The organism is Pantoea sp. Ep11b, assembly GCF_040783975.1.
GTDB lineage: Bacteria > Pseudomonadota > Gammaproteobacteria > Enterobacterales > Enterobacteriaceae > Pantoea.
In genome coordinates, this window is sequence record NZ_CP160631.1 from 1372982 (window position 1) to 1485497 (window position 112516).

The 112516-nt window shown below is 57.4% G+C and carries 110 protein-coding genes, 8 tRNA genes and 2 pseudogenes (2 of these 120 cut by a window edge); 55 read left to right on the forward strand and 65 right to left on the reverse strand.

Annotated features, from left to right (window positions below):
• On the forward strand, window positions 1–1717 hold the 3' portion of the coding sequence (gene htpG, locus AB1748_RS06390; protein WP_111140313.1) for a molecular chaperone HtpG. It extends 158 nt beyond the left edge of the window; the window shows 1717 of its 1875 coding nt (coding positions 159–1875); its start codon lies beyond the left edge, outside the window; it ends in the stop codon at window positions 1715–1717.
• Between the two features lie 32 nt (window positions 1718–1749).
• Here htpG and AB1748_RS06395 read toward each other — a convergent pair whose 3' ends face one another.
• Complete coding sequence (locus tag AB1748_RS06395; RefSeq protein ID WP_111140314.1) at window positions 1750–2619, reverse strand: LysR substrate-binding domain-containing protein; 870 nt, start codon at window positions 2617–2619, stop codon at window positions 1750–1752.
• A 187-nt stretch (window positions 2620–2806) separates the two neighbouring features.
• Here AB1748_RS06395 and AB1748_RS06400 point away from each other — a divergent pair, with 187 nt between their 5' ends.
• The 4 genes from AB1748_RS06400 (at window position 2807) to AB1748_RS06415 (ending at window position 6873) form a co-directional block, all read left to right on the forward strand.
• The gene (locus AB1748_RS06400; protein WP_293770829.1) at window positions 2807–3682 is read left to right on the forward strand and encodes a DUF6024 family protein; all 876 of its coding nucleotides are present in this window, start codon (window positions 2807–2809) and stop codon (window positions 3680–3682) included.
• 114 nt (window positions 3683–3796) lie between these two features.
• A complete protein-coding gene (gene adk / locus AB1748_RS06405) occupies window positions 3797–4441 on the forward strand; it encodes an adenylate kinase (protein ID WP_111140316.1) in 645 nt (214 codons plus the stop codon).
• Between the two features lie 113 nt (window positions 4442–4554).
• Window positions 4555–5514, forward strand: coding sequence for a ferrochelatase (gene hemH, locus AB1748_RS06410; RefSeq protein ID WP_111140317.1), 960 nt, complete (start codon window positions 4555–4557; stop codon window positions 5512–5514).
• Window positions 5515–5571: 57 nt separating this feature from the next.
• Window positions 5572–6873 carry an inosine/guanosine kinase gene (locus AB1748_RS06415; protein WP_111140318.1) on the forward strand — a complete coding sequence of 434 codons (1302 nt, stop codon included), beginning with the start codon at window positions 5572–5574 and terminating at the stop codon, window positions 6871–6873.
• 92 nt (window positions 6874–6965) lie between these two features.
• Here AB1748_RS06415 and ybaL read toward each other — a convergent pair whose 3' ends face one another.
• A complete protein-coding gene (ybaL, locus tag AB1748_RS06420; protein ID WP_111140319.1) occupies window positions 6966–8660 on the reverse strand; it encodes a YbaL family putative K(+) efflux transporter in 1695 nt (564 codons plus the stop codon).
• Window positions 8661–8777: 117 nt separating this feature from the next.
• Here ybaL and AB1748_RS06425 point away from each other — a divergent pair, with 117 nt between their 5' ends.
• On the forward strand, window positions 8778–8990 hold the full coding sequence (locus AB1748_RS06425) for a hypothetical protein (protein WP_367396143.1): 213 nt from the start codon (window positions 8778–8780) through the stop codon (window positions 8988–8990).
• 198 nt (window positions 8991–9188) lie between these two features.
• Window positions 9189–10955: a bifunctional UDP-sugar hydrolase/5'-nucleotidase UshA gene (gene ushA / locus AB1748_RS06430; protein ID WP_367396144.1), complete on the forward strand. Its 1767-nt coding sequence runs from the start codon at window positions 9189–9191 to the stop codon at window positions 10953–10955.
• 31 nt (window positions 10956–10986) lie between these two features.
• On the opposite strand, the gene AB1748_RS06435 is transcribed toward ushA, so the two are convergent.
• Window positions 10987–11421, reverse strand: coding sequence for a multidrug/biocide efflux PACE transporter (locus AB1748_RS06435; RefSeq protein ID WP_111140321.1), 435 nt, complete (start codon window positions 11419–11421; stop codon window positions 10987–10989).
• Window positions 11422–11510: 89 nt separating this feature from the next.
• Here AB1748_RS06435 and AB1748_RS06440 point away from each other — a divergent pair, with 89 nt between their 5' ends.
• Entirely contained in the window at window positions 11511–12380 is an 870-nt protein-coding gene (locus tag AB1748_RS06440; RefSeq protein ID WP_111140322.1) for a LysR family transcriptional regulator, read from the forward strand.
• On the opposite strand, the gene ybaK is transcribed toward AB1748_RS06440, so the two are convergent.
• The 3 genes from ybaK to copA all read right to left on the reverse strand — a co-directional run bounded on the left by ybaK (window position 12377) and on the right by copA (window position 16414).
• Window positions 12377–12856: a Cys-tRNA(Pro)/Cys-tRNA(Cys) deacylase YbaK gene (ybaK, locus tag AB1748_RS06445; protein WP_111140323.1), complete on the reverse strand. Its 480-nt coding sequence runs from the start codon at window positions 12854–12856 to the stop codon at window positions 12377–12379. The two genes, AB1748_RS06440 and ybaK, sit on opposite strands and share 4 nt — an antisense overlap.
• A 173-nt stretch (window positions 12857–13029) precedes the next feature.
• Window positions 13030–13833 carry a TraB/GumN family protein gene (locus AB1748_RS06450; protein ID WP_111140324.1) on the reverse strand — a complete coding sequence of 268 codons (804 nt, stop codon included), beginning with the start codon at window positions 13831–13833 and terminating at the stop codon, window positions 13030–13032.
• Between the two features lie 70 nt (window positions 13834–13903).
• Window positions 13904–16414, reverse strand: coding sequence for a copper-exporting P-type ATPase CopA (gene copA, locus AB1748_RS06455; RefSeq protein ID WP_367396324.1), 2511 nt, complete (start codon window positions 16412–16414; stop codon window positions 13904–13906).
• Window positions 16415–16510: 96 nt separating this feature from the next.
• Here copA and cueR point away from each other — a divergent pair, with 96 nt between their 5' ends.
• Window positions 16511–16915 (forward strand): Cu(I)-responsive transcriptional regulator, encoded by a 405-nt coding sequence (gene cueR / locus AB1748_RS06460; RefSeq protein WP_293770819.1) that lies wholly within the window; start codon window positions 16511–16513, stop codon window positions 16913–16915.
• Here the strand turns inward: cueR and AB1748_RS06465 are convergent.
• The 5 genes from AB1748_RS06465 to tesA all read right to left on the reverse strand — a co-directional run bounded on the left by AB1748_RS06465 (window position 16903) and on the right by tesA (window position 20689).
• Entirely contained in the window at window positions 16903–17349 is a 447-nt protein-coding gene (locus tag AB1748_RS06465) for an NfeD family protein (protein ID WP_111138978.1), read from the reverse strand. The two genes, cueR and AB1748_RS06465, sit on opposite strands and share 13 nt — an antisense overlap.
• Window positions 17349–18263 carry an SPFH domain-containing protein gene (locus AB1748_RS06470; protein WP_111138979.1) on the reverse strand — a complete coding sequence of 305 codons (915 nt, stop codon included), beginning with the start codon at window positions 18261–18263 and terminating at the stop codon, window positions 17349–17351. Before AB1748_RS06470 ends, AB1748_RS06465 begins: the two co-directional genes overlap by 1 nt.
• A 58-nt stretch (window positions 18264–18321) precedes the next feature.
• Window positions 18322–19179 (reverse strand): co-chaperone YbbN, encoded by an 858-nt coding sequence (locus tag AB1748_RS06475; RefSeq protein ID WP_111138980.1) that lies wholly within the window; start codon window positions 19177–19179, stop codon window positions 18322–18324.
• Window positions 19180–19258: 79 nt separating this feature from the next.
• Window positions 19259–20032, reverse strand: coding sequence for an SDR family oxidoreductase (locus tag AB1748_RS06480; protein ID WP_367396145.1), 774 nt, complete (start codon window positions 20030–20032; stop codon window positions 19259–19261).
• 30 nt (window positions 20033–20062) lie between these two features.
• Window positions 20063–20689 (reverse strand): multifunctional acyl-CoA thioesterase I/protease I/lysophospholipase L1, encoded by a 627-nt coding sequence (gene tesA, locus AB1748_RS06485; protein ID WP_367396146.1) that lies wholly within the window; start codon window positions 20687–20689, stop codon window positions 20063–20065.
• Here tesA and ybbA point away from each other — a divergent pair.
• Both ybbA and ybbP read left to right on the forward strand, forming a co-directional pair.
• A complete protein-coding gene (gene ybbA, locus AB1748_RS06490; RefSeq protein WP_111138982.1) occupies window positions 20657–21343 on the forward strand; it encodes a putative ABC transporter ATP-binding protein YbbA in 687 nt (228 codons plus the stop codon). The genes tesA and ybbA overlap by 33 nt on opposite strands.
• Window positions 21340–23757 carry a putative ABC transporter permease subunit YbbP gene (ybbP, locus tag AB1748_RS06495; RefSeq protein ID WP_111138983.1) on the forward strand — a complete coding sequence of 806 codons (2418 nt, stop codon included), beginning with the start codon at window positions 21340–21342 and terminating at the stop codon, window positions 23755–23757. The genes ybbA and ybbP overlap by 4 nt, the downstream gene beginning before the upstream one ends.
• Window positions 23758–24028: 271 nt before the next feature.
• Here ybbP and purK read toward each other — a convergent pair whose 3' ends face one another.
• The 4 genes from purK to ppiB form a co-directional block, all read right to left on the reverse strand.
• On the reverse strand, window positions 24029–25093 hold the full coding sequence (purK, locus tag AB1748_RS06500) for a 5-(carboxyamino)imidazole ribonucleotide synthase (protein ID WP_293770809.1): 1065 nt from the start codon (window positions 25091–25093) through the stop codon (window positions 24029–24031).
• Window positions 25090–25596, reverse strand: coding sequence for a 5-(carboxyamino)imidazole ribonucleotide mutase (purE, locus tag AB1748_RS06505; protein WP_367396147.1), 507 nt, complete (start codon window positions 25594–25596; stop codon window positions 25090–25092). The genes purK and purE overlap by 4 nt, the downstream gene beginning before the upstream one ends.
• Window positions 25597–25727: 131 nt before the next feature.
• Window positions 25728–26444: a UDP-2,3-diacylglucosamine diphosphatase gene (gene lpxH, locus AB1748_RS06510; RefSeq protein WP_367396148.1), complete on the reverse strand. Its 717-nt coding sequence runs from the start codon at window positions 26442–26444 to the stop codon at window positions 25728–25730.
• A complete protein-coding gene (gene ppiB / locus AB1748_RS06515; RefSeq protein WP_111138987.1) occupies window positions 26444–26938 on the reverse strand; it encodes a peptidylprolyl isomerase B in 495 nt (164 codons plus the stop codon). The genes lpxH and ppiB overlap by 1 nt, the downstream gene beginning before the upstream one ends.
• A 212-nt stretch (window positions 26939–27150) precedes the next feature.
• Between ppiB and cysS the strand changes: the two genes are divergently transcribed.
• Window positions 27151–28536 (forward strand): cysteine--tRNA ligase, encoded by a 1386-nt coding sequence (gene cysS / locus AB1748_RS06520; RefSeq protein ID WP_288475745.1) that lies wholly within the window; start codon window positions 27151–27153, stop codon window positions 28534–28536.
• A gap of 139 nt (window positions 28537–28675) precedes the next feature.
• Here the strand turns inward: cysS and ybcJ are convergent, their stop codons facing one another.
• Both ybcJ and folD read right to left on the reverse strand, forming a co-directional pair.
• A complete protein-coding gene (gene ybcJ / locus AB1748_RS06525) occupies window positions 28676–28888 on the reverse strand; it encodes a ribosome-associated protein YbcJ (RefSeq protein WP_111138989.1) in 213 nt (70 codons plus the stop codon).
• A complete protein-coding gene (gene folD / locus AB1748_RS06530; protein WP_293770799.1) occupies window positions 28889–29755 on the reverse strand; it encodes a bifunctional methylenetetrahydrofolate dehydrogenase/methenyltetrahydrofolate cyclohydrolase FolD in 867 nt (288 codons plus the stop codon).
• Between the two features lie 172 nt (window positions 29756–29927).
• Between folD and AB1748_RS06535 the strand changes: the two genes are divergently transcribed.
• From AB1748_RS06535 to AB1748_RS06555, 5 genes and pseudogenes are all read left to right on the forward strand, one after another.
• Window positions 29928–30431, forward strand: a complete 504-nt coding sequence (locus AB1748_RS06535; RefSeq protein ID WP_111138991.1) for a DUF1198 family protein — start codon at window positions 29928–29930, stop codon at window positions 30429–30431.
• A 94-nt stretch (window positions 30432–30525) separates the two neighbouring features.
• Window positions 30526–30602 (forward strand) — tRNA-Arg (locus AB1748_RS06540).
• Between the two features lie 366 nt (window positions 30603–30968).
• Window positions 30969–31292 (forward strand): hypothetical protein, encoded by a 324-nt coding sequence (locus AB1748_RS06545; RefSeq protein ID WP_367396149.1) that lies wholly within the window; start codon window positions 30969–30971, stop codon window positions 31290–31292.
• 180 nt (window positions 31293–31472) lie between these two features.
• Window positions 31473–31655, forward strand: a complete 183-nt coding sequence (locus tag AB1748_RS06550; protein WP_146240828.1) for a hypothetical protein — start codon at window positions 31473–31475, stop codon at window positions 31653–31655.
• Window positions 31627–31749 (forward strand): annotated as a pseudogene (locus tag AB1748_RS06555) (IS3 family transposase); the annotation flags it as partial. The gene AB1748_RS06550 and the pseudogene AB1748_RS06555, both read left to right, overlap by 29 nt.
• 316 nt (window positions 31750–32065) lie before the next feature.
• On the opposite strand, the gene AB1748_RS06560 reads toward AB1748_RS06555, so the two are convergent.
• Together AB1748_RS06560 and AB1748_RS06565 are read right to left on the reverse strand one after the other, a co-directional pair.
• Window positions 32066–32278 (reverse strand): hypothetical protein, encoded by a 213-nt coding sequence (locus AB1748_RS06560; RefSeq protein WP_111138994.1) that lies wholly within the window; start codon window positions 32276–32278, stop codon window positions 32066–32068.
• A gap of 55 nt (window positions 32279–32333) precedes the next feature.
• A pseudogene (locus tag AB1748_RS06565) lies at window positions 32334–32807 on the reverse strand (DUF2778 domain-containing protein).
• Window positions 32808–33219: 412 nt separating this feature from the next.
• On the opposite strand from AB1748_RS06565, the gene ddpX reads away from it, so the two are divergent.
• Window positions 33220–33801, forward strand: coding sequence for a D-alanyl-D-alanine dipeptidase (ddpX, locus tag AB1748_RS06570; protein WP_128084138.1), 582 nt, complete (start codon window positions 33220–33222; stop codon window positions 33799–33801).
• 140 nt (window positions 33802–33941) lie between these two features.
• Here ddpX and AB1748_RS06575 read toward each other — a convergent pair whose 3' ends face one another.
• Window positions 33942–34178, reverse strand: a complete 237-nt coding sequence (locus tag AB1748_RS06575) for a DUF2171 domain-containing protein (protein WP_003854080.1) — start codon at window positions 34176–34178, stop codon at window positions 33942–33944.
• Window positions 34179–34529: 351 nt separating this feature from the next.
• On the opposite strand from AB1748_RS06575, the gene AB1748_RS06580 reads away from it, so the two are divergent.
• The 11 genes from AB1748_RS06580 to AB1748_RS06630 all read left to right on the forward strand — a co-directional run bounded on the left by AB1748_RS06580 (window position 34530) and on the right by AB1748_RS06630 (window position 42930).
• The gene (locus AB1748_RS06580; RefSeq protein WP_367396325.1) at window positions 34530–35126 is read left to right on the forward strand and encodes a DUF1349 domain-containing protein; all 597 of its coding nucleotides are present in this window, start codon (window positions 34530–34532) and stop codon (window positions 35124–35126) included.
• Window positions 35127–35228: 102 nt separating this feature from the next.
• Entirely contained in the window at window positions 35229–36245 is a 1017-nt protein-coding gene (locus AB1748_RS06585; RefSeq protein WP_111138996.1) for a DUF481 domain-containing protein, read from the forward strand.
• Window positions 36246–36348: 103 nt separating this feature from the next.
• Complete coding sequence (locus AB1748_RS06590) at window positions 36349–37314, forward strand: magnesium and cobalt transport protein CorA (RefSeq protein WP_367396326.1); 966 nt, start codon at window positions 36349–36351, stop codon at window positions 37312–37314.
• A 382-nt stretch (window positions 37315–37696) separates the two neighbouring features.
• The gene (locus AB1748_RS06595; protein ID WP_367396150.1) at window positions 37697–39061 is read left to right on the forward strand and encodes a cytochrome ubiquinol oxidase subunit I; all 1365 of its coding nucleotides are present in this window, start codon (window positions 37697–37699) and stop codon (window positions 39059–39061) included.
• 9 nt (window positions 39062–39070) lie between these two features.
• Window positions 39071–40006: a cytochrome d ubiquinol oxidase subunit II gene (locus AB1748_RS06600; RefSeq protein WP_111138998.1), complete on the forward strand. Its 936-nt coding sequence runs from the start codon at window positions 39071–39073 to the stop codon at window positions 40004–40006.
• Between the two features lie 47 nt (window positions 40007–40053).
• Window positions 40054–40563, forward strand: coding sequence for a hypothetical protein (locus tag AB1748_RS06605; protein WP_111138999.1), 510 nt, complete (start codon window positions 40054–40056; stop codon window positions 40561–40563).
• 12 nt (window positions 40564–40575) lie between these two features.
• Window positions 40576–41025, forward strand: a complete 450-nt coding sequence (locus AB1748_RS06610; RefSeq protein WP_111139000.1) for a DUF421 domain-containing protein — start codon at window positions 40576–40578, stop codon at window positions 41023–41025.
• A 157-nt stretch (window positions 41026–41182) separates the two neighbouring features.
• Complete coding sequence (locus tag AB1748_RS06615; RefSeq protein WP_111139039.1) at window positions 41183–41425, forward strand: hypothetical protein; 243 nt, start codon at window positions 41183–41185, stop codon at window positions 41423–41425.
• Between the two features lie 338 nt (window positions 41426–41763).
• Window positions 41764–42036 carry a cupin domain-containing protein gene (locus AB1748_RS06620; protein WP_293770725.1) on the forward strand — a complete coding sequence of 91 codons (273 nt, stop codon included), beginning with the start codon at window positions 41764–41766 and terminating at the stop codon, window positions 42034–42036.
• Between the two features lie 12 nt (window positions 42037–42048).
• Window positions 42049–42474 carry a DUF4186 domain-containing protein gene (locus tag AB1748_RS06625; RefSeq protein WP_367396151.1) on the forward strand — a complete coding sequence of 142 codons (426 nt, stop codon included), beginning with the start codon at window positions 42049–42051 and terminating at the stop codon, window positions 42472–42474.
• A 138-nt stretch (window positions 42475–42612) separates the two neighbouring features.
• Window positions 42613–42930 (forward strand): hypothetical protein, encoded by a 318-nt coding sequence (locus AB1748_RS06630; protein WP_111139003.1) that lies wholly within the window; start codon window positions 42613–42615, stop codon window positions 42928–42930.
• A gap of 63 nt (window positions 42931–42993) precedes the next feature.
• On the opposite strand, the gene AB1748_RS06635 is transcribed toward AB1748_RS06630, so the two are convergent.
• Window positions 42994–44232, reverse strand: coding sequence for an AI-2E family transporter (locus AB1748_RS06635; protein ID WP_293773599.1), 1239 nt, complete (start codon window positions 44230–44232; stop codon window positions 42994–42996).
• A gap of 352 nt (window positions 44233–44584) precedes the next feature.
• Between AB1748_RS06635 and AB1748_RS06640 the strand changes: the two genes are divergently transcribed.
• Window positions 44585–44911: a hypothetical protein gene (locus AB1748_RS06640; RefSeq protein ID WP_111139005.1), complete on the forward strand. Its 327-nt coding sequence runs from the start codon at window positions 44585–44587 to the stop codon at window positions 44909–44911.
• A gap of 14 nt (window positions 44912–44925) precedes the next feature.
• Here the strand turns inward: AB1748_RS06640 and AB1748_RS06645 are convergent, their stop codons facing one another.
• Window positions 44926–48687, reverse strand: coding sequence for an NAD(P)-binding protein (locus AB1748_RS06645; protein WP_367396152.1), 3762 nt, complete (start codon window positions 48685–48687; stop codon window positions 44926–44928).
• Window positions 48688–49254: 567 nt separating this feature from the next.
• Here AB1748_RS06645 and AB1748_RS06650 point away from each other — a divergent pair.
• Together AB1748_RS06650 and AB1748_RS06655 are read left to right on the forward strand one after the other, a co-directional pair.
• Window positions 49255–49947: a DUF421 domain-containing protein gene (locus AB1748_RS06650; protein ID WP_111139007.1), complete on the forward strand. Its 693-nt coding sequence runs from the start codon at window positions 49255–49257 to the stop codon at window positions 49945–49947.
• Between the two features lie 138 nt (window positions 49948–50085).
• The gene (locus AB1748_RS06655) at window positions 50086–50292 is read left to right on the forward strand and encodes a hypothetical protein (RefSeq protein ID WP_367396153.1); all 207 of its coding nucleotides are present in this window, start codon (window positions 50086–50088) and stop codon (window positions 50290–50292) included.
• Between the two features lie 69 nt (window positions 50293–50361).
• On the opposite strand, the gene AB1748_RS06660 is transcribed toward AB1748_RS06655, so the two are convergent.
• Both AB1748_RS06660 and AB1748_RS06665 read right to left on the reverse strand, forming a co-directional pair.
• Window positions 50362–51555 carry a zinc-dependent alcohol dehydrogenase gene (locus AB1748_RS06660; protein ID WP_111139009.1) on the reverse strand — a complete coding sequence of 398 codons (1194 nt, stop codon included), beginning with the start codon at window positions 51553–51555 and terminating at the stop codon, window positions 50362–50364.
• A 150-nt stretch (window positions 51556–51705) separates the two neighbouring features.
• The gene (locus AB1748_RS06665) at window positions 51706–52296 is read right to left on the reverse strand and encodes a hypothetical protein (protein ID WP_367396154.1); all 591 of its coding nucleotides are present in this window, start codon (window positions 52294–52296) and stop codon (window positions 51706–51708) included.
• Between the two features lie 362 nt (window positions 52297–52658).
• Between AB1748_RS06665 and AB1748_RS06670 the strand changes: the two genes are divergently transcribed.
• The 4 genes from AB1748_RS06670 (at window position 52659) to AB1748_RS06685 (ending at window position 56883) form a co-directional block, all read left to right on the forward strand.
• Window positions 52659–53945, forward strand: a complete 1287-nt coding sequence (locus tag AB1748_RS06670; protein ID WP_111139011.1) for an HAAAP family serine/threonine permease — start codon at window positions 52659–52661, stop codon at window positions 53943–53945.
• A 205-nt stretch (window positions 53946–54150) separates the two neighbouring features.
• On the forward strand, window positions 54151–55248 hold the full coding sequence (locus AB1748_RS06675) for an ABC transporter substrate-binding protein (RefSeq protein ID WP_367396155.1): 1098 nt from the start codon (window positions 54151–54153) through the stop codon (window positions 55246–55248).
• A gap of 222 nt (window positions 55249–55470) precedes the next feature.
• Window positions 55471–55944 (forward strand): RcnB family protein, encoded by a 474-nt coding sequence (locus tag AB1748_RS06680; protein WP_111139013.1) that lies wholly within the window; start codon window positions 55471–55473, stop codon window positions 55942–55944.
• 102 nt (window positions 55945–56046) lie between these two features.
• Window positions 56047–56883, forward strand: a complete 837-nt coding sequence (locus AB1748_RS06685) for a Cof-type HAD-IIB family hydrolase (RefSeq protein ID WP_293774043.1) — start codon at window positions 56047–56049, stop codon at window positions 56881–56883.
• A 76-nt stretch (window positions 56884–56959) separates the two neighbouring features.
• Here the strand turns inward: AB1748_RS06685 and AB1748_RS06690 are convergent, their stop codons facing one another.
• Complete coding sequence (locus tag AB1748_RS06690) at window positions 56960–58108, reverse strand: iron-containing alcohol dehydrogenase (RefSeq protein WP_293773612.1); 1149 nt, start codon at window positions 58106–58108, stop codon at window positions 56960–56962.
• Between the two features lie 290 nt (window positions 58109–58398).
• Between AB1748_RS06690 and gntT the strand changes: the two genes are divergently transcribed.
• Window positions 58399–59715, forward strand: a complete 1317-nt coding sequence (gene gntT / locus AB1748_RS06695) for a gluconate transporter (RefSeq protein WP_111139015.1) — start codon at window positions 58399–58401, stop codon at window positions 59713–59715.
• Between the two features lie 143 nt (window positions 59716–59858).
• Here gntT and AB1748_RS06700 read toward each other — a convergent pair whose 3' ends face one another.
• Window positions 59859–60104, reverse strand: a complete 246-nt coding sequence (locus AB1748_RS06700) for a hypothetical protein (protein ID WP_111139016.1) — start codon at window positions 60102–60104, stop codon at window positions 59859–59861.
• A 1297-nt stretch (window positions 60105–61401) separates the two neighbouring features.
• Here AB1748_RS06700 and cspE point away from each other — a divergent pair.
• The 4 genes from cspE (at window position 61402) to tatE (ending at window position 63790) form a co-directional block, all read left to right on the forward strand.
• Window positions 61402–61611 carry a transcription antiterminator/RNA stability regulator CspE gene (gene cspE, locus AB1748_RS06705; protein ID WP_006118399.1) on the forward strand — a complete coding sequence of 70 codons (210 nt, stop codon included), beginning with the start codon at window positions 61402–61404 and terminating at the stop codon, window positions 61609–61611.
• A gap of 224 nt (window positions 61612–61835) precedes the next feature.
• Window positions 61836–62258 (forward strand): GNAT family N-acetyltransferase, encoded by a 423-nt coding sequence (locus AB1748_RS06710; protein WP_111139019.1) that lies wholly within the window; start codon window positions 61836–61838, stop codon window positions 62256–62258.
• A gap of 322 nt (window positions 62259–62580) precedes the next feature.
• The gene (locus tag AB1748_RS06715; RefSeq protein WP_111139020.1) at window positions 62581–63378 is read left to right on the forward strand and encodes a deaminated glutathione amidase; all 798 of its coding nucleotides are present in this window, start codon (window positions 62581–62583) and stop codon (window positions 63376–63378) included.
• Window positions 63379–63586: 208 nt separating this feature from the next.
• On the forward strand, window positions 63587–63790 hold the full coding sequence (tatE, locus tag AB1748_RS06720) for a twin-arginine translocase subunit TatE (RefSeq protein ID WP_003854033.1): 204 nt from the start codon (window positions 63587–63589) through the stop codon (window positions 63788–63790).
• A 100-nt stretch (window positions 63791–63890) separates the two neighbouring features.
• On the opposite strand, the gene lipA is transcribed toward tatE, so the two are convergent.
• The 13 genes from lipA to leuS form a co-directional block, all read right to left on the reverse strand.
• Entirely contained in the window at window positions 63891–64856 is a 966-nt protein-coding gene (gene lipA, locus AB1748_RS06725; protein ID WP_111139021.1) for a lipoyl synthase, read from the reverse strand.
• A 169-nt stretch (window positions 64857–65025) separates the two neighbouring features.
• Window positions 65026–65685, reverse strand: coding sequence for a lipoyl(octanoyl) transferase LipB (gene lipB, locus AB1748_RS06730; RefSeq protein ID WP_293773620.1), 660 nt, complete (start codon window positions 65683–65685; stop codon window positions 65026–65028).
• Window positions 65686–65764: 79 nt separating this feature from the next.
• Window positions 65765–66028: a DUF493 family protein YbeD gene (gene ybeD, locus AB1748_RS06735; RefSeq protein ID WP_031377758.1), complete on the reverse strand. Its 264-nt coding sequence runs from the start codon at window positions 66026–66028 to the stop codon at window positions 65765–65767.
• Window positions 66029–66128: 100 nt separating this feature from the next.
• Window positions 66129–67340, reverse strand: coding sequence for a D-alanyl-D-alanine carboxypeptidase DacA (dacA, locus tag AB1748_RS06740; protein WP_367396156.1), 1212 nt, complete (start codon window positions 67338–67340; stop codon window positions 66129–66131).
• 131 nt (window positions 67341–67471) lie between these two features.
• Window positions 67472–68560, reverse strand: a complete 1089-nt coding sequence (gene rlpA, locus AB1748_RS06745; RefSeq protein ID WP_367396157.1) for an endolytic peptidoglycan transglycosylase RlpA — start codon at window positions 68558–68560, stop codon at window positions 67472–67474.
• A gap of 10 nt (window positions 68561–68570) precedes the next feature.
• Window positions 68571–69683, reverse strand: coding sequence for a peptidoglycan glycosyltransferase MrdB (mrdB, locus tag AB1748_RS06750; protein ID WP_111139041.1), 1113 nt, complete (start codon window positions 69681–69683; stop codon window positions 68571–68573).
• A gap of 8 nt (window positions 69684–69691) precedes the next feature.
• Window positions 69692–71596 (reverse strand): peptidoglycan DD-transpeptidase MrdA, encoded by a 1905-nt coding sequence (gene mrdA, locus AB1748_RS06755; protein WP_111139025.1) that lies wholly within the window; start codon window positions 71594–71596, stop codon window positions 69692–69694.
• 34 nt (window positions 71597–71630) lie between these two features.
• Window positions 71631–72101 carry a 23S rRNA (pseudouridine(1915)-N(3))-methyltransferase RlmH gene (gene rlmH, locus AB1748_RS06760; RefSeq protein ID WP_111139026.1) on the reverse strand — a complete coding sequence of 157 codons (471 nt, stop codon included), beginning with the start codon at window positions 72099–72101 and terminating at the stop codon, window positions 71631–71633.
• A gap of 3 nt (window positions 72102–72104) precedes the next feature.
• Entirely contained in the window at window positions 72105–72422 is a 318-nt protein-coding gene (gene rsfS / locus AB1748_RS06765) for a ribosome silencing factor (RefSeq protein ID WP_111139027.1), read from the reverse strand.
• 92 nt (window positions 72423–72514) lie between these two features.
• Window positions 72515–73159, reverse strand: a complete 645-nt coding sequence (gene nadD, locus AB1748_RS06770; protein WP_111139028.1) for a nicotinate-nucleotide adenylyltransferase — start codon at window positions 73157–73159, stop codon at window positions 72515–72517.
• Complete coding sequence (holA, locus tag AB1748_RS06775; protein ID WP_128086252.1) at window positions 73152–74183, reverse strand: DNA polymerase III subunit delta; 1032 nt, start codon at window positions 74181–74183, stop codon at window positions 73152–73154. The genes nadD and holA overlap by 8 nt, the downstream gene beginning before the upstream one ends.
• Window positions 74180–74779 (reverse strand): LPS assembly lipoprotein LptE, encoded by a 600-nt coding sequence (lptE, locus tag AB1748_RS06780; RefSeq protein ID WP_111139030.1) that lies wholly within the window; start codon window positions 74777–74779, stop codon window positions 74180–74182. The genes holA and lptE overlap by 4 nt, the downstream gene beginning before the upstream one ends.
• A 14-nt stretch (window positions 74780–74793) precedes the next feature.
• The gene (gene leuS / locus AB1748_RS06785) at window positions 74794–77376 is read right to left on the reverse strand and encodes a leucine--tRNA ligase (RefSeq protein WP_288475783.1); all 2583 of its coding nucleotides are present in this window, start codon (window positions 77374–77376) and stop codon (window positions 74794–74796) included.
• Between the two features lie 222 nt (window positions 77377–77598).
• Between leuS and AB1748_RS06790 the strand changes: the two genes are divergently transcribed.
• Complete coding sequence (locus AB1748_RS06790; RefSeq protein ID WP_111139032.1) at window positions 77599–78081, forward strand: zinc ribbon-containing protein; 483 nt, start codon at window positions 77599–77601, stop codon at window positions 78079–78081.
• A gap of 58 nt (window positions 78082–78139) precedes the next feature.
• Here the strand turns inward: AB1748_RS06790 and AB1748_RS06795 are convergent, their stop codons facing one another.
• From AB1748_RS06795 to miaB, 9 genes are all read right to left on the reverse strand, one after another.
• Window positions 78140–78865: an amino acid ABC transporter ATP-binding protein gene (locus tag AB1748_RS06795; protein ID WP_367396158.1), complete on the reverse strand. Its 726-nt coding sequence runs from the start codon at window positions 78863–78865 to the stop codon at window positions 78140–78142.
• Window positions 78866–79543 (reverse strand): glutamate/aspartate ABC transporter permease GltK, encoded by a 678-nt coding sequence (gltK, locus tag AB1748_RS06800; protein WP_111139034.1) that lies wholly within the window; start codon window positions 79541–79543, stop codon window positions 78866–78868.
• Window positions 79543–80283, reverse strand: coding sequence for an amino acid ABC transporter permease (locus tag AB1748_RS06805; RefSeq protein WP_111139035.1), 741 nt, complete (start codon window positions 80281–80283; stop codon window positions 79543–79545). Before AB1748_RS06805 ends, gltK begins: the two co-directional genes overlap by 1 nt.
• Window positions 80284–80554: 271 nt before the next feature.
• The gene (locus tag AB1748_RS06810; protein WP_128086250.1) at window positions 80555–81451 is read right to left on the reverse strand and encodes an amino acid ABC transporter substrate-binding protein; all 897 of its coding nucleotides are present in this window, start codon (window positions 81449–81451) and stop codon (window positions 80555–80557) included.
• Between the two features lie 562 nt (window positions 81452–82013).
• Complete coding sequence (gene lnt / locus AB1748_RS06815; RefSeq protein ID WP_293773637.1) at window positions 82014–83537, reverse strand: apolipoprotein N-acyltransferase; 1524 nt, start codon at window positions 83535–83537, stop codon at window positions 82014–82016.
• Window positions 83538–83541: 4 nt separating this feature from the next.
• Entirely contained in the window at window positions 83542–84423 is an 882-nt protein-coding gene (gene corC / locus AB1748_RS06820) for a CNNM family magnesium/cobalt transport protein CorC (protein ID WP_111142186.1), read from the reverse strand.
• A gap of 83 nt (window positions 84424–84506) precedes the next feature.
• Window positions 84507–84980 carry an rRNA maturation RNase YbeY gene (gene ybeY, locus AB1748_RS06825; RefSeq protein ID WP_111142185.1) on the reverse strand — a complete coding sequence of 158 codons (474 nt, stop codon included), beginning with the start codon at window positions 84978–84980 and terminating at the stop codon, window positions 84507–84509.
• A complete protein-coding gene (locus AB1748_RS06830) occupies window positions 84977–86038 on the reverse strand; it encodes a PhoH family protein (RefSeq protein ID WP_367396159.1) in 1062 nt (353 codons plus the stop codon). The genes ybeY and AB1748_RS06830 overlap by 4 nt, the downstream gene beginning before the upstream one ends.
• 209 nt (window positions 86039–86247) lie before the next feature.
• Window positions 86248–87672 (reverse strand): tRNA (N6-isopentenyl adenosine(37)-C2)-methylthiotransferase MiaB, encoded by a 1425-nt coding sequence (miaB, locus tag AB1748_RS06835; RefSeq protein WP_128085766.1) that lies wholly within the window; start codon window positions 87670–87672, stop codon window positions 86248–86250.
• 172 nt (window positions 87673–87844) lie between these two features.
• Here miaB and ubiF point away from each other — a divergent pair, with 172 nt between their 5' ends.
• Entirely contained in the window at window positions 87845–89017 is a 1173-nt protein-coding gene (gene ubiF, locus AB1748_RS06840) for a 3-demethoxyubiquinol 3-hydroxylase (protein ID WP_367396160.1), read from the forward strand.
• 102 nt (window positions 89018–89119) lie between these two features.
• Here the strand turns inward: ubiF and AB1748_RS06845 are convergent.
• From AB1748_RS06845 to nagB, 12 genes are all read right to left on the reverse strand, one after another.
• A tRNA-Gln gene (locus AB1748_RS06845) sits at window positions 89120–89194 on the reverse strand.
• 27 nt (window positions 89195–89221) lie between these two features.
• Window positions 89222–89296: transfer RNA gene (locus tag AB1748_RS06850), tRNA-Gln, on the reverse strand.
• 6 nt (window positions 89297–89302) lie between these two features.
• Window positions 89303–89379, reverse strand: a tRNA-Met gene (locus tag AB1748_RS06855).
• Between the two features lie 22 nt (window positions 89380–89401).
• Window positions 89402–89476 (reverse strand) — tRNA-Gln (locus tag AB1748_RS06860).
• 34 nt (window positions 89477–89510) lie between these two features.
• Window positions 89511–89585, reverse strand: a tRNA-Gln gene (locus AB1748_RS06865).
• 22 nt (window positions 89586–89607) lie between these two features.
• Window positions 89608–89692, reverse strand: a tRNA-Leu gene (locus AB1748_RS06870).
• A 10-nt stretch (window positions 89693–89702) separates the two neighbouring features.
• Window positions 89703–89779, reverse strand: a tRNA-Met gene (locus tag AB1748_RS06875).
• A gap of 219 nt (window positions 89780–89998) precedes the next feature.
• Window positions 89999–91666 carry an asparagine synthase B gene (asnB, locus tag AB1748_RS06880; RefSeq protein ID WP_293773651.1) on the reverse strand — a complete coding sequence of 556 codons (1668 nt, stop codon included), beginning with the start codon at window positions 91664–91666 and terminating at the stop codon, window positions 89999–90001.
• A gap of 309 nt (window positions 91667–91975) precedes the next feature.
• Window positions 91976–92728 (reverse strand): HAD-IIA family hydrolase, encoded by a 753-nt coding sequence (locus AB1748_RS06885; protein WP_111141045.1) that lies wholly within the window; start codon window positions 92726–92728, stop codon window positions 91976–91978.
• 39 nt (window positions 92729–92767) lie between these two features.
• Complete coding sequence (locus AB1748_RS06890; protein WP_111141043.1) at window positions 92768–93988, reverse strand: N-acetylglucosamine repressor; 1221 nt, start codon at window positions 93986–93988, stop codon at window positions 92768–92770.
• 7 nt (window positions 93989–93995) lie between these two features.
• Window positions 93996–95144, reverse strand: a complete 1149-nt coding sequence (gene nagA / locus AB1748_RS06895) for an N-acetylglucosamine-6-phosphate deacetylase (RefSeq protein WP_367396161.1) — start codon at window positions 95142–95144, stop codon at window positions 93996–93998.
• A gap of 57 nt (window positions 95145–95201) precedes the next feature.
• The gene (nagB, locus tag AB1748_RS06900) at window positions 95202–96002 is read right to left on the reverse strand and encodes a glucosamine-6-phosphate deaminase (RefSeq protein ID WP_111141039.1); all 801 of its coding nucleotides are present in this window, start codon (window positions 96000–96002) and stop codon (window positions 95202–95204) included.
• Window positions 96003–96328: 326 nt separating this feature from the next.
• Between nagB and nagE the strand changes: the two genes are divergently transcribed.
• From nagE to AB1748_RS06915, 3 genes are all read left to right on the forward strand, one after another.
• Window positions 96329–98356 (forward strand): N-acetylglucosamine-specific PTS transporter subunit IIBC, encoded by a 2028-nt coding sequence (gene nagE / locus AB1748_RS06905; protein ID WP_111141037.1) that lies wholly within the window; start codon window positions 96329–96331, stop codon window positions 98354–98356.
• Window positions 98357–98508: 152 nt separating this feature from the next.
• Window positions 98509–100176, forward strand: a complete 1668-nt coding sequence (glnS, locus tag AB1748_RS06910) for a glutamine--tRNA ligase (protein WP_111141035.1) — start codon at window positions 98509–98511, stop codon at window positions 100174–100176.
• Window positions 100177–100411: 235 nt separating this feature from the next.
• Entirely contained in the window at window positions 100412–100807 is a 396-nt protein-coding gene (locus AB1748_RS06915) for a hypothetical protein (protein ID WP_111141033.1), read from the forward strand.
• Between the two features lie 69 nt (window positions 100808–100876).
• On the opposite strand, the gene fur is transcribed toward AB1748_RS06915, so the two are convergent.
• The 4 genes from fur to ybfF all read right to left on the reverse strand — a co-directional run bounded on the left by fur (window position 100877) and on the right by ybfF (window position 103538).
• Window positions 100877–101320: a ferric iron uptake transcriptional regulator gene (gene fur / locus AB1748_RS06920; protein ID WP_111141031.1), complete on the reverse strand. Its 444-nt coding sequence runs from the start codon at window positions 101318–101320 to the stop codon at window positions 100877–100879.
• Window positions 101321–101666: 346 nt separating this feature from the next.
• Window positions 101667–102197 (reverse strand): flavodoxin FldA, encoded by a 531-nt coding sequence (fldA, locus tag AB1748_RS06925; protein WP_111141029.1) that lies wholly within the window; start codon window positions 102195–102197, stop codon window positions 101667–101669.
• A gap of 132 nt (window positions 102198–102329) precedes the next feature.
• A complete protein-coding gene (gene ybfE, locus AB1748_RS06930) occupies window positions 102330–102605 on the reverse strand; it encodes a LexA regulated protein (protein WP_003852811.1) in 276 nt (91 codons plus the stop codon).
• Between the two features lie 168 nt (window positions 102606–102773).
• Entirely contained in the window at window positions 102774–103538 is a 765-nt protein-coding gene (gene ybfF / locus AB1748_RS06935) for an esterase (RefSeq protein WP_111141027.1), read from the reverse strand.
• Window positions 103539–103788: 250 nt separating this feature from the next.
• On the opposite strand from ybfF, the gene seqA reads away from it, so the two are divergent.
• Together seqA and pgm are read left to right on the forward strand one after the other, a co-directional pair.
• Window positions 103789–104337: a replication initiation negative regulator SeqA gene (gene seqA, locus AB1748_RS06940; RefSeq protein ID WP_367396162.1), complete on the forward strand. Its 549-nt coding sequence runs from the start codon at window positions 103789–103791 to the stop codon at window positions 104335–104337.
• A gap of 26 nt (window positions 104338–104363) precedes the next feature.
• On the forward strand, window positions 104364–106004 hold the full coding sequence (gene pgm / locus AB1748_RS06945; protein ID WP_111141025.1) for a phosphoglucomutase (alpha-D-glucose-1,6-bisphosphate-dependent): 1641 nt from the start codon (window positions 104364–104366) through the stop codon (window positions 106002–106004).
• A gap of 39 nt (window positions 106005–106043) precedes the next feature.
• Here the strand turns inward: pgm and kdpE are convergent, their stop codons facing one another.
• Window positions 106044–106718, reverse strand: a complete 675-nt coding sequence (kdpE, locus tag AB1748_RS06950; RefSeq protein ID WP_111141024.1) for a two-component system response regulator KdpE — start codon at window positions 106716–106718, stop codon at window positions 106044–106046.
• Between the two features lie 257 nt (window positions 106719–106975).
• Between kdpE and AB1748_RS06955 the strand changes: the two genes are divergently transcribed.
• The 7 genes from AB1748_RS06955 to pxpA form a co-directional block, all read left to right on the forward strand.
• Window positions 106976–107176 carry a YbfA family protein gene (locus tag AB1748_RS06955; RefSeq protein ID WP_111141023.1) on the forward strand — a complete coding sequence of 67 codons (201 nt, stop codon included), beginning with the start codon at window positions 106976–106978 and terminating at the stop codon, window positions 107174–107176.
• Window positions 107177–107330: 154 nt separating this feature from the next.
• Window positions 107331–108287: a DUF523 and DUF1722 domain-containing protein gene (locus tag AB1748_RS06960; protein WP_111141021.1), complete on the forward strand. Its 957-nt coding sequence runs from the start codon at window positions 107331–107333 to the stop codon at window positions 108285–108287.
• 12 nt (window positions 108288–108299) lie between these two features.
• Window positions 108300–109724 carry a deoxyribodipyrimidine photo-lyase gene (gene phrB / locus AB1748_RS06965; RefSeq protein ID WP_367396163.1) on the forward strand — a complete coding sequence of 475 codons (1425 nt, stop codon included), beginning with the start codon at window positions 108300–108302 and terminating at the stop codon, window positions 109722–109724.
• 18 nt (window positions 109725–109742) lie between these two features.
• Window positions 109743–110486 (forward strand): type 2 GTP cyclohydrolase I, encoded by a 744-nt coding sequence (locus AB1748_RS06970; RefSeq protein ID WP_367396164.1) that lies wholly within the window; start codon window positions 109743–109745, stop codon window positions 110484–110486.
• A gap of 160 nt (window positions 110487–110646) precedes the next feature.
• On the forward strand, window positions 110647–111303 hold the full coding sequence (gene pxpB / locus AB1748_RS06975; RefSeq protein ID WP_111141015.1) for a 5-oxoprolinase subunit PxpB: 657 nt from the start codon (window positions 110647–110649) through the stop codon (window positions 111301–111303).
• Window positions 111297–112226 (forward strand): 5-oxoprolinase subunit PxpC, encoded by a 930-nt coding sequence (pxpC, locus tag AB1748_RS06980; RefSeq protein WP_111141013.1) that lies wholly within the window; start codon window positions 111297–111299, stop codon window positions 112224–112226. Before pxpB ends, pxpC begins: the two co-directional genes overlap by 7 nt.
• On the forward strand, window positions 112216–112516 hold the start of the coding sequence (pxpA, locus tag AB1748_RS06985; protein ID WP_367396165.1) for a 5-oxoprolinase subunit PxpA. 437 nt of this gene lie beyond the right edge of the window; the window shows 301 of its 738 coding nt (coding positions 1–301); the start codon lies at window positions 112216–112218; its stop codon lies off the right edge, out of view. Before pxpC ends, pxpA begins: the two co-directional genes overlap by 11 nt.

Below are 112516 nucleotides of genomic sequence, written 5' to 3' on the forward strand. Positions count from 1 at the left end.
GTCAGACTCCAGCCTCTATGAAGGTGATGGCGAGCTGCGCGTTCGTCTCTCTGTTGATAAGGACAACCGTACCCTGACGCTCAGCGACAACGGTATCGGTATGCGTCGCGACGAGGTCATTGAGAACCTCGGGACTATCGCCAAATCGGGCACTAAATCTTTCCTTGAATCCCTGGGCTCCGATCAGGCTAAAGACAGCCAGCTGATCGGTCAGTTCGGTGTAGGTTTCTACTCTGCCTTTATCGTGGCGGACAAAGTCACCGTGCGCACCCGTGCCGCGGGCGCAGCAGCGCATGAAGCGGTATTCTGGGAGTCGGCGGGCGAGGGCGAATATACCCTGGCTGAGATCGAGAAGGCCGATCGCGGTACCGAGATCACCCTGCATCTGCGCGAAGGCGAAGATGAGTTCCTGGATATCTGGCGCGTCCGCAACATCATCAGCAAATACTCCGATCACATCGCGCTGCCGGTGGAGATCGAAGCTAAAGATGAAGAGGGCGAGGGCACGCACTGGGAAAAAATCAACAAAGCCCAGGCGCTGTGGACCCGCAATAAATCTGACATCAGCGACGAAGAGTACAACGAGTTCTACAAGCATATCGCCCACGACTTCAGCGATCCGGTCGCCTGGAGCCACAACCGGGTGGAAGGCAAGCAGGAGTACACCAGCCTGCTCTACATTCCGGCGCGTGCCCCGTTCGATATGTGGAACCGCGATCATAAACATGGCCTGAAGCTCTATGTTCAGCGCGTCTTTATCATGGATGACGCCGAGCAGTTTATGCCGAACTACCTGCGCTTCGTGCGTGGCCTGATTGACTCCAACGATCTGCCGCTGAACGTCTCCCGTGAAATCCTGCAGGACAGCCGGGTGACCCAGAGCCTGCGCGGCGCGCTGACTAAGCGCACCCTGCAGATGCTGGAAAAACTGGCGAAAGATGACAGCGAAAAATATCAGACCTTCTGGAAAGAGTTTGGTCTGGTGCTGAAAGAGGGCCCGGCAGAAGATCACGCCAATCAGGAAGCGATTGCGAAGCTGCTGCGTTTTGCGACCACGCAGAGCGACGGCGCGGCGCAGACCATTTCCCTGGAAGATTACGTCAGCCGCATGGTGGAAGGTCAGGAGAAGATCTACTATATCACCGCTGACAGCTATGCCGCCGCGAAGAGCAGCCCGCATCTGGAGCTGTTCCGCAAAAAAGGCATCGAAGTGCTGCTGCTCTCCGATCGCATCGACGAATGGATGATGAGCTACCTCACCGAGTTCGACGGCAAAGCGTTCCAGTCAGTCAGCAAGGCGGACGAATCGCTCAGCAAGCTGGCGGACGAAGAGACCGAAGAGCAGAAAGAAGCAGAAAAGGCGCTGGAGCCGTTTGTTGAGCGGGTGAAAAACCTGCTGGGCGAGCGCGTGAAAGAGGTGCGTCTGACGCATCGTCTGACCGATACGCCTGCCATCGTGACCACCGATGCCAACGAGATGACCACCCAGATGGCGAAGCTGTTTGCGGCGGCCGGACAGGAGGTGCCGGAGGTGAAATATCTGTTTGAACTCAACCCGGATCACCCGCTGGTGAAACGCGTTGCGGATACCCAGGATGAAGCACGCTTCGGCGAGTGGATCGAGCTGCTGCTCGATCAGGCGCTGCTGGCAGAGCGCGGCACCCTGGACGATCCTAACCAGTTTATCCGTCGCATGAACCAGCTGCTGACGGCATAACGCTAAAAGCCGGTGAGATTCACCGGCTTTTTTTATGGCTGCGCGGCATCCTGCAGCCAGGCGCGAAACAGGCTGATCTCTCTGTCGTGACGCCGGCTCTGCTTCGTCATCATCCAGGTGGCGCGTTCCACCCGCACAAAACCTAATGGGGCGAGCAGCGTTCCCTCTTCCAGCTCCCGGCGCACCAGCAGACGCGGCGCCATCAGGATCCCGAGACCACTTCGCGCAGCCTGAATCCCCAGCGTCAGCGTCTCAAAATGCTGCCCCCCGGTAAACTGTCCCGTGCTTCCCGTTCTTTCTGCCCACTCCGACCAGGCGTGCCGCCGGGTATCTGCATGCAGCAGGGGCATCGTTGCCAGATCCCTGCTCGCCCGCAGCTGCGAGGCAAAGTGTGGGGCGCAGAGCGGGCCAATCTCCTCTTCGCTGATCAGGGTCGCATCAATGTCGGCTTCGGGGCGCTCACTCTGGCTCAGGATCAGCACATCCACATGTTCACTGTGCAGCTGTGCAACCTCTGCCAGCGGCTGAAAGTGAACGTCGATCTCCGGATAGCGCTGATAAAAGGTGGCGATACGGGGGATCAGCCATTGCGATAAAAAGCTGGGGGGACAGGAGATGCGGATCTGCTCCAGCAGGCCGGTCCGGATGTGCTCACAGCTGGTCCGCAGTTCGCTGAACGCCTGCTGACAGCTCAGCAGCAGCCGATCGCCGTGTGAGGTAAGCCTGACGCGGCCATTACTGCGTACAAACAGCGGCTTGCCCATCCAGCTTTCGAGCTGACGGATCTGATGACTGATGGCGCTGTGTGTGACATGCAGATGGACAGCCGCCACGCTAAAACTGCAGTGTAAGGCCGCCTGATGAAAATAGTGCAGCGCCCTCAGTGGCGGCAAACCGTTCATCCTTATCCCCTGTGCAAAAAACTAACAGGGATTGTCAGTTTATATCATTTTAAAGTCCAGCCGCATTGACCTACTCTACAGGGCAAATTCTGGCGGGTTGACTCAGCCTTATATCTGTGATTTTTCACGGATATTCCGCCTCGCTTAACCTGCGCTCACGCCGCACACTGACCAAAGCGAGACAGCCATGGCACACGGTTCTTCACCCTCTGAAACGTCAGCAGAGGCGCGCCATCGGTTACGTCTGGCGCTTTCACGCTTTTACAGTCTGGAGCAGTTCGATCTCTTCTTTGCCCCTTCGCTGCATGTGGCGAAAGTCCTGCTTTCTCAGCTGTTTCTGCGTCAGGAGCAGGCGCGCAACCAGCAGCGTTACGCCTCGCGCTATCCGATAACCGAACTGACGACGTTGCCCGCAGTGCCGCTGATTGCGGGCAGCATTATGCTGGTGCCGCATGTTGAACTGCCCAACGGGCGGGTGCGTCCGCTGCGCGACTGCCAGAATCAGGGGGTGACGGAGGCGAGCGAGAGTTTCGCCAGCGTGCTGCATCAGAAGCTGATCGATGAGGCGCATCTGTTTGTCACCCGACTGGATCGCCACGCCGAGATCTGCAGCGATCTGGTGCTGGTGGCGTTACGCACCCACGACTTCAGCACCCTGGTGCGCAGCGAACTACGCCTGTTTGAACAGGGACTGACCCTGACCGCGACCCAGGACGCCCTTCGCCGCCTCCGCGACCCGCAGTGGCGGCCTTACAACGCCGCGACCGTCGATGCGCTCTCCCTCTCCAGCCCGCTGCCGCTGAACTCCTGTCATCAGCCCGGCCTGCCCTTTGCCAGCTTTAACGTGCCGCCTGCCCTGATTTCGACGCTGTCAGACGCTGACGATGTAGTGAAATGGCCACAGCACTCCCGGCTGCAACTCAATGCGAACGTGCGCGGCAGCGGTAAAAAAAGCGTAAATATGACGCACCAGCTGAGCCGGCGGCTGCAGTTCCTGCTCGGTGCAGGCGGTAAATCTGAAAAAATGGCAGGCAGGCCCGGCGGGCCCGCTTCAGGACACTGAATCCCGTGAGATTGCCCGGTGCAATCCGCGCGCTTCCTTGTGATGCGCGGGTCATAATGGTATGTTCTTCGGCTTCGAAGATAGATCAATGCGATTCGCAAGGGGATTTACGCAATGCGTATTATTCTGCTCGGAGCTCCGGGCGCAGGTAAGGGGACTCAGGCCCAATTCATCATGGAGAAGTATGGCATTCCGCAAATCTCCACCGGCGACATGTTGCGTGCAGCGGTAAAAGCAGGCAGCGAGCTGGGCAACCAGGCGAAAGCCATTATGGATGCTGGCAAACTGGTGACCGATGAGCTGGTGATTGCGCTGGTGAAAGAGCGTATCACCCAGGAAGACTGCAAAAATGGTTTCCTGCTGGACGGTTTCCCACGCACCATTCCTCAGGCGGATGCAATGAAAGAAGCCGGGATCACCGTTGATCACGTTCTGGAGTTCGCTGTTCCGGATGAACTGATCGTTGAGCGTATCGTGGGCCGTCGCGTTCACACGCCATCTGGCCGCGTCTATCACGTCACCTTTAATCCACCGAAAGTGGAAGGCAAAGATGACGTGACCGGCGAAGAGCTGACCACCCGTAAAGACGATCAGGAAGAGACCGTGCGCAAACGCCTGGTGGAGTACCATCAGATGACCGCGCCGCTGATTGCTTACTACAGCAAAGAAGCGGAAGCGGGCAACACCGCCTATCACAAAATCGACGGCACCCGTAAAGTGACCGAAGTGAGTGCCGAACTGGCTAAGATCCTCGGCTAAGCGCAGTGGGGCCGGGATTACCGGCCCCTTTTGCAGTAATTGCTTTTACCTCCCACTAATTCCGCTACAATTTCCCTGTTTTCACGCATCCCCGTAGTCATCAAGGAACTCAAATGAGGCAAGATAAGCCCGGCGTGTTACTGGTTAATTTAGGTACACCAGACGCCCCAACCACACCTGCAGTTAAACGTTATCTCAAACAGTTTTTAAGCGATCCGCGCGTAGTCGATGCGCCCCGCTGGCTCTGGTGGCCGGTGCTCAATGCTGTGATTCTGCCGTTTCGCTCGCCGCGCGTGTCGAAGCTCTACGCTTCAGTCTGGATGGAAGGTGGCTCCCCGCTGCTGGTCTACAGCCAGCGTCAGCGCGATGCCCTGGCGGCGCGTGTCGATATGCCCGTCGAACTGGGCATGAGCTACGGTAATCCGAGCCTGAAAAGCGCGGTCGATAAGCTGATGGCGCAGGGGGTTACCCGCCTGATCGTGCTGCCGCTCTATCCGCAATTCTCCTGCTCTACTGTGGCGGCCGTGTGGGATGGTCTGACAACGGTCTTCAGAGGCTACCGTTCGCTGCCCGACGTGCAGTTCATCCGTGACTACGCCGAACATCCGGCCTATATCGCTGCGCTGAAAGCGACGGTAGAGCGATCCTTTGAAAAGCATGGTCAGCCCGACCTGCTGGTTCTGTCGTTCCACGGCATTCCACAGCGGTTTGCCAACGAAGGCGATGACTATCCGCAGCGCTGCGCCGATACGACGGCGGCCCTGGTGAAAGCACTGGGCCTGCGCGACGATCAATATATGATGACTTTCCAGTCGCGCTTTGGCCGTGAGCCCTGGCTGATGCCTTATACCGACAAAACCATGGAGAGTCTGCCGGGTAAAGGGATAAAGCATGTGCAGGTGATGAGTCCGGGCTTCTCCTCCGACTGCCTGGAGACGCTGGAAGAGATCAGCGGTGAAAACTGCGAAATCTTCATGCACGCCGGGGGCGAGAAGTTTGAGTATATCCCTGCGCTGAACGCCGATGAGGCGCATATCGACATGATGGAACAACTGGTTAACGCTCGCCGTTAAAGCCAGGGCGGAGAGTGTGGTATCATTCTCCGCCTGTTTTCCAGACGGCACCTCCCGATGAAATTTCCCGGCAAACGCAAATCCAAACATTACTTTCCTGTCAGCGCACGCGACCCCCTGTTACAGCCTATTCAGCATGACGTTGATGCGGGCAGTTGGGTGGTGGGTATCGATCAGACGCTGGTCGATATTGAAGCTAAAGTCGATGACGCTTTTCTCGCCCGTTATGGCCTGAGCGCCGGGCACTCGCTGGTTATCGATAATGATGTCGCGGAAGCGTTGTACAGTGAGCTGATGCGCGACGCGCTGATTACCCATCAGTTTGCCGGTGGCACCATCGGTAACACGCTGCACAACTTCTCGGTGCTGGCCGATGACCGCTCGGTACTGCTGGGCGTGATGTGCAACAACATCCAGATCGGTGGTTACGCCTATCGCTACCTCTGCAACACCTCCAGCCGGGTCGATCTTAACTATCTGCAGGGTGTCGATGGCGCCATTGGCCGCTGCTTTACGCTGATTGGCGAACATGGCGAGCGAACCTTTGCAATCAGCCCCGGCCAGATGAATCAGCTGCATCCGGATAACGTGCCGGAAGCGGTGATCGCCGGTGCCTCTGCGCTGGTGCTGACCTCTTACCTGGTGCGCTGCGCCGAAGGGGAACCGATGCCGCAGGCGACGCTGAAGGCGATCGAGTACGCCAAACGCCACAACGTGCCGGTCGTTCTGACGCTGGGCACTAAACATGTTATCGCTGACAATCCTCAGTTCTGGCGCGACTTCCTGCGTGAGCACGTCAGCATCGTGGCGATGAATGAAGAGGAGGCGCTGGCGCTGACCGGCGAAGCCGATCCGCTGCTCGCGTCCAACATGGCGCTCGACTGGGTGGATCTGGTGCTCTGCACCGCGGGCCCCATCGGACTCTATATGGCGGGCTACACCGAGGATGAGTTCAAACGCAAAACCAACCATCCGCTGCTGCCTGGCGCGATTGCGGAGTTCAACCAGTATGAGTTCAGCCGGGTGATGCGCCAGCAGGATTGCCAGCAGCCGCTGCGCGTTTTCTCGCACATCGCGCCTTACATGGGCGGGCCGGAAAAGATCATGAACACCAACGGTGCCGGCGATGGTGCGCTGGCAGCGTTACTGCATGACATCACTGCCAATAACTATCACAGCCTCAACGTGCCTAACTCCAGCAAACATGCCCGTCCTTATCTGACCTACTCGTCGCTGGCGCAGGTCTGCAAGTATGCCAATCGCGTCAGCTATCAGGTGCTGAACCAGCACTCGCCGCGTTTAACCCGCGGCCTGCCGGAGCGGGAAGACAGCCTCGAAGAGTCTTACTGGGATCGGTAACGCCGGGCCTTGGGGCGATAAAAAAGGCCCTTCTCAACAGAAGGGCCTCAGAGGAAACCATCAGGAGCCTGCCAGGTTTTACTGAACAGGGATCAGCGCACCACATCGCAGGGCTGTAAATCTTCACCCTGTGTCATCTCATCCTGCAGGATCTGCAGCATACTGCTGGCAATCTCACGCTCACCCATCACCACGCGGGTCGCGCCCCGTTCCATGATGTACTCTACCTCGTCGTCATAGTGCGCCCGGGCGATAATCTCAATATCGGGATGTTTTTCCCGTGCGGCGGTGACCACTTCACCCGCTTCGTAGCCATTCGGGATCGTCAGCAGCAGCCAGCGTGCGCAGTCGAGCCGTGCCAGCTCCATCGTCTCCGCGCGTGCGGCATTACCCAGAACCGCCCGGATACCCCGTTCGCGCAGGGCTTCGACCCGGGTGCGGGAATTTTCCACCACCACCAGCGGGACATTTGCCTCCAGCAGTTTCTGACCAATCAGGCTGCCCACCCGGCCATACCCCACGATCACGGCGTGATTGCAGAAGTCGACCGGGATCTGTTTCTCCTCTTCGATCGCCTCTTCCAGGGTCTGCTCCTCCATGCTCTCCGTTTTCGCCAGGAAACGCTCCAGCAGGGTAAACAGGATCGGGTTAAGCATAATTGACAGGATGGCGGCGGCCAGCACCAGGTTGCGCCCCTCATCGCTCAGCAGCCCCAGCGAGATACCCAGACCGGCCAGGATAAAGGCGAACTCACCAATCTGTGCCAGGCTGACCGAGATGGTCAGGGCGGTACGGCGTGAATGGCCGAGCAGCGACACCAGCAGCCAGGCGGCGACTGACTTACCGACCACAATAATCACCAGCGCGCCCAGCACGGCCAGCGGCTGCGTCACCAGGATCGCCGGGTCGAACAGCATGCCGACCGAAACGAAGAAGAGCACGGCAAAGGCGTCGCGCAGGGGCAGGGTGTCGCGCGCGGCGCGATGGCTCAGCTCTGACTCGTTCAGCACCATACCGGCGAAGAACGCGCCCAGCGCAAAGGAGACATCGAAGAACTCCACCGCTCCGAACGCGATGCCCAGTGCCAGGGCCAGCACCGCCAGCGTAAACAGCTCACGCGAACCGGTGGCGGCGCTGCGGGCGAGGATCCAGGGCACTGCACGGCGTCCCACCACCATCATCAGCACCATAAAGGCCGCCACTTTCCCGATGGTCCACAGCAGATCCCAGGCCAGCAGTCCGGCGCTGGCGTTGCCCTGTTCCATCATGCCGGCAATCGCCGGCAGCAGCACCAGCGTCAGCACCATCACCAGATCTTCAACAATCAGCCAGCCAATCGCAATCTGCCCGCGCTGGCTGTCGATCAGCTGCCGCTCCTCTAACGCGCGCAGCAATACCACGGTACTGGCGGTGGAGAGACAGAGACCAAATACCAGGCCGGTCATCCACGACCAGCCCAGCGTCCATGACAGGCCCATTCCCAGTAACGTCGCGACCGCAATCTGTGCAATGGCACCGGGAATGGCGATCGACTTTACCGACATCAGATCTTTCATCGAGAAGTGCAGACCGACGCCGAACATCAGCAGGATAACGCCCAGTTCTGCCAGTTCAGGGGCCAGATTGGTATCGGCGACAAAGCCGGGGGTAAAGGGCCCCGCCAGTACGCCCGCTATCAGGTAGCCGACCAGCGGCGAAATACGCAGGCGATTCGCCAGCATCCCAAGGAGAAACGCCAGAACCAGTGCCCCGACAATGGTGGTGATCAACGGTGTGGTGTGATGCATGCCTGTCTCCTTGTATGCAAATGTATCCGCTTGTAACAAACGAGTTTAATGCAAAATCAATTCCTTCGCTGTTTAATTTGCGGGAATAGCTGCAAAAAATCGTAAAAAAAGTGATATATGCAATTGAAAGGGCATTTTAGCGCATTATCCATAATGATGGCCGATTTGACGGTTTCAACCGGCCCAGACAAACAAAAATTATCCCCGTTAAACTCCCTGCCGATGGTCGGTTTAAGCAGAAAATGCGTCAGCCGTAAGGATAAAGCGGGTGAGCCGCCGTTTTACTGGCGTAAACAAACGATTAACATCAGAAATGCCAGCCCGCCCTGATAGTCGTTACAGAAACGGGCGCAGAGAAAAATGGCCTGACTTACAGGGCCAGACGCAGAAAAAACGGGCCAGCGATGAAAAGCGGCGCCTCTCCTGCAGCGCAAATGCGAGTTGGCCTTGAGTTCACCGGGGGAATGTGCGACACAGTGGGGCAAAGAGGCAGAAAATCGGGCCAGACGGTCATTAAGGAGAATCACAGTGTTGTTATCGAAATGGACAGGGGCGGGTGCGGCATTACTGATGGCTCTGATGCCGCTGTTGTCACAGGCCGCCGTGGCCGACCGCACCTATCGCTTCAGCCTGCTGCACACTAACGATGAGCACGGACATTTCTGGTTTAACGAGCAGGGCGAGTATGGCCTCGCGGCGCAGAAAACCCTGATGGATACGCTGCGCTACGATGTGCAGGCCAGAGGCGGGGGCGCACTGATCCTCTCTGCCGGTGATGTGAACACGGGCGTGCCGGAATCTGACGAGCTGGATGCCGAACCCGATTTCCGCGCCATGAACCTGATTGGCTACGATGCCATGACGCTGGGCAATCATGAGTTCGACAAACCGATTGCGGTTCTGCGCAAGCAGGAGAAGTGGGCGCGCTTCCCGCTGCTGGCCGCCAACGTTTATCAGAAAAGCAGCGGCCAGCGTCTGTTTAAGCCGTGGGCCGTTTTCAACCGTCTCGGACTGAAAATTGCGGTTGTCGGGCTGATCACGCCGGACACCGCAAAACTTGCCAATCCTGCGGGCCTTAAAGATACCGAGTTCCGCGATCCTGTCGCCGAAGCGGTGAAGGCGGTGAAGCAGCTGCGTGCGACGGAGAAGCCAGACGTGATTGTCGCGCTGACCCATCTTGGCCACTATGACAATGGCCAGCACGGCAGCAACGGTATTGATGATGTTACCCTGGCGCGCAGCCTGCCAGCCGGCACGATCGATCTGATTGTCGGCGGACATTCACATGACGCGGTCTGCATGGAAAAAGAGAACGTCAGCGTAAAAAATTATCAGCCCGGCCAGCCGTGTCAGCCTGATAAGCAGAACGGGATCTGGATCATGCAGGCCGACAAGTGGGGCAAATATGTCGGACGGGGCGATTTCACGTTCCGCAACGGTGAGGTGACGCTGGAGGCGTATCAGCTGGTGCCGGTCAACCTTAAGCATCCGGTGAAGAATGCGGATGGCAGCGAAACCTGGCTCAACTGGCAGGAGGAGATCCCAAAGAATACCGCCATGATGAAGCTGCTGATGCCGTTCCAGAAACGGGCCGAGGCGAAGTTAACCGAGAGCGTCGGCAGCGCCGATGGCAGCTTCAGCGGTGAAAAAGAGCAGGTCCGCTTCCAGCAGACCAGTCTGGGCCAGCTGATCCTGCGGGCGCAGATGGCACACACCAAAGCCGATTTCGGGGTGATGAGTGGCGGAGGTATTCGCACCTCGCTGAGGTCGGGCAAGCTGAACTGGCGCGATCTGCTGCAGGTTCAGCCGTTTGGTAATCAGGTGGTGTCGGTCAGCCTCACCGGTGCGGAAATTAAACGCTATCTGGCGGTGGTCGCGAACATTCAGCCTGACTCAGGCGGTTATGCGCAGTTTGCCGGCGTCGGCCTGACCGCCGATGGAAAAGGGGTCAGCAACGTCACAATTAACGGTAAGCCGATTGACGACGCGCAGCACTATCGCATGGCGACGAACAGCTTCAATGCGGCGGGCGGTGATGGCTATCCGCGACTGGACGATCATGCCGGTTATCTCAACACCGGCGCCGTCGATGCGCAGGTCCTGCGTGACTGGATCAGGACGCATTCGCCGGTGAAAGCCAGTGACTATCAGCCCAGGGGAGAGATCGTTCATCTGACCGATGAACAGATCCGGGCCAGGGATGAAGCGGCGGAAAAAGCGCGTAAGCGTAACTATCCAAAAATGATTCTGGCGTGGATCTGGCCGTGGGGAAATGAAACGGCCGCCTCGCACTGAACGCACCGGGAGGCGCCTGCGCCTCCCGTTTTTATGACGCCCGGCAGGGGTGACGTCTGATCCAGCGCTCGCGCAGTTTGTCCCAGACCCAGTTGTAGAGCATCGTGTAGGGCAGGAAGAAGAGGAAAAAGACGATTTCCACCAGCAGCGCCTGCCACAGGGAGATGTGCAGCATCGCGGCCGCAATCGGCAGGCCAATCAGGATAAATCCGCCTTCAAACCCCAGCGCATGCAGTATGCGCACGCCCGTGCCGCGCTTCTGGCCTGGCGCGTAGAGACGATCAAATCCGCTGTTATAGATCATGTTCCAGAGCATCGCGACGGTCGAGAGTATGATCGCCAGTGATCCCATCTGAAACAGGGGCTTATTCATAATCCAGGCCGCCAGGGGCGATACGGTCAGAATCGCCAGCGTTTCAAAACAGACAGCGTGCAGAATACGTTCTTTCAGTGAGCGGGTACGCATAACTCTATCTCCTTGCATAATGCGGCGCATTCTTACACGCCGGAATGCTAAGATAAAATGATTACCTATCGGAAAAAGCGATGGATTAAATGCGTTACTCCCCGGAATCTCTTGAGGCGTTTATGCAGACCGTGGCGAGCGGATCGTTCTCCGCTGCGGCGCGCGCGCTGGGTAAAAGTCAGTCCACCATCAGCGCGGCGGTCGCCAGTCTGGAGGACGATCTCGGCTTTGCGCTGTTTGACCGCGCGGGCCGCCAGCCGATGCTCACCGAGCAGGGACGCCGTGTCGTCCCGCAGATCCAGCAGATCCTGTCGGCGAGTGAGCGGCTGGATGCGCTGGCAATACGACTGTCGCAGGGCGTCGAGCCACGGCTCAGTTTTGCCATGTCCGATTTCTGGCAAACCGATCACCACGAACAGCTGCTCAGGCAGTTTGATGCCCGTTACCCGGAGATTGAGCTGGAAGTCATGATTGCTGAGGATGGCGATGTGCTGGATCTGCTGCAGGCCGGGCGGGTTCACCTGGGGGTGGTGCGGGCGCAGCCTGTTCTGCCGGTGGATATCGCAGTGGCACGCCTGCAGGTTGAGGCACAGATGGCGGTTTTTTTACATCGCGATCATCCGCTGGCCCGGCATAACACCCTCAGTGAAAGCGAGCTGGAAGGCGTCCGGCATCTGCGACTCAACACCTGGATAGAGGCCGCTGAACCCGCACCAACGGGGCGTATCTGGTCAGCGCCGACCTATCTGCTGCTGCTGGAGATGGCGGAGCAGGGATTTGGCTGGACGATCCTGCCGCGCTGGCTGGTGAAGCAGTTCGGGCATGGCGTCCTGAAGGAGCTGTCGATGCCGGGCTGGCCACAGCATATCGCGGTGGAGGTGGTCTGGTCACGACGCACGCCACCCGGCCCGGCGGGACGCTGGATGATCGATCAGCTCTGCGCTCAGCCACGGGTTTAGTCGTGGCGGGCAATATCGGCAAACGGCGCATCCAGCAGACGAGCCAGATCGTCAGGTGCCAGTTCGATATCCAGCCCGCGCTTGCCGCCGGAGATAAACATGGCGTTGAATGCGCGGGCGGAGTGATCGATCACCGTCGGCAGCCGTTTTTTCTGGCCGAGCGGGCTAATCCCGCCCACCAGATAGCCAGTCACCCGCTGTGCCAGCTGCGGATCGGCCATCTCTGCTTTTTTCGCGCCCAGGGCCTTAGCCACCTTTTTCAGATCCAGCTGGGTCGGCACGGGCGTCACCGCAACGGCTAACTGTTTCGCCTCACCGTTCAGCGCCACCAGCAGCGTTTTAAACACCTGACGTGCATCCAGATTGAGTTTCCGGACCGCTTCATCACCAAAATGGGTTTCGCTGCTGTCATGTTCATAAGGGTGAAGCGTGAAGCTGACTTTCTGTTTTTCCAGTAGTTTTACGGCGGGCGTCATACAGGTTCCTTACTCAGAAAAATCTTATTGCGCATAAACAGGGAAAAAGGTGGCGAAATTTTGTGCTTTGAGTGAAAATTGGCCGCGCGCCAGCAATCCGATTGCTGAGCGATAACCAGAATCATAAACACATTCCTCTTTGACGGGCCGATAATGTTATCGGCTCTCTTTTTTCAGGGCCGCTTCAGCATCTCCGGCAGATTGTCTTCGCCATAGAGGTGCAGGGCGCCGACCGCCACCACATAGTTTCCTGCCGTCAGCGTCTGCAGACGTTGACACCACTGCGCATTGCGCTGTCCGATCAGCGTCTCGTTCAGCGCCTGGCTGAAGGTGGCGGGCAGGGTGATTTCGGGCTGGCGTGGCGGCGTATCCAGCCACCAGCTCACCATCATCTGCAGCAGTCGCGCGTTGGTATGCCAGTGCTGCAGCGTATCCTGCAACAGCGCCATGCCATCATCCGGTAGCGCGGTCAGCAGGGCGATCTGCGCATCGGCCCCTTCCAGCTCAATTACCGGCTTGTTCAGCCCCTTTGCCGCCTGTAAAAGCTGATAATCGATGCCGTAGTCGGGTCGCAACCCCAGCCGCTGGGCCTGCTGAGCCTGCAGCATCAGCGCAACCTGCCAGGCCGGCAGATGGTCAAACAGGCTCAAATCCAGGCTCATCTCCTGGCACAGCGCCGTCAGGGTCTGCATCGCGTGGCTCTCCAGGCGGGCAGAGAGAGCCGGACGATCGCCGCGATGATCAAAGGGTGAGCCCCCCTGGGTTATATCGGCTTCCACAATCAGCGCATCCGCCTGCTGTAACTGACGCAGCAGACGGGCGGGGAGCGGTTGCATATCGCGCGTGCCCATATGGATGCTGCCAACCAGATGCAGATGACGATCGCCAAGCCGGACATCCATCGCAGGCCAGCGGTAACTGGCGGGAAAAAGTTGGCTGATAAAGCCGCGCAGTGAGCGCCAAACGTTGCCTGACATTCCCGTTCCTTAGCGATTCAAAACCCCATGCTAGCGACTTCAGCGTATGAAAAACAGCGCTGAAGCGGGATTACGGACGCGGCGGCCGGTAGCGCAGCAGCCGGTTGGCGTTGCTGACCACGGTGATGGAGGAGAGCGCCATCGCGGCGCCGGCTACAATCGGGCTGAGCAGGGTGCCGGTCAGCGGATAAAGCACTCCGGCCGCCACCGGAATACCGATACTGTTGTAGATAAATGCGCCAAACAGGTTCTGCCGGATATTGCGCAGCGTGGCAGAGGAGAGGGCTAATGCATCCGCCACGCCGTTGAGATCGGCGCGCATCAGCGTAATGCCCGCGGTTTCGACCGCCACATCACTGCCGCCACCCATCGCAATTCCCACATCGGCCTGCGCCAGCGCAGGCGCATCGTTGATGCCGTCGCCCACCATCGCGACGCGGCGACCCTGCTGCTGTAACTGCGCGATAGCCGCGGCTTTTCCTTCCGGCAGCACCCCCGCAATCACCTCATCAATTCCGGCTTCGTCAGCAATGGCACGCGCGGTCTTCTCATGATCGCCGGTCAGCATAATCAGGCGATAGCCCTGCTGATGCAGGCGTTTCAGCGCCGCACTGCTCTCCGGCCGCAGCGCATCACGTAATGCAATCAGACCAGTAAGCTGACCCTGTTCGGCCAGTAAGACCGGCGTGGCACCCTGTTGCGTCAGGCGCGCTATCTCTGCTTCTGCCATCCGGCAGTCCACGCCGTTGTCCTGCAGCAGCGCCGCGTTGCCCAGCAGCAGCGTTCTGCCTTCCAGCGTACCGCTGACGCCTTTGCCGCGTATTGTACGAAATTGCGTTAATTCGGGAGAGCGGGGCAGTTTCGCCGCCTCCACGATGGCTTTCGCCAGCGGATGACCCGAGGTCAGCTCCAGCGCCGCCGCCCGGTTCAGCACGGCTTCGCGGCGGGCTCCGTTCCAGGTCAGCACCTCCATGACCTGCGGTGTGCCTGCCGTCAGCGTGCCGGTTTTATCAAAGACCAGGGTGTCGATCTCGCTGGCACGCTGCAGGGCGTCCGCATCGCGCACCAGCACGCCCAGCTCGGCCGCGCGGCCCACACCGGCAATAATTGACATGGGAGTCGCCAGGCCCAGCGCGCAGGGGCAGGCGATAATCAGTACGGTTGTGGCAATCACCAGCATGTAGGCGATCTGCGGCTGCGGCCCGAACAGATACCAGACCGCGCCGCTCAGCAGGGCGATCAGCACCACAACGGGCACGAATACGGCAGAGATGCGGTCGGCCAGCCGCCCCACATCCGGTTTGCTGCTTTGCGCCTGACGTACCAGCCGGATAATGCGCGAGAGGGTGGTATCGTTGCCGGTCGCCCGGGCGACGAAGGTGACCGATCCATCCTGCACCAGGGTACCGGCAAAGATCGCCGCACCCGAACCTTTGGTCTGCGGCACCGCTTCGCCGGTCAGCATCGCCTCATCAAACCAGGCTTCACCGGTGCTGATTTCACCATCAACCGGTACCCGATCGCCGGTGACCAGGCGCAGCGTCATGCCGGACGTTACGGCACTGACCGGGATCATCCGGTCACCCCCGGGATCAACCAGACGCGCCTGGGCGGGCGTCAGGTCCAGCAGCCGCTCCAGCGCCTCAGACGATCGCTGACGTGCGCGCTGCTCAAGGGCGTGCCCCAGATTGATCAGACCCAGAATCATCACGCTGGCTTCAAAGTAGAGATGGCGCGCCTGAGGCGGGAAAAAGTCGGGCCACAGCACCACGCTGAATGAGTAGATCCAGGCGGCGCCTGTGCCCAACGCCACCAGCGTATCCATGGTGGCGCTGCCATTGCGCAGACTGCGCCAGGCGCTGCGATAGAAGTGGCTGCCGGTGAGCACCATGATCAGCAGGGTCAGTATCCCCAGTCCGCGCCAGAGGCCCTGATTGCTGTCGGTGAGCATCATGTTATCGCCCACCATGCCCCAGATCATCAGCGGCACCCCGAACGCCAGCGCGACCCCAGCCTGCCAGCTGAACCGGCGCATCGCGCTGCGGGCGCTGTGCTGCTGCTTTTCGCGGCGATCCTGTTCGTTGTCCACCACCTCTGCACCATAGCCCGCGGCATCCACGGCGGCCACCAGCTGCTGCGGGTCGGCGTGCCCCAGCACCAGCGCGCTGCGTTCGCCGAGGTTGACCCGCGCCTGGCTGACGCCTGTAACCTGCTGCAGCGCCTTTTCCACGCGACTGACGCAGCTGGCGCAGCTCATGCCCTCAATCAGCAGCATATAGGTGGACTGTGTGTTGTCTGCCGGATGAGAAGCGGACTCCGTTGTCAGCGCCTCCGGCGGCGGCTCCGATGCTGTCAACGGTTCAGGCTTTGGGGAAGCCGCCGGTTTCAGCGTGGCGTGATAACCCGCCTGCTCGATGGTGGCGATCAGCGCAGCGGCGTCCGCCTGACCGGAGACATGCGCCTCCTGCTGGGTGACATCGGCGTGATCAACATCGTCGCGCTGTTCCAGTGCCTCTTTGACGCGTTTGACACAGTGACCACAGGAGAGGCCATCAAGTGCCAGAGAAAGAGTATGTGACATCATCAACTCCCTGGTTAACAGATTTGACCCGCAGGCCAGTTTCGATTCATGCTTAAGCATAAACCTTCCATCAAGGGGAAGGTCAAGGGGACCAGAATGAACATCAGCGATGTGGCGAAGAAGACCGGACTGACCAGCAAGGCGATCCGTTTTTACGAAGAGAAGGGGGTCGTGACCCCGCCGTTACGCAGTGAAAATGGCTACCGCCGCTACAATGCGCATCATCTTGATGAGCTGAACCTGCTGCGCCAGGCGCGGCAGGTCGGCTTTACGCTGGATGAGTGCCGTGAGCTGGTGGCGCTGTTTAACAATCCGTCACGTCACAGCGCGGATGTGAAAGCCCGCACGCTACAGAAAGCGGATGAAATCGCGGCGCATATTGAAGAGCTGCATATGATGCGGGCGCGACTGCTGGCGCTGGCGGAGGCCTGTCCGGGCGATGAGGGAGCGGAGTGCCCCATCATCAACAATCTGGCCGGATGCGCGCATCAGCGGGGCTGAATACGCAGGGTGATCCCCTCTATGCCCACCACCACGACCGGCGTACCTGCGGGCAGATCCTGCTCCGCCTCTACCCGCCAGCTGCTGTCTCCGATGCGCACATGGCCGGTCCGGTTGTGCAGCGCGCTCTCCAGCGTCAGTTGCAGACCGACCATCTGCCTGCCGCGCGCGTTCAGGGCCGTGGGCGGCTGATGCGCTTCACGCTGGCGCATCCAGCGATACCACAGGAAAACGCAGACCAGCGTCAGTACGGCAAACAGCGAGCCCTGGGTGGTCCAGCTGAGCGGGACGATCCACTCAATGATGCCGACGATCAGCGCGGCCAGCCCGCTCCACAGGAGGTAACCGCTGGTGCCCAGCATCTCCGCCGCCAGCAGTAATCCGCCCAGCGTCAGCCAGAACCAGTGTGGATGCGCAATGATCCCGACCAGCATCAGCGTGTCGACTCAGTGCGTGATTCCTTCAGCAGTTCACCAATGCCCGCAATCGAACCGAGCAGACTGCTTGCCTCCAGTGGCATCATCACCACTTTGCTGTTGTTGGCCTCGCCGATTTTCTGCAGCGCATCGGTGTATTTCTGCGCCACGAAGTAGTTAATGGCCTGAATATCACCGGCCGCGATCGCTTCCGAAACCATCTTCGTGGCATTCGCTTCAGCCTCAGCCTGACGTTCACGCGCTTCTGCCTGCAGGAACGCCGAGGTACGTTCACCTTCGGCCTTGAGGATCTGCGACTGCTTATCCCCTTCGGCTCGCAGGATCGCCGCCTGGCGCACACCTTCGGCCGTCAGAATATCGGCGCGCTTGGTGCGCTCCGCTTTCATCTGTGCATTCATCGCCCCCACCAGCTCCTGCGGCGGACGCACGTCGCGGATCTCAATACGGGTGATCTTGACGCCCCACGGGTTGGTTGCCTCATCCACGATATGCAGCAGCCGGGTATTGATGCTGTCGCGCTGAGAGAGCATCTCATCCAGCTCCATGCTGCCCAGCACGGTACGCATATTGGTCATGGTGAGATTCAGGATCGCCTGCTCAAGATTGCTGACCTCATAGGCGGCGCGTGCGGGATCAACCACCTGAATAAAGCAGACGGCATCGATGGTCACATTGGCGTTATCTTTGGAGATAATCTCCTGAGAGGGGATATCCAGCACCTGTTCCATCATGTTGATCTTACGACCGACACGATCCATGAACGGGATCACCAGGCTCAGTCCTGGCGTCAAAGTGCGGGTGTAACGGCCAAAACGCTCAACCGTCCACTGAAAGCCCTGCGGCACAATTTTAACGGTCGCCCAGACCGCCACCAGCGCCAGAATAATCAGGGCGGGAATGACTGTAATCATATAACCTCCACATTGTCAGAGTGACGGGCCGAGTCGCTTCGGCCCGAGGTGATGCCGGTTAGTAGAGCAGGGAGTAGAGCTGACGGCGATAACGGGCGGCAAGTGCATCGCCGGTTCCCAGCGCCGCCAGAATCTCCTGCAGCATTTTACGCGCCTGGCCATCAGCGGCATTGAGATCGGATTTGAGGAAGCTGAACAGCAGTTCCAGGGCTTCTTCGTTCCGGCCAACCTGATGCAGCTGTAACGAGAGTTTAGCAGCCAGTCCAGCGTTAGTCGGATCCGCATCCAGCTCCGATTGCAGTTGCTGAATCTCTGGCGTGTCTGCGGCCTGCTTCAGCAGGTCGATCTGCGCCATCAGGCTCTGATAGCGGGTGTCCTGATCCTGAAGCGGTACGACCTTCAGCACCGCTTCCGCTTCATCACTACGGCTCAGGGTAATCAGCACTTCAGCCAGCAGGAAACCGATCTCGCTGGCCTGATTGCTCAGCTGCCACGCCTCTTTCAGCAGCGGCAGCGCCTCCAGCGGTTTGCCTTCCTGCATCAGCAGCATCGCCTGCTGCGCCTTCAGCTCCTCTTCACGCGGCAGGACTTTTTCCAGCAGGGCGCGGATCGCCTCTTCCGGCTGCGGCCCCTGGAAGCCGTCAACCGGCTGACCATCCTGGAACAGATAGACGGTCGGGATGGATCGCAGACCAAACTGCGCCGCTACCCGCTGCTCTCTGTCACAATCCAGTTTTGCAAGAATAAACTGCCCCGCGTACTCCTGCGCCAGGCGCTCCAGCACCGGCGTCAGCTCCAGACAGTGCTGGCTGCGCTCAGACCAGAAGTAGAACAGCACCGGCAGCTGCATCGACTGCTCAAGGGTCTGCTGCAGGTTAGATTCGTTGATGTCGACGATCGAAGCTTGTGGTGACATGAATAAGTCTCTTTGCAAAAAGTGTTCTAAGGATATGGGGCCAACTGGCCCGGCTTCAAGCGTAATTGCGCCCGGTGAATCAGTGGCTGCGCAAAATGCGATCCAGCATCCAGCCAGGCAGTAACCGTTTCAGCAGGCTCATGACATGTGCGACCACTGTCACCGGATAGCGTAAACGCGGATGAGGGCTCTCGAGTGCGTGACGCAGTTTAGGCAGAATAGCCTCCGGTGGCAGGGTAAAGCGCGCTGCGATGCCGGGATTGCGCACCGGATTATGCTGTTCGCCCTGGGTCACGTTGTCAGTAAAGCGGGTCTCAATCGGACCGGGTTCAATCAGGCTGACCCGAATCCCGCTGCTGCGCACCTCAAGCCGCAGCGCATCGCTCCAGGCCTCCAGCGCATACTTACTGGCGGCATAGGCGCCACGGCCAGGCGTCGAGATCACTCCCAGCACCGAGCTGGTGTTAATAATACGGCCATCGCCGCTGGCCTGCAGGGCTGGCAGGAGGCGCAGGGTCAGCTGATGAACGCCAAAGAAATTGCTGGAGAACTGCTGTTCCAGCTGCTGACGGGACAGCGTCCGCAGCGGGCCATAGAGACCAAATCCGGCGTTGTTAAACAGCGCCGCCAGACGGTTGTCACAGAGCGCGAGCACGGCATCCGCCGCCTGATCCACGCTCTGCGGGTCGTCGAGATCCAGCTGTACGCCCGTAAACCCGAGCGTGTTCATGCGCAGGACATCGTCCGCTTTGCGGCAGGCGGCGATGACCCGGTAACCCCGTGCCAGCAGATCCTGCGCGGCAACCAGGCCAATACCGCTGGAACAACCTGTAATCAGAATGGTTTTTTGCATTTCTTTACCCTTTTTGCGCATCCAGGCGCGCTACGGCTGCTTAACTAAGGGAGCCAGTTCTCTGGCCATCAACCCGGCGATAAACGGCTGGGCATCGGGATTGGGATGAATGCCATCCTGCTGCATCCATTCGGGTTTCAGGTAGACCTGCTCCATGAAGAAGGGCACCAGAGGAATGTTATGCTGCTGCGCTAAGCCGGGATAGATGCCGCTGAACGCCTCGGTATAGCGGCGGCCATAGTTTGCAGGCAGGCGGATCTGCATCAGCAGCGGCTTCGCGCTGGCGGCCTTGATAGCGTCAATGGCCTTGCTCAGCGTCTGCGCAATGGTATCAGGCGGAAAGCCGCGCAGACCATCATTACCGCCCAGTTCGATTAACACCCACTGGGGCTGATGCTGTTTTAATAGCGCAGGCAGACGGGCCAGCCCCTGTGCGGCCGTGTCACCGCTGATGCTGGCGTTGACCACTTTCGGTTTCTGCTGCCACTGTTTATCAAGCAGGCTGGGCCAGGCTGCAGTGGCAGACATGCGATAGCCTGCGCTCAGGCTGTCGCCCAGCACCATCAGCGTATCGGCAGCCGCCAGACGCGACACCAGCAGAAGCATCAATAACAGGAAGGGATAATGCCAGCGGAAAACATTGTTGAAGTTCATCATCTTACTAAGTCCGTCGGTCAGGGAGAGCATCAGTTAACCATCCTTACCGGAGTTGAGTTGGTTGTCAAACCAGCCGAGACCCTTGCGTTGATTGGCGAGTCGGGTTCCGGCAAGTCTACCCTGCTGGGGATTCTGGCCGGGCTGGACGACGGCAGCAGCGGGGAGGTCCATCTGCTGGGGCAGCCGCTGCACCGGATGAATGAGGAGCAGCGCGCGGCCCTGCGCGCTAAACAGGTCGGTTTTGTGTTTCAGTCGTTTATGCTGGTGCCGACCCTGAACGCGCAGGAGAACGTGCAGCTGCCTTCGCTGCTGCGCGGTGACAGCGATCGCCAGAGCCGGGAGCAGGCGCGCGAGCTGCTGACGCTGCTTGGGCTGGGGGAACGTCTGCACCATCTGCCCGCCCAGCTTTCTGGCGGGGAGCAGCAGCGGGTCGCGCTGGCCCGCGCCTTCAGTGGCCGTCCGGGCCTGCTGTTTGCCGATGAACCGACCGGCAATCTCGATCGTAAAACCGGTGACCGCATCGCCGATCTGCTGTTTTCCCTGAATCGCGACTTCGCCACGACCCTGATTCTGGTGACGCACGATGAGCAGCTGGCGGCGCGCTGCGACCGTCGCCTGCGGCTGCGTGATGGCAAGCTGTGGGAGGAGCAATGATCTGGCGCTGGTTCTGGCGGGAGTGGCGATCGCCCTCGCTGCTGATTGTCTGGCTGGCCCTGACGCTGGCGGTCGCCTGCGTCCTGGCGCTGGGATCGATCAGCGATCGCATGGAAAAGGGGCTGAATCAGCAGAGCCGTGACTTTATGGCGGGCGACCGTACGCTGCGCAGTAGCGCGGCGGTGCCGGAAGCCTGGCTGGCGAAAGCGCGTGAAACCGGCCTGACGGTCAGCCGTCAGCTGACCTTTATGACCATGACCTTTGCCGGCCAGTCGCCGCAGCTCGCCTCCGTCAAGGCGGTCGATGACGCTTACCCGATGTTCGGCACGCTGCAGACTAAACCGCCAGGTCTGAGGCCGCAGGCGGGCACCGCCCTGGCCGCGCCGCGCCTGATGGCGCTGCTGAATCTGAACGTGGGCGATGTGCTGGACGTCGGAGACACCCGGCTGCGCATCAGCGGCGTGGTAATTCAGGAGCCGGATGGTGGCTTTAACCCCTTTGAGATGGCGCCGCGTCTGCTGATCAACCAGGCCGATGCCGCGAAAACCGGGGCGATCCAGCCTGGCAGCCGAATCACCTGGCGCTACAAATTCGCCGGCAATCCCGACCAGCTGGCCCGCTACGACCGCTGGATTGAGCCGCAGATCAGGGCGGACCAGCGCTGGATCAGCACTGAGAACTCAGAGGATGCCCTGGGGCGTTCGATGCAGCGTGCGCAGCAGTTTCTGCTGCTGTCGGCCCTGCTGACCCTGATGCTGGCAATTGCGGCCGTGGCGGTCGCCATGAGCCACTACTGCCGCAGCCGCTACGATCTGGTGGCGGTGCTGAAAACTCTGGGGGCCACGCACGGCGCCTTGCAGCGTCTGATCATCGGTCAGTGGCTGGCGGTGCTGCTGCTGGCGGCGATAGCCGGTGGCCTGATCGGGCAGGGCGTGGAAGCGATTCTGATGGCGATGCTGAAACCGGTGCTGCCAGCCAGCTTACCGGCGGCCAGCCTCTGGCCGTGGGTCTGGGCGGTGGGCTCGCTGTTTGTGATTTCGCTACTGGTGGGGCTGCGTCCCTATCGTCTGCTGCTGGCGACGCAGCCGTTGCGGGTGCTGCGGCGCGATGCGGTAGCCAGCCTCTGGCCGCTGAAATTCTACATCCCGGTGATGGCCGCGGTTGTCATCACGCTGTTAGCCCTGCTGGTGGGCGGCAGTAAGATGCTCTGGGCGCTGCTGGCCGGTGTGGTGGTGCTGGCGGGCTTACTGGCCATTACCGGCTGGGGCACGCTGCTGCTACTTCGGCGGCTGGTGGTGCGCAGGCTGGCCCTGCGGCTGGCGATCAACCGGCTGCTGCGTCAGCCCGGCATGACGCTGAGTCAGCTCGCGGCCTTTTCGCTCTCGTTTATGCTGCTGGCACTGCTGCTGGTGATGCGGGGCGATCTGCTGGATCGCTGGCAGCAGCAGTTACCGGCGGACAGCCCGAACTTCTTCCTGCTGAACATCAGTGCGGAGCAGGTGCCGCAGGTGCGGGATTTCCTGCAGGCGCACCAGATTAAGCCCGAAATCTTCTACCCGATTGCACGGGTAAGGCTCAGTGAGCTTAACGGTAAGCCAGCGGATCCTGGTCGGGATAACGCCCTGAACCGCGAACTTAACCTGACGGCGCTGGCCGAGCGTCCGGATCACAATCCGCTGGTGGCCGGTCACTGGCCGCCGGGGGCAGGAGAGGTGTCAATGGAGGTGGAGCTGGCGGAGCGGCTGGGCGTGAAGCTCGGTGACACCCTGACGTTCGAAGGCGATACGCAGACCTTCAGTGCCCGAATCTCCAGCCTGCGTAAAGTGGACTGGGAGAGCCTGAAGCCGAACTTCTTCTTTATTTTCCCGCCGGGGGCGCTGGACAGTCAGCCGCAGACCTGGCTCACCAGCTTCCGTATGGCGGCCGATCCGGTTCTGCTGGCCCAGCTGAACCGCGCCTTTCCGACGCTGAGTCTGCTGGATATCGGCAGCATTATGCGGCAGATCGGTCAGGTGCTGACGCAGGTCAGCCAGGCGCTGGAGATCATGGTGGTGCTGGTCACCGTCTGCGGTCTGCTGTTGCTGCTGGCGCAGATTCAGGTCGGGATGCGTCAGCGTCGGCAGGAGCTGGTCGTCTATCGCACGCTGGGGGCCGGTAAGCGCCTGCTGCGCACCACGCTATGGTATGAGTTTGCTCTGCTTGGCGTGGTCTCCGGTGTTGCGGCAGCAATGGGGGCAGAAGCGGCGCTGTGGGGATTACAGACCCGCATCTTTGACTTCCCGTGGCAGCCCGACTGGACGCTCTGGCTGGCGCTGCCGTTGTGCGGCGCGCTGCTGTTATCTCTCTGCGGCGGCTGGCTGGGTATCCGGTTACTGAAAGGAAAGGCTCTGTTCAGGAAGTTCGATGCGGCGTAGCGGTCAGATTCGGGGCAGGACAGGCCGCATCCCGCCCGTTTTTACCGCTATGCAGATCAACAGGCGGAAAACCGGAGTGAGGCGTTACGCAGGAAGGATGAATTCAATCCGCTAACGGACGCCCCTCAGGGATGAGGAGCGTTATCACGCGTGACGGGCGGGCAGGGGCGTTTTTGCGATCTTTTCCCGATGTCTGCTGCTGACTGAGAGAGAACGGCACCATCATGCTGAGCGGCCCGATCAGGCCGCCCTGCACTGTCGGTGGCGGCGATCAGAGCTTCTCAACTGCCCACGCAATACCGCTGGCGTACTCTGCAGGCAACTGGGGCACCAGCGCGTTCAGCGCCATCTTAAGCCGCTTCGTGTCGCTGTCGGTCAGATTGAGATGGCCCACTTTACGGCCCGGACGCACCTCTTTGTCATACCAGTGCAGATGCACCAGCGGCTGCTGCAGCCAGCTGAGGTTTACGTCGGTGCCAATCAGGTTGACCATCGCCGACGGGGCAAAGACCACCGGCTGCGGCAGCGGCAGGCTGAGAATGGCGCGCAGATGCAGCTCAAACTGGCTGATCGAGGCGCCGTTCTGCGTCCAGTGGCCGCTGTTATGGACACGCGGCGCCAGCTCGTTAATCAGCAGTCCGTCAGGCGTGACAAAGCACTCCATCGCCATCACGCCAACATAGTTCAGCGCATGCATAATCGCACTCAGCATCGCTTCGGCCTGCTGCTGCTGCGCCCGATCCGCCTGGGGCAGGGCGACGCTGGTGCGCAGAATGCCCTCCTGATGCAGGTTATGCGTCAGCGGATAGAACACGACGTTACCATCGTGGCCGCGCGCGCCCACCAGCGAGACTTCACCGGAAAAGTTAATGCCCTGTTCAACGATGCATTCGCCGTAGCAGGCATCCGGCAGCTGGTGCGTATCACCGGCGCGCAGACGCCACTGACCGCGTCCGTCGTAACCGCCGGTGCGGCTTTTCACTATCGCCAGCTCGCCCAGCGAGTCAAACACCGTCGGCCATTCGCTGTTGTCCGACAGCAACTGCCAGGGGGCAGTCGCCAGGCCAAGCTCGTCCAGCAGCTGCTTCTGCGTCAGGCGATCGGCCAGACGCGGAAAAATATCGCGGTTAACAAAGGCCGGATGGCTGGCCAGTTCACGCGTCAGCGCCGTCTCCGGCCAGCGTTCGATCTCGGCGGTGATCACGCTGTCGGCGATCGGCAGAGCGGCAGGATCGGCGTCCAGACCCACCGGGTAAACGGCAATGCCCAGGGGTTCACCTGCCTGACGCAGCATACGGCCTAACTGGCCGTTGCCCAGTACGCAAACCGGCTTCATGCCTCCTCCCGCGGATCGGGGTGGTTAAGCACCTCATCGGTCTGGCTCTGACGCCAGGTGCCGAGACGTGAGGCCAGCGCGCTGTCATGCAGCGCCAGAATCTGCGCCGCCAGCAGGGCGGCATTGGCGGCACCGGCTTTACCGATCGCCAGCGTGCCAACCGGGATACCGCGCGGCATCTGCACGATCGAGTAGAGGCTATCGACGCCGCTCAGCGCCGCGCTCTGCACCGGTACACCCAGCACCGGCACCAGGGTTTTGGCTGCCAGCATCCCCGGCAGATGGGCTGCGCCACCTGCACCCGCGATAATCACCTGAAAACCGTTGTCCGCCGCGGTTTCGGCGAAGCTGAACAGTTTATCCGGGGTGCGGTGCGCAGAGACCACTTCAACATGAAAAGGGACGTCCAGGCTGGTAAGAATGTCAGCGGCGAACTGCATGGTGGCCCAGTCACTTCTGGAACCCATAACAATGGCGATGCGAGCCGGGGCGTTGGATGACATGCGGTCAACTCCTGTGGATGAACAAACAGACCTGGCCGGGCGGACAGGTTTTGAAGGGCACCGAGAATAGCATGACAGAGGCGGAAGGAAAACGGTTGCGTCGCGCTTAATGCCGTCGGTTTAACGGCAGATCAGAAGTCAAATTCAGTGAGCTGAATGCCACTGGCGTCGAGCTGAATCATGGAACCCCGTTCGTGCCAGGCACCCAGTACCGCGCGCTGTGCCGTTTCGCCCTGCACCGCCAGCGTATGAATTGCCGGGCGGTGAGTGTGACCATGGATCAGCAGCGGCACCTGCTGGCGCAGCAGGGTGGCGACGACCGCATCCGGGTTCACATCCATGATGCTCTGAGATTTGTGCTGGTTAGCCTGCTTGCTGTCGGCCCGCATCCGCGCGGCAATCCGCTTGCGGATCCGCAGAGGCAGCGCCAGAAAGAGCCGCTGGATCCAGGGATTATGCACTCTGGCGCGAAAGCGCAGATAACCCGCGTCGTCCGTGCAGAGCGTGTCACCATGCATGATCAGCACTCGCTGACCATAGAGCGTCAAGACCTGCTCTTCCGGCAGCAGGGTCATGTGACTGGCGCGTGCAAAGCGGCGACCCAGCAGGAAATCGCGGTTGCCATGAATAAAGTAAACCGGCACCGGCAGGGCGCGCAGGGCATCGGCAACCTGCTGATGCAGCGGATTGGGATCGTCATCGCCTATCCAGGCTTCAAACAGATCGCCGAGAATATAGAGCGCGTCGCAGTGAGGAGCTTCGCGCGCTAAAAAATGCAGAAAACCGGCGGTAATCGCCGGTTCTTCCTGACACAGATGGAGATCTGCGATAAACAGCGTGCGCGACATTACTCGCTGACGGTCACTTTCTGGATAACGACGTCATCTTTTGGCACATCCTGGTGCATACCGCTGCGGCCGGTAGAGACGGCTTTGATCTTCTCTACCACATCCATGCCTTCAACCACTTCTGCAAACACGCAGTAGCCCCAGCCCTGAACGCTTTCATCACGGAAGTTCAGGAAGTCGTTGTCAGCGACGTTGATGAAGAACTGTGCGGTCGCAGAGTGCGGCGCAGAGGTACGCGCCATAGCCAGCGTCCCTTTGGTGTTTTTCAGGCCGTTGTTCGCTTCGTTTTTGATTTCAGCTTTGGTCTCTTTCTGCTTCATGCCGGGTTCGAAACCGCCGCCCTGGATCATAAAGCCGTTGATGACACGGTGGAAAATGGTGTTGTCGTAAAAACCTTCACGGCAGTAATCCAGGAAGTTCTGTACGGTGGCCGGCGCTTTGTCATCGAACGTTTTGATTACGATATCGCCATGGTTCGTCTGGAAAGTTACCATTTTTGTTGTCCTGTAAAGGTTGTGATCAGTAGCTGAGGTCGCTCTGTTAACTGGCGTACCCCTTTTAGTCGACGGTTCTTATATCATAAATTCCGATGACGCGTCAGCAGCGCGGCGCAGTTGGCTTGCTTTGCGTCGCGCGAGCGATAAAAATACGGCACAATGTCTGGATACTTAAAAGTGTCAACCACACGCGAAAACGGAACCGTTCAATGCTTAAGATTTATAACACCCTGAGTCGACAGAAAGAGGAATTCAAACCCATTCATGCCGGTAAAATCGGCATGTATGTTTGCGGCATCACGGTGTATGACCTCTGTCACATTGGTCATGGGCGGACGTTCGTGGCGTTTGATGTGGTGTCGCGCTATCTGCGCTACCTCGGGTATGAGCTTAACTATGTGCGTAATATTACGGACATTGATGACAAGATCATCAAACGTGCCAATGAAAATGGCGAAAGCATCGAAACCCTGACCAATCGTATGATTGGCGAAATGCATAACGATTTTGCCGCACTGGGTATTCTGCCACCCGATCAGGAACCACGCGCGACCCGCCATATCGCAGAGATCATTGCGCTGGTTGAAACGCTGATCGCACGCGGGCACGCCTATGTCGCGGAAAATGGCGACGTCATGTTTGATGTGCTCAGCGACACCGACTACGGCGCGCTGTCGCGTCAGGATCTGGAACAGCTGCAGGCGGGCGCGCGGGTCGAAGTGGCCGACGTGAAGCGGAATCCGATGGATTTCGTGCTGTGGAAAATGTCCAAAGCGGATGAGCCCGCCTGGCCATCACCGTGGGGCAATGGTCGCCCGGGCTGGCATATTGAGTGCTCGGCGATGAACTGCAAACAGCTGGGAAGCCACTTCGATATTCACGGCGGCGGCTCCGATCTGATGTTCCCGCATCATGAAAACGAAATCGCCCAGTCGAGCTGCGCGCATGACGGTCCTTACGTCAATTACTGGATGCACTCCGGGATGGTGATGGTCGACCGCGAGAAGATGTCCAAATCGCTTGGCAACTTCTTCACCGTGCGTGACGTGCTGCAGCATTATGATGCGGAGACGGTGCGTTACTTCCTGATGTCCGGTCACTATCGCAGCCAGCTCAACTATGGCGAAGATAACCTGAATCAGGCGCGTGCGGCGCTGGAGCGCCTCTACACGGCGTTACGTCACACGGACAGCAGCGTCCCGGCCAGCGGGGGTGAAGCGTTTGAAGCGCGATTCCGCGCGGCGATGGATGACGATTTCAATACCCCGGAAGCCTACTCGGTGCTGTTCGACATGGCGCGTGAAGTTAACCGCCTGAAAAGCGAAGAGGGTGCCTCGGCTGATGCCCTGGCGTCGAAGCTGCGCGAGATGGCCAACGTGCTGGGCATCCTGCAGCAGGACCCTGAGCTGTTCCTGCAGAGTGGCGCGCAGGTGAATGACGAAGAGGTTGCCGAGATTGAGCACTGGGTGAAAGCCCGTGCCGATGCGCGTGCCGCCAAAAACTGGGCGGATGCAGATATCGCCCGCGACAAACTCAACGCGCTGGGCGTGATTGTCGAAGATGGGCCACAGGGCTCAAGCTGGCGTCGGAAATAGGGCGGAAGGGGCGAGCAATCGCCCTTTTTTTGCGACTAACGGGCAGGTCGCTCTTTTTCGTACTGGCGGGCTGATACCGCGCAGACGCGCAGGGCTGACGTGGATGCTGCAACGGCGTCCACGCAGGGACGCCAGCGCATCACTCAACGACCGTGGTGCGGAAACCGGAGAACTCGACGGTCTGACCGGCCACGATTTTGCAGCGCTTACGGGTTTCGACCGCGCCATCGACCTTCACTTCGCCCTCGGCAATCACGATCTTAGCCTGTGCACCGCTCTGAACCCAGCCTTCCAGCTTCAGCAGGTCACACAGATCGACATGCGGGAATTTTCCCAGTGAAAAATTTGCCATTTAAACAACCTCTTTATCGTGAAACTCTTCACACGCCTGCAGCGTGTTCTGGATCAGGGTAGCCACCGTCATCGGGCCAACGCCGCCTGGCACCGGGGTAATATAGGATGCACGCTCTGATGCAGTGTCGAAATCGACATCGCCCACGACTTTGCCGCTCTCCAGTCGGTTAATGCCAACGTCGATGACGATAGCACCGGGTTTGATCCACTCACCCGGAATAAAGCCCGGCTTACCGACCGCCACCACCAGCAGATCGGCGTGCTCAACGTGATGGCGCAGATCTTTGGTAAAGCGGTGCGTTACGGTGGTGGTGCAGCCTGCCAGCAGCAGCTCCATGCTCATCGGACGACCAACGATATTCGATGCCCCGACCACCACAGCGTTCAGGCCGTAGGTGTCGATGTTGTAACGCTCCAGCAGCGTGACAATCCCGCGCGGCGTGCAGGGACGCAGAGTCGGCGCACGCTGACACAGACGGCCAACGTTGTAGGGGTGGAATCCATCGACATCTTTGTCTGGCGTGATGCGCTCCAGCACTTTGACGTTATCGATACCGGCGGGCAGCGGAAGCTGAACCAGGATGCCATCGATCTCATCGTCCTGATTGAGCGCATCAATCAGATCCAGCAGCTCAGCTTCGCGGGTCGAGGCGGGCAGATCGTAAGAGCGGGAATGGAAACCCACCTCTTCACAGGCGCGGCGTTTGCTGGCCACGTAGATTTGCGAGGCCGGGTTTTCACCTACCAGAACGACAGCCAGGCCTGGCGCACGTTTTCCGGCCGCCAGACGCTGCTTCACTTTTTCCGCAACCTCAACGCGCACCTGCTGCGCAATCGTTTTACCGTCAATAATTTTTGCTGCCATCAGAGAGGAAATCCACTGTGTTGTGTTGAATCGGGGAAGGGGGCTATTTTGTCAGAAGCGGGGGCTGCTGTCAGTCACAGTTTCAGCCACGAATGTGCTTTCCGACTTTTCATCGCGACGAGTGGCTGCCTGCATGCGTATGATATCGGCAGGACTATCAGGGGACGATGTCATGATCTGGATAATGTTTGCCACGCTGGCGGTGGTGTTTGTCGCCGGATTTCAGCTGCTCACCGCAGGCTCACGTCATGCCGTTCAGCGGCTCAGCAAGCGGCTGCAGTTGCCACCGGTTCAGGTGGAGTCGATGACCGCGATGATGGGCAAAGAGGCGGCGAAAGAGTTTACCGACTATCTGAGTCACGATAATGAAACGCATCTGCATAACGGTGCGGCGGTGTTGCTGATCTGGCAGGTGCTGATAGTGGACGGCAGCGAGGAGAACAGCCAGCGCTGGCATGGCATTCTCAGTCGCGCCGGTTTTTCGCCGCTGATCAGCCGCCAGCAACTGCTGCTCGCACTGGGCTTTCTGCGCCAGCTGGAGCCGGACAGCCAGGAGCTGCACGCGCTTCGCGAACAGTATAATGCGCGTTTCACACCGCAAGGGATTGAGCTGGAAGGAGAATCTGCCGCGACTCGCCAGGTGGTGTCGCTCAGCGAATGGCGCAGGCGTCATTGATGCGAATTGGTTAATCCCGCAGCACTTCGCTGCGCAGAAACGGCAAAAACGTTGACGTACCCGCTTCCGGACGTATAATCCGTGCCATCTCCATGCGCCCTTAGCTCAGCTGGATAGAGCACCGGCCTTCTAAGCCGTAGGTCACAGGTTCGAATCCTGTAGGGCGTGCCAGATTCTCTTCTCTCTGTTCTTCATCCCTGAATTTTTCACTTTCTGTCGTATTACGATCTGACTGACCTCTCTGCTGAACGTGTCAACGAATTTTCGCGTCCAGATAATGTGACAACTCAACCATCCGGCTGTTCAGGCACTTTTCTGAGGCCCGGTCAGATTAACGTCTGATTAACCGACATCCGGGTGTTCATATCAGGCGAGGGATGACGCCCGCTGTAAAATTCTGGTTTGCTGTTGAGATGAATTATCTGCTGTAAAATGGCCGTTTATATCCGTTTTCGCCTGTCCGGCGACGGGTTAGCACGGGACTCTTACACTGTGCTATATTCCGCTCGTGTCGCAACGTCATTCAGGATGAATCAGATGAACGATTATGAGCAAAGGCTTCTCAGGAATGGTTTCTCAGCTAAAGACGTTGGGAAATTAAAAGCGATTCTTACCAGAGATGAAAATCAATCCGATACTCTGCAATCTCTTGTTCAGGAACTCAGTAAACGTTTCTGGGCGGGCATCATTTGCCTGATAATTTTAAGCGCTGTTTTCATTTATGGTCTGGCGAAGGGACATACTGAAAGCCTGATATCCTATGCTATTGTCCTGATAATGGGCGCTGTTATCGTCTATTTCGTGATACCCATGAATCTTGCCTGGAAAGCCTTCAGGTTTACACGAGAAAGTGGACGCTGATAATATTAAAAAATTCATTAATTATTATCTCTCCCTGTTACGGGTTTATCTGGTTTTATATTAGCCAGGTTGTCCGTCCGGGGAATTATGCGTGATTATCGGTTTTACGTTTTTCCTGTTAACTGAAGATATTATGTCGTTATCAGGTAAGCGCTTTGATGTTAATGGATGGATGCTCTGATGACAGATTTTGAGGAAAAGCTTCTGGCCAGCGGTTTTTCTCAGAAAGATATACGCAAGCTAAAAAGCATTGTGCAGAAGGATAAATATCAGGAAGAGACACTTCAGCAACTTGTGAATGCGTTAAGTAAGCGATTCCTGGGTAGCCGCAGTCGGGGTTTCTGCCCGGTAATTCTGCCGTAAGCATGGTATTTCAGCCGTTACTTTCTACACCGGGCGCAAGAAGTCTGGCGGCGTGGAACTCTCTGAGATAAAGCGGCAGAAGGAGAACGCCCGTCTCCTGCAGCGCTCACAGTGGAATGGCCCATCTGAACTAACCAGAGCGTCCAGATGTGCCGACGGTGATAGAACGTAAATCCGCTATGCCTGGCCGTTTTAGTGCTGCGCACCACGCGGTATTAAGATCGACGACGCTTGCCGTTGTCGCTTGCTTATCACTCATTTGAAAAGCACAAGCCAGACGAGTCTTCTGCTCAATGACCAACACCAATACCTTATAGTTAGCGACAACCGGCACCATAGGCACCGCGGGTTCAGACCCGGAAGGTACCTCTGAATGCCTGTCGGTGATGAGCTGCTTTAATGTCTCTTAGTTATCTCTGATTAGCTTTGCGATAAAGCCAGACACCAATAAAGGCCAGCAGTAGAGAAAAAACTGCCTTGAGGAGAATCACGGTCAATTCGAAACTATCCATAGCGCTTTCTCCATCACCACTGATATGGCCTTCGACCAGCGATTTGATGAATCCTTCAGGAATAAAAATCCAGGAAGCGGATAGAATTATAATAAATATCAGTATTTTCATCGTGCAACACACTTTGTGAAATCAGGAATGCCACGAACATCAATGCGGCCATATGCTAATAAACCATGACTGCCCGGTACGACGACTTTTTCCGCCGCAATAATGAATTGCGTAAAGTCTGGAATTCAGATGAGCGATAAAAAGTGATGCAACCCCATGATACGCCAGAACCGTCGGTATTAAGTGGGTGAAGCCTGAAGCTGCCGCGCTTTACACCATTAACAAAAACGTAATCACTCATGGTTTTAGCACTGTATAAACCAAACTACTCTGAGTGATGATTTCGGTACATATGGGCCATATCTATCAACTCTGCCCGGGCGCGGTTCAGCAGGCTCCCTTCTGGTCTGTCTACAATCCAGTATGTTCCTGGCGGAATTGCGGCCTTCTCAATGTCCGAACAATCTGGATTATTGATATATCTTTCAATGCCAGACAAAACATCGAACGAGCCCACACCATAGCAGTTTAGCTTTACACGTTTTCCGTCACTGGAAAGTCGGCCATAATCCATCATGCATATTTGCATTGTAAATGCTCCCGTTGTCAATTCTCAGCCAATTTATGCTGTTTCTGGCGGGCGGCTTAAATGTCCCTTGCGACCCCTGATTCGAAAAGCGGTCTGGCTGCGTTTATATTGCCACACCCCGTATCCTGCAGTCACCGTTCACCGGTACCCGCAATATTAAATCATCTAATTTGCCGCTCCCCAATCAGAAGCGACATCCTTTCTCCTCTGCGCCACTTAACCGCAGACACACACTCCCTGAAGGCATAAATACTGTGATCAATCATTCCGGATAAACAAAATTCCACACCCTCCCGGCTCAGAAAATCGTCACACCTTTTTTTCCTCTCGCCGCAATGCCATGATAGCGGTTCTGTCATCATCGCGCTCCGGCCAACCCGCCCCGGAGCTTATAAACAGGACGTCATGACGCATGGAAAGTAAACATCTGGTTGATATTGCGGAAGCCTTTCCGCAGCTGGTCATCGATCTGAAATATGCCACCGCCGACAACATTGCGGGCCGGCCGATCTACCGCGACGCGCGTTGTCTGTTGCACACTGAAGCGGCTGATGCGCTGGCGAAAAGTATCAGCATTGCCAGGGTAGCTGGCTATACCTTACTGGTCCTGGACGCATACCGGCCACCGTCCGCCCAGGCCGTTCTCTGGGAGGCCTGCCCGAACCCGGACTATGTTGTCCCGCTGTCGCGCGGATCAAATCACAGTCGTGGCACGGCGATTGACGTTACGCTGATCGACGAGCATGGCGCGATTGTGGATATGGGCACCGGCTTCGATGAGATGAGTGAGCACTCTCATCCTTATCATCCTGCTGTGGCCCTCAAAGCTCAGCGCAACCGTCTGATGCTGAATGCCATTATGCTGGGGGGCGGCTTTACCAGCATCTCAACCGAATGGTGGCATTTTGAACTGCCCGGCGCAGAACACTATCCAGTGATTGACGGTGTCTTTGACTGCTATTCTTCTGCACAGGCGGAAAATATCGGCGCCTGAAAAGGACCAATTGCAATAAATGGTCGCCGGGATACGTTGAGCGAGCGCTATTTAAAATAACGTCAGTGAACTCAGGCAGATTAATGCGGGGTAGGGATTTCAGATAAAAATAAGCCGTGGCAGGCGCCACGGCTTTCACATCAGGCAGACTGCCACTCGCTTTCAACATCCGCTTTCGCTTTAGAAAGGATAACTTTATTGTCGTCCACTTCTTTCACCCAGCTGAATGGAATAATGTGGTGTTTGCCGCCCGCTTCAGGATCGCTTTTCGCCAGCTTAATTTTGTCGTCGCCTTCAAAATGGTCAACAATCCCGACATGTTCGCCATTCACATCAACAACCTGTGCGTGATCTAAAATCTCTGATTTATCTACCATGGTGGCTTAATCCTTATATTTAATGAGTGCTGTATTTCTCAGACAGAACAAGCCTGGTTGCTAAATGGGGTTTCCGCCAGACGATTAACAAAATGAAATATCTGAGTGTGCCGGATCTGATCGGCAAAGATTTATTTCTGACAGAAAGATCAACGCAAAGTCAGCAACGCCTGAAATAGCGATTTCCCCCTCTGATGTCCCGGCGGGGCAGGGCGCTGATCTGCCCGGCTCACCCGCGTCAGCGCGGTTGTCTGACGCTTTCTGCACAATCAACGCTATGATCATCAGATCGGTCGCTTCGCGGCAGAGCTGTCTGAACGCGCAGGACCTGGTTCACTTAAAGGAGTGTGGATAACAATGGTCAGTTCAATCATGTCTGAAGGCGGTGTCTGGATTAATCAGCCATCCGTTTACCGTCTGGAGGGCGATGTCCTGCAGTTTGAAACGGCCCAGAACAGCGATTTCTGGCAGCGCACCTGGTACGGCTTCGAACGTCACAGCGGCCACGCCTTTGGTTTCCAGGTCGAGGGTGATTTTACCGTGCAGGTGCAGGTGAGGGCGGACTTCAGCCAGCTTTACGATCAGGCGGGCCTGTTTATTCAGGATAACGAGACACACTGGGTAAAAGCGGGTATTGAGTTTAACGATGAGCAGCCAGCCATCGGCTGTGTTGTTACGCGTGAATTTTCCGACTGGTCAACCGGGGTGTTTCCCGGCGATGCGCGCCAGTTCTGGCTGCGCGCAACGCTGATTGATTCTGCATTAAGAATTCAGTACTCCAGCGATGGCGTGACCTGGCCGCTGTTACGGCTCTGCTCATGGCCTGGTCAGGGGCGACGTTTTGTCGGCGTGATGGGCTGCTCACCTGAGCGCGAGGGACTGGCGATCCACTTCAGCGACTTCAGGCTGAGCCCGCCGCTGGGCAAAGCGCTGCACGACCTCTCCTAGCATCGGCCAGATTGCATATCCTCCCGTAATCCGCTTAATTGTCAGCTTCGAATCTGCCGTGCTGCGTTGCCCGCATCGGGCGGCGCTTTTACAGGGAAAGCTATGCGTTCTGTTACCTCGTTTACCTCGCTGCTGGTGGTCGGTTGCTTTGCCGGAGTGCAGCAGGCCGCAGCCGATACCGTCTGGCTGAATAATGGCGACCGCCTGTCGGGCACTATCCGTTACCTCAGCGATGGCCGGCTGGCGATAGAGACAGCCTATGCGGGCACGGTCACGCTCGACTGGAAAGCGGTCAGTACACTTGCCAGCGATAATCCGGTGAATGTCGAAAACAAACAGACCGGCGAGCACTATCAGGTCCGGCTCTCCTCATCTGACCCCGGCTATGTCTGGGTGGAGCGTAATGAGCAGGAGCAGCAGGTTTCGATCAAGCGTATTGATGAGTTTATGAAGGCCAGAGTGCGCAGCGATCGGCTCGCCTGGAGCGGCAACGTGGATGCCGGTGTGAAAGTCAAAAAAGCCTCGACCAAAACCGACGACTACAGTTTTGCGCTTAACACCAAACTGAATCAGGGAAAATGGCGGCAGGATATCGGCGCGACCTACAATCGGGAGCAGGAAAATGAGAGCGTCAACACGGACAACTACAGTCTGCGCTACGCCGTTGACTATCTCTTCAGGGAGCAGTTTTTCTGGCAGGCGCGCGCCACCTACAAGCGCGACTGGGTAGAAAATCTCTCGCGCCAGGCGTTAATCGGCACCGGGCCCGGTTATCAGCTGTGGGATACCGAACTTAGTGCGTTCTCACTCTCCGTGCTGGCCGGTGCGTTTGAATATGGCTACAGCGAAGACAGGGATGAGCGGCACTTCGGTGGTTCACTGCGCTGGAACTATCAGCGCTATCTGCTGGGCAAGTCGGTCACGCTCTACAGCAACGGCGATGTGGGGCATTCGCTGGATGACGATGGCGTCTTTATGCTGGATGCGGAAGTCGGCCTGCGCTACAGCCTCACCTCCTGGTCCACTCTGCATCTGGGCTATCACCGCAACCTGGTCAGTGGCATACCGGACACCCTGAACGAGGGCATCTTCTCCACCGGCCTGGGGCTGAAATGGTAACCCGCTGATCGCACAGCGCGGCAGCAAATCCTTACGGTTTTTCTGCGGTTACCGGCCCGCTATTGGCTAAGCTCCATGTAGTCATAAAACGGGAAGGCAGATGATGATCGTAAGCAGCAGGGTGTACCGTCCGGGATGCGCGGGCGAAGAGGTCGGGGTTGACGATATCAGCGAAGTGATTAAAGAGCCGGAGGCGTTCATCTGGCTTGGACTATGGCAGCCCGACGCGGAGTTTATGGCGAAGATTAAAGAGGAGTTCGGCCTGCACGAACTGGCGGTTGAAGACGCGCTGAATGCCCATCAGCGACCGAAAATCGAACATTATGGCGAGTCGCTGTTTATCGTGGTCAAGACCGTATGTGTTAAGGATAACAACTGTGAAATGGGCGAAACCCATTTCTTTGTCGGCAAAAACTTTCTGATCAGCATCCGCCACGGCGCCTCTGAAAGCTATACGCCGGTGCGAAAGCTGGCATCTGAAAATCCGTCGCTGCTGAAATATGGCCCCGCCTGGCCGCTCTACTGTCTGCTCGATTTTATTGTCGATCGTTATGCCGAGCTGTCCACCTCGCTGAATGAGCGGGTCGGACAGATGGAGAACGAACTCTTCACCAGCGAATTTGATCGCCAGTCGGTGCAGCAGGTCTACGCCATGCGGCGCCATCTGCTGACGCTGCGCAATGCCGCGCAGCCTGTGGAGGAGATCTGTAATCAGCTGATCCACCTGCATGAAGATCTGATCCCGCGTCCGCTGCGCGCCTATATCCGTGACGTGCAGGATCACGCCCGGCATGTGGTGACGGACGCCGAGGATATGCGCGAAATGCTGACCAGCGCCATGCAGGTCAATCTGGCGCTGGTGACGGTGCAGCAGAATGAGGTGGTGAAAAAGCTGGCGGGCTGGGGCGCTATCCTGGTGATCCCGACGGTGGTGTTCAGCATGTACGGCATGAACTTCGAGCATATGCCGGAGCTGAAGTCCCTGTATGGCTATCCGCTGGCGGTGGGACTGACGCTGGTGGCCTGTGGCGGACTCTGGGCCAGGCTGCGTCGCGCCGGCTGGCTGTAAGCGAACCCGTATATTTTCAATGCGAGGAGGAAATTAATTTCGCGCCTCGCTTAATTTTATTTATCCTTATTTAAGCGCAGCGGATAAAGCTGGCGTTAATCATTCTTCCTCCCTCACTTTCCTTTTTTTGATTAACTGCATTTCCGGCTGCGGCCTTATTATTCTTTTCGGATTGCTGGCTGACTGATTATTCTTTCACTACGATAATCCTATTACCTTGTTGAAAGGCTATTGCCTGACGAAATAATCGGAATGCTGAAAAAAGACCTGACTCTCCGGCATAGCCTCTCTTTAACCGGCGATCTCCAGATGGCTGAGGGTTGCGTAGCGGTTCAGGGCAGGCATGGCCCCGGTCCACGCTGTGTTGCCGGGAAAATTACCTATGAATGACAGTGACTGGGTTTTAATGCTCGCCCGTGCCCAGTTTGCCGTGACTATGGGTATGCATATTACGCTGGCGGCGCTGACGCTGGGACTGGCACCGTTTCTGGTCTGGTTTGAAGCGCGCTGGCTATGGGGAAAGCAGCAGGCTGCACGCGATGCCCTTCACTTCTGGCTGATACTTTTTTCTCTGACCGTGGCGATTGGTGCAGCCTCGGGTGTGGTGATGGAGTTTCAGTTTGGCACGCACTGGGCTCCCTTTTCACATCAGGTTGGCGGGGTGATTGGCCCTTTGATGTTTTATGAAGTGCTGATCGCCTTCTTTCTTGAGTCGGCCCTGACAGGGGTGATGCTGTTTGGCTTTAATAAGATCCGGCCCGGCGTCCATTTTGCGGTGACCTGTCTGGTCGCGATCGGTGCGTTATTCAGCGCGTTCTGGATACTGGCTGCCAATTCATGGATGCAGACGCCGGTGGGTTTCAGTCGCAATCCGCAGGGGGTTTTCCTGGCCGAAAGCTGGCGATCGATTCTTCTGGCACCCTCTTTTCCCTGGCGCTTCAGCCACATGGTTGTGGGGTCGCTGATTGCGGTAGCGGTGCTGATCATGGGCGTAGCCGCCTGGCGACTCCGCCGTTTCAGCGGAGAGCCCGCTTCGCGGTTGATGCTTAACAGCGCACTGACCTTTCTGCTGGTTGCCATGCCACTGCAGATCATACTTGGCGATCTGCAGGGTGAAAATACCCGCGATTATCAGCCCGCTAAGCTGGCTGCGATGGAAGGGAGCTGGCATCGACCAGCGCAGGGCGAGGGGGAACCGCTTCGCCTGTTTGCCATACCGGATCAGCAGGCGCAGCGTAACCATCTGGAGCTTAGCCTGCCCGATCTGGGCTCGCTCTATCTGCGGCACAATCTCTCCGGGCATATCAACAGTCTCAGCGACTTTCCGGCAGATGCCATCCCTCCGGTGCTACCGGTCTTTTTCGCTTTTCGGCTGATGGTGGGGCTGGGAGTACTCATATTACTCACCACGATTGCCGCGAATGTTCAGCGCTGGCGTGGGCGACTGATGAGGTCAGGACGCTTACTGAACGGGCTGGTCTGGCTATCCCCTGCGGGCTTTATCGCGCTCCTGTCCGGCTGGGTCGTTACTGAAGTCGGACGACAACCCTGGACGGTCTATGGTCTGCTTCGCACCGCACAGAGCGTCTCTCCGCTGTCGCTCGGGGCTACGCTGAGTCTCTTTGTGGCGGTGCTGCTGATCTATGGGCTGGTTTTTGCTCTCGGCTTACGCTATCTGCTGCGCCGGGTTAAGGGCGCACTGCCATCGGGAGAACCGGTGGTGATAGTGCTGAAAACCCCGAATTAGGAGCCTGCAATGACCGATCTCTCTGCATTCGTTATCTGTCTCTCTCTGCTGCTCTATCTGCTTCTGGATGGCACGGATCTGGGGGTGGGGATGCTGTTCTGCTGGTTTCACGATGATGAACAGCGTGAGTTGATGACGCACAGCATCCTGCCGGTCTGGGATGCGAATGAGACCTGGCTGGTCCTGATGGCCGGCGGATTACTGGCGCTGTTTCCCCCGGTCTATGCACTTCTGCTGAGCGAGCTGAGTGTGCCGCTGTTCGTTATGCTGCTGGCGCTGCTGATGCGGGCGATGGCACTGGAATATCGCGCCCAGAGCTCCACGCGACTGCGTCCCTGGCTGGATCGCGTCATGGCTGGCTGTTCGGCAATGGCGACCTTTATACAGGGCTGGTGCGCCGGGATGGTAATCGGCGCACAGCCGCATACGGGTCTGCCGGATGGGCTGAGCCTGATACCGCTGATCAGCGGTATGGGCCTGATGGTGATCAATTCACTGCTGGCCTGTTGCTGGATCGGCTGGCGCATCGGTGACAGGGTACAGCCGCTGGCGGCGGCTCAGAGCGGGCTATGGTGGCTGCTGGCGCTGACAATTTTTCTTGCTGAGTGTTATTTCAACGCAGATATCTGGCGGCAAAGCTGGCTGCGGCCCCTGGGTAAGGTCGCAATCGGGGCAATTCTGCTGCTCTGGATTGCCCTGCCACTGGCTTTATGGCGGGCCCGGCCGTTGTGCCAGCTTATCCTGACTTTACTGCTGATCGGCGCAGTATTTACCGGATTGCTCTGTGGTCTTTATCCCTGGCTTGTGCCCTATCAGTTCACGCTCAGTAACAGCGCCTCATCACCCGTGACGCAGGGCTTTGTCCTGACGGGAGCCGTGATTGCCATGCCGCTGACGTTGCTCTACCACAGCTGGTCATTCTGGGTTGAGCGCCGGGCAAAATAATCCACCAGCTTGTCGCGTCAGGCGACCCGATCAGAGATCATCAATACATGAAAAAAGATCGCACAGAGAATCGGGATTACCCGGTAAAAGAGAATATCCTGTGGGTACGTCGCGAATGGCGGATACAGCGTGCCGGAGAGTACCTGTTAATTGTGCTGGTGCTGCTGGGGGCGTGCGGACTCTTCTCCAAAGGTTGGCTGAGTGACAGTCGGGTCCGCTCACCGGATGGCAACCTTGAGGTGGCGTATGAGCGGTTTGGCCGGATCGAAAGCAATATGGCTATGCGGATAGGCTATCGTGCTCCTGCAGGCGATCGTTTTACTCTCACTATCGGCAGCGGGGCACTGGATAGTCTGGAGATCCAGACGCTGCAGCCTCAGCCACGCGAGGCAGAGGCAATCGGTAGCGATCTGCGGCTGACCTTTGCTGTTGCGGATACCGGACCCGATCATGCGGTCTGGATCGGATTGCAGCCACGCCGTGCGGGCCGCATACACGTTGCAATCTACGGCGATGATGCATCGCCGGTTCGTTTTACACAATGGATCTATCCCTGACAGAGGCGCGTTATGGAAACGGTATTACGGGCTGCGGCCATCTATCTGGTGCTGATGGTTGTGTTCAAAATTGCTGGCAGACGCACACTGCTGCAGATGACATCATTTGATCTGATTCTGCTGCTCATTATCAGCGAAGCGACCCAGCAGGCACTGCTGGGGGATGATTTTTCAGTAACCGGCGCAGCACTGACCATCATAACGCTGGTAACCATTGATATCGTGCTGGGTAAAGTGAAAAACCGTTTTCCGGTGGTAGAGCAGATTATTGATGGCGGCCCGGTGATTCTGGTGGATCATGGCAATCTGCTGACCGATCGCATGAAGATGAGCGGCATCAGTCCTGACGATGTACTGGAAGCGGCGCGCTCCGGTCCGGGACTGGAGCGGTTCGACCAGATTAAATATGCCGTGCTGGAGGTCAACGGTCATATCTCGATTATTCCCCGCACGGAGGCGTAGTCACGTTCCGGATGGCTCTCTGCGGCCATCACCTCGCGGCTGTCATCCTGTTCCTTGTAATTCTGCAGAATTGCGCCATGCTTAACACTTCACCCACGCATTATTATCTGAGCTGGCCTGACACTCAATCAGCGTTATGCTTCATAGTCAGGTTTATGTGAATGAATTCAACCGTTTTACCTTCTATCCCGTCACCGGCTGGCACATCGGGCCATTAAGCGATCATCAGGCGCTGGTACTGAAGCTCGGCTATGTCGATCCGGATGCACCGGATGACCAGGCGATGCAGGAAACGCGCTTTTTTGGCCTGACGATCGAAATGGCCAAATCGCTGGTCAGCCATCTCTCTGAACAGATCGCCAGTGCGGAAAAGGCAGCCAGTAACGTCACGAAGCAGTGACGGCGTGGCGAGGCGTCCGTTATCTGATCGGCGTGTGATCGTCTGTCCTGCATCTCTTCCGGTGCGGCAGCGTTAAGCGTGCCGTTGTGACCGATCCTGATCATGGCACGCTTGACCCTACCAGGTTGCCGCAGGCGGGGTGCCGGGTAAAGCCTGCCGATCCAGAGCCACATCCTTCCGGGCCGGTAAAGCAAATTTTTGCGCCATCATGATGTCAAAATCGGTTAACAGAGGGCAGGGAGCAGTGATGCAGGCGGTCAGCCCTCCTGTTGTCTTCCCCGAACAGCTAACCCGATCGTCTACACTGCTAAAAGAGCGATCCATGTTAAGGAGAAGCGATGACAGAACACGACTTCAGAAAATGGTTAGCTGAACAGGGTTTTGACCAGCCACTGCTGGTGGAGCGCGCAGCCGCAACCGAGCTGGACAATCACGTTCACCCCTTTGAGGCGCTGGCACTGATTCTGGATGGCGATATCACCATCAGCACTGAACAGGGCGAAACCACCTATCACGCAGGCGACACCTTTCACCTGCAGCCGAACGAGCTGCATCGTGAGGTGTTCGGCCCCCGGGGGGTTCGCTATCTGGCAGGGCGCAAATATGAGTAACTGGCTTTCAGCATGACAGAGTATGACGACCTTTTTACCCGGCTGGCGCGCTCGCCGTTTCGCCAGCGTTTTCGTCTGGGACGCGCCGAATATGAGTATGCGTCCGGCAGAGGCGAGGCGGTTTTACGCCAGCACGCCAGCGAATTTGTGGCACAGCGCCTGGCTCCCGCCGAGCCGGAAAAGGATGGCAGGCAGACGCCGATGCGTGGCCATCCGGTGTTTATTGCGCAGCACGCCACGGCGACCTGCTGTCGCGGCTGTCTGAGCAAATGGCACCATATCGATCAGCATCAGCCGCTCAGCGCGGAGCAGCAGGCCTATGTGGTCGCGGTGTTGCTGCAGTGGATCCATCAGCAGATGCAGCTACCGGCACCCCCCGCTCGCGTCAGCCGCAGGAAACCGAAACCGGACGACGATCCGCAGCTCGCCCTGTGGTAATCGACAAAAACGCTACGGCCAGCGGCTTTTTCTGGTGAAAACTGGCCCTTTTTCATTCCTGGTTTATTCTTAAATCTTTCCTGGAAATGCTATGCCAGGATTAAAACCTACACGGCAACGATGAATACAGAGGGAATTATGAAGAAATCAATTATTGCACTGTCTGCTATTTTACTGGCTTCGCCAGTTTTTGCTGCTACCACCACAGACAACACCGTTGCGGAAGCGCACAAAGGCGCCGATACCGCAAAAGAAAAACTGCACAAGGCGCAGCATGAAGGCGAAGAGATGAAGCTGAAATCTGAGCACGCTGCCGAAGGCAAAAGCCACACCACCGGAAGCAAGATCACCGAAGGTGCGCAGAAAGGCTGGAACAAAACCAAAGAAGGCACCGAGAAAGGCTGGGATAAAACCAAGCAGGGTGCAGAAGATCTGAAAAACAAAGCGACCAACTGATTCGCGATTGTTTTCAGGAGAAAAAACCCACCCTACGGTGGGTTTTTTTATGGCTGAAGCGGATCAGGCTTTGTTTTCCGCTGCCTTTCTTTCTGTGGCTTCTCTTTCTGCCGCCGCGAGCGCGGAGACTTTGATTTCTGCTTCAGCAGCGGCTTCTGCCGCAGCGGAAGCCGCTTCAGCCGCCGCTTCCGCTGCGGTTTCAGACTGCTTCTTGCCCTCTTCGATCACTTCTTCGTCGATGACTTCGATATTTTCGCGGTTATCGCGGCCGGAGAGCAGATTCCAGCAGGCGATAAACAGCGCCGCTATGACCGGACCAATCACAAAGCCGTTGATGCCGTAGATCTCCATGCCGCCCAGCGTGGCGATCAGGATCATATAGTCAGGCATCTTGGTGTCTTTGCCCACCAGCAGCGGACGCAGAATGTTATCCACCAGCCCCACAATCACCACGAAGAAACCGACCAGGAAGAGCCCTTTCCAGAGTGCGCCGGTGGCGAAGAAGAAGATCGCCGCCGGCACCCAGATGATGGCAGAGCCGACTGCCGGAATCAGTGAGAGGAACGCCATCAGGGCTCCCCACAGCAGGCTGCCATCAATGCCGGTGAACCAGAAGGCCAGCCCGCCGAGAATACCCTGAACGATACCGACCACCACCGTACCTTTCACCGTTGCCCGCGCTACAGCCGCAAACTTCACCAGCAGATGATGCTTCACGTAGGTCGAAAGCGGCAGGGCTTCCAGGATCAGATGCACCAGATAGGAGCCATCTTTCAGCAGGAAAAACAGCAGATAGAGCATCACACCAAAGCCGATGGTGAAGCTGAAGGTCCCTTTACCGATGACAAAGGCGCTGCCCGCCACATACTGACCGCCCTTCAGCGCAAACGAGGAGAGCTTCTGCTGAATCTCTGCGGCGCTATCCAGATTGTTATCGGCCAGATAATGTTTCGCCCAGCGCGGCAGATGCTGCAACAGTTCGGCGAAGACCGCCGGGAACTGCGCCGAGTTGGTCTGCAGCTTGTGATAGACCGCATTGGTTTCGACGACCAGTGATGAGGCGATAATCGCCAGCGGCGTGAACACAATCAGGCAGATACAGAGCAGGGTGAGCAGCGCGGCCAGGCCATTGCGGTCGCCCATGCGGTTCCGCAGGTACGTTTTCAGCGGGTGGAAAATGACCGCCAGAATCGCCGCCCACAGGATCGGCGAGAAATAGGGCGAAAGCACATCAAAAAAAGCGATGGTGGCGATCGCCAGAATCAAAAGGAAAAACCCGATGTTCAATCCTTTAAAACGCATTGAAAAACCTCATCTGTAACATGCTCTGATAAACCTGACGCGCGAATGATCGATGTCTGAGCGGGCTTACGCCGCTGCCATCTTATTGCTTATCGCTCAGGCTTAGCGCTAAAAACGCTGCCGGTTGCAGCGTCGTGCTGACTAACAGGTTGAAAGTTCAGGCAGAAAGCGTGAACGGGGCGTGCGCGTTCGCTGCGTGACTTTTGGCTGATAACAGGCTGCGGCAGGCTGCCGAGCGCAGAATCCTACATTAGCGTAGCGGTTTCGACCATTATTGGTAGTTCAGCGCCTCATGATCTCTGCAGGTGCTGCCGATAACCCGGTTAATTGGGCAAAAAACAGGCAACAAAAAATGAACACACCACGGATCATCCTGCTGCTGGCGCTGGTCGTCACCGGCTGCGCCACCAAGCACTATCCGCAGGCGGCGGCGGTCACGCCGGAAGAGTCAGCGATGCTGAATTGCAGCGCACTGGATCAGGAGCTGGCTAAAGCGCACAGCGTGCAGAGTGATATTGAGCAGACCGGCCAGTTTGATGCGCTGACCGTGCTCGGTTTTGTCGGTGATTTCGGGCTGGGCAATGGTATCGCGAAATACAGTGCCAGCCAGAAGGCGGAGCGGCGGCTGAACCAGCTGCAGTCGCTGAAAGCCGCGAAATGCAGCCAGCGGCTTTCATAGCAGACTGCATCAGATCAGCCAGGCATCTGTTCGCTGAGATGCTGCTGCCGGACGCTCTCCGCCGCGCGTTTGCCGGCCAGGAAGGCGTGATCTGAATTGTAGTACTCCCACTCACTGTAGCGGCCCGACAGATGAATATCCTGCGTCAGGAGCCACTGACGTATCAGTGCGACGTTATCGCTGCGCGCATGGTCGTAGACCACGTATGCGTAAGGCATATCGACCTCTGAGGCGCAGAGCAGGGGATCCTCTGCGGTAATCATGCCGACGCGGATGCAATCCTGGCGGCAGCGCTCGATCAGGGCATCGCCTGTCAGCGGCAGCGGATGGGCAGCGTTATAGGTGATTTCGCAGGTTAAGCCAAAACCGCCCGGCGGATTGCAGTGCGGGCTGGCGTTGCCCTGCACAAAAATGCGATGAAACAGCGTATCGCCGGGATAGTAGATCCAGTGCTTTTCCGTCAGGTCAGCACGACCAATCCCCAGATTCACGCAGCGCACGGAGACAAACTGAAGCTGTTTTGCCGCCCGTTGCACACTCTCCGGCACCTCGTCGCCCATCAGTTTAATCAGCTCCGGCAGCGGCATGGTGCTGATCAACTGCTCATAGCGGTAGTGGCGGCCATCCGCCAGCAGCGCGACGTGCGCCTGGGGATAGAGGCGGGTCAGGGTGGTGTCTGTTTCCAGAGTACATTTCAGATGGGGTAAAAAGCCGGACATCAGCGCCTGGAAGCCACCGCGAAGCGGATAGCCAAAACGCGCGTTCGGACCCACAGGTTTCGCCAGCGGTTGCAGCGCCCCATCAATGATCTGTGCCAGGTCAGGCAGGGGAACCCGTCCACCCAGCCATGAGGTTTCCATGTCGGTCAGCGGCACTTTCCACAGTTTCTGGTTGTAGGGCAGGGCAAAATGACGCGCGATGCCTTTACCCCAGGTCCGCATAATGAAGTGCTGGAAATCCTCATCGCCAGCCACGTCACCCATGCTGCTGCCCTCATCGGGAATCGCACCATCCGCACAGCAGTCCCGCCGCGTCCGCGCCCGATCCAGCGGTGTGGCGACAGGGGTGGTTTCGCCGTAACGCGCCTCAATCGCCCCCAGCACACACTCTTTAACTATTCCGACCGGCAAGCCATGCAGCGCGGACTGGAAAGGATAGCGGGTATAGACGCCGTTGCTGTAGACCCAGGCTTCACGGGCCTGCCAGTGCAGATTGTCGCCCAGCAGCATCTCATAAAGCGCCAGGACATACGGGTCCTGCGAGAACATGATGTGCCCGGCATAATCGAAGGTAAAACCCCGATCGTCGATGGAGCGGCACCAGCCGCCGGGTGTGCTATTTTTCTCCAGCACCACTGCACCTTCGCCATAGTGATAACCGGCACTCAGCCCGGTCGGGCCTGCGCCGATGATCAGACAGGGCACCGCTTCACTTTCCAGCATCGCGGGCGTTAAGGTCATGACGTTCGCCTGAGCACTGACCCGATCTGCCGGCTCTGCTGCGGGCTGACGCTGCGTCAGCGCCTGCTGGATTAGCGTATGTATCTGCTCCGCCGTGCGATCCCATGAGGTGGCATCCACTTTATCCTGCATCCGTCCCGTCAGGGCCAGCCGGTCTGCGGCACTCATCGTCATTGCCTGTTCACAGGCGGTGATAAAGTCAGCGTGGTTCTCCGCTACCGCCACCTCCTCTGCGTAGTGGCGTGCCACATCGACAATGGCGGTACTCACAATCGGCAGTTGCGCCGCCATATACTCCAGCACCTTGGTGGGTGAGATGTAGCGGGTTGAGGCATTAATCGCAAACGGCATCAGGCAGACATCCCAGCCCGCCAGAAACTGTGGCAGCGCCTGATAGGGCTGCTGACCCATCCAGTGGATATTGGCACGCTGTGGCAGGCTGGCGGGATCGATTTTCACGACCGGCCCGACCATCACAATCTGCCAGTCAGGATGAGTGTCCGCCAGCGCCGCAATCAGGGGCAGGTCGATGCGCTCATCCAGCACGCCGTAATAGCCCAGGCGCCGCGGCGGGATCGCATCCTGCAGCGGATGACGATTGCTGCGATCGCGCGCCTGCTCAAAATGGACCGCATCGACGCTGCTGGGGAAGCAGCAGACATGCGGATGTTTGTCGCGTCTGGCTTCATAGAGGCTGGTGCCGCCGGTGAAGACCAGATCGGCGCGGGTCATCAGTGCCGATTCACGCTGCTGGAGCTGGCGCGGCGCATTCCGGAAGGCGGAAAGCTCATCCATGCAATCATATATCACCAGCGCCGGATCAAACGGCGTCAGCAGCGGCAGCGCCATCGGCGTGTAGAACCAGATCAGCGGCTGCTCATCCTCTTCCAGCAGCGGGGTCAGCAACGGCAGCAGCGGGGCGATCTGGCTGTCGTGAAAACCGGGTGCGTCGCTGTCCGTATGCGGCTGGATCACCGTGATATTGGCGGCAGGCGAACTCTGGTGCAGGCCCGGCTGTCCCGCCTGCCAGACCGGCTCTTCGACAAACACCACGCGATAGTGCTGCGCCAGACGTGTCAGTAGCTGCTGCGGACGCTGGAAAACAAATCCCCAGCGCAGATGGCTGAATACAAGCAGAACAGGTGGCTTCATGGTGTGCTCCTGGCGTTGATGTTGTTGGGCGTGAAGGTGCTGCAAAAAGTGCTGTGACTGGCGGAGTGCCTGGGCATAGGGCTGCTGCAACTGGCGGGCGTAAGGATCGGGCCCCAGCCGATCGAGATCCCATAATCCGCTGCGGGTCCAGAAGGTGGTCTCCTCCCATAAGGGGCGATCAAGGATCGGATAGAGGCAGATGCCGAGTAGCTCAACGCCTGCCAGCTGGGCCTGCGCAACCTGCGCGGTGATCTCCTGGATCCAGGCCCCGCGTCCGCTGCCGACGTGGCTGGTTTCTGCCAGCAGCAGCGGGCGCTGGTAACGCTGCCAGACCTGCTGCAGCATCCGATGCAGCGGCTGGCGGCGACGGTCGCCCAGATGCCAGTGGAGTCGCTGGCCTGAGCCCTGCTCCCACTGGTTGTCGTGGTAATAGTTGACGCCCACCAGATCGAGATAGCGCGGGGCACCGCCCAGTTCCGGATTGCGTCGGCCGCTCAGCATATCCCACGCCTGAAACTGGGTGTCGCACATCGCGCGTGCCACGTCTGAGCCCGCAGGATCGGCGGGATCGGCCACGATGTGGATCAGGGGATCGCAGTGCAGCAGACGCGCGCGCGGATCGGCCTGCCAGATCGCTTCGCAGGCGGCCAGGGTCGCGCGTACCAGCTGCTGTTTGGCCGCATCCGCCGGATCCGGCCCCGGCCTGGCGTCACAGGCGAACAGCCCGACCGAGATCCCCCAGCTGACAAACGAGATCTCATTCATCGGTGAATAGACCGGAGGCTGCTGATATAAGGGAGCCAGAAAGCGGGCCAGTGCACCGCAGAACGTGGCGAAACGACTGACAAAATCGTGATCAAACAGCGTGACGCCCGCGGGCCAGCCATAGTGACAGATCGTCCAGCTCAGCTGGATGCCCTGTTGTTCGGCTGCCTGCATCCGGGCGGCGACGGAGGAGAAATCGTAGTGGCCGTCGCGCTCACACAACCGCCAGCCCACGCTTTCGCGCACGGTGCGAAAAGAGAAGGGGGCCAGGGCGGCATAATCCTCTGCTGCACGCGCCTGGTGCTGGTTCAGATCGTTCATCGACAGCGCAACGCCTGACGGATTGATATGATCGGCACCTTCGTAACCGGCCTGCCAGAAACTGGAAAAGGGCGTCATGACATCTCCCGAAAAAAGCCAACACGATCCCCGCTGACGAGCCGTTGCTGAACGGGTCAGGGAGTTGAGTATGCAAAGCAGAGCAGCCGCTCTGAACGGACGGGCGATCCTTGCCATAAGCCACAGTCTGTTCTGTGGAAAATGCATGAGTGAGATAGCAGGTGTTAACGGGTCGCGCTATCGGCAGGAAAAAGCGGATTTCCGGGCTGTTAATCGGTTTTCTGGAACGCTTACCGGAAAGTATAGGTTGGCAGGAATATATGGCAAGGTGTTGAATAGAAAAGAAAAAAAAGCGAAGCGGCAAAAGCGTTCCAGCAGGATGTAGTTATATCCAGCTTCTTTTTTCCCAAAAAGCGAAATAAACGCAGCGTGAACCGGCCGGCGGCTATTTTCAGCTTTGTTAACCTTTTCCTCTACATGCGGTCAGGTCAGACTTACCGGCTTTCGCTCTGCTGCTTCGCTTGCCTTTTGCACGGCTGACGCCAGAATTGATTTATTACTGGCCTGAATCGCCGGATTATCAGCAAGCCTGTGAAGAGGCGCTTACTACAGGATGTTTAGCAGACTATGTTCTCATTCGACTGGCACCGATTTTTACTGAATGATCAACCGGCCACCTTTTTATTTGAGGTGATGGCACGGGTCCTGATCGCTTATCTGGTCGTTTTTACCTTTCTGAAAGTGTCAGGCCGTCGCGGTGTGCGTCAGCTGTCGCTGTTTGAACTGGTCGTGATTCTGACGCTGGGTTCGGCATCCGGTGACGTGACGTTTTACGACGATGTGCCGGTGTTGCCGGTCATCATGGTGTTTGTGGTGCTGCTGGCGCTCTATCGGCTGACTACCTGGCTGACGGCACACAGCCCGCGCTTTTCCCGGCTTATTCAGGGCGACGTCATCACTCTGATTCAGGAAGGGGTCTATGTGCTGGAGAGTCTGGATCGGCTCAATATTTCTGAAGATGAGTTTTATATGGAATTGCGTCAGAGCGGCGTTGAGCATCTGGGTCAGATCCGGCTGGCGCTGGTGGAGGTCGATGGTCAGCTCAGCCTCTATTTCTATGACGACGATGAGATGCGCGCCGGGTTAAGTGTGCTGCCTCCTGCGCACCGGCAGGATTACAGCCGCGTGCCAGTCAGTGCGCTCTACGCCTGCACCCATTGCGGTCAGACCCGGATGATTGAGGCGCAGCAGCAGGCCGTCTGTCCACGCTGTCAGCGGCAGCGCTGGTCTGCGGCACTCACCGTGCGCCGTCTGCATTAAGGACCCGTCACTGACCGGTTCATCGCCGCTAAACCGGTCGCAGTCTGTTGCTGCTCCCCACATAACTTTGCCTGTTACTGACAGAAAACGAAAACCTTTCGGGCAGCATAACCGCACCGTTTCTGCTGAGGTGTGCTTATGAAAGCCAGGCTGGCCAGTGCATTACTGTTTTTATTTCTCTCCTGTGGCGCGTTTGCACAACAGGTGATTGGTGAAAGTCATCCGCACTCGCGCAGCGCGCGATGGCTGGAGCATGGGAGTCAGGTGGATACGGCGGATTCGCCGGATGAACATCTGCTGGAAAGGCGGGAGTGGCGGAGCAGCCTGCAACGCAGGCCGTCCTGACCCCGGTTCCCGGCAGAGAGCTCTGCCGGGAACGCAGGGGCGGCGTTAATCCCTCCGGGCCGGTGACATTTATATCGTCGCCTGCGTGGCCGTCATGCCGGGAACCAGAATGATCTTACGGCACTCCTCTTCGCGTCTGGCGAAGATGTCATAGCCGCGTGCGGCATCTTCCAGCGGCAGATGGTGGGTGACAATCTCTTCCGGCGTCAGATGCCCCTCTTCGATCAGCTTCAGCAGATCAGGCAGATAGGCGTGAACATGCGTCTGTCCCATTTTAAAGGTCAGCCCTTTGTCGAAGGCATCACCAAACAGGAAGCCGTGAATAAATCCGGCGTAGACGCCCGGCACGCTGACGATACCGCCACGACGGACCGCGGCAATACACTGACGCAACGCTTTACCGCTGCTGCCCTCCAGTTTGAGATTGGTGAGCACCGTCTCCGTCATGCTGCCTTTTGCCTCGAAGCCGACGGCGTCGATCACCGCATCCACACCCCGGTTGCCGGTGCTGTGTTCGATAATCCAGCCAGCCGGATCGTCGATATCGTCGAAGTTAATCGGGATGACGCCGTAGCGTTCGCGGGCAAAGTTCAGACGATAGTTATTGTGGTCAATCATGAAGATCTGCTCGGCGCCCTGCTGACGGGCGCAGGCGGCACTCAGCAGCCCCACCGGCCCGGCCCCGAAAATCGCCAGGCTGGAGCCCGGTTTTACTTCGGCATTCTTCACTGCCTGCCAGGCCGTGGGCAGAATGTCGGACAGGAACAGTACCTTCTCATCTGACAGCACCGAGGGCACCTTAAACGGGCCGGTGTTGGCCTTCGGCACCCGTACATACTCCGCCTGGCCGCCGGGCACGCCGCCATAAAGCTTACTGAAGCCAAACAGCGCCGCGGGAGGCGTGATGTTTTTGCGGTTCAGGATCGCGCCCCGGCCGCTGTTGGTATTTTCACAGGCAGCGTACTGGCTCAGCAGACAGAAAAAGCAGTCGCCACAGGCGATAACGAACGGGATCACCACCCGATCGCCTTTGGCGACGGCGGTCACGGCGCTGCCGGTCTCGACCACTTCCCCCATAAACTCATGACCAAAGATATCGCCATGCCCGGTTCCGGGGATCTTGCCACGGTAGAGGTGCAGATCGGAGCCGCAAATCGCGGTGGCCGTCACACGCAGAATGATGTCATCTGCGGCTTCCAGCCCCGGGTCCGGCACGTTGTCCACGCTGACTTTATGCGGACCGTGATAGGTTAATGCTTTCATCTGTTCATCTCCTGCTGATAGGGGAATGGCGGCCAGACCGGAGAGGCTGACAACCGGCGGGGAAGACTCAGGGAACCTGAAATCGAAACCTGCCTGAAGTGTAGTAACCCTTTGAGGAGTAAGCAGAGCGGCAGAGCAGACCGGGCGGTTTCAGCCGGGCTGGCAGGGCGGATGCAGCCGGGTGGAGGTCGCCGTCACGGCAGGGGCGTCGGGCTGCCAGCGCGTCAGATCGGACAGCGCCCGACGGTAGTCCGTGTCGATCTGAGCCGGAACCTGTTCGATATAGTGATACGCGTGCGCCCGTGTCTCTCCCGTGAGCTGCTGCAGATAGTGACAGGCATCCTCCAGCGTCGGGATCTGGCCTTCAACGCCCGCCATACGCGCGGGCAGGCCGGTCCAGATCAGGCCTTCAATCCCCTTCGCCTGCGCCCACGTCGCCAGTGGCCCGGCGGCGGTATCGGTCACGGTCATCATGCCAATGCCGTCGACGCGGCGGTCCGGAATCGCCTCGCGAATGCGCAGGGCGCGGCAGGCGCTCTCCAGCGAGGCGGTATTCAGCCACGCCCAGAGCACCGGCACCGGACGGGCATTGAGGCAGATGGCTGTTGAGAGTTCGCCGCCGTCTGCGATGCGCACAAATTCAATCGGTACAGCAGGACCATCATGGTGCCACTGGCTGGCTACCGGCAGTGCGCCAGCTTTCCAGATTAGCGATCCCCATCCAAGGCAGGCAATTTTCATTCTCTTCTCCTGAGTACCGGTAAGCGTTATCGCGATACCGCCACTTAAAGCGTAGACCGTTGCGCTAATCCGTTACAGGGATCACCTTTTCAGGGCGGTAATTCGTCAGCAAAGATGGCATGATCGCCGCGCAATGGCGTTGCACAACCTGACGGTTTTTTCAGCAATCCATGCGTGTTTGTCGGCATGGCTTGAACTTTTATCGTCAGGTAGTGTAAAAGGTGGCGCACGCAAACGATTACCTGTCCACGGGGCGGGTCAGCAGAATCGCTGATCCCTCCTGCGGCAGCTGAGGCGCAGGGCGGGGAAGATGACCTGCCTGGCGGCTCAGGCTACTGGCGGCTTTTAACACGGAATATCTGATGAAAACCACGCAAACTGGCACGCTTGGCGCGCTTGAGAGGGACGTCGATACAGGATGGCGTAAAACCGACACCATGTGGATGCTGGGCCTCTATGGCACCGCGATAGGCGCGGGTGTGCTGTTCCTGCCCATCAATGCTGGCGTCGGCGGGCTGATCCCGTTGATTATCATGGCGATACTGGCCTTTCCGCTGACCTTTTACGCGCATCGCGCCCTGACACGGTTTGTTCTGTCCGGTAAAAATCCCGCAGGCGATATCACGGAGGTGGTCGAGGAGCATTTTGGCGTCGGCGCGGGCAAAGTCATTACGCTGCTCTACTTCTTTGCTATCTATCCGATCCTGCTGATGTACAGCGTGGCGATTACCAACACGGTGGAGAGCCTGATGGTCAATCAGCTCGGCCTGGTGCCACCGCCCCGCGCGCTGCTGTCGCTGCTGCTGATTGTCGGACTGATGACCATTGTGCGCTTCGGCGAAAAGATGATCGTCAAAGCGATGAGCGTGCTGGTTTATCCCTTCGTGGCGGTGCTGATGCTGATGGCCTGCTATCTGATCCCGCACTGGCACGGCGCTGCGTTTTCCACGCTGAGCGTTCAGCCTGCTGGCAGCAGCCTGTGGATGACGCTGTGGCTGGCGATCCCGGTGATGGTCTTTTCATTCAACCATTCGCCAATCATCTCCTCTTTTGCGCTGGCAAAGCGCGAAGAGTATGGCGACGCCGCTGAGAAAAAATGTTCGCGCATCCTGGCCTGCTCACACCTGATGATGGTGGTTACGGTGATGTTCTTTGTCTTCAGCTGCGTGCTGAGCCTGTCGCCGGAAGATCTGCATGCCGCCAAGGCGCAGAACATCACCATCCTCTCCTATCTGGCTAACCATTTTCAGGTGCCGATGATCGCCTGGCTTGGGCCGCTGATTGCTATCGTGGCGATCACCAAATCGTTCCTGGGTCACTATCTGGGCGCGCGCGAAGGGTTTAACGGCATAGTAAGTAAGGCGCTGCGCAGCCGGGGCAAAAGCCTTGCGCCCGCCCGGCTGAATCGCCTGACCTCTCTGTTTATGCTGCTGAGCACCTGGCTGGTAGCGACGCTGGACCCGAATATTCTCGGCATGATTGAGACGCTTGGCGGCCCGGTTATCGCCATGATCCTGTTCCTGATGCCGATGTACGCCATCCAGAAAGTCCCGGCGATGCGGCAGTACAGCGGCAGAATCAGCAACCTGTTTGTCGTGCTGGTTGGGCTGATAGCCATCTCCGCCATCTTCTATTCACTGGTGAAGTAACCCGAAAACAGGCACATCCCACCGCGCGGAGGTGTGCCTGCTGCCTTTCTCCCTTTTCCTGCCTGCAATCTGTCCCTTCACGACCATTATCACTGGCCGTGCACGCCTTTCAGACGCATCTGGTTAGCAATAGTTACATCTGTTACCGGTTCACATGGTAGAGTAAACGCGAATAGTTATTATTTCTTTAAAGGACAGGAGAAACATGAAACTCAGGATTGTTGCTGCCACCACACTTTTACTCTCTGCCGCCTGTGCCGCGACCACCTATCCGGTCACGGTGACCGACATGGATGGTCAGAAAATTACGCTGCAGAAAGAGCCGCAGCATGTGATTTTGCAGGATGGCCGCGACGTAATGGCGCTGGCGTTGCTGGATCGGCAGAACCCGTTTCAGCGGGTCGTGGCCTGGAACAACCTGCCGAAAAAGCAGGACACCCAGACCTGGGATCTGCTGAAGCAGCGCTGGCCACAGGCGACGTCGATTGTGGATATGGGCTTTAACGATCAGGGGCAGGTTAACCTGGAGAGCGTGCTGGCGAAGCAGCCCGATCTGATGATTGCCCAGCTGCGTGCAAAACCGGCGCTGGCCCAGTCGGGCGTCCTTGCCACCCTGAAAAATCTGCACATCCCGGTGCTGTTCCTGGATGATGAGCTGCACCCGAAAGAGAACACGCTGAAAAGTGTGAAAGTGCTGGGCACCGTGCTGAACCGCGAAACGGAGGCGAAAGAGTACGCCGATTTCTATCAGCAGCGCTGGGAGATGCTTCAGCGGAAGATTGCTCAGGTGCCGGAGAAGCCGACGGTCTTTATCGAACCGATCGCCGGTAACAGCGATAACTGCTGCTTTACCCACGGTCACAACGGCTGGGGTGCGCTGGTGGAAGCGGTTGGCGGAAAAAATATCGGCTCTTCGCTGCTGCCCGGCAGCTCAGGCTTTGTGTCGCTGGAGAAGATTATCGCCATGAAGCCGGATGTCTACATCATGACCGGATCGAAGCGCCCGAACAGCAACGTGCTGCCGTTTGGCTATGGCGCGAGTCAGACCGATGTGACCGCTACCTTCAACCGTCTGCAGAGCCGTACGGGTCTGGCGCAGATCGAACCGGTGAAACAGAAACGGGTTTATGGCGTTTACCACCATTTCTATAATCACCCTTACAACATCATCGGCATGGAGATCCTGGCAAAAGATCTCTATCCCGGGAGTTTCCGCGATCTCGATCCTGCAGCCGATTACCATCACATTGTGACGCGCTTTACCGGATTACCGGATGCCCCGGTGATCCTCAGCACGCCCTGAACGGAGCGCGCAGGGGCTGAGGCGTTTCAGCGTGACCAGCCGGATGGAAGTTTCTCTGTCCGGCTGGCCCTGAGAGGCCTGGCTCTGTTAAGAAAGCGATAAGCAAGCGTAATTCTTTGTAAGTTAATGGTTTTTAAGACTATTGCCGATGTTTGCTGCCTCAGTGATTGCCATGATGCCGCTTAACGGTGCCTGAATCGCCGTGATTTCGGAGACAAGATCATGAAAAAAACAACGTTAACGCTTATCGCTTCACTTTTGACATGCAGCACACTCTTCTCGCAGGCCGCACAGGCGGATGACCACGATAACGGACACCGTATGCCGGTACCGCATCAGAACAGCGATCGCGGACCGGACAGTCGCGATCACACGCCGAATCGTGGCCGCGACAATCCGGGTCATGGCGACAGAAACCCGCATGATCAGGGCCGGGATCGCCATGAAGATCACAGCCGTCGCGACAGAGACGATGCGCGCGATCATTTCGCCTGGCAGGGGCACGACTTCCGTCGCGGCCATCCCATCCCGCCGGAATATCGCGGCGACCATTACCGGGTAGACAACTGGCATGAACGCGGTCTGCGTGAGCCGCCGCGCGGTTATCACTGGGCAGACATCGACGGCAACTATGTCTTAATTGCGGCCGCAACCGGTGTCATTACCGCCCTGGTGCTGAACAGTGCCATGAACTGATTCTTCCGGGATGGCATCGGTCATCCCGCTTTCTTTCCGTTTTACGGCCCCAGCGTCTATTCTGAGACTCCATGCTGAACATTCCCTGTGTAAGGAGTCATGATGACGACGGTTAAGATGGTGGCGGTAGATATGGACGGCACCTTTCTGGACGATAGCAAGCAGTATGACCGATCCCGTTTTCTCGCCTGCTATCAGCAACTCATCGCCCGTGACATCAGATTTGTGGTGGCCAGCGGCAATCAGTATTACCAGCTCAAATCGTTCTTCCCGGCGATCGCCAGCGAGATCGCCTTTGTCGCAGAGAACGGCGCCTGGATTATCGACCGTGATGAGGAGCTGTTTTGCGGTGCCTTTGAACGCCGCGATGTGGAAGCTGTGATCGCCACCCTGAAAAACGGGGACTATCCGGGCCTGCGCTACCTGCTGTGCGGCCGGGAAAGCGCTTACTACTTCGAGGGCATGGATGAGACGTGGCTGAAGAAAATGCGGCATTACTGCCACCGGCTGAAGCCGATTAACAGGCTGGATGACGTGCAGGATGACCGGCTGTTCAAGTTCGCGCTGAACCTCTCGGATGACTACATCGAACCCTTAATGGCGGATATTGAGCGGCTGCATCAGGGCCGCATAGCCGCGACCTCAAGCGGTCACGGTTCGGTGGATCTGATCGTGCCAGGAAACCATAAAGCGCACGGTCTGGACCTGCTGGCCCGGCGCTGGGGTATTTCGCACGATCAGGTGCTGGCGTTTGGTGACGGTGGCAACGATCTGGAGATGCTCAGACAGTCGGGCTTCAGTTTTGCGATGGCTAACGCGCCCGAGCGGGTGAAGCAGGCGGCGCGCTATGCGGCCCCCGCCAATAACGAGCAGGGCGTGCTGCAGGTGATTGAGCAGATGCTGGCTGGCAGCGGACCCTTTAGCGCCACATCGGCTTAGCTGAGCGGCGCGGCAAACCGCGCCACTCTGCAGCCGGAGATCGGCCTGACCAGCCGATCCCCGGCTATGGGGCGGGTTACTCTGTCACGGGCCAGGCCTGGGCGAGCATCTTCTGCATCTGCTCACGGCTGTAATCAATCAGTGAATTTTTACTGCTGGCGCGCGCCAGAATCCACTCCATCTCCGCATGGCTCAGCGACGGCCCATCCTGCCAGAAAGGCACGATCGCCTGCTGCTGCAGCCACTGCTTAAGGAACCGGGCCGGAGAATCTGTGGTTTCGTTAAAGAGCTCTGCATGCAGCTCGGCCATCAGCTGGCGCTGAAGCGGATGGCCGCTGTCGGCCAGCAGCTCCAGGAACGGAAAGAGCAGACGGCCGCACACTTCACCATGATGGAAGGGTTTAATCGCCCCCAGCTCACCGGCAATGCCGTGGATCACCCCCAGGCCGGCGCTGCTGAGGCTGACGCCGCCCAGCCAGGAGGCCATCATCATCGCGTCCCGTGCCCGATCGCCTGCGTCATCCTCCCGGTTCAGATCGGGCCAGGCCTGAATAAACTGACGCAGGCCGGTCAGGGCCAGCTGGCGAGTGAAGAGATTCCCCTTGCTGGAGAGATAAGCTTCAAACAGATGGGTAAAGGCGTCGATACCGCAGGTCGCCAGCACCCGATCCGGTGCGCCTTTCAGCAGGTCAGGGTCGAGAATCGCGACTTCCGGCACAAAGACCGGATGGCGCAGTGACGCTTTGATCTGAATATCACGCTGATCGGTCACCACCGCATTCTGGGTGACTTCACTCCCGGTTCCGGCGGTGGTCGGAATGGCGATCAGCGGCAGGGTGATGGGCTGGACCGCCGTGTCACCCACTTTTTCCAGATAGCGGGCGACAGGCAACGGATGCTGCACCATCGCGCTGAAAGCTTTCGCCGCATCCAGCACGCTCCCTCCGCCAATCGCGACCACCCGATCGACATGGCCGCGCCAGCGCGCCACCCAGCCATCAATGTCGGCGGGAGAGGCTTCATGGCTGACGATCTCGTAACCGATGATGTGATCGTTGAGTCCGGCTTTCAGCCTGGCGTAGGCCGGGCCCTGCAGAAAAGAGTGCCCGCAAAACAGCAGCGTAGGCTGCGGACGGGCGGCCAGCAGCGGCACCAGTTTATTCAGGCTCCCGCGGCCAAAGAGGGTTCGTTGATTACTGTACAGCTCACTCAGGTTCTCACTCACCAGCGCATCCTTTGTCTGTTTCGCTAAAATCTGAGTGTAACGAAAAGCGCCGGGCGGGCATTGGCAAACTTTCTGATAACGTACCGGCAAAAAGTTGATCACCTTCGCAAAACAGAAATTCACCCCGGCGGAGTGGTGCTTTCATGCGGATGTTACCCTTAACATGTTATCGGTAACAGCGTTTGTCGGAATGTGTAAACCTTTTACAGACGCTCTGTTTTGTCGCCTTCAGGGGCTCACGATAATAAACGACACCGGATGCTGTCCGGTGCGCAAGGTGGAGAAAAGCTATGCCATTACTCTATGTGGCGATCGGCGTCGCGCTACTGCTGCTGCTGATGATTCGCTTTAAGCTCAATGGATTTATCGCGCTGATTCTGGTGGCGCTGGCGGTCGGTGTGATGCAGGGCATGCCGGTTAATAAAGTCATCACTTCAATCAAAGCGGGCGTCGGCGGCACGCTGGGCAGCCTGGCGCTGATCATGGGTTTTGGTGCCATGCTCGGGAAACTGCTGGCCGACTGCGGCGGTGCGCAGCGTATTGCGACCACTCTGATTGAAAAATTCGGTACGAAGCATATCCAGTGGGCGCTGGTGCTGACCGGCTTTATCGTCGGGTTCGCGCTGTTCTATGAAGTCGGTTTTGTGCTGATGCTGCCGCTGGTGTTCAGCGTGGCGGCCTCGGCGCGCGTGCCGCTGCTCTACGTTGGGGTGCCGATGGCGGCGGCTCTCTCCGTGACGCACGGCTTCCTGCCGCCACATCCGGGTCCGACCGCGATTGCGACGCTGTTCAACGCCGACATGGGTAAAACGCTGCTGTTCGGCACGCTGCTCGGGATCCCGACGGTGATTCTGGCCGGGCCGGTCTACGCCCGTTTCCTGAAAAACATCGACAAGCCGATTCCTCAGGGCCTCTATAACCCGAAAACCTTTACCGAAGCGGAAATGCCCGGCTTTGGTGTCAGCGTCTGGACGGCGCTGGTTCCGGTGGTGCTGATGGCGCTGCGTGCGGTGGCGGAGATGCTGTTACCTAAGGGCCACGCGCTGCTACCTTACGCCGAGTTCTTTGGTGACCCGGTGATGGCTACGCTGATTGCCGTGCTGATTGCGATTTTCACTTTTGGCCTCAACCGTGGCCGCACGATGGAACAGGTTATGGATACCCTGACCGACTCCATCAAAATCATCGCCATGATGCTGTTGATCATCGGCGGTGGCGGGGCCTTTAAACAGGTTCTGGTCGACAGCGGCGTGGATAAATATATCGCCAGCATGATGCACTCGACCCAGCTTTCGCCGATCTTTATGGCCTGGTCGATTGCTGCGGTGCTGCGTATCGCACTCGGCTCGGCGACGGTCGCGGCGATCACCGCGGGCGGGATTGTGGCGCCGCTGATTGTCACCAGCGGTGCCAGCCCGGAACTGATGGTGATCGCGGTGGGTTCCGGCAGCGTAATCTTCTCTCACGTTAATGACCCGGGCTTCTGGCTGTTCAAGGAGTATTTTAATCTGACAATTGGCGAAACCATTCGCTCCTGGTCGGCGCTGGAAACCATCATCTCGGTGTGTGGACTGGTGGGCTGCCTGCTGCTCTCCTGGATGATCTAATCGCGGCCTGTCTGCACACGGGCGGGAGAGTGGCCTTTCCGGCCGGGATAAGAATGAGCCGATAACGATCGCAGAGCAGGGCACTGACCTGAAACGGGCCGCAACGTGCGGCCCGACATCTTTATCAGCCTGAATCAGGCGTCTCAGTAAGACGGTCCGAAACCGGCTTTCACCATCTCTTCCCGCAGTGCGCGTGCAATCTCGCGGTTGCCACCGGTGACCGGGTAGATAACGTTGTTCACCACATCATCAAGGTAATGCTCGTCAAATTCCTGCATCGTGAGCTGAGTGCCGCCTTCATCGTTGATGGCGAATGAACCTTTGATGTGATTACCGCTGTTTTTTGCCTTGAGGCTGTAGCGGCCCATGCTGGTATTAATCGTGCTCATAAGATCTCCTCGCAACTCATTTCTATCTGATCACTATTGAGGGCTGCCTTGCCGCCTAAATTTTAGCCAGGAGTCACCTGATTAACGAAAAAAGCGTGCCACTAAAAAGCGGTGTTGCGATCCTAATCTCAGAACTGGAATAAAAGCGAAAGTTGCTGAACTTATGAACAGTCGGCCTCTAAGTGAAGCGGCATAACAATTTTTTCTGTCTATACTGCTTACAGGAAAAGTGTTTAACCGATGAGGGGCAAAGGAAATGAAAATTATTCTGTGGATTATCGCAATCATCTTTATCGTAGGCTTGCTGACCCTGACAGGGGTATTCAAACTGATTTTCTGATGGCAGATGGCCGGAACAGCAGCAGCGGGCACCTAATCAGGTGCCCGCAATGTTTTCTGGCTGGCCAGGAGACACTGGCTGATCGGGTCCATCGGCGTATTGGGTAGCAGATCCTTCAAGCCGAGCGGCTTGTGGCAGCTTGCGCAACAGGCGCCATGAAAATTGCGCTGAGCTTCGCTGAAATCCGTGAAAACAAACCGGGCACTTCCACACTGCGTGCAGCGTATCTTCATTACCATTCTGTTTTACCCTCCTTTTTAATGCGCGTTTCTGCTGCGCGTCCCTGACCGGTTAAGCAGGCGTTATCTATTACCGGACAATATTATTTCGTGCTGCGACCAGAAACGTAATTTTTTCCAGACTGCAATGTTTGCTGTCAAATGCGAATTTGATGCTTAAAATAGTTTTCTTTGATATTGATCAACGCTTACCCATTGATGGATAAAATATCCGCGAATAGCGCGCCAGCACTGGCGTAAATGACGCAACTGGTTCATTTCTGGCCGGGCAGAAGCCGATTTGCGCTGAGATAAATCGGAGGGAGATGGCTGCTTTTTGATCTTTCGTGCTATGCCATACGTTTAACGTGGAAAAAATGGGCTTGCGTCAGGAAAAAGAGGCGCGCATTAACGGTAAAAAACAGCCTGCTGAGGTTCATCAGTGCCGCTAACCACAAAAATTCCTCCGAATAAGAATTTTCTTTTTAACATGCACTCCCCTTCACGCTGAAAACGGAAAAGCGCCGCCTTTCCAGCAGGTTAGCCAACAGAACGGTTAACATCTCATCTTCCTCTTCTGGAGGGTTATGCAAGTCGAAAAGCAGGAAAGTGTGATGTGTGCACAGAAAGTCGATATTTATCACTTTTTCATCAAATCGTACTGGACAAATCCCTCCGCAATTGCTGTACTAGACCCCGACACAGTTTAGTGTCCATTTTTCATGTAAAGGTAATATAGATGTCTAAGATCAAAGGTAACGTTAAGTGGTTTAATGAATCTAAAGGATTCGGTTTCATTACTCCTGAAGATGGCAGCAAAGATGTATTCGTACACTTCTCTGCAATCCAGAGCAACGGCTTCAAAACTCTGGCTGAAGGTCAGCGCGTTGAGTTTGAAATCACCGACGGCGCGAAAGGCCCATCTGCTGCTAACGTTATCAGTCTGTAAGTTAACAGTCAGAATTCTAAAAACCCGCCTGATGGCGGGTTTTTTTATGGCTGCCATCCGCGCTTCTCCTCCCCACCTCTCACGCCCGCATCGCTACCACGCCGCACAAACTGCGTGACGCCTCACAATAAATCCTCATAACATATTTATAACAACCTGAAGTGCAGCTTTTTGGCGGGCAACGCTATATAACTGTGCGACAGAACCCGGTGTGAGGAGGCAGGATGAAGATACGACAGGCAGAGTTGAAAGACAGTTTTGCGCTGAGCGCCTTGCTGAGCGAGTTAGGTTATGGGAAAACAGAGGGCTTCATTGAACAGCGCCTGGCGCAATTGTGCAGCGATCCCAGCGAAGCCCTGCTGGTGGCAGAGCATGGCAGCCAGGTGCTTGGCTTTCTCTCCCTGCATTTCATCCCTCAGCTGGCACTGGCCGGTGATTTCGCCCGCATCAGCTATTTCTGCATCGCCGAGGGGGAACGCAGCAAAGGCGTTGGTCAGCAGCTGATTCAGCACGCCGAAACGCTGGCGGCGCAGCGTGGCTGCGATCGTATGGAAGTCCACTGTCATCAGTCGCGTCTCAAAGCCAACCAGTTTTACGCCCGCGAAGGCTACAGTGAGTCTCCCTGTTATCTGATCAAAGCGCTGTAAGCGGGGAGGGGGCACAGACGCGTAGCCCCGGTTTCTCTGTCTGCGCTGAAGGCCGAAGCTGCCGCCGGGTCGCCTCTCAGCCGTTTATGCTTTCCGCAGGGCGCTCAGCCAGCAGAAACCCTCAGCGGCGTTCTGCGGCACGCTTCATTTCCGGCGCTGTCTGTAACTGCCGCCGGGGGATTGGCCCTTCACAGGCCGTCACGGCAGCAGAGCGGTCACAGGCGAGCGGCTGCCGTAGCCGGAGACAGCATGGAACAGACGGAATGCTGGCTGCGGTAAGCCATTCCCTTTCATCAGAACGGAGTAACAGGAGAAGAGAACAATGAAAGTCGCACTGGGGCAGTTTGCGGTGAGCCGTGAATGGCAGGAGAACGCCACAACCTGTCTGGATTTCATGCAGCGCGCGGCAGAGGCTGATGTTGATCTGCTGGTGCTGCCCGAAGCGGTACTGGCGCGCGATAACAGCGATCCCGATTTTGTGATTCAGGCGGCGCAGCCGCTGGAGGGTCCTTTTCTGAGCCGGTTGCTCGCCGCCAGCCAGCACAGCGCGCTGACTACCATTATGAGCGTGCATGTCCCCACCGGTCAGCAAAAAGTGCTTAACGTACTGGTGGCTATCCGCAACGGAGAAGTCATCGCCGCCTATGAAAAGCTCCATCTTTACGACGCCTTTGCGATGCAGGAGTCCCGGCGCGTCAATCCGGGCCATGCCGTGCCGCCGCTGATTGAGGTGGCAGGGATGAAGGTCGGTTTAATGACCTGCTATGACGTGCGCTTCCCGGAGCTGGCACGGCGGCTGGCGCTGGATGGCGCAGAGGTGCTGGTGCTGCCGGCCGCCTGGGTTAAAGGTCCGCTGAAAGAGATGCACTGGGAGCTGCTGACCCGCGCCCGTGCGCTGGAGAACACCTGCTATATGGTGGCGGTGGGTGAATGTGGCCCACGCAATATCGGCAACAGTCTGGTTGTCGATCCGCTGGGCGTGGCAATAGCGAATGCGGCTGAGTCGCCTGCGCTGCTGTTTGCCGACATCGATCCGGAACGCATTGCCTATGCGCGTCAGGTGTTACCGGTGCTGGAGAACCGGCGCTTTGCGCGTCCTGAACTCAACGGATCGCTATAAAGCCTGCCAGGCGCAGAAACAGGTGGTACACTCTCCACGCCGGACGCCGTTAGTGCGTTCGTCTGAAAGGGGGGCCGTGTCCCGGTCAGTCTGAGACTCCCCGGTCCGGCGCTGGCGATCTTACTCTGTTACAGATTGCAGTTGTCGACACTGGCAAACTGCGCGTAAATAACAGTCACCGTGATTCGATAAAGTTAAAAGGTTAAATATGGAAGGTATCAGTATTGCCAAGCTGCTGATTATCGGTGCGCTTATCGTACTGCTTTTCGGTACTAACAAGCTGCGCTCGCTGGGCGGCGATCTGGGCTCTGCCATCAAGGGCTTCAAAAAAGCCATGAAAGATGAAGACACCAGCGCAACCCGGACAACAGCCGAAGATGTGCCGGCAGAACGCGTCGTTCATAAAGATTAATCGGTTATTGGCTGCAAATAACTGTTACTTTTTATTTCGCGTACACAAAAAACCAGACCGCAAAGTCTGGTTTTTTGTTTTCTGGCGTCTGAAAGAGCGCTTATTTCACTTCTTCGCCTTTCGCCTGCATGTCGGCATGATAAGAGGAGCGGACAAACGGCCCGCATGCCGCATGGGTAAAGCCCATCGCCATCGCCTCTTCTTTCATTTCATCGAATTCAGCCGGGCTGACATAACGCTGAACCGGCAGATGATGACGGCTGGGCTGCAGATACTGTCCCAGCGTCAGCATGGTGACGCCATGACGACGCAGATCGCGCATCACTTCAATGATTTCGGCGTTGGTTTCGCCCAGACCCACCATCAGACCCGATTTGGTCGGGACATCCGGATGTGCTTCTTTGAAACGCTCAAGCAGCTTCAGTGACCACTCGTAGTTGGCACCCGGACGCACCTGACGATAAACACGCGGAACGTTTTCCAGATTGTGGTTAAACACATCCGGTGGCGTTGCGGTGAGAATCTCCAGCGCACGATCCATACGGCCACGGAAGTCCGGCACCAGCGTTTCAATTTTAATGGTGGGGTTTTTTTCCCGGATGGCGCTGATACAGTCGGCAAAGTGCTGCGCACCGCCGTCTCGCAGATCATCGCGGTCAACCGAAGTGATCACCACGTAACGCAGGCCCATATCGGCAATGGTCTGCGCCAGTTTCGCGGGTTCATTGGCATCCGGTGCATTAGGGCGACCGTGGGCCACATCGCAGAACGGGCAGCGGCGGGTACAGATCGCGCCGAGGATCATAAACGTGGCGGTGCCGTGGTTGAAACATTCTGCGAGGTTCGGGCAGGAGGCCTCTTCACAGACTGAGTGCAGCCCGTTTTTACGCATCGCGGCCTTGATGCCCTGAATACGACTGGAGTCAGCCGGCAGCTTGATTTTCATCCATTCCGGCTTACGCAACATCTCCTGCCGTTCAACAGCCACGGTTTTCACCGGGATCAGCGCCATTTTGTCTGCGTCACGATATTTGACGCCGCGTTCCATCTGAATTGGTTTACTCATAAATCAGCGGGTTCCGGTCGGATTGCGATTTGAAAGCTTTCCCACTCAAACCGGGAAGGGGGCTTTCAACTTTATTTGAAAAAAGTGCAAAAATTATATCATCTCATCGTCTGCGAAGCAGCCACAGTCAGCGCAGATAAGTTACATATTTGTAAATCCGCACGCTGCGTTAAGGCTCAACAGGCAGATCGCCAGCTACCCATTCAACATCTTCATAACCTGCCAGCCGCGCAAAGGCGCTGACCAGCGGTGCCTGAACCTGAGCTGTGGTCACCTCAGGCTGAAAATGTTTAAGCTGGGTCATGCTCATTCCGGCATAGCCGCAGGGATTAATGCGCAGGAAGGGCGTGAGATCCATTGCCACATTGAGCGCCAGACCGTGAAACGAACAGCCTTTACGGATACGCAAGCCCAGAGAACAGATCTTCTCGTCGCCGACATAGACACCTGGCGCATCGGCACGCGCCCGGGCGCTGACGCCAAAATCGGCCAGGGTGGCGATGACCGTCTCTTCCAGAATGGTCACCAGCTGACGCACGCCGAGCTTACGGCGTTTCACGTCGATCAGCACGTACATCACCTGCTGGCCTGGGCCGTGATAGGTGACCTGGCCGCCACGGTCACTCTGCACCACCGGAATGTCGCCCGGCATCAGCAAGTGCTCTGCTTTTCCCGCCTGGCCCTGGGTAAAGACCGGAGGGTGTTCGACCAGCCAGATTTCATCGCGACTGTGTTCGTCGCGCTGGTCCGTGTAGGCATGCATGGCGTCGGAAGCTGATTGCCAGTCGCACAGACCTGACTGGCGGACGAGAAGAGTTTCAGATGACAAAACAGGAGTCCGTTAAAGGGGATACGTTGAAGAAAATGTCGGCAAAGCGTCAGGCAGAGGCGTCTTGCCGACCCGCTAATTACAGAACCATCCGCACAATTTCGATTTTGCCCAGCTCTTCATACAGGCGTTCAACCTGTTCGATATGGGTGGCGGTGATAGTGATGTTAACGGAGTGATAGTTGCCTTTGCTGCTCGGCTTAACTTCAGGGCTGTAGTCGCCGGGCGCATGACGTTGCACCACTTCAACCACTTGATCAACCAGCTCCGGTTGCGCCAGACCCATCACTTTATAGGTAAAGGGGGTAGGAAATTCGAGCAGTTCATTCAGTTTGGTTTTCATATTTACTCCGGTGCATAAAAAACAGGCTCCCGCCTGAGCGGGAGCATCATAATATCTGGTAATGGGGGCGAAGGGGTGATTTTTCAATCACCCGCCACGCTTAACCGAACCAGTGATGGAACATCAGCTTGATGTAATCCACGATACGGCCAAAGAAGCCCCCTTCCGAAACTTCGTTCAGCACCACCAGCGGACGCTGTTCGATAGTCTTGCCATCCAGCTGGAAGTTGATGCTGCCGACGACCTGATTTTTCTTCAGCGGTGCATGCAGCTCCGTGTTGGTCAGCACATAGCTGGCTTTCAGATCTTTCATCCGGCCACGCGGAATGGTCAGGTAAGCATCTTTCTCCACACCCAGCTGCACACGGTCGTTATCGCCGAACCAGACCGGCTCAGAGGCAAACTCTTTGCCCGCTTTCAGTGGCGCAACGGTTTCGAAGAAGCGGAAGCCCCAGGTAAGCAGTTTCTTACTCTCGGTTTCACGACCTTTAAAGGTATGGCCGCCCATCACGGCAGAAATCAGGCGCATCTGGCCTTCGGTCGCCGACGCCACCAGGTTATAGCCTGCGGAGTTGGTGTGACCGGTTTTAATGCCATCTACGTTCAGACTGGTGTCCCACAGCAGACCATTACGGTTCATCTGACGGATGTTGTTGAAGGTAAATTCCTTCTCTTTGTAGATGGCGTACTCATCCGGCACGTCGCGGATCAGCGCCTGACCAATCAGCGCCATGTCGCGCGCGGAGCTGTACTGACCTTCAGCGTCCAGACCGTGTACGGTGCCGAAGTGGGTATTCTGCAGGCCAATTGCTTTAACGTAGTTGTTCATCAGGTTAACGAACGCATCCTGACTGCCGGCGACATAGTCCGCCATGGCAACACAGGCGTCGTTACCAGACTGCAGCACGATCCCACGGGTCAGCTGAGAGACCGGTACGCGGTCGCCAGGCTTCAGGAACATCAGCGAGGAGCCCTTGAATACCGGGTTACCGGTCGCCCAGGCATCCGGGCCCACGGTGACCATATCGTCCTGATGAATTTTGCCCGCTTTCACGGCCTGGCCAATGACATAGCTGGTCATCATCTTGGTCAGACTGGCAGGATCGCGGCGCGCATCGGCATTTTTCTCAGCCAGCACTTTGCCCGAGTTGTAGTCGATAAGGACATACGCTTCGGCATCAATGTCCGGCACGCCCGGAATCATGGTCTTGAGATTGACGTCATCAGCAATAGCAGCATGGCTGAGAGAGAAGGCGATCAGTGATCCCACTGTCAGGCGTTTCAGAAAACGAGATGATTTCAGCGTGTTCATGTGTAGGACTACAACATCCGTGAGTTTAAGGTTAAAAATGTCACTCATCATACCCAATGCCAGTTCATCTGGCACCGGGCGTGATGATTGGGTTGTTAGCAGACGTAACGTGCAGCGGTCTGATTAACGATTCAGCGACGCGTATTGGTAATAAATGAGGCGGTCTGCCCCTCACTGCTCAGGCGCTGTTGCAGGGCTGCCGCTTCAGCGCGGGAAGCATAGCCGCCAAGCTGGACGCGATAGACATTGTTGCCTGCCTCTTCGACCTTGCCGGGCACGCCGTAACGCTGGCTCAGGCTTTTCATCATCTGACGCGCGCGGGCCGGATCGTTCAGCGCACCCACCTGAACCACATAACCTGCGGCTTCACCGCTGCTGGCGGCGGGCGCACTGCTGGCAGCGGGGGCCGCCGCCGGTGCGGCAACGGCGGCAGGGGCCGCAGCAGGCGGTTCACTGCCTTCCAGCACGCCATTCGCTAAGGGCTGAGGCGCGCCAAGGAAGCCGCTGCTCTGAACCGGGGCACCCATGTTGTCGCTGCTCTGCAGGGTACTGTTGCTGATGGCATCGACATTCTGCGCCGGCGGTTCGGCGTTAGCGGCGCTGCCGCCGTTCATCACGTTACCACCGCTCAGATCGGGACGCGCCGGCAGCGAGTAGCTCTGTCTGGCGACCACGGTGCCGATGGTGCCGGGGCCAGAAAGCGTGCCGTCCGGCGCGACGCTGATATAGTCGACCCGCACGCGCGAATTGTTGGAAATGTTCAGACGATCACCCGCCGCCCGCGACAGGTCGATAATGCGGCCCGGCGTGTAGGGGCCACGATCGTTGACGCGCACCACAATCTGACGACCGTTTGCCATGTTCGTGACCCGCACATAACTCGGCAGCGGCAGAGTAGGATGGGCGGCGGTCAGCGCATCGGGATCGTAGGCTTCGCCGATGGCGGTGCGGCTGCCCTGCGCCTCTTCACCGTACCAGGCGGCGATGCCGATTTCGCTGTAGTTCGACGGATCCTTGATGATGCGGTAATTTTTGCCGTTTACGCTGTAATCCTGGCTGGTACCCGGATTGATCGGCTCATAACGTGGCTCAACGCCTGGGATCTCCACGACCGGCCCATTGTAAGCCGGTTGCGGCGGCGCCGTATTTTGGGGTTCCGGCGTGGTACAGGCCGCCAGAACCAGTGATGCCAGTGCAACGCCAAGCCATTCCTTACGCATCTGCAGCCTCTTAGACACTTTTAGATAACATTTTTCGGTGAGTGTGGATCGACATCACAATGCCGAATCCCGCCATAAGCACGATCAGCGCGGAGCCGCCATAACTGACCAGCGGCAGCGGTACGCCAACCACCGGTAAGATACCACTAACCATGCCGATGTTAACGAAAACATAAACGAATAAAATCAGCATTAAACCCCCGGCCATGACCCGGCCAAAGGTGGTCTGCGCCCGGGCCGCCACCACCAGTCCGCGCATAATCAGCAGCAGATAAAGCAGCAGCAGCAGCAGGACGCCCACCAGACCTAATTCTTCGGCCAGAACCGCAAAGATAAAGTCGGTGTGACGTTCCGGTAAAAACTCCAGCTGAGACTGGGTGCCCTGCAGCCAGCCTTTGCCGCGCAGCCCGCCCGAGCCGATGGCAATTTTCGACTGGATAATGTGATACCCGGCGCCCAGCGGGTCGGTTTCCGGATCGAGCAGCATCATCACGCGGTCGCGCTGATAATCGTGCATCAGGAAGAACCACAGGATCGGGATAAAGGCCGCAACCAGCAGCACCGCGACGCCGATCAGTTTCCAGCTCATGCCGGAGAGGAAGAGCACAAACAGACCGGAGGCGGCCACCAGAATCGAGGTGCCGAGATCGGGCTGAGCGGCGACCAGCAGGGTAGGGACAAAGATCAGCAGCAGCGCAATGCCGGTGTTTTTCAGCGTCGGCGGACAGACGTCACGGTTGATAAAGCGCGCCACCATCAGCGGCACTGCTATCTTGGCGATTTCCGAGGGCTGGAAGCGGACAAAGCCGAGATCCAGCCAGCGTTGTGCGCCTTTACTGATCTGCCCGAAGGCATCGACCGCCACCAGCAGGATGACGCAGACGATATAGAGATAGGGCGCCCAGCCTTCGTAGACGCGCGGTGGCACCTGCGCCAGCACAATCATGATCACCAGACCCATCGCGATCTGGCCCAGCTTACGCTCCATCATGCCAGGGTCCTGACCACTGGCACTCCAGATCACCACGGCGCTGTAGGTCAGCAGGCCGAGAATGATCAGCATAAACAGCGGATCGATATGGATGCGCATCCAGATCGATCGTTTCTGCGGACTATCTTGCATCGACATGTTTATTCACCTTCATAACCGGGCGGCACAGGTGCTGCGTCCGGCAGGACTGTATTGTTATCACCCAGCATGATGTGATCCAGAATCTGGCGCATCACGGTGCCGACAGCCGGACCGGCGCCACCGTTTTCCAGAATAATGGTCACGGCGACCCGAGGCTTATCAAAGGGGGCAAACGCGGTCATCAGTTTATGGTCGCGTAATCGTTCAGCAATTCTGTGCGCGTTATAGGTTTCGTTCTCTTTCAGGCCAAAGACCTGCGCCGTACCGGACTTGGCGGCGATTTTATAGGGCGCATCAGCAAAACTCTTGTGCGCGGTTCCGTTGGGCCGGTTCGCCACGCCATACATGCCATCTTTGGCGATCTCCCAGAAGCCGGAGTGGATATCGCCGATTGGCGCTTCCGGCGGCTGGCGATAGGGCACCAGGGTGCGCCCTTCGCGGGTCGCCCGCAGCATGTGCGGCACTTTGACCACGCCGTCGTTGATCAGAATCATCATCGCTTTGTTCATCTGCAGCGGGGTAGCTGTCCAGTAACCCTGACCGATCCCCACCGGAATGGTATCACCCTGATACCACGGCTTTTTAAAGCGTCTCATCTTCCAGTCGCGTGTCGGCATGTTACCGGCGCTCTCCTGCGGCAGGTCGATGCCGGTGCGGCTGCCGTAGCCGAATTTATTCATCCACTCCGACAGGCGGTCGATACCCATGTCATAGGCGACCTGATAGAAGAAGGTATCGGCGGACTCTTCGAGCGCCTTGGTGACGTTCAGACGGCCGTGGCCCCATTTCTTCCAGTCGCGGAACCGTTTTTCGGAGCCGGGTAACTGCCACCAGCCGGGATCGAACAGGCTGGTATTGCGGTTAATGACGCCTGCACTCATGGCGGAGACGGCCACATAAGGTTTCACCGTCGAGGCGGGCGGGTAGGCGGCCTGAATCGCACGGTTATAGAGCGGACGGTTTTCATCTTCCAGCAGGCCGCGGTAATCCTTACTGGAGATGCCATCAACAAACAAGTTGGCATCGTAGCTGGGCGTGGAAACCATCGCGAGGATTTCACCGGTGCGCGGATCGCTGACGACCACAGCCGCGCGACTGCCCGCCAGCAGCGTCTCGATATACTGCTGCAGTTTCAGGTCGATAGTCAGATAGATGTCGCGGCCAGCCTGCGGCGACTCCTCGTGCAGCTGACGGATCACCCGACCCCGGTTGTTGACCTCTACCTCTTCAAAGCCGGTTTTGCCGTGCAGCAAATCCTCATAATAGGCTTCGATCCCGAGCTTGCCGATATCGTGGGTATCGGCATAGTTGGCCATCTTGCCCTCTTTGTCGAGGCGGGCCACGTCGCGGTCGTTAATCTTGGAGACGTAGCCGACAACGTGGGTCAGCGTAGCGCCATAAGGGTAGTAGCGGCGCTGATAGCCTCTGACTTCCACGCCGGGAAAGCGGTACTGATTAACCGCAAAGCGCGCCACCTGAACCTCATTCAGACCCGTCTTGATCGGGATCGAGGTAAAGCGCGGCGCACGCTTGCGCTCTTTCTGGAAATTCTCGAGGTCATCATCCGTCAGCTCGAGAATCGGCCGCAGATTTTCCAGCGTCTCCTGCAGGTTATCGACTTTTTGCGGAACCAGCTCGGCCCGATAGATGGTGCGGTTCAGCGCCAGCGGCGTGCCGGTGCGATCGTAGATAATGCCGCGACTGGGCGCGACAGGCACCAGTTTGATGCGGTTCTGGTTGGAGCGGGTGCTGTAATCATCAAAGCGAAGGATCTGCAGATGGTAAAGGTTAACCACCAGGATTGAAGAGAGCAGTAAGATGCCGACGAAGGCGATAAACGCCCGACGGACAAAGAGTTTCTGTTCGGCGCTGTAATCGCGAAAGGCGTTGCTTTGTAATTTCATCCGCTACTTGTCATGTCTGAAGTGGGCTGATCGGTCATTCACGATGATAAGGATGATTTGTCGTCACACTCCAGGCGCGATAGAGACTTTCCGCTACCAGCACGCGCACCAGCGGATGGGGCAACGTCAATGCTGACAGCGACCAGCTCTGCTCTGCCGCGGCTTTGCAGGCAGGGGCCAGGCCTTCAGGCCCGCCAATCAGCAGGCTGACATCGCGACCATCCAGCTTCCAGCGCTCAAGCTGCTGCGCCAGCTGCGGGGTTTCCCACGGATGTCCGGGAATATCCAGCGTCACGATGCGATTGCCTTTGCCGACCGCCGCCAGCATCGCTTCGCCCTCTTTTTCAAGAATGCGTCTGATGTCGGCATTTTTACCGCGTTTTCCCGCGGTCACTTCGGTCAGCTCAAGCGGCATATCTTTCGGGAAGCGGCGCAGATACTCCATGAAACCGGTCTGCACCCAGTCGGGCATTTTTGTGCCGACGGCAACAAGTTGCAGTTTCACCGATTAGCTCCAGAGTTTTTCCAGCTCATACAGCTGGCGGCTCTCTTCCTGCATCACATGCACGATCACATCACCGAGATCGACCACCACCCAGTCTGCCGCGCTTTTGCCTTCGATACCCAGTGGCATCAGGCCCGCTAAACGGGATTCCTGCTCAACGTGTTCTGCGATAGAGGTCACATGACGCGTCGAGGTCCCGGTGCAGATGATCATGAAGTCGGTGATGCTGGATTTGCCCTGAACGTCGATGGTGACAATGTCCTGGCCTTTGAGATCATCAATCTTATCAATAACGAACTCTTGGAGTGCTTTACCTTGCAAAAGGTTCCCCTTGAAATCTGGTAGTAACGAGCCGGCTGTAAGCCCGGAGAGTGCAGCCAAAAAATTAAGCGGCGCAGTATAGCATGCCTGGATCAGTCGCGATATAAGCCTTCGCGGTCGATATAATCGATAACCGACGCCGGCAGCAGATCGCCACAGGGCTGGTTCTGATGGCGACGGCGGCGAATTTCGGTCGCCGAAATATCATAGAGTGGGGTGTCCGCCAGCCAGATATGGCCCGCGGGTTGTTCGTGCAGCTGCCGGATATCGCGGGTGACATGGCGATCGAGCCAGTGCTGCATCGCTGGCGTGTCGAACCGGGTCGCGTAGCCGGGACGCTGGCAGACCAGCAGATGGCAGAGTGACAGCAGATCCTGCCAGCGATGCCATTTTGCCAGGCTCAGCAGCGAATCCTGACCGATGATAAATCCCAGGGGCTGTGTGGCACCGCGCTCCGCGCGCCAGCTCTCTAGCGTCGTTACCGTCCAGGAGGGGGTGTCGCGCTGCAGCTCGCGGGTGTCGACGTCAAACAGCGGCAGGTCGCGGATTGCGCAGCGCAGCATCGCCACCCGCTGCGCCGCCGTCGCTTCCGGCTGTGGCCGGTGCGGTGGCACGTTGTTGGGCAGCAGCGTCACGCGCTGCAGGCCGGTCTGCTGAGCCAGCGCCTCGACCGGACGCAGATGACCAAAATGGATGGGATCGAAGGTGCCGCCAAACAGCGCGTGTAGCTCAGACATGGGCGAAGCTCGTCGGGAAAGCACGGCTGCTGAGCAGCAGCGTCAGGGTCTGTAACTGCGGCCAGACCGACTGGCCATAATCCTGCTTCAGGGTGATCTCAATCTGACTCAGCAGATGGATAGCCCGTTGCAGGCGCGTCCCCTCCAGTCGCTGCAGGGCATCGGTAAACAGCGTACGGCGGTTCTGCCAGATACGCTGCTGATCCATCAGCGTGCGCAGCGGCTGTTCATGCTGATGGCGCTGCAGATGCAGCAGCGTCAGCAGATCGCGCTGCAGCGTGCGCAGCAGAATCACGACTTCGCTCTCCTCTTTTTCCAGCTGATGCAGGATATGCAGGGCGCGACGGCTCTTGCCCGCCAGAAGGGCATCGACCCAGTGGAACGGCGTGAAGTGCGCCGCATCGCTGACCGCCTCTTCCACCCGGGGCAGGGTCAGTTTGCCGTCGGGCCACTGCAGCGAAAGCCGCTCCAGCGCCTGCGCCAGTGCCAGCAGATTGCCTTCATAGCAGTAACACAGCAGCTGAATAGCCGCATCATCCACCGACAGTTTCTGAGCCTTAGCGCGATTAGCGACCCAGCGCGGCAGTTGCGCCTGGTCCGGCGTCTGGCAGGGCACCAGCACCGCGGAGGCGGACAACGCTTTGAACCAGGCGCTGTTCTCCTGCGCTTTGGTGAGTTTTGGCATCCGGCAGATCAGCAGAATATCGGCGTGCAGCAGCTGAGCGAGCTTTACCAGCTGCTCGGCCATCGCGGCGTTGGGGCCATTATCGGGGAACTGTAGCGTCATGGTCTGACGCTGGGCAAACAGGCTCAGGGACTGGCAGCTGACGAACAGGCTCTCCCAGTCGGTCTGGGCGTCCAGCGTAAAACTGAAATGCTCTTCGAAGCCCTGCGCGGTGGCAGCGCTGCGGATCGCATCTGAACTTTCCTGCAACAGCAGCGGTTCATTGCCCGCTAACAAATAACAGGCGCGCAGCCCCTCACGGAGCTGCGCGCTGAGTTGCTCAGGATAAATCCTGATCATTGCAGGCTGGTAGCCGAGGACGACGGCGCTTCCTGCGAACGCTGACCCGGCACCGGAATCACGGAAGCCGGTAAGGTCTCTTTGCTGTTCATCTGCGCGGCATGCACCGTCAGCAGCTTACGGACCAGCTGTTCGGCAGCACGCTGACGCATCTCCTGCGCGATCAGATCCTGCTCGGCATCTTTCGCCAGCGCCGCGTTCGGGTTATCGAAGAACGAGCGATAAACCGTGGTGCTGATAGGGTAGAGGCCTTTGCCCGGCAGCAGAACCTGCGCCGTCAGGGTCATGACCATCTGGTACTCCGCAGAGGTGCCGCTGATAAAGACCGAGGCGGTGTTTCGTCCCTGCGCCTCAGGGCCCAGACGCAGTGTCGGAATATCGGTGCGATTCTGCTTGCTGTCCTCAACAATGGTGACATTGTTGATACGCAGCTGCTGACGTACCGTGCGCGCCAGCGGACCATAAGGATCGCCGGATGAAACAATCAGCGTCTTCAGTTCGCTGGGCACCTGCGTGGTGCCGCGCGGATGAAAACCACAGCCGGCGGTGATCACCACCGCCAGCATGACAAACAGCCTGATAATCGGATGTCGCACAGTTCCTCCTGAACTTAACCTACGACCAGGTTAAGCAGTTTGCCCGGTACATAAATGACTTTACGGATAGTCACGCCGTCCAGATACTTCGCCACCAGATGCTCCTGGGCAGCGCGTGCCTGAACCTGTTCCTGCGTGGCATCGGCTGGTACGGTAATCTTGCCGCGCACTTTGCCGTTCACCTGCACCACGACCAGCAGTGAATCTTCAACCATAGCGGCTTCATCCGCAACCGGCCAGCTCGCGTCGTCGATGGTGCCTTCACCGCCCAGCGTCTGCCACAGAACATAGCAGGCGTGTGGGGTAAACGGATAGAGCAGACGCACGACCGCCAGCAGCGCTTCCTGCATCAGAGCGCGATCCTGTTCGCTCTCCTGCGGCGCGCGGGTCAGTTTGTTCATCAGCTCCATGATCGCCGCAATCGCGGTGTTGAAGGTCTGACGACGACCAATGTCATCCGCCACCTTGGCGATGGTTTTGTGCAGATCGCGACGCAGCGATTTCTGCTCGTCGTTCAGGCTGTTCACATCCAGCGCCACGGTCGCACCCTGCTGGGTGTGTTCGTAGATCAGTTTCCAGACACGTTTCAGGAAGCGGTTCGCCCCTTCAACGCCTGATTCCTGCCACTCCAGCGTCATATCCGCCGGTGATGCGAACATCATGAACAGACGCACGGTGTCCGCGCCGTAACGCTCAACCATCAGCTGCGGGTCGATGCCGTTGTTTTTCGACTTCGACATTTTGCTCATGCCCGCATACACCACTTCGCGGCCCTGTTTGTCGGTCGCTTTGACAATGCGGCCTTTCTCGTCGCGCTCAACCTCTACGTCAACCGGTGATACCCAGTTGCGTTCGCCGTTGGCGCCAGAGTAGTAGAAGGCATCAGCCAGCACCATGCCCTGACACAGCAGACGTTTAGCCGGCTCATCAGAGTTCACCAGGCCCGCGTCACGCAGCAGCTTGTGGAAGAAGCGGAAGTACATCAGGTGCATGATGGCGTGTTCGATGCCGCCGACATACTGATCGACCGGCAGCCAGTAGTTGGCCGCAGCCGGATCCAGCATGCCCTCTTTATAACTGGCGCAGGTATAACGCGCGTAGTACCAGGAGGACTCCATAAAGGTGTCGAAGGTGTCAGTTTCGCGCAGCGCAGGCTGACCGTTGACCGTGGTCTTCGCCCACTCCGGATCGGCTTTGATCGGGCTGGTAATGCCGTCCATCACCACATCTTCCGGCAGGATCACCGGCAGCTGATCGTCCGGTGCTGGCATCACGGTGCCATCTTCCAGCGTCACCATCGGGATAGGGGCACCCCAGTAGCGCTGACGGGAGACACCCCAGTCGCGCAGGCGATAGTTAACTTTGCGTACGCCCACGCCTTTGGCGGCCAGCGAGTCCGCAATGGCGTTGAAACCTGCCGCGTGATCCAGTCCGTTGAATTCACCGGAGTTGAACAGCGCACCTTTGTCGGTCATCGCCGCGGCGCTGACGTCAGGGATAGAGCCATCCAGATTGAGGACGACCGGCTTAATCGGCAGATCATATTTGGTGGCGAATTCCCAGTCGCGCTGGTCGTGCGCCGGAACGGCCATCACGGCGCCGGTGCCATATTCCATCAGCACAAAGTTAGCCACCCAGACCGGGAGCTGTTCGCCGGTCAGCGGATGCGTCACCGCCAGACCGGTCGCCATGCCTTTCTTCTCCATGGTGGCCATATCGGCTTCGGCCACTTTGGTATTGCGGCATTCAGCGATAAAGTCAGCCAGCGCAGGGTTGTTCACCGACGCCTGGGTGGCCAGCGGATGACCGGCAGCCACGGCCACATAGGTCGCACCGATAAAGGTGTCCGGACGGGTGGTGTAGACGGTGACCTGCTCTTCGCTGTTGGCGACGTCGAAGGTGATCTCAACGCCTTCGGAGCGGCCGATCCAGTTACGCTGCATGGTTTTGACCTGTTCAGGCCACTCTTCCAGCGTATCCAGATCGTTCAGCAGCTCTTCCGCGTAATCGGTGATTTTGATAAACCACTGCGGGATCTCTTTGCGCTCAACTTTGCTGTCGCAGCGCCAGCAGCAGCCATCGATGACCTGCTCGTTCGCCAGCACCGTCTGATCGTTCGGGCACCAGTTCACGGCGGAGGTCTTTTTATAGACCAGGCCTTTTTCATACAGTCTGGCAAAGAACCACTGCTCCCAGCGATAGTATTCTGGCTGGCAGGTCGCGAGTTCACGACTCCAGTCATAGCCAAAGCCCAGCAGCTTGAGCTGGTTCTTCATATAGGCAATGTTGTCGTAGGTCCACGGAGCCGGAGCAGTGTTATTTTTAACCGCCGCGCCCTCTGCAGGCAGGCCGAAAGCATCCCAGCCGATAGGCTGAAGAACGTTTTTGCCGAGCATGCGCTGATAACGCGCGATTACGTCGCCGATGGTGTAGTTACGAACGTGGCCCATGTGCAGGCGGCCAGAAGGATAGGGCAGCATGGAGAGGCAGTAGTACTTCTCTTTCCCTTCCTGCTCAGTCACTTTAAACGTTTCGTTTTCATCCCAGTGCTGCTGCACACGGGATTCAATCTCTTCCGGGCGGTATTGCTCTTGCATGGCTGCCTGTGGTCCTTTGTGAATAACATTTTTCTGGCTCTAAGATCCGCATAGCATACCCATAAGGCCGCATCTCAACAACACTTCCCACTTTGGCGGCGACGATTTCTGCGGAAAGCGTCAGCGCTCTCACTCTTTTGTAATTCACTGTACAGACGACACGGCAACAGCCACATTGCGACTAAACTTACTTCAGCGAGGGTCTGCATAAAGGAGAATAAAATGAATAAAGTGGCTCAGGAATATCGCGAGTCGTTAGCCGTGTTGACCGAGCGTCTTCGTCAGGGCGATCGTAACCTTGATGAACTGATTGCCGGACGGCGACAGCAGCTGATGGCGCGCGAAACGTTAACGGAAGCGGAAATTGATCAGGCGCTGAGTTCCGTGCGCCGCGATCTGGGGGAGTTTGCACGCAGTTATACCGATGTCGAAGAGCCGCTGGCGGATTCGCTGTTTATGCGCATTATCCGCGAGAGCGTCTGGAAAGAGCTGGCGGACATCACCGATAAAAGTCAGCTGGAGTGGCGCGAGGTCTTTCAGGATCTGCATCACCACGGGGTGTATCAGAGCGGAGAAGTGGTAGGGCTGGGCAATCTGGTGTGTGAAAAGTGTCAGTTTACCCGCGCTATTTACACGCCTGAAACCCTGTCGCGCTGCCCGGAGTGCGGCCACGATCAGTTCCAGCGTCAGCCATTTGAGCCCTGACAGGATTGCGTGAATGAAAGGAAGCGGGTCACGCTGTGTGACCCGCCGGTTACGCAGATTAGTGCAGGATTTTAGCGAGGAACTCTTTCGCGCGGTCAGACTGTGGGTTATTAAAGAAGTCATCCTTGTTGGTGTCTTCGATAATTTTCCCCTCATCCATGAAAATGACGCGGTTAGCCACTTTGCGGGCAAAGCCCATCTCATGCGTTACCACCATCATCGTCATGCCCTCCTGGGCCAGCTCAACCATGACATCCAGCACTTCGTTGATCATCTCCGGGTCCAGCGCCGAGGTCGGCTCATCAAACAGCATCGCGATGGGATCCATGCAGAGCGCCCGCGCAATCGCCACGCGCTGCTGCTGACCACCGGAAAGCTGGCCGGGGAACTTCTCCGCATGGGCCGCCAGACCTACGCGCTTCAGCAGTTTCAGCCCCTTTTCACGGGCCTCCGCTTTATCGCGCTTCAGCACTTTTACCTGCGCCAGCACCAGATTGTTGATAATGCTCAGATGCGGGAACAGCTCGAAGTGCTGGAAAACCATGCCTACCTGGCTGCGAAGCTGCGCCAGATTGGTTTTTTTGTTGTTCACCTCGGTGCCGTTGACGGCGATCACACCCTGCTGAATCGGCTCAAGGCCGTTCACCGTTTTAATCAGCGTCGATTTACCGGAACCGGACGGTCCGCACACCACTACCACCTCACCGGTTTTGACATCGGTTGAGCAGTCGGTCAGCACCTGAAAGTGACCATACCACTTAGAAACATTTTTCAGGCTAATCATTTAAACCGTCCTTTTTCTTTTGAGATAGCTGACCAGCAACGAGGCGCTCAGGCTGATAACGAAGTAGACCAGACCTGCAAACAGAACCATTTCAACCTGGGTTCCGTCGCGCTCACCGATAGTGGACGCGGTGCGGAAGAAGTCCGCCAGGCTTAAGACATAGACCAGTGAAGTATCCTGGAACAGCACGATACCCTGGGTCAGTAACAGCGGAACCATGGCGCGGAACGCCTGCGGCAGAATGATCAGCCGCATCGACTGCCAGGGTGTCATACCCAGCGCCAGCGCCGCGTTGCCCTGACCGCGCGAGATACTGATGATGCCCGCACGGATAATTTCCGAGTAGTAGGCCGCTTCAAACAGCGAGAAGGCGACCATGGCGGAAATCAGGCGGATATCGGTCTTTGGCGACAGCCCCAGCACCTGCTGCAGGAAGCTCGGCACCACCAGATAGAACCACAGCAGCACCATGACCAGCGGCACCGAGCGGAACAGGTTGACATAAATTTTAGCGAACCAGCTGACAGGCTTAATGCTCGACAGACGCATCACCGCCAGCAGGGTGCCCCACAGAATGCCGAACACCACGGCGGTCAGGGTGATCTTAAAGGTGATCACCAGGCCGTTAAGCAGATAGGGCATGCTGGGTACAATGGAACTCCAGTCAAACTCGTACATTACTTGCCTCCCGCATTGCCTGGCAGCCGGACTTTGCGTTCGACCAGACTCATCAAGAACATAATCACCAGGTTGATGGCGATATAGGCCAGCGTAATGGCAGTAAAGGATTCATAGGCGTGCGCAGAGTAGTCGAGCAGTTTGCCCGCCTGCGCCGCCATATCGACCAGACCGATGGTGGAGGCGATCGCGGAGTTTTTCACCAGGTTGAGCATCTCCGATGTCATCGGCGGCACAATCACGCGATAGGCATTCGGCAGTAGGACATAGCGATAGGTCTGCGGCAGGGTCAAGCCCATCGCCAGCCCCGCATTCTTCTGTCCCGTCGGCAGTGACTGAATGGCTGCGCGTACCTGCTCGCAGACGCGGGCGGCGGTAAACAGACCCAGACAGATCATCGAGGAGAGGAAGAACTGAATATTCGGGTCCAGCTCAGACTTAAACCACATGCCCAGCTTTTCGCCCACCAGTTCGGGCGCGACCAGATACCAGAAGAAGAACTGGACGATCAGCGGGATGTTACGAAACAGTTCCACATAGCAGGTGCCAAGGGTGGAAAGCAGGCGATTCGGCACCGTGCGCAGAATGCCGAAAAATGAACCTACGCAGAAGGCGATAATCCAGGCACAGCAGGAGACCGCAATAGTCACCTGAAAACCGGACCACAGCCAGCCAAGGTAGGTCGTATTACCGAACGGGGCCTGTTCGAGGAAAATGCCCCAGTTCCAATCGATACCCATAACGAGCTCCGGAAAAAAAGGGTAGCTAAGCTACCCTGAAGATTGATGAACGGCGTTTTATTGCCTGATTCAGGGGAACGACCCGAATCAGTCTGTCTGTCCATGCCGCGGTTTCAGCAATCGAGAGGGCAGCCAGGCCGCCCTTGTTATACCCGTTCTCTTTCAGGCTGCGTCTGACCCGGTGCACGTATCCGCCGCGCTGACCTGGGTCACGCGCCGGGATACATGCGCCTGCCATAAGGCAACCTGAAATCCATTGGGTATTTTTTTGTTAATTCAGTGCCTTGTCATTCGGCGTCTTGAACAGGGCTTTCATGTCGTCAGACAGCTCAAAGTTCATGTTCAGGTTCTTCGGTGGAATCGGCTGCTTGAACCAGGTATCGAACCATTTTTCGGCCTGACCCGAGGTCTGGGCTTTCGCGATGGTTTCATCGACCAGTGCTTTGAACTGCGGGTCGTCTTTACGCAGCATACAGCCGTAAGCTTCTTTCGACTGTGGCGTACCTAAGATCTCCCAGTTGTCCGGCTTTTTAGCCTTGGCGCGTTCGCCGGCCAGCAGGGCATCATCCATCATAAAGGCCACGGCACGACCGGTTTCCAGGGTACGGAAAGAGTCACCGTGATCTTTTGCGCTGATAATGCGCATATCCATTTTCTGTTCGTCATTCAGTTTGTGCAGCAGCACTTCAGAGGTGGTGCCGGACGTCACGACCACGGTCTTGCCTTTCAGGTCGGCGAAATCCTTGATCGGGCCACCTTTCTTAACCAGCAGACGGGTGCCGATGACGAAGATGGTGTCTGAGAACGCGGCCTGTTTCTGGCGCTCAAGGTTATTCGTGGTCGATCCACACTCATAATCGTAGGTGCCGTTTTGCAGCAGCGGGATACGGTTTTGTGAGGTGATTGGGATCATTTTGACCTGCAGGTCAGGCTTGTTCAGCTTCGCTTTGATCGCGTCCACGATAGCATTGGAGTAAGCCTGCGAATAACCCACGACTTTTTGCTGGTTGTCATAATAAGAGAAGGGAACTGATGATTCGCGATGCCCGACCACAATGACGCCATTGTCATTGATCTTCTTCAGAGTGCCGCTGAGATCTTCCGCCTGGGCCGCTCCCGCCGCTGCGCCGATCAGCAGAAGAGATAATGCCACTTTGCGTAATTGCATGTTCCAACTCCTTAGTATGGAAAAGGCACAGGTTATAACCTGCGCTGATTATGATGTTGTGTCTGTTTTGCTGCGCTTTTGCTCATACTGCGGTTTTCGTCGCCGCAGATGAGTGATTAACATAACGGATTGTTAACGCAATGAAACAAAAAAGTTTCTTTTTTGCGAGGTGATACGCACCAAAAAAAGGCAGTTTTTTCATTCTGCGCGTTTTGGGTGCAGCAGAAATGACTGTTTTGGTGCAACCGGCCAGGCGACAGCGCCTGCAATCCGCCCGTTAGCGAAAAACAGTGAAATATTTAGCAATCATCGTGCCAGAAAGCGGTGCAGCCGGTGAAAGGCAGCAGCGTCTGCGGCCGGAGGAGAAGGAAATATCGGGAAATCAGTAAAAGTGGCGGGTCGGCGGGTCGGTAAGCGCGGCACGCATCGGGCAGTAACAGGGCTGTCAGGCGTGCGGGCAGAAGAGAAGCCATTCCGCGCCACAGCAGGCGCGGAATGCAAAAAGCAGTGTCTGAGTGTAAAGCGCCGGCTGCATCGCACAGCCGGCCCCGCGGATGAGCGGTTAGCGCCGCCGGCGCAGCAGGGCAACCAGCGCCGCCAGCAGCGTCAGTGACCACACCGGCCAGAGGCCCGCGCGCGCATAAGGGGTAATCCCCTCGGTTGGCGTAACTTTGCTGGTCAGCACGTCCCGCGTGAACTGGGGCAGCATCGCCTCGGTATCGCCCTGGGCGTTTACCACCGCCGTCACGCCATTGTTGGTGCTGCGCAGCAGCGGACGACCCAGTTCCAGCGCCCGCATTCTCGCCATCTGGTAGTGCTGCCAGGGGCCGATCGAGTGACCAAACCAGGCATCGTTTGAGACGGTCAGCAGGAAACTGGTGTCGGGCCGGAAGTTGGCCCGGACCTGCTCACCCAGCACGATCTCATAACAGATGGCGCTGGTCAGGTTATAACCCGCGACGCGCAACTGCGGCTGGAGATAGTTACCCCGGCTGAAGGCCGACATCGGCAGATCAAAGAACGGGGCCAGCGGACGCAGCAGGTCGGCCAGCGGCACAAATTCGCCAAACGGCACCAGATGGTTCTTCTGGTAACGGTTATCGCTGAAGTAGTTGTAAGGCATCTTGCCGCCCAGCACGATAACGGTGTTGTAATCGTGATAGCGGTTCTGCTCCAGCCGGGAATCAACGATACCCGTGACCAGCGAACTGCCGCCCGCGCGCAGTTCATCATCCAGCGAACGCAGGAACGGCTGCTGATTGCTCTCCAGATCGGTAATCGCCGATTCAGGCCAGATGATCATCGGCGCTTTGCCGATCAGCGGCTGGCTCAGACCGGTGTAGATCCGCAGGGTATTGAGCAGCTGCTGCGGGTCCCACTTCATCGACTGCGGGATATTGCCCTGGACCAGCGCCACCTCGACGGCACGGCCGGGGATCGGCTGAACCCACTGGATGTAGCGTAATGGCCACGGCAGCGCCAGCAGCAGCAGTGCGGCGACCAGACTTCTGACGTTGCGCTGCTGCAGGGCATACGCCAGCAGGCCCGCAACCACCATCAGCAGAAACGTCAGGGTCTCTACGCCCGCCAGCGGCGCGAGGCCTTTCAGCGGGCCATCGATCTGGCTATAACCAAACTGCAGCCACGGAAAGCCGGTCAGCACCCAGCCGCGCAGAAACTCAGTGATCTGCCACAGCGCCGGTGCCGCCAGCGCCAGACGCCACAGCGTCGTGCGCGGCCACAGGCGGTTCAGGATGCCGGCAAACAGCGCCGGATAGACCGCCAGATAAGCCGCCAGCAGCGCCACGATAAAGACGTTAACCGGTCCGGGCATGCCGCCGAAAGTGGCGACACTGACGTAGACCCAGTTGATGCCGCTGCCGAACAGTCCCACGCCCCAGAAAAAGCCGATGGCGCTGGCCTGCGGGCTGGAGCGGTTCAGAGTCAGTAACTGTAAACCGCACAGCGAAAGCAGGGCGGCGGGCCAGAAATCGTAGGGGGAGAAGGCAAGGGTGCCTGCGGCACCCGTTAATACAGCCAGCAGCAGGCGAACCCGCTGACGCGGGTAGAGTGAGGCTAAAGCCATAGACTTATTCGTCTTCCAGTTGAGGTTGTGGCGAATTTTCCGGAATAGTGACGTGAACCTGGATGATGCGGCGGCTGTCCGCCATCGCCACCTTGAACTGATAACCCTCGATCTCGATGCTTTCACCGCGGGCGGGCAGATGGCCGAAGCCCTGCATGACCAGACCACCAATGGTGTCGACCTCATCATCACTGAACTGCGTGCCGAACACCTCATTGAAATCTTCAATAGCGGTCAGGGCGCGCACCGTGAAAGTGTGGCGGTTGAGCTGACGGATATCACGATCTTCTTCATCGTCATACTCATCTTCGATCTCGCCGACGATCAGCTCCAGGATATCCTCAATCGTCACCAGACCGGAGACGCCGCCAAACTCATCAATCACGATCGCCATATGGTAGCGCTGTGAACGAAACTCTTTCAGCATCCGATCAACACGCTTACTTTCCGGCACCACGACGGCGGGACGCAGCACTTTTTCGATGCTGAAAGGCTCAGACTCGCTGCTCATAAATGGCAGCAGATCTTTCGCCATCAGAATGCCTTCCACATGATCTTTGTCTTCGCTGATCACCGGGAAGCGGGAGTGGGCGGAGTCGATGATGACATCCAGGCACTCTTCGAGGTTCTGATTGCGTTTCAGGGTGATCATCTGCGAGCGCGGGATCATGATGTCGCGCACACGCTGCTCCGCAATATCCAGCACCCCTTCAAGCATGTCGCGGGTGTCCTGGTCAATCAGCTCTTTGTGATTCGAGTCGCGGATCAGCTCCAGTAGCTCATCACGGTTTTTGGGTTCACCGTGAAAAAGCTGGTTGATTAACAGGGAAAAAAATCCCTTTTTACTACTGGGTGCATCGCTGTTTTGAGAATGGTCGTCGCTCATGGCGGTTTTTAAAGATCTCTCTGGTGAGGAAAGGGGGGCTGTCAGTCATCGTGACTCACAGCCGGATGGCCTGCGTTCAGCACTCAGGCGTCGTCTTTCTCCGAAATGTACGGATCAGGATAACCGAGAGCAAGCATTATCTCGGTCTCCAGTCCTTCCATCTCGTCGGCTTCATCGTCGTCGATATGGTCGTAACCCAGCAAATGCAGGGTGCCGTGCACCACCATATGCGCCCAGTGGGCTTCGACATGCTTGCCCTGTTCTGCGGCTTCCTGCTCAACCACCTGACGGCAGATGATCAGATCGCCCAGCAGGGGCAGTTCAATGCCGGGCGGTGCCTCAAACGGGAAAGAGAGCACGTTGGTCGGTTTATCTTTGCCACGGTAAGTCAGGTTCAGTTCATGACTCTCCGCTTCATCGACCAGACGCACGGTAACTTCGCTGTCGGGCTGAAATGGGGTGACCGCCGCGGTCAGCCAGCGGTGAAACTGGCTTTCGTCTGGCAGGTCAGCGCTGTTTTCACAGGCGACCTGCAGATCGAGAATGACCTCGCTCATTTGCTCTCCTGCGGGGCGCTCTGGGCAGCCAGCGCGTCGCGTTTACGTTCTTCTGCCTGCTGGTCACGGCGGGTCTGATCGGCCGCTTCCCAGGCTTCATAGGCGTTGACAATACGGGCAACCACCGGATGACGCACCACGTCTTCGCTGTGGAAGAAGTTGAAGCTGATCTCTTCCACGTCCGCCAGCACCTCGATGGCGTGACGCAGTCCCGATTTAACGTGACGCGGCAGGTCAATCTGGGTGACGTCGCCGGTAATGACCGCTTTGGAGTTAAAGCCGATGCGCGTCAGGAACATCTTCATCTGCTCGATGGTGGTGTTCTGGCTCTCATCCAGGATGATAAACGCATCGTTCAGCGTGCGGCCACGCATGTAGGCCAGCGGCGCCACTTCGATGACGTTACGCTCCATCAGCTTTTCGACCCGCTCAAAGCCCAGCATCTCGAACAGGGCATCATAGAGCGGACGCAGATAGGGATCGACCTTCTGACTCAGATCGCCTGGCAGGAAGCCGAGCTTTTCGCCCGCTTCTACCGCAGGACGGGTCAGCAGAATACGGCGGATCTCCTGGCGTTCCAGCGCATCCACGGCCGCCGCAACGGCCAGATAGGTTTTACCGGTGCCCGCCGGGCCGACGCCGAAGGTGATGTCGTGGTCGAGCACATTCGCGATGTACTGCGCCTGATTCGGCGTACGGGGCTTGATGACGCCGCGCTTGGTCTTGATGTTGACCGCTTTGCCGTAATCCGGCACGCTCTCGGCGGTCTGCTCCAGCACCCGGCTCTCTTTGATCGCCAGATGGATCTGGTCAGGCTCAATATCCGGAATTTCACCGCGCACAGGGGCGGTGTCGACATACAGGGTTTTCAGAATATCGGCTGCGGCATTGACGCTGAGCGCACGTCCCACCAGCTTAAAGACGTTGTCGCGACGATTGATCTCAATACCCAGACGACGTTCGAGCTGTTTCACATTATCGTCAAACGGTCCGCACAGGCTCATCAGACGACGGTTATCAGCCGGTTCAAGGGCGATTTCACGAGTTTCGATATTCAAACGAATCCTTTGGGTCCCTCAGGGCCAGTTATGGGATGTGTCTGACGCATCACAGGCGTTAACCGGATGCACCATAACGAAATTATTTATGCCGTAACGCCGGGGCGCAAGCTTAAGGAGAGATATTTGGGCAGCACGTCCGGAATCCAAGTGGCGCAGAGTGAAATTGGCGGCAACGCGATGCGCGCTGCCGCACAATAAAGCAGGTTTCACGGCTGGAAGAGGGCGACGCCGATGTCATTCTCTTTGCGGGTACGGGCAATCACCGAGGCCGGGCTCTGTGCCATGCGCAGTCCCATCTCCTCTTCGGTTCTGACCAGCCTGCCGCGCAGCGAGTTGGTGTAGACATCGACGATTTCCACATCCACGAAGCGGCCAATCATCTCAGGCGAGCCTTCGAAGTTGACCACGCGGTTATTTTCGGTGCGGCCGGAGACTTCCATGACGTTCTTGCGGGAGATGCCTTCCACCAGAATGCGCTGCACGGTGCCGAGCATACGGCGACTGATGGCCTGCGCCTGCTGGTTGATCCGCTCCTGCAGGATCCAGAGACGCTGCTTCTTCTCTTCTTCGCTGACATCATCCGGCAGATCAGCGGCGGGCGTGCCGGGACGGGCCGAGTAAACAAAGCTGAAGCTGACGTCGAAATTAATCTCGCCGATGAGCTTCATGGTCTGCTCGAAATCCTGCTGAGTCTCACCCGGGAAACCGATGATGAAGTCGGAGCTGATCTCGATGTCGGGACGCGCCGCGCGCAGCTTGCGGATAATCGCCTTGTACTCCAGCGCGGTGTGCGCACGCTTCATCAGGGTCAGAATGCGGTCTGAACCACTCTGCACCGGCAGATGCAGGAAGCTCACCAGCTCCGGGGTATCGCGATAAACATCGATAATGTCATCCGTGAACTCAATCGGATGGCTGGTGGTGAAACGGATACGGTCGATACCGTCGATGGCGGCGACCAGGCGCAGCAGCTCAGCGAAGGTGCAGATCTCACCGTCGAAGGTGGCGCCGCGATAGGCGTTAACGTTCTGACCCAGCAGGTTGACTTCACGGACGCCCTGCGCCGCCAGCTGCGCGATTTCCAGCAGAATGTCGTCGCTGGGACGGCTAACCTCTTCGCCACGGGTGTAGGGCACCACGCAGAACGTACAGTATTTGTTGCAGCCTTCCATGATCGAGACAAAGGCGGTCGGACCCTCTGCCCGTGGCTCCGGCAGACGGTCAAATTTTTCGATTTCCGGGAAGCTGATATCCACTACCGGACTCTTGCTGCCGCGGACGGTATTGATCATCTCCGGCAGGCGATGAAGTGTCTGCGGACCAAACACAATATCCACGCAGGGCGCGCGCTGGCGAATATGGTCGCCTTCCTGTGACGCGACGCAGCCACCCACGCCGATAATGACATCCGGGTTACGCTCTTTAAGCTTTCTCCAGCGTCCCAGCAGATGGAACACTTTCTCCTGCGCCTTCTCACGAATAGAGCAGGTATTGAGCAGCAGAATATCCGCCTCTTCAGGGACCTCGGTCAGCGTGTAGCCGTGCGTACTGTTCAGCAGATCAGACATCTTGGATGAATCATATTCATTCATCTGACATCCCCAGGTTTTGATATGCAGTTTTTTTGTCATCGCGCTAGCCATTGATTCAGTGCAGTGAAGTGCGGGGCGCACATTGTAATGCTTTGATGCTGTGGTGACCAGCCTGAGGGCTTTTCTGCCAGCCATCGGGTTTTCCGGTACACTTTGCTCTATTCAGACCCGGTTTGCGCTGGCAGTCGGGCTTACGAGAGGGACATTAGCAATGCAGGATAATCAGTTTGATGTGGTGATTGTCGGCGGTGGCATGGTCGGTGCCGCGCTGGCCTGTGGACTGACACAGCACCATTTTCGCGTAGCGGTGATTGAACGCGCCGAACCTGCGCCTTTCGATGCCGACAGCGATCCCGATCTGCGGATTTCGGCGATTGGGTCCGCGTCGGTGGGGCTACTGAAGCAGCTCAACGTCTGGTCACGGGTTGAGGCGATGCGCAGTGCGCCCTATCGTAAACTGGAAACCTGGGAGTGGCAGACGGCGCAGGTGAGCTTTGATGCGGCCTCGCTGGGGCTGCCGGAGCTGGGCTTTATGGTCGAGAACAGCGTGCTGCAGTGGGCGCTGTGGGAGGAGATGCAGTCGCTGGGCGTGACCTGCTACTGCCCGACCACGCTGGAGAACCTGCAGCCCGAAAATGGCGGCTGGCGGGTGGATCTCAGCGACAACGTGGTTCTGCATACCCGGCTGGTGGTGGGTGCGGACGGAGCAAACTCGCAGGTGCGCCAGATGGCTGGTATCGGTATTCATGGCTGGAGCTATGCGCAGTCCTGTTTACTGATTAGCGTCACCTGCGAACACCCGGCGGGCGACGCCACCTGGCAGCACTTTACGCCTCAGGGACCGCGCGCCTTTTTGCCGCTGTATGGCAACCGGGCCTCGCTGGTCTGGTATGACGCGCCCGCCCGGGTCCGCCAGTTGCAGGCGATGCCGCTGGCCCAGCTGGAAAAAGAGATTGCCAGTCACTTCCCGGCGCGGCTGGGACGCTTCAAAGCACATGCGGCGGGCGGTTTCCCGCTGGTGCGGCGTCATGCTTCGCATTATGTTCTGCCGGGACTGGCGCTGGTCGGTGATGCCGCCCATACGATTAATCCGCTGGCCGGGCAGGGCGTGAATCTGGGCTATCGCGATGTGGATGCTCTGATTGATGTGCTGGTCAGCGCGCGTGGAGCGGCGGAGGATTGGGCCTCCGAACGGGTACTGCAGCGTTATCATCGCCAGCGGCGTAAAGACAACATGCTGATGCAGGGGGGAATGGATCTCTTCTACTTCGCCTTCAGCAACCAGCTCGCACCGCTGCGGTTTGCGCGTAACCTCGGGCTGATCGCGGCAGAACACTCCGGCGTGCTGAAGCGGCAGGTATTGCGTTACGCGCTGGGATTGTAGTCGTGCTCTCAGGCTCGCCGCAGGGCGGGCCTGAATCAGGTATCAGGATAAGCAAAGCACAAAAACAACAAAGCCCGCAAAAGCGGGCTTTGTTGTGCAATTTGGCTGGGGTGCAGGGATTCGAACCCCGGAATGCTGGTATCAGAAACCAGTGCCTTACCGCTTGGCGACACCCCAATAGGTGTTAATCAAATTGTCTTTGTATGGCTGGGGTGCAGGGATTCGAACCCCGGAATGCTGGTATCAGAAACCAGTGCCTTACCGCTTGGCGACACCCCAATTATATGGTGGCTACGACGGGAATCGAACCTGTGACCCCAGCATTATGAGTGCTGTGCTCTAACCAGCTGAGCTACGTAGCCAAATTGTACTGCATTTCAATGATGGCTGGGATACCTGGATTCGAACCAGGGAATGCCGGTATCAAAAACCGGTGCCTTACCGCTTGGCGATATCCCATTCGTCCGTTCTCAGCATCGAGAATCATCAAAATTGGCTGGGATACCTGGATTCGAACCAGGGAATGCCGGTATCAAAAACCGGTGCCTTACCGCTTGGCGATATCCCATCCACGCTGCCGAATAATGAAATGGTGCGGGAGGCGAGACTTGAACTCGCACACCTTGCGGCGCCAGAACCTAAATCTGGTGCGTCTACCAATTTCGCCACTCCCGCAAAAAAAAGATGGTGGCTACGACGGGAATCGAACCTGTGACCCCAGCATTATGAGTGCTGTGCTCTAACCAGCTGAGCTACGTAGCCATCTTTTTTTTCGCGTTACCTTCATCGGCGTTGCGGGGCGCATTATGCGGAGTTGACCTGACAGCGTCAACAATTTTTTTACCGATTTTTGCCAGATAATCGCTGTTTGACTGGCTTATAACCAGCCTGGGTGTTTATTCGGCAATTTTTCAGTGAATACAACGCCGATCGTCAAAAAAATGGGCCGCAGCGGGCCCATTCTGACGTCTTTCTGTTGCCTTATTTATAGGCGGATTGATGCACACCGACCGCACGGCCTGATGGGTCATCCATGTTTTTAAATGCTTCATCCCATTCAATCGCTTTGGCAGACGAGCAGGCCACGGATGGACCGCCTGGCACACACTCTGCTGCGCTGGCTAACGGGAACAGCTCTTCGAAGATCTCACGATAGAGATACGCTTCTTTTGAACCCGGCGTGTTGAACGGGAAGCGGAAATGGGCGGTTGCCAGCTGCTGGTCGCTGATTTGCTTCGCGGCCACCTCTTTCAGTGAGTCGATCCAGCTGTAGCCCACACCGTCCGAGAACTGCTCTTTCTGACGCCACGCCACGCTCTCTGGCAGGTAAGATGAGAAACATTCACGCAGGATGTGCTTCTCCATTTTGCCGTTGCTGCCACACATCTTGTCGGCCGGGTTGATACGCATCGCCACATCCAGGAATTTTTTGTCCAGGAACGGCACTCGCGCTTCGACGCCCCAGGCGGACATCGCCTTGTTGGCACGGGCGCAGTCAAACATATGCAGCGCCTGCAGTTTGCGCACGTTTTCTTCGTGGAACTCTCTGGCGTTGGGGGCTTTATGGAAGTAGAGATAGCCACCAAACACTTCGTCTGCGCCTTCGCCCGACAGCACCATCTTGATGCCCATCGCCTTGATTTTACGCGACATCAGGTACATCGGCGTCGATGCCCGGATGGTGGTAACGTCATAGGTCTCGATGTGGTAGATCACATCGCGGATCGCATCCAGACCTTCCTGAACGGTGAAATGGATCTCATGGTGAACGGTGCCCAGATGCTCCGCTACGGATTTTGCCGCCTTCAGATCGGGTGAACCTTCCAGTCCGACCGCGAAGGAGTGCAGCTGAGGCCACCACGCATCACTTTTATCCTGATCTTCCACGCGCTTAGCGGCGAAACGCTTAGTCACGGCGGAGATGATAGAGGAGTCCAGACCGCCCGACAGCAGGACGCCGTAAGGCACATCGGACATCAGGTGGCTTTTCACTGACTCTTCCAGCGCATGTTTCAGACCGGCGGCGTCGGTGGTGTTGTGCTCAACGTTTTTGTATTCCATCCAGTCACGCTGCCAGTAACGACGGATTTCGCCATCGGTGCTGGAGAGATAGCTTCCCGGCGGGAACTCTTTGATTGAACGGCAGACCGGCACCAGCGCTTTCATTTCTGACGCGACATAGAGGTTGCCGTGCTCATCGTTGCCCATATAGAGCGGGATGATACCGATATGATCGCGACCGATCAGATAGGTCTGTTTCACGCTGTCATAGAGGATAAAGGCGAACATGCCCTCCAGTTCGTCGAGGAAATCGACACCCTTTTCCTGATAAAGCGCCAGGATCACTTCACAGTCAGAACCGGTCTGGAACGCGTAGCGATCGCTGAGTTCAGCGCGCAGCGCCTGATGGTTGTAGATCTCACCGTTGACCGCCAGTACGTGGGTGTGGTCGGCGTTATAGAGCGGCTGTGCGCCGTTGTTAACGTCAACAATTGAGAGGCGTTCATGCGCCAGAATTGCATGGTCATCGGCGTAGACACCTGACCAGTCCGGGCCGCGATGACGCATTAAGCGTGAACATTCCAGCGCTTTCTTGCGCAGCTCAACAGGATCGCTTTTCAGATCCAGCACACCAAAGATTGAACACATAACTGACTCCTGATCTCACCTTACGGCGATGTTATCTTTTACTGTTTGTCCGGCAGCCTGACGCTGCGTGATACATAAGAAAATGCGCTATTTGGTGTGATCAATGCAAGAGGAATCGTGATTTACTGATAAAAATATTGTTCACATGGCAATAAAATTGAATAAACGATAATTAAAACGTTTTTTTATTGTTGGATCGGCAATGAATTGACTTTTTTGCGCAAAAAACAGGCGGCTGAATGGGGCGGGAGAGGGCGGAAAAGGGGAGACGCATCACAGTGCAGCCGGATGCGTCATAAGCAAACGCAATCAGAACAGGTCAATATCGGCCACGGAAGGGTAGATCCAGTCCGGTCGGAATGGCATGGCATCAATATCGCTCAGCGTTGAGACACCCGACAGCACCAGCACCGTCTCCAGACCCGCCTGGAATCCGGCCAGAATATCGGTGCGCAGATTGTCCCCGACGATCACCGTCTCTTCAGAGTGGGCCTGCATTTTGTTCAGGGCGGCGCGCATGATGTAGGGGCTGGGCTTGCCGACCACAAACGGGCTGCGACCCGATATCTTCTCGATACCGGCACAGAGTGCGCCACAGGCGGGGATAAACCCGCGCGCGTGGGTGTCTGGATTGGTGGCGATAAAGCGCGCGCCGCTGGCCACAAAGAAAGCGGCTTTATGCATCATGTCCCAGTTGAACGAGCGCGTTTCGCCGACAATCACAAAATCGGGATTGACATCGGTAATGGTAAAACCGGCTTTATAGAGTTCATGAATCAGCGCGCCCTCACCAATCACATACGCCTTTTTGCCCTCCTGACGGCGCAGGAAGTCGGCAGTGGCCATGGCGGAGGTGTAGAAAACGGATTCCGGCACCTCGACGCCCGCCGAGGCAAAGCGGTTAGCTAAATCCTGCTCGGTTTGCGAGGGATAGTTCGTCAGCACCACCAGCGGCATCTCTTTGGCCAGAATACGCTGTAAAAACTCCTGTGCGCCGGGAACGGCCGTGTTGTCGTGCATCAGCACGCCATCAATATCACAAATTACGCTTTTAATGGTCATAGTCAGATCCGATGTGGCCCGCCATAGCAGCGGGATAGCTTAGTCTTCCAGAAGATGTTGCAGCAGAATGCCGTTAAGCATGGCACGTTTTGCCAGCGCAAACGCGCCAATCGCCGAGCGATGATCCAGGGTGGAGCGCACAACCGGCAGATTCTTACGGAACGCCGCCAGGGCCTGCGTATTGATGCAGCCCTCAATGGCGGGCAGCAGTACTTTCTCCGCCTCGGTGATCTCGCCCGCCAGCACCACTTTTTGCGGATTAAACAGGTTGATGGCGATCGCAATCGCTTTACCCAGATAGCGGCCAACGTGCTCAACCACTTCGCAGGCCAGCGCGTCACCCTGATTAGCCGCTTTGCAGATGTGGGCCATCTGACACGCCTCCAGCGTCAGCACGCTGGGGTAGCCCTGATTGAGCAGATGCCGTACCCGGTTCTCAATGGCACCATTGGCCGCAATCGTTTCAAGACAGCCAAAGTTGCCACAGTGACAGCGCTCGCCAAGCGGATCGACCTGAATATGACCGATTTCGCCCACGTTACCGTTGCTGCCGAGAAAAATATGACCATTGGCGATAATGCCTGCGCCGGTGCCGCGGTGTAAGCGCACCAGAATCGAATCCGCACAGTCGCGGCTTGCACCGAAGTAGTGCTCGGCCAGCGCCAGGCTGCGGATATCGTGACCGACAAAACTGGTGACGTTAAACCGCTTCTGCAGGCTGGCAACCAGCGGCCAGTGGCTGACAGAAATATGGGGCATATAGCGGATCACGCCATTCACCGGATCGACCAGCCCCGGCAGGATCACCGAAATTGCGATGAGTTCGCGGATTTTCCGCTGATGCTGTTCAGTAAAGCTGGCGATGGCGTTGAACAGCGCATGTTCCAGCGTCTCCTGCGTGCGCTCCGGCAGCGCATAATCTTCCTGCGCCAGCGATTTGCCGCTGAGATCGAACAGGGTCAGGGTGGCGTCGTGGCGTCCGAGCCGGACGCCGATGGTGTGGAAGTTGCGGGTTTCAGTGATGATGGAGATGGCGCGGCGACCGCCGGTAGACGCCTGCTGGTCTACCTCTTTTATCAGGCCGCGCTCGATCAACTGGCGGGTAATTTTGGTGACGCTGGCGGGCGCGAGCTGGCTGAGTTCGGCAATCTGAATGCGCGATATCGGCCCCTGCTGGTCAATCAGCCGATAAACCGCTGCGCTATTAAGTTGCTTAACAAGATCGACATTTCCTATTTGTGACTGGCCGCCAGTGGTCATTCAGTGCTTACTCGCTCAGGACGTCGTCTCCGTTGACAAACGTCTTAATGATTTTAAAGTCGCGGGTAAACACAGTCAGGTTCGCGATTTTTCCTGCTTCGATCGAGCCTAACTGCCTTTCCACGCCCATCGCCCGTGCCGGGTAGAGTGTTGCCATGCGTAACGCTTCATCCAGTGCGATACCCACATGCTCAACGCTGTTCTGTACCGCTTCAATCATCGTCAGGGCAGAACCGCTCAATGTGCCATTTTCATCAACACAGAGCCCGTCACGATAGTAGATTGTTTTGCCTGCAAAAATAAACTCGCTGATGGCGGCGCCTGCCGGTGCGGTGGCATCGGTTACCAGCACCAGTTTGTCACCTTTAATCCGTTTTGCATTGCGCACGTTAGCGTAATGTACATGTAAACCATCTGCAATGATGCCGCAGTATACATCAGGCGCATCAAACAGCGCACCGATAAGGCCCGGTTCACGTCCGGCAAAGGCGGGCATCGCATTGTAGAGATGCGTGGCGAACCGGATCCCCGCAGAAAAACCCGCTTTCGCCTCTTCATAGGTCGCATTAGAGTGACCGGCTGAGACGATGATCCCGGCGTTGGTCAGCTGACGAATCACGTCGCTGCCGGCATTCTCGGGAGCCAGGGTTACTTTAGTAATGACGTCCGCATTGGCGCAGAGATACTCCACCATCTCTGTATCGGGCAGGCGAATCAGCGCCGGATCGTGGGTGCCTTTTTTCGCCTTGCTCAGCCAGGGACCTTCCAGATGCAGGCCCAGCGCCTGATGCTGATGTTTCTGCAGATAGGCCCGCATGGTCTCAATCGCCCGCTTCATCAGGGCGTCACTGCTGGTGATGAGCGTGGGTAAAAAACTGGTGCAGCCCGACTTCTCATTCGCGCGCTGCATCGTTTCCAGCGTTTCCACGCTGAGCGCCTCAAGGCTGTCATTGAACTGCACGCCGCCGCAGCCGTTGAGCTGGAGGTCAATAAAGCCAGGCGCAATCAGCGCGCCCGCCATATCCCGCTGCTCAATGGTGGCCGGGATCGCCTCACGCGGGCAGACGCGCGCAATACGTCCGTCAGCAATCACGACCGCGTGATTATCCAGAACCTCGTAGCCGCTGTAGATTCGGCCGTTTACTAATGCGTACATCTCTCTTCTCCCGTCCAGGCCTGCTGTCACTCAGCGTAACAGCAGGTCACTGTTCTGTTACACGCCTTTCATATTTTCCGCTTCCATTTCGCGGAAATATTTCACGGTTTTCACTTTCAGTTCCATAGTGGCGGGTTCATCACACACCACCACCGATTTTGCGTGCAGTTGCAGACAGCTGATGGTCCACATGTGGTTGACGTTGCCCTCGACCGCCGCCTGCAGGGCCTGTGCTTTCACATGGCCGGTCACCAGAATCATGACCTCTTCGGCATCCAGCAGGGTGCCGACGCCGACCGTCAGCGCATATTTAGGCACCTGATCAACGTCGCCGTTGAAGAAGCGAGAGTTCGCCACGCGGGTGTCATGGGTCAGCGTTTTAATGCGGGTACGGGAAGCCAGCGATGAAGCCGGTTCGTTAAAGGCGATATGGCCGTCATTACCGACACCGCCCATAAACAGGTGTATTTTACCCAGCGCGCGAATTTTCTCTTCGTACTGGCGACATTCTGCGTCAATATCGGGTGCATTACCATTCAGCAGATTGATATTTTCCGGTTGAATATCAACATGATCGAAGAAATTGCGATACATGAAGCTGTGATAGCTTTCAGGATGCTCTTTTGGCAGACCGACATACTCATCCATATTGAACGTGACAACATGTTTAAAACTGACCTGGCCCGCTTTGTGCATAGCAATCAGGTGCTTGTACGCCTCCAGGGGCGTGCCGCCGGTCGGCAGCCCCAGGACAAACGGCCTGTCTGCCGTCGGGTTAAACGCGTTAATGCGGTTAACAATGTGTCGGGCCGCCCACTTGCCTACCTGAGTCGGGGTCGCTAAAGGAATCAGTCTCATGTTTCACCTCATTGAAAACAGAAAGGGGAGTGCTAAGCCGCTGCGTTATTCATCAGCCTGAACCTGGGGCTTATTCTCGCGGCGGCTCGCGCAGAATTCAATATTTCGAATCATAAAATAAGTTTGCGGGCATAGCCAGATGTTGCCGTTCAATACGATGTTTTTTAGTGATAAAAATCACATTTACCAGGGTTTTAATTTGCGAGGCGAATTAATTTATCATTACACTTCGCTGCGTGATATGAAGTGTATTAACGATCTTTGCAGCTGACATAACAACATTAAGCGGCGCAAAGCGACAAGTCAGGTTCATAGGGGGAAGGGGTATGTTAGGTTACTTACAGAAGGTAGGGCGCGCACTGATGGTGCCGGTGGCAACCCTGCCAGCAGCAGCAATCCTGATGGGGGTCGGTTACTGGATTGACCCGGACAGCTGGGGGGCGGGCAATGCGCTGGCCGCACTGCTGATCAAGTCAGGTGCCGCTATTATCGAAAACATGTCAGTGCTGTTTGCGATTGGTGTCGCCTACGGTATGTCAAAGGATAAAGATGGTGCAGCCGCGCTGACCGGTTTTGTCGGCTTCCTGGTCGTTACCACGCTCTGCTCACCCGCCGCCGTGGCGATGATACAGAAGATGCCGGTCGATCAGGTGCCTGTGGCCTTTGGCAAGATTAACAACCAGTTTGTCGGTATCCTGGTCGGGATTCTGTCGGCTGAGGTGTATAACCGCTTCAGCCATGTCGAACTGCCCAAAGCACTCTCCTTCTTCAGCGGACGCCGGCTGGTGCCGATTCTGGTCTCGTTCCTGATGATTCTGGTCGCCTTTATCCTGATGTATATCTGGCCGGTGATCTTTAACGGTCTGGTCGGCTTCGGTGAACATATCCAGAAGCTTGGCTCTGTCGGCGCCGGTATCTACGCCTTCTTCAACCGTCTGCTGATCCCGGTGGGTCTGCATCACGCCCTGAACTCCGTGTTCTGGTTCGACGTCGCCGGTATCAACGACATTCCGAAATTCCTCGGCGGCGCGCAGTCACTGGCGGACGGCACGGCTACCGTAGGGATTACCGGTCGTTATCAGGCGGGCTTCTTCCCGATTATGATGTTCGGTCTGCCGGGTGCCGCGCTGGCGATCTACCACTGCGCACGTCCTGAGAACCGCGTCAAAGTGGGCAGTATCATGCTGGCTGCGGCATTTGCTGCCTTCTTTACCGGTATTACCGAACCGCTGGAGTTCTCCTTCATGTTCGTGGCACCGGTGCTCTATCTGATCCATGCGGTGCTGACCGGGCTCTCCGTCTTCATCGCCGCCAGCATGCACTGGATTGCCGGATTTGGTTTCAGCGCCGGGCTGGTGGATATGGTGCTGTCGACCCGTAACCCGCTGGCTACACACTGGTACATGCTGATCCCGCAGGGGCTGGTCTTCTTCGCCATTTACTATGTGGTCTTCCGCTTCACCATCAAAAAATTCAACCTGATGACGCCGGGCCGTGAGCTGGCTGTAGCGGGTGATGAAAGTGATGGTTATGACGTCAACGTGGACAAAACCGGAAACGATGAGACGGCGACTGAATCTCTGGCGCGTCGCTACATCGGTGCAGTAGGGGGCTCGACCAACCTGACCGGCATCGACGCCTGTATCACCCGTCTGCGCCTTAACGTGAATGACTCCGCCCAGGTAAATGAGGGTGTGGCGAAACGTCTCGGTGCCTCCGGCGTGATCCGCCTTAATAAACAGAGCGTGCAGATCATCGTCGGCACCCAGGCTGAAAGCATCGCATCCGCCATGAAAAAAGTGCTGACCAGGGGGCCGGTTGCGGCGGCTGCGGCCGGCAGCGCGCCAGCAGAGCCGGACGTTAAGCCTCAGGCGGTACTGAACAGTGAGAAGCGGGTCATTGCGACCCTGCTGGCACCGGTCTCCGGTGAGGTCGTGGCGCTGGAGGCGGTGCCGGATGAAGCCTTTGCCAGCAAAGCCGTAGGCGACGGTCTGGCGATCAAACCCAGCGGCAAGCGGGTCGTGGCGCCGATTGCGGGCACCGTAGTGAAAATCTTCAACACCAATCACGCCTTCTGTCTGGAGACGGACAACGGCGTGGAGATTGTAGTGCACATGGGGCTGGATACCGTTGCGCTCGACGGCAAAGGCTTTACGCGTCTGGTGGAAGAGGGGGCCAGCGTAGTCGCAGGTCAGCCTGTGCTGGAGATGGACCTTGATTTCCTTAATGCCAACGCGCGTTCAATGGTGAGTCCGGTCGTGGTCAGCAACAGCGATGATTTCGCCGGTCTGACGCTGCTGGCCCAGGGACAGGTCATCGCGGGCGAAACCCCGCTATACGAAGTGAAAGGCTAATCCCCGCAACAGAACCCCACAGGCAGGAAGCGATTCCTGCCTTTTTTGTTTTAAAGGCTTAACAAACGGTTGTTTCCCTCAGACGCTTTGTGGATCATACTCCGTTACTTCGTGGTACAAATCACCCGTTATTCGTATTGAGGATTTTTGAGATGAGTGAGGCTGAAGCCCGCCCAACTAACTTTATTCGTCAGATCATCGACGAAGATTTGGCGAGCGGTAAGCACAGCAGCGTGCATACCCGTTTTCCGCCAGAGCCCAATGGCTATCTGCATATTGGTCATGCGAAATCGATCTGTCTGAATTTTGGCATCGCCCAGGATTATCAGGGTCAATGCAACCTGCGTTTCGACGATACCAATCCGGTTAAAGAGGATATCGAGTTCGTTGAATCTATCAAGCGTGACGTCCAGTGGCTGGGTTTTGAGTGGAGCGGTGAAGTCCGTTACTCATCAGACTATTTTGATCAGCTCTATCACTACGCCGTTGAGCTGATTTCCAAAGGGCTGGCCTACGTCGATGAACTGAGTCCGGATCAGATCCGTGAATATCGCGGTACCCTTAAAGAGCCGGGTAAAAACAGCCCCTATCGCGATCGCAGCGTGGAAGAGAACCTGGCGCTGTTTGAGAAGATGCGCAACGGTGAGTTCGCCGAAGGCACCGCCTGCCTGCGCGCTAAAATCGATATGGCCTCGAACTTCATCGTAATGCGCGATCCGGTGATCTACCGTATCAAGTTCGCGGAACATCATCAGACGGGCAACAAGTGGTGCATCTACCCGATGTATGACTTTACCCACTGCATCTCCGATGCGCTGGAAGGCATTACGCACTCGCTCTGTACGCTGGAGTTCCAGGACAACCGCCGTCTCTACGACTGGGTACTGGATAACATCACCATTCCGGTGCATCCGCGTCAGTATGAGTTCTCGCGCCTGAACCTGGAGTATGCGGTGATGTCGAAACGCAAACTCACCCAGCTGGTGACAGAAAAGCATGTCGAAGGCTGGGATGACCCGCGTATGCTGACCGTGTCGGGCCTGCGTCGTCGTGGTTATACCGCCGCCTCTATCCGTGAGTTCTGCCGTCGCATTGGCGTTACTAAACAGGACAACATCGTGGAGATGGCGTCGCTGGAATCGTGCATCCGTGACGATCTCAACGAAAATGCGCCACGCGCCATGGCTGTGCTGGATCCGCTTAAAATCGTCATTGAGAATCTGCCGGCGGGTCATAACGAAATTATCACCATGCCGAATCATCCGGGTAAGCCGGAGATGGGTACGCGTGACGTGCCGTTCAGCCGCGAAATCTGGATCGATCGGGCTGATTTCCGCGAAGAGGCGAACAAGCAGTATAAACGCCTGGTGCTGGGCAAAGAGGTGCGCCTGCGCAACGCCTATGTGATTCGTGCCGAGCGCGTCGCCAAAGATGAAGCGGGTAACATCACCTGCATCTACTGCACCAGCGACGTCGATACGCTGAGCAAAGATCCGGCCGATGGCCGTAAGGTCAAAGGGGTGATTCACTGGGTTTCTGCCGATCATGCGCAGCCTGCTGAGTTCCGCCTGTATGACCGTCTGTTCAGTGTGCCAAACCCGGGCGCGGCCGAGGACTTCCTGGCGGTCATCAATCCTGAATCGCTGAGCATCAAAAATGGCTTTGTCGAGCCGGGCCTGCGCGATGCGCAACCGGGCGAGCCGTTCCAGTTCGAACGCGAAGGCTATTTCTGCGCCGACAGTGTTTACTCGAAGCCGTCGCAGCTGGTGTTTAACCGCACCGTGGGCCTGCGCGATACCTGGGCAAAAACCGGCGAGTAAAACATTTTCGGGCTGACCCCATAAAATGGCAAAAGGGCGATTTATCGCCCTTTTTTATGGCCCCGATTTTCATCATCACCGACGTTTATTCTGCACTAACTGCAACTCCCCCTGCGCCCCCTGTGAGAGTAATCTGAGTTTAAAAAAATTAATCAATTTCAGAGTGTGAATTAGCCGCTTTCAGGTAGGCTATGCGCTCTCAACGGTCGCAAAGCGGGTTACAGAAGGAAAAAAAATGAACGCTCTCGCCCAGGAAGCCAAACACAGTGTCGTCGTTTTACATCAGCTCATTGAACGTATTTTTAATCAGGCAGCAGGCTCTGATGACAGTTTTGAGTTGCTGATGTCCTATTTCCATCCCGAATTTCGCATGGTGACGCCGAAGGGTAAAGAGTACAACCTCAATGACGTTGAGGATCTTTTCCGGCAGTTGCAGGGGCAGCGGGAGGGGATGCGCATCGCCACCTGTGAACATGTGATCCTGTCGCACCATGAAAAAGAGATCACGGTGCAGTATCGCGAAATGCAGATGATGAATGGCAATAATCAGAGCCGCATCTCCCTGGCGATTCTGGATTGCAGCAGTACTATCCCGCGCTGGCGTTATCTGCAGGAGACGCTGGTCGCCTGACCCGGCGGCAGTACGGACGAAAAAAAACCGGTGCATTCACCGGTTTTTTTGTATCCAGCCGCGCCAGAATTACTGGTCGTGCAGCGTTTCGTTTTCCCGGCAGTCGCCCACCGTGCAGTGGCCATAAAGATAGAGACTGTGGTTGGTCAGCTTGATGCCATGACGGGTCGCGATTTCGCGCTGACGCGTTTCGATCGACTCATCGCTGAACTCAATAACCTTGCCGCAATCCAGGCAGATCAAATGATCGTGGTGATGCTGCTGAGTCAGTTCGAAGACAGATTTGCCGCCTTCAAAGTTATGGCGTGTGACAATGCCCGCGTCATCGAACTGATTCAGAACACGGTAAACGGTAGCCAGGCCAATCTCTTCGCCAATGTCGATCAGGCGTTTGTACAAATCTTCCGCACTGACGTGATGGCACTCAGGTTCCTGAAGCACTTCCAGAATTTTCAGTCTGGGCAGCGTCACTTTCAGGCCAGCCTTCTTTAATGCGGTGTTGTTGTCAGTCATGCGGATTTTGTCCTGTTACTAATATCACTTTTGTGGCTTGTCGCCTTGAATGTCGATCTGCGCTTATTCTCATTTGCGTCTCATTATAGAGCTGAAGCGATGAAATGAAAACCAGAGGGCGTGCCTGAATCATCATGGGCGAGAGGGGATACGTCACCGGGCCGGGGAGGATTCTGGCAGAGTCTGTTTGACCATCACTTCGTCTTACCGCCTGAGAAAATACGCGGAAGATCGATGCGGGTATTCTACAGATTAAACGGAGAAAGTTAAAAAAATGTGGCTATTATTTCTATAGGAATTTCCATTGCCTCAATGTGAGCTGGCGCTCACATTGAGGCATGCAGGATCAGGCTTCCAGAATCTCTTTCAGCTGCAGCTCATCGAAAATCTGCTTAACCCACTGCTCAACACGCTGGCTGGTCAGTTCAGGCTGGCGGTCTTCGTCGATCGCCAGGCCCAAAAAGTGCTTGTCATCTGCCAGACCTTTTGAGGCTTCAAAATGGTAGCCTTCGGTCGGCCAGTGGCCGACGATGACCGCACCGTGGGGTTCGATGATGTCGCGGATGGTGCCCATCGCGTCACAGAAGTACTCTGCGTAATCTTCCTGGTCGCCGCAGCCGAACAGCGCCACCAGTTTGCCGTTGAAGTCGATCTCTTCCAGCGTCGGGAAGAAGTCATCCCAGTCGCACTGCGCTTCACCGTAATACCAGGTCGGAATACCCAGCAGCAGGATATCAAACGCTTCCAGATCTTCTTTTGTGCTTTTTGCGATGTCATGCACTTCTGCAACGTCTTTACCCAGCTGCTTCTGGATCATTTTTGCAATGTTTTCGGTATTGCCGGTATCGCTGCCAAAGAAGATGCCTACGAGTGCCATGAGTAAAATAACCTCTTAAATCCTGATAATGAGATGTGTGCCGCAGCACAATTCAGCGAATAATAGCAGACGAGACAAACCCGCGGAACGGTTAAAGCCTCGACATTTGCTCCTGCGTGCGATTTGCCCGCGTTAATCCAGTTTGAGCTGTGCCAGCAGCATCTGTTCAATCAGTTCGCTGCGGCTGAGATTGCGCTGTTCGGCCAGCGTATTGAGTGCATCGACGGCTTCACTGTTCATTTTCAGCTCGACACGCCGAAGTCCGCGCCCTTTGTCGCGTTTCAGTTGATTGCGCTTGTTGATGCGCAGCTGTTCATCACGCGAAAGCGGACTGGTTTTGGGTCGACCCGGGCGGCGCTCATCAGCAAAGAGATCGAGCGTCGTGCGGTCAGTCTGTTCTTTTGCCATGGCTTAGTAAAACTGAATGGGTGCGGGTGTCAGACACTCACCGCGCAGATTATAAATTATTGGCCGCTGCCGCAGCAAAACTGACCTGCTGCAAAATTTTAGCGCGACATCATACTTCACGCTTACGCCCGACGCCAATCCTAAACCTTTACCGCCATCTGATTGCTTTTAAAGCGCAAAAAATCGACGAACTGCGCGCAAAACGGCATCGGGTTTTTCCGCATGGACCCAGTGTCCTGCGCCACCGATGACGTGCGCCTGCGCCGCCGGAAACTGCTGAAGCAGGGCATCGCGGTAACAATTATCCAGATAGCTGGACTCCCCGCCGCGAATAAACAGCGCCGGATGCGGCCAGGCGGGCACCGGCTGCCAGCCAGAAATCGTCGTGTAGTTGTCCCACAGCACCGGCACGTTAAAGCGCCATTCGCCCTCCTGAAACGACTTCAGCAGAAACTGGATGACCCCCTCTTCGTCGATCAGCGTACGCATAATGCGCGCCGCCTCGCTGCGCAGTGTCACGCCCGCGTCCGTCACGGCACGGATAGCGGCAAAGATGTCGTCGTGGCGGCGGGTCTGATAGTCCACCGGTGCGATGTCAATCATCACCAGCCGATCAATGCGGTCCGGTATCAGTGCACTCATCGTCATGGCAATTTTGCCACCCATCGAGTGACCGATCACCGCAACGCGGTTGATGCCGTGGGCATCCAGGGTATCGACCATATCCTGCGCCATTACAGCGTAGTTCATCTCGTCAGAACGGGGGGAAAGTCCGTGGTTACGGACATCGACCTGTAGCAGCGGACCAGCATCTTTCAGCCCGCGCGCCAGCACGCCAAGGTTATCCAGACTGCCAAACAGACCATGAATAAGCAGGATGGGCAGGGAATCAGCAGGAGATTGTTCAGTTTGCAGACGGGCGTTCAAAATCATAGCAAAGTTCTTAAGTTTGAGACCTGAGCTTAGGTTATCATGGTTTCACCTTTTCAGGCGCGCCGGTTCCGGCGGCATTAGGACATATTCTGACTTTTGCCCGTAAACCGTTTGATTACTAACAACCCGCCTGAATTTAACTTTATAATCCTGATGTTAGAACCCACACATCCTTTGAATCGCCCGACTATACTCAGGGCTTTTCAGGCAACAGGTGGTTCTGTCATGAGAAAGAACCGTACGGAATAAGATGAAAACGATCGAAGTTGACGAAGAGCTCTACCGTTATATCGCCAGCCACACGCAACATATTGGTGAAAGCGCATCCGACATTCTGCGCCGCATGCTGAAGTTCACCGCCGGTCAGACGGCGCCCGCGTTGCCTGCGCAGCCCGTTTCAAAAGATGCAGCGAAAGAGTCTCAGCCTGTGTCTGTAGGATCGCGCCCGCAGGATCGTGTTCGCGCGGTGCGTGAGCTGCTGCTGTCCGATGAATATGCGGAGCAGAAGCGGGCGGTAAATCGTTTTATGCTTATCCTGTCAACGCTCTATCGTCTCGACACCACAGCCTTTGCTGAAGCCACTGCCTCTCTGCAGGGCCGCACCCGCGTCTATTTTGCCGGTGACGAGCATACGCTGTTACAGAATGGCACCCATACTAAGCCGAAGCATGTGCCCGGCACGCCGTACTGGGTCATCACCAATACCAACACGGGTCGTAAATGCAGCATGGTCGAACACATCATGCTCTCGATGCAGTTCCCTGCGGAACTGACCGAGAAAGTTTGCGGCACCATCTAAAACTTAAGCGTCAGGGAGCAGCGCCAATGGCCAATCACCCACGTGCCGGGCAACCCGCCCAGCAGAGCGATTTGATTAATGTTGCACAGTTAACGTCACAATATTATGTCCTGAAGCCCGATGTGGCGAACCCGGAACATGCGGTGAAGTTTGGCACCTCTGGCCATCGCGGCAGCGCAGGGCGTCAGAGCTTCAATGAAATGCATATTCTGGCGATTGCACAGGCCATTGCCGAAGAGCGCAAAAAGAATGGCATCACCGGACCCTGCTACGTTGGTAAAGACACCCATGCGCTGTCAGAACCGGCCATGCTCTCGGTGCTGGAAGTGCTGGCGGCTAACGGCGTTGATGTGATTGTGCAGCAGGACAACGGCTACACGCCGACCCCTGCGATCTCGAATGCGATTCTTGAGCATAACAAAGCGGGTGGCGCGCTGGCTGACGGTATTGTGATTACGCCGTCGCACAACCCACCGGAAGATGGCGGCATCAAGTACAATCCACCGAATGGCGGCCCGGCTGACACCAACGTCACGAAAGTCGTGGAAGATCGCGCGAATCAGCTGATGCAGGCGGGACTGAAAGAGGTGAAACGTCTGCCTCTGGAGCAGGCGCTGGCCAGCGGTCACGTTGTAGAGAAAGATCTGATCCAGCCTTATGTTGAAGGTCTGGCGGAGATCATCGACTTCCCGGCAATTCAAAAAGCCGGTCTGAAGCTGGGTGTTGATCCACTGGGCGGTTCCGGTATTGCTTACTGGCAGCGTATCGCCGAGCACTACAAGCTGGATCTGACGCTGGTGAATGACGCGGTTGATCAGACCTTCCGCTTTATGCACCTGGATAAAGATGGCGTTGTGCGTATGGACTGCTCCTCCGAGAGCGCCATGGCTGGCCTGCTGGCCTACCGTGACAAGTTCGATCTGGCCTTTGGTAACGATCCTGATTATGACCGTCACGGCATTGTGACCCCGGCGGGTCTGATGAATCCAAACCACTACCTGGCCGTAGCGATCAACTACCTGTTCCAGCACCGTCCGCAGTGGGGCCAGGACGTTGCCGTTGGTAAAACGCTGGTGTCCAGCGCCATGATTGACCGCGTGGTCAACGACATCGGCCGTAAGCTGGTCGAAGTTCCGGTGGGCTTCAAGTGGTTCGTTGATGGCCTCTATGACGGCAGCTTTGGTTTCGGCGGCGAAGAGAGCGCAGGTGCTTCATTCCTGCGTTTCGACGGCACACCGTGGTCAACCGACAAAGATGGCATCATCATGTGTCTGCTGGCGGCGGAAATCACTGCCGTGACCGGTAAGAATCCGCAGGAGCACTATGACGAGCTGGCCGCGCGCTTTGGTGCACCGAGCTACAACCGTCTGCAGGCGTCAGCCACCTCCGCGCAGAAAGCCGCGCTGTCGAAGCTGTCACCGGAGATGGTGAGCGCGGATACCCTGGCGGGCGATCCTATCACTGCGCGTCTGACCGCGGCACCGGGTAACGGGGCTTCGATCGGTGGCCTGAAGGTGATGACGGAGAATGGCTGGTTTGCAGCGCGTCCGTCAGGCACCGAAGACGCCTACAAGATCTACTGCGAAAGCTTCCTGGGCGCCGAGCATCGCGCGCAGATCGAGAAAGAAGCGGTAGAGATCGTCAGTGAAGTGCTGAAAAACGCCTGATAAGTCGGGCAGAAAACGAGGCGCCTCTGGCGCCTTTTTTTATGGCATAAAGCGATAGCCTATGCCGGTTTCGGTCAGCAGATGGGCGGGCTGGGTCGGATTCGCTTCCAGCTTCTGCCGCAGATGCCCCATGTAGATCCGCAGATAGTGGCTGTGCTCCACTGCATTCGGTCCCCAGACCTGGCTCAGCAGCTGCCGCTGTGTCAGCACCTTTCCGGCGTTATTGAGCAGAATACTCAGCAGACGGAACTCGATCGGAGTGAGGTGGATCTCGCTGTCACCGCGCTGCACCCGCCGCGCCGCGAGGTCGACGCTGACGTCGGCAAAATGGATGCGGGCATCCGGCTGCGGGCGGCTGTGACGCCGCAGCGCGACCCGGACGCGCGCCAGCAGTTCACCAATACCAAAGGGCTTGGTCAGGTAGTCATCCGCGCCAGCATCCAGCGCGGCGATTTTATCCTGCTCATCGCTGCGCGCCGACAGCACGATGACCGGTATGGCGCTCCACTGGCGCAGGTCGCGAATAAAATCGGTGCCATCCCCATCCGGCAGGCCAAGATCGAGGATCACCAGGTCGGGCTTGCGGGTCGCCGCTTCGATCAGCCCGCGCTGCAGCGTGTCGGCATCCACTACTTTCAGCGCTTCATTTTCCAGCGCCAGCCGGACAAAGCGACGGATCTCTTTCTCATCTTCAACGATTAACACCGTGGTCACGCATTACCTGCCTTAAGTGAGGGCCGAAGCGTTACTTTATCAAGATTTCAGGTCGTCGTCCGCGTGCCTGGCGGGTGAGAATTTTAAACTCAACCGTAACCAGACAATAACCATTTTGTAACTTAGTTACAGGCTGATTCTTGAACAATAAAAAAGGCGGTAAATAAGTGGTCAGATGAGTAGTAAAATTACACAACCTGGCGTAAATTAAGACACAGATCACATTCACAGACTTATCATTGCCGGGAGGAGAAACCATGTATCAGGCTTATCCACGTTACAAAATTATTGCACGACGCACGCTGGTGATTCTTCTCGGCGTGCTGGCTCTGCCTGTTATGCTGTTCCGCCAGGACAGAGCGCGCTTCTACAGCTATCTGCATCGCATCTGGTGTAAAACCAGTGCCAAACCGGTCTGGCTGGCGCAGTCTGAAGCCGGTGGCGGGGCGTTCTGGTAATCTGCCCGCGCGCACGAGAGGCCTGGTCTGCTGACCAGGCTTTTTTTTGCGTTTTTTCTGAGAATAAGCAGTTCTGAACTGCGTAATCGGGCTTTATTCCTGTCACTTTTGCGCTACACTTAAACCTCTACAAGATTTTGGAGGTTGTACAAGTATGGGCAAAAAAATCCCCGTTGGAATCAGTGCATGCCTGCTCGGCGACAGTGTCAGGTTTGATGGTGGCCATAAACGTCTTACTTTTGCGACTCAGGATCTTACCCCATTTGTCCGCTTCGAACCGATCTGCCCGGAAATGGCGATCGGCCTGCCTACACCGCGTCCGGCGTTACGGCTGGTAAAACAGGATGATGACGAACTGCATCTCTGTTTCAGCAAAGATGGCGGTGAAGAGGTGACGCAGGAGATGCGTGCCTGGTCTGCCGAACGGGTGAAATCGCTGCACCATCTGTCTGGCTATATCCTGTGCGCGAAATCGCCCAGCTGCGGCATGGAGCGGGTGCGGGTTTACGAGCCTGATAATAATAACAACCGCAAAGTCGGCACCGGTATTTTTGCGGCGTTCCTGCAGCGTGAGATGCCCTGGCTGCCGCTGGAGGAGGATGGTCGTCTGCATGACCCGGCGCTGCGTGAGAATTTTATCGGCCGCATCTGCGCGCTGCATGAGTTCAACGAGATGTGGGAAAACGGCCTGACCCGTCACGGACTGATTGCTTTCCACAGCCGCTATAAGCTGATGATGCTGGCGCACTCGCAGGAAAAATATCGCGAACTGGGTCCGTTTGTTGCATCGATGAGCCAGTGGGAGTCGCTGGATGCCTTCGCTTTTGAGTACCGCAACCGCATGATGGCGCTGATGTCCCGTCCGGCGTCACGTCGTAACCATACTAACGTGCTGATGCATGTGCAGGGCTACTTCCGCCGTCAGCTCAGTTCACCCCAGCGTCAGGAGCTGGCAACGCTGATTGACCGCTATCGTCAGGGGACGCAGCCGCTGCTGGCACCGATTACGATCCTCAAACACTACATGGCAGAGTATCCGCACCCCTGGCTGGCCCAGCAACGCTATTTCGATCCCTATCCCGAAGCCTTGTGCTTACGCTACGGACAGTAATTCAGGAGGCATATGACCACCCATCTGGTCTGGCTGCGTAACGATTTACGCATCAACGATAATCTTGCACTGCATGCCGCCTGCCGGGACAGCAAAGCAAAGGTGATGGCGCTTTTCCTTGCCACACCTGAGCAGTGGCAGCAGCATGATATGTCGCCAAAGCAGGCGGCATTTATTCATGCCAGCCTGACCGCGGTTCAGGATGCGCTGGCCGAACGCGGTATCGAACTGCACTACAAAGCGTGTAAAGCTTTTGGCGACAGCGTCGATGCGCTGGTGACGTTCTGCGATGAGCACAAGGTCGATCAGCTTTTCTACAACTATCAGTATGAAGTGAACGAGCGTGAGCGCGACGCCGAGGCTGAAAAGCGGCTTAACGACGCCGGTGTCACCTGTCAGGGCTTTGATGACAGCCTGCTGCTGCCACCAGGCAGCGTGCAGAGCGGCGATCGCTCGATGTACAAGGTCTTTACGCCGTTCAGCAAAGCCTTCGTCCGCCGTCTGCAGCAGGGATTGCCGGAGTGCGTACCCGCACCGAAAGCGCGCGAGGGTGCGCCGCTGAAAACCACCCGGATCCCTGCCTTTGATTGCCCCTGTGAAGCGTTCGACGAGGAACGCTTTCCGGCAGGCGAAGAGGCCGCGCTGAAACGGCTGCGCCACTTCGCGGGCAAGCCGGTGGTCGATTATCCGGCTCAGCGCGACCTGCCGGCGCTGGATGCGACCAGCCGCCTGTCGGTCTATCTGTCGACTGGCGTGCTGTCGCCCCGTCAGTGTCTGCATCGTCTCCTGCACGAACATCCCGATGCGCTGGAAAATGGCCGTGCGTTCACCTGGCTGAATGAGCTGATCTGGCGCGAGTTTTACCGTCATCTGCTGGTCGCCTACCCGGCGCTGTGCCGCCATCAGCCGTTTGTTGACTGGACGCGCAACGTCGAATGGCAGAAAAACCCGGCCCATTTTGAGGCCTGGAAGGCGGGCAGGACCGGTTTCCCGATTGTGGATGCGGCCATGCGTCAGATGAATCAGCTGGGCTGGATGCACAATCGTCTGCGGATGATTACCGCCAGTTTCCTGGTCAAAGATCTGCTGATTGACTGGCGCGAAGGTGAACGCTACTTCATGCAGCAGCTGATTGATGGGGATCTGGCGGCCAATAATGGTGGCTGGCAGTGGGCGGCCTCGACCGGCACGGACGCGGCTCCCTATTTCCGCATCTTTAATCCGACCACTCAGGGCGAACGCTTTGATCCGCAGGGAGAGTTTATCCGTCACTACCTGCCGGAGCTGGCCGAGGTTCCCGACAGCGATATTCATCAGCCGCATCAGTGGGCGGAGAAGCACAAGAAGAAACTCGATTATCCGGCACCAATCGTGGATCATAAGGCAGCCCGTAAAAAGACATTAGACGCCTTTGAGCGCGCGAAAAGCGCCGCCTGAGGCTTCGAAGGAGCCTGAATGAACCATTACGAACTGGAGACGCTGATCAATCAGCATCTCGACAGCCACAGCTTCAGCGATTATGCGCCCAACGGACTGCAGGTCGAGGGACGCAGCGAGATCAAAACCGTCGTCACCGGTGTGACCGCCTGTCAGGCGCTGCTGGATGAGGCGGTGGCCCGCCAGGCCGATGCGATCATCGTGCATCACGGCTATTTCTGGAAGAGCGAGCCGGCGGTGATCAAAGGCATGAAGCGTCGTCGTCTGCGGACCCTGCTGGCTAACGACATCAATCTTTATGGCTGGCACCTGCCACTCGATGCGCACCCTGAACTGGGGAATAACACTCAGCTGGCGAAGCTGCTGGAGATTGAGGTGCAGGGCGAAGTGATGCCGCTGGTGTTCCACGGTGAGCTGAGTGAGCCGCTTTCCGGCGATCAGCTGGCCCGCCGCATCGCTGAACGGCTGGGCCGCGAACCGCTGCATTGTGGTGACAACGCGCCTGCGCTAATCCGTCGCATCGCCTGGTGCAGCGGTGGGGGACAGGGCTTTATTGACCAGGCTGCCGCTGCGGGCGTCGATGCTTTTATCACCGGCGAAGTCTCCGAGCAGACCATCCATAGCGCCCGCGAGCAGGGGGTGCATTTCTTTGCCGCAGGCCACCACGCCACCGAGCGGGGCGGCGTAAAAGCACTGGGCGACTGGCTGGCGCAGCATCACGGCCTGGACGTCACCTTCATCGACATCCCTAATCCTGCCTGACCCTCTTCCCCGGTCCTGCGCGCCTGCGCAGGACTGAAATCGGTTGACACATCTCTGTCACTTTCGCATAACTATTTGCTTTAAGTCGATAAGCAAGGGGTCGATCCGGGCATCGGATCCGATCGGCCTGGCGCGATTTTAACCAGGCGGGAGGTGGCTGTTGCAACGAGCACGATGTTATTTATTGGGTGAACGCGCTGTCGTGCTGGAGCTGGAACCGCCGGTCTCGCTGGAAAGCCAGCAGCGTATCTGGGGGCTGACCCAGCGGCTGCACGCCTACGACAGCGTGCTGGAGGTGATCCCCGGCATGAACAACATCACCCTGCTCCTGCGTGACCCCCAGCAGAATGCGCTGGATGCCATCGAGCGGCTGCAGCGCTGGTGGGAAGAGAGCGAGGCGCAGCTGCCCGAGTCACGGCAGGTCGCAATCCCGGTGATCTACGGCGGCGAGGCGGGGCCCGATCTCGCGGTCGTGGCGGACCAGGCCGGGCTGACGCCCCCTCAGGTTGTTGAGCTGCACAGCAGCAGCGAGTATGTGGTCTTCTTTATCGGCTTCCAGCCCGGATTTCCCTATCTTGGCGGGCTGGATCCGCGTCTTCACACGCCGCGCCGGGCGGAACCCAGAGTCACTGTCCCCGCCGGATCGGTGGGTATCGGCGGCAGCCAGACCGGCGTCTATCCGCTCGCCTCGCCGGGTGGCTGGCAGCTGATTGGCCAGACGCGCACGGCACTGTTTGATCCGCAACGGCAACCGCCCGTTCTGCTCCGTCCCGGCGACCGGGTCCGCTTTGTGCCACAGCAGGAGGGCGTATGTTAAACATTCTGCGAGCCGGTCTGGCCGCCACCCTTCAGGATGCGGGACGATACGGCTGGCGCCAGTTCGGGATCAGTCCGTGCGGCGTTCTCGATCAGCCTGCGATGCTGACCGCCAACATGCTGGTGGGCAATGCCCCGGACAGCGCCGTGCTGGAGATCGTGCTCGGCCAGTTCAAAGCGGAGTTTACCCGCGACGGCTGGTTTGCGCTGACGGGCGCAGGGTGCCAGGCGCAGCTTGACGACAAGCCGGTCTGGACGGGCTGGCGCACCCCGGTGAAACGGGGTCAGGTCCTGTCGCTGGCGATGCCGCTGCGCGGGATGCGCAGCTATCTGGCGGTGCATGGCGGTTTTGCTATCCCGGCGATGCTGGATTCGGCCAGCACCGACCTGAAAGCGCAGTTTGGCGGGTTTCACGGACGCACCCTGCGGGATGGCGATCAGATCCCGCTGGGGAAACCGACGCGTCAGTTCGACCGTCAGGCTGGGGTGCGGCAACTGCTGTGGGGCAACCGCATCCGCGCACTGCCTGGCCCGGAGTATCACGAATTCAGCCGCGAGGCGCAGCAGGCGTTCTGGCGTACCGGCTGGAAGCTCAGCCCGCAGAGTAACCGCATGGGTTACCGGCTGGAGGGGCGTAAGCTGAAACGCGAAAGCCCGCGTGAACTGCTGTCGCACGGCGTGATGCCGGGTGTGGTTCAGGTGCCGCCTAACGGGCAGCCCATCGTGCTGATGGCCGATGCGCAGACCACCGGCGGCTATCCGCGCATCGCCTCGGTTATCGAAGCCGATCTCTATCACCTGGCGCAAATCCGGCTGGGTGAGCCGATTCACTTTATTCACTGCACCCTGCCGGAAGCGATGCTGGCCCGTCAGCATCAGCAGCGCGCACTGGATCAGATGATGTGGGGACTCAATGAAGATTGATTTAAATGCTGACCTGGGCGAGGGCTGCGCCAGCGATCAGGCACTGCTGCAGCGGGTGAGTTCGGCCAATATCGCCTGCGGCTTTCACGCCGGGGATGCGCAGACCATGCTGCAGTCGGTGCGCTGGGCACAGGCTGCCGGTGTCGCGATTGGTGCGCATCCCGCCTTTCCCGATCGGGAGAACTTTGGCCGCAGCGCCATGCAGCTCCCGCCGGAAACAGTCTACGCCCAGATGATCTACCAGATCGGGGCACTGAAAGCGCTGGCGGAAAGCGAAGGCGCGCGGCTGG

Bases quoted from the DNA above. Each gene is read 5' to 3' on its own strand.
- copA (WP_367396324.1), bottom strand. From the start codon at position 16,414: ATGTCACATACTCTTTCTCTGGCACTTGATGGCCTCTCCTGTGGTCAC.
- ppiB (WP_111138987.1), bottom strand. From the start codon at position 26,938: ATGGTAACTTTCCAGACGAACCATGGCGATATCGTAATCAAAACGTTC.
- fur (WP_111141031.1), bottom strand. From the start codon at position 101,320: ATGACTGACAACAACACCGCATTAAAGAAGGCTGGCCTGAAAGTGACG.
- AB1748_RS06575 (WP_003854080.1), bottom strand. From the start codon at position 34,178: ATGGTAGATAAATCAGAGATTTTAGATCACGCACAGGTTGTTGATGTG.
- AB1748_RS06710 (WP_111139019.1), top strand. From the start codon at position 61,836: ATGAAGATACGACAGGCAGAGTTGAAAGACAGTTTTGCGCTGAGCGCC.
- nagA (WP_367396161.1), bottom strand. From the start codon at position 95,144: ATGTACGCATTAGTAAACGGCCGAATCTACAGCGGCTACGAGGTTCTG.
- AB1748_RS06535 (WP_111138991.1), top strand. From the start codon at position 29,928: ATGATCTGGATAATGTTTGCCACGCTGGCGGTGGTGTTTGTCGCCGGA.
- AB1748_RS06715 (WP_111139020.1), top strand. From the start codon at position 62,581: ATGAAAGTCGCACTGGGGCAGTTTGCGGTGAGCCGTGAATGGCAGGAG.
- ybeD (WP_031377758.1), bottom strand. From the start codon at position 66,028: ATGAAAACCAAACTGAATGAACTGCTCGAATTTCCTACCCCCTTTACC.
- adk (WP_111140316.1), top strand. From the start codon at position 3,797: ATGCGTATTATTCTGCTCGGAGCTCCGGGCGCAGGTAAGGGGACTCAG.
- AB1748_RS06685 (WP_293774043.1), top strand. From the start codon at position 56,047: ATGACGACGGTTAAGATGGTGGCGGTAGATATGGACGGCACCTTTCTG.
- ybbA (WP_111138982.1), top strand. From the start codon at position 20,657: ATGCCAGCGGAAAACATTGTTGAAGTTCATCATCTTACTAAGTCCGTC.
- AB1748_RS06560 (WP_111138994.1), bottom strand. From the start codon at position 32,278: ATGAAAATACTGATATTTATTATAATTCTATCCGCTTCCTGGATTTTT.
- holA (WP_128086252.1), bottom strand. From the start codon at position 74,183: ATGATCAGGATTTATCCTGAGCAACTCAGCGCGCAGCTCCGTGAGGGG.
- pxpC (WP_111141013.1), top strand. From the start codon at position 111,297: ATGTTAAACATTCTGCGAGCCGGTCTGGCCGCCACCCTTCAGGATGCG.
- purE (WP_367396147.1), bottom strand. From the start codon at position 25,596: ATGTCATCCAACGCCCCGGCTCGCATCGCCATTGTTATGGGTTCCAGA.
- AB1748_RS06600 (WP_111138998.1), top strand. From the start codon at position 39,071: ATGACCGATCTCTCTGCATTCGTTATCTGTCTCTCTCTGCTGCTCTAT.
- gltK (WP_111139034.1), bottom strand. From the start codon at position 79,543: ATGTACGAGTTTGACTGGAGTTCCATTGTACCCAGCATGCCCTATCTG.
- asnB (WP_293773651.1), bottom strand. From the start codon at position 91,666: ATGTGTTCAATCTTTGGTGTGCTGGATCTGAAAAGCGATCCTGTTGAG.
- AB1748_RS06605 (WP_111138999.1), top strand. From the start codon at position 40,054: ATGAAAAAAGATCGCACAGAGAATCGGGATTACCCGGTAAAAGAGAAT.
- corC (WP_111142186.1), bottom strand. From the start codon at position 84,423: ATGAGCGACGACCATTCTCAAAACAGCGATGCACCCAGTAGTAAAAAG.
- ybaK (WP_111140323.1), bottom strand. From the start codon at position 12,856: ATGACGCCCGCCGTAAAACTACTGGAAAAACAGAAAGTCAGCTTCACG.
- cueR (WP_293770819.1), top strand. From the start codon at position 16,511: ATGAACATCAGCGATGTGGCGAAGAAGACCGGACTGACCAGCAAGGCG.
- seqA (WP_367396162.1), top strand. From the start codon at position 103,789: ATGAAAACGATCGAAGTTGACGAAGAGCTCTACCGTTATATCGCCAGC.
- AB1748_RS06955 (WP_111141023.1), top strand. From the start codon at position 106,976: ATGTATCAGGCTTATCCACGTTACAAAATTATTGCACGACGCACGCTG.
- tatE (WP_003854033.1), top strand. From the start codon at position 63,587: ATGGAAGGTATCAGTATTGCCAAGCTGCTGATTATCGGTGCGCTTATC.
- AB1748_RS06610 (WP_111139000.1), top strand. From the start codon at position 40,576: ATGGAAACGGTATTACGGGCTGCGGCCATCTATCTGGTGCTGATGGTT.
- ddpX (WP_128084138.1), top strand. From the start codon at position 33,220: ATGGAAAGTAAACATCTGGTTGATATTGCGGAAGCCTTTCCGCAGCTG.
- AB1748_RS06620 (WP_293770725.1), top strand. From the start codon at position 41,764: ATGACAGAACACGACTTCAGAAAATGGTTAGCTGAACAGGGTTTTGAC.
- ybbP (WP_111138983.1), top strand. From the start codon at position 21,340: ATGATCTGGCGCTGGTTCTGGCGGGAGTGGCGATCGCCCTCGCTGCTG.
- ybfE (WP_003852811.1), bottom strand. From the start codon at position 102,605: ATGGCAAAAGAACAGACTGACCGCACGACGCTCGATCTCTTTGCTGAT.
- lipA (WP_111139021.1), bottom strand. From the start codon at position 64,856: ATGAGTAAACCAATTCAGATGGAACGCGGCGTCAAATATCGTGACGCA.
- mrdB (WP_111139041.1), bottom strand. From the start codon at position 69,683: ATGCAAGATAGTCCGCAGAAACGATCGATCTGGATGCGCATCCATATC.
- AB1748_RS06415 (WP_111140318.1), top strand. From the start codon at position 5,572: ATGAAATTTCCCGGCAAACGCAAATCCAAACATTACTTTCCTGTCAGC.
- AB1748_RS06450 (WP_111140324.1), bottom strand. From the start codon at position 13,833: ATGTCAGGCAACGTTTGGCGCTCACTGCGCGGCTTTATCAGCCAACTT.
- AB1748_RS06470 (WP_111138979.1), bottom strand. From the start codon at position 18,263: ATGATTACAGTCATTCCCGCCCTGATTATTCTGGCGCTGGTGGCGGTC.
- leuS (WP_288475783.1), bottom strand. From the start codon at position 77,376: ATGCAAGAGCAATACCGCCCGGAAGAGATTGAATCCCGTGTGCAGCAG.
- AB1748_RS06585 (WP_111138996.1), top strand. From the start codon at position 35,229: ATGCGTTCTGTTACCTCGTTTACCTCGCTGCTGGTGGTCGGTTGCTTT.
- tesA (WP_367396146.1), bottom strand. From the start codon at position 20,689: ATGATGAACTTCAACAATGTTTTCCGCTGGCATTATCCCTTCCTGTTA.
- AB1748_RS06480 (WP_367396145.1), bottom strand. From the start codon at position 20,032: ATGCAAAAAACCATTCTGATTACAGGTTGTTCCAGCGGTATTGGCCTG.
- AB1748_RS06660 (WP_111139009.1), bottom strand. From the start codon at position 51,555: ATGAAAGCATTAACCTATCACGGTCCGCATAAAGTCAGCGTGGACAAC.
- purK (WP_293770809.1), bottom strand. From the start codon at position 25,093: ATGAAGCCGGTTTGCGTACTGGGCAACGGCCAGTTAGGCCGTATGCTG.
- AB1748_RS06960 (WP_111141021.1), top strand. From the start codon at position 107,331: ATGGGCAAAAAAATCCCCGTTGGAATCAGTGCATGCCTGCTCGGCGAC.
- AB1748_RS06795 (WP_367396158.1), bottom strand. From the start codon at position 78,865: ATGATTAGCCTGAAAAATGTTTCTAAGTGGTATGGTCACTTTCAGGTG.
- AB1748_RS06435 (WP_111140321.1), bottom strand. From the start codon at position 11,421: ATGCGTACCCGCTCACTGAAAGAACGTATTCTGCACGCTGTCTGTTTT.
- AB1748_RS06395 (WP_111140314.1), bottom strand. From the start codon at position 2,619: ATGAACGGTTTGCCGCCACTGAGGGCGCTGCACTATTTTCATCAGGCG.
- AB1748_RS06465 (WP_111138978.1), bottom strand. From the start codon at position 17,349: ATGCTGGTCGGGATCATTGCGCATCCACACTGGTTCTGGCTGACGCTG.
- ybeY (WP_111142185.1), bottom strand. From the start codon at position 84,980: ATGAGCGAGGTCATTCTCGATCTGCAGGTCGCCTGTGAAAACAGCGCT.
- AB1748_RS06970 (WP_367396164.1), top strand. From the start codon at position 109,743: ATGAACCATTACGAACTGGAGACGCTGATCAATCAGCATCTCGACAGC.
- dacA (WP_367396156.1), bottom strand. From the start codon at position 67,340: ATGAACACGCTGAAATCATCTCGTTTTCTGAAACGCCTGACAGTGGGA.
- AB1748_RS06425 (WP_367396143.1), top strand. From the start codon at position 8,778: ATGCAATTGAAAGGGCATTTTAGCGCATTATCCATAATGATGGCCGAT.
- mrdA (WP_111139025.1), bottom strand. From the start codon at position 71,596: ATGAAATTACAAAGCAACGCCTTTCGCGATTACAGCGCCGAACAGAAA.
- AB1748_RS06635 (WP_293773599.1), bottom strand. From the start codon at position 44,232: ATGCGTTTTAAAGGATTGAACATCGGGTTTTTCCTTTTGATTCTGGCG.
- AB1748_RS06630 (WP_111139003.1), top strand. From the start codon at position 42,613: ATGAAGAAATCAATTATTGCACTGTCTGCTATTTTACTGGCTTCGCCA.
- miaB (WP_128085766.1), bottom strand. From the start codon at position 87,672: ATGACAAAAAAACTGCATATCAAAACCTGGGGATGTCAGATGAATGAA.
- AB1748_RS06670 (WP_111139011.1), top strand. From the start codon at position 52,659: ATGAAAACCACGCAAACTGGCACGCTTGGCGCGCTTGAGAGGGACGTC.
- AB1748_RS06810 (WP_128086250.1), bottom strand. From the start codon at position 81,451: ATGCAATTACGCAAAGTGGCATTATCTCTTCTGCTGATCGGCGCAGCG.
- gntT (WP_111139015.1), top strand. From the start codon at position 58,399: ATGCCATTACTCTATGTGGCGATCGGCGTCGCGCTACTGCTGCTGCTG.
- folD (WP_293770799.1), bottom strand. From the start codon at position 29,755: ATGGCAGCAAAAATTATTGACGGTAAAACGATTGCGCAGCAGGTGCGC.
- AB1748_RS06590 (WP_367396326.1), top strand. From the start codon at position 36,349: ATGATCGTAAGCAGCAGGGTGTACCGTCCGGGATGCGCGGGCGAAGAG.
- rlpA (WP_367396157.1), bottom strand. From the start codon at position 68,560: ATGCGTAAGGAATGGCTTGGCGTTGCACTGGCATCACTGGTTCTGGCG.
- AB1748_RS06475 (WP_111138980.1), bottom strand. From the start codon at position 19,179: ATGTCACCACAAGCTTCGATCGTCGACATCAACGAATCTAACCTGCAG.
- lpxH (WP_367396148.1), bottom strand. From the start codon at position 26,444: ATGTCGCGCACGCTGTTTATCGCAGATCTCCATCTGTGTCAGGAAGAA.
- AB1748_RS06915 (WP_111141033.1), top strand. From the start codon at position 100,412: ATGAACGCTCTCGCCCAGGAAGCCAAACACAGTGTCGTCGTTTTACAT.
- ubiF (WP_367396160.1), top strand. From the start codon at position 87,845: ATGCAGGATAATCAGTTTGATGTGGTGATTGTCGGCGGTGGCATGGTC.
- fldA (WP_111141029.1), bottom strand. From the start codon at position 102,197: ATGGCACTCGTAGGCATCTTCTTTGGCAGCGATACCGGCAATACCGAA.
- AB1748_RS06680 (WP_111139013.1), top strand. From the start codon at position 55,471: ATGAAAAAAACAACGTTAACGCTTATCGCTTCACTTTTGACATGCAGC.
- AB1748_RS06640 (WP_111139005.1), top strand. From the start codon at position 44,585: ATGAACACACCACGGATCATCCTGCTGCTGGCGCTGGTCGTCACCGGC.
- cysS (WP_288475745.1), top strand. From the start codon at position 27,151: ATGCTTAAGATTTATAACACCCTGAGTCGACAGAAAGAGGAATTCAAA.
- cspE (WP_006118399.1), top strand. From the start codon at position 61,402: ATGTCTAAGATCAAAGGTAACGTTAAGTGGTTTAATGAATCTAAAGGA.
- nagE (WP_111141037.1), top strand. From the start codon at position 96,329: ATGTTAGGTTACTTACAGAAGGTAGGGCGCGCACTGATGGTGCCGGTG.
- glnS (WP_111141035.1), top strand. From the start codon at position 98,509: ATGAGTGAGGCTGAAGCCCGCCCAACTAACTTTATTCGTCAGATCATC.
- AB1748_RS06655 (WP_367396153.1), top strand. From the start codon at position 50,086: ATGAAAGCCAGGCTGGCCAGTGCATTACTGTTTTTATTTCTCTCCTGT.
- AB1748_RS06700 (WP_111139016.1), bottom strand. From the start codon at position 60,104: ATGAGCACGATTAATACCAGCATGGGCCGCTACAGCCTCAAGGCAAAA.
- AB1748_RS06885 (WP_111141045.1), bottom strand. From the start codon at position 92,728: ATGACCATTAAAAGCGTAATTTGTGATATTGATGGCGTGCTGATGCAC.
- AB1748_RS06545 (WP_367396149.1), top strand. From the start codon at position 30,969: ATGAACGATTATGAGCAAAGGCTTCTCAGGAATGGTTTCTCAGCTAAA.
- nadD (WP_111139028.1), bottom strand. From the start codon at position 73,159: ATGTCTGAGCTACACGCGCTGTTTGGCGGCACCTTCGATCCCATCCAT.
- AB1748_RS06595 (WP_367396150.1), top strand. From the start codon at position 37,697: ATGAATGACAGTGACTGGGTTTTAATGCTCGCCCGTGCCCAGTTTGCC.
- AB1748_RS06790 (WP_111139032.1), top strand. From the start codon at position 77,599: ATGAATAAAGTGGCTCAGGAATATCGCGAGTCGTTAGCCGTGTTGACC.
- ybaL (WP_111140319.1), bottom strand. From the start codon at position 8,660: ATGCATCACACCACACCGTTGATCACCACCATTGTCGGGGCACTGGTT.
- AB1748_RS06400 (WP_293770829.1), top strand. From the start codon at position 2,807: ATGGCACACGGTTCTTCACCCTCTGAAACGTCAGCAGAGGCGCGCCAT.
- AB1748_RS06625 (WP_367396151.1), top strand. From the start codon at position 42,049: ATGACAGAGTATGACGACCTTTTTACCCGGCTGGCGCGCTCGCCGTTT.
- phrB (WP_367396163.1), top strand. From the start codon at position 108,300: ATGACCACCCATCTGGTCTGGCTGCGTAACGATTTACGCATCAACGAT.
- AB1748_RS06675 (WP_367396155.1), top strand. From the start codon at position 54,151: ATGAAACTCAGGATTGTTGCTGCCACCACACTTTTACTCTCTGCCGCC.
- nagB (WP_111141039.1), bottom strand. From the start codon at position 96,002: ATGAGACTGATTCCTTTAGCGACCCCGACTCAGGTAGGCAAGTGGGCG.
- hemH (WP_111140317.1), top strand. From the start codon at position 4,555: ATGAGGCAAGATAAGCCCGGCGTGTTACTGGTTAATTTAGGTACACCA.
- ybfF (WP_111141027.1), bottom strand. From the start codon at position 103,538: ATGATTTTGAACGCCCGTCTGCAAACTGAACAATCTCCTGCTGATTCC.
- AB1748_RS06550 (WP_146240828.1), top strand. From the start codon at position 31,473: ATGACAGATTTTGAGGAAAAGCTTCTGGCCAGCGGTTTTTCTCAGAAA.
- AB1748_RS06890 (WP_111141043.1), bottom strand. From the start codon at position 93,988: ATGACCACTGGCGGCCAGTCACAAATAGGAAATGTCGATCTTGTTAAG.
- AB1748_RS06805 (WP_111139035.1), bottom strand. From the start codon at position 80,283: ATGGGTATCGATTGGAACTGGGGCATTTTCCTCGAACAGGCCCCGTTC.
- AB1748_RS06645 (WP_367396152.1), bottom strand. From the start codon at position 48,687: ATGACGCCCTTTTCCAGTTTCTGGCAGGCCGGTTACGAAGGTGCCGAT.
- AB1748_RS06665 (WP_367396154.1), bottom strand. From the start codon at position 52,296: ATGAAAATTGCCTGCCTTGGATGGGGATCGCTAATCTGGAAAGCTGGC.
- AB1748_RS06440 (WP_111140322.1), top strand. From the start codon at position 11,511: ATGCGTTACTCCCCGGAATCTCTTGAGGCGTTTATGCAGACCGTGGCG.
- lnt (WP_293773637.1), bottom strand. From the start codon at position 83,537: ATGGCTTTAGCCTCACTCTACCCGCGTCAGCGGGTTCGCCTGCTGCTG.
- AB1748_RS06650 (WP_111139007.1), top strand. From the start codon at position 49,255: ATGTTCTCATTCGACTGGCACCGATTTTTACTGAATGATCAACCGGCC.
- pgm (WP_111141025.1), top strand. From the start codon at position 104,364: ATGGCCAATCACCCACGTGCCGGGCAACCCGCCCAGCAGAGCGATTTG.
- ybcJ (WP_111138989.1), bottom strand. From the start codon at position 28,888: ATGGCAAATTTTTCACTGGGAAAATTCCCGCATGTCGATCTGTGTGAC.